65 protein-coding genes, 1 tRNA gene and 1 pseudogene are annotated in these 90,436 nt (G+C 62.8%); 30 read left to right on the forward strand and 37 right to left on the reverse strand.

Going from position 1 to position 90,436, the window contains the following annotated elements; all coding sequences use genetic code 11:
- The first annotated feature begins 297 nt into the window (after window positions 1–297).
- The 4 genes from HMPREF3014_RS24890 to aguA all read left to right on the forward strand — a co-directional run bounded on the left by HMPREF3014_RS24890 (window position 298) and on the right by aguA (window position 4,318).
- Entirely contained in the window at window positions 298–1,359 is a 1,062-nt protein-coding gene (locus tag HMPREF3014_RS24890; RefSeq protein WP_003160940.1) for a polyamine ABC transporter substrate-binding protein, read from the forward strand.
- A gap of 60 nt (window positions 1,360–1,419) precedes the next feature.
- Entirely contained in the window at window positions 1,420–2,085 is a 666-nt protein-coding gene (locus tag HMPREF3014_RS24895; RefSeq protein ID WP_003107783.1) for a TetR/AcrR family transcriptional regulator, read from the forward strand.
- Between the two features lie 162 nt (window positions 2,086–2,247).
- The gene (gene aguB, locus HMPREF3014_RS24900; RefSeq protein ID WP_003111119.1) at window positions 2,248–3,126 is read left to right on the forward strand and encodes an N-carbamoylputrescine amidase; all 879 of its coding nucleotides are present in this window, start codon (window positions 2,248–2,250) and stop codon (window positions 3,124–3,126) included.
- 85 nt (window positions 3,127–3,211) lie between these two features.
- On the forward strand, window positions 3,212–4,318 hold the full coding sequence (gene aguA, locus HMPREF3014_RS24905; protein ID WP_003144947.1) for an agmatine deiminase: 1,107 nt from the start codon (window positions 3,212–3,214) through the stop codon (window positions 4,316–4,318).
- A 134-nt stretch (window positions 4,319–4,452) separates the two neighbouring features.
- On the opposite strand, the gene HMPREF3014_RS24910 is transcribed toward aguA, so the two are convergent.
- The 6 genes from HMPREF3014_RS24910 to desA form a co-directional block, all read right to left on the reverse strand.
- Window positions 4,453–5,835, reverse strand: coding sequence for an OprD family porin (locus HMPREF3014_RS24910; RefSeq protein WP_003084265.1), 1,383 nt, complete (start codon window positions 5,833–5,835; stop codon window positions 4,453–4,455).
- 612 nt (window positions 5,836–6,447) lie between these two features.
- Window positions 6,448–7,419: a GGDEF domain-containing protein gene (locus HMPREF3014_RS24915; RefSeq protein ID WP_003104500.1), complete on the reverse strand. Its 972-nt coding sequence runs from the start codon at window positions 7,417–7,419 to the stop codon at window positions 6,448–6,450.
- A 112-nt stretch (window positions 7,420–7,531) separates the two neighbouring features.
- Complete coding sequence (locus tag HMPREF3014_RS24920) at window positions 7,532–8,494, reverse strand: LysR family transcriptional regulator (RefSeq protein ID WP_003128540.1); 963 nt, start codon at window positions 8,492–8,494, stop codon at window positions 7,532–7,534.
- Between the two features lie 52 nt (window positions 8,495–8,546).
- Window positions 8,547–9,503 carry an agmatinase gene (speB, locus tag HMPREF3014_RS24925; RefSeq protein ID WP_003104498.1) on the reverse strand — a complete coding sequence of 319 codons (957 nt, stop codon included), beginning with the start codon at window positions 9,501–9,503 and terminating at the stop codon, window positions 8,547–8,549.
- A gap of 55 nt (window positions 9,504–9,558) precedes the next feature.
- Window positions 9,559–10,944 (reverse strand): sodium:solute symporter family protein, encoded by a 1,386-nt coding sequence (locus tag HMPREF3014_RS24930; RefSeq protein WP_023086901.1) that lies wholly within the window; start codon window positions 10,942–10,944, stop codon window positions 9,559–9,561.
- 228 nt (window positions 10,945–11,172) lie between these two features.
- Entirely contained in the window at window positions 11,173–12,351 is a 1,179-nt protein-coding gene (gene desA, locus HMPREF3014_RS24935) for a delta-9 fatty acid desaturase DesA (RefSeq protein ID WP_003104496.1), read from the reverse strand.
- A gap of 171 nt (window positions 12,352–12,522) precedes the next feature.
- Between desA and HMPREF3014_RS24940 the strand changes: the two genes are divergently transcribed.
- From HMPREF3014_RS24940 to HMPREF3014_RS24965, 6 genes are all read left to right on the forward strand, one after another.
- Window positions 12,523–14,805: a putative bifunctional diguanylate cyclase/phosphodiesterase gene (locus tag HMPREF3014_RS24940; protein WP_023086900.1), complete on the forward strand. Its 2,283-nt coding sequence runs from the start codon at window positions 12,523–12,525 to the stop codon at window positions 14,803–14,805.
- 163 nt (window positions 14,806–14,968) lie between these two features.
- On the forward strand, window positions 14,969–15,151 hold the full coding sequence (gene oscA / locus HMPREF3014_RS24945; protein ID WP_003084246.1) for a sulfur starvation response protein OscA: 183 nt from the start codon (window positions 14,969–14,971) through the stop codon (window positions 15,149–15,151).
- Window positions 15,152–15,327: 176 nt separating this feature from the next.
- Window positions 15,328–16,326 (forward strand): sulfate ABC transporter substrate-binding protein, encoded by a 999-nt coding sequence (locus tag HMPREF3014_RS24950; protein ID WP_003084243.1) that lies wholly within the window; start codon window positions 15,328–15,330, stop codon window positions 16,324–16,326.
- 161 nt (window positions 16,327–16,487) lie between these two features.
- Entirely contained in the window at window positions 16,488–17,306 is an 819-nt protein-coding gene (gene cysT, locus HMPREF3014_RS24955) for a sulfate ABC transporter permease subunit CysT (RefSeq protein ID WP_003084241.1), read from the forward strand.
- Between the two features lie 10 nt (window positions 17,307–17,316).
- Window positions 17,317–18,186 carry a sulfate ABC transporter permease subunit CysW gene (gene cysW / locus HMPREF3014_RS24960; protein ID WP_003084239.1) on the forward strand — a complete coding sequence of 290 codons (870 nt, stop codon included), beginning with the start codon at window positions 17,317–17,319 and terminating at the stop codon, window positions 18,184–18,186.
- A 3-nt stretch (window positions 18,187–18,189) separates the two neighbouring features.
- Complete coding sequence (locus HMPREF3014_RS24965) at window positions 18,190–19,179, forward strand: sulfate/molybdate ABC transporter ATP-binding protein (RefSeq protein ID WP_003104490.1); 990 nt, start codon at window positions 18,190–18,192, stop codon at window positions 19,177–19,179.
- Window positions 19,180–19,192: 13 nt separating this feature from the next.
- Here the strand turns inward: HMPREF3014_RS24965 and HMPREF3014_RS24970 are convergent, their stop codons facing one another.
- A complete protein-coding gene (locus HMPREF3014_RS24970; protein WP_003160946.1) occupies window positions 19,193–19,891 on the reverse strand; it encodes an ArsR/SmtB family transcription factor in 699 nt (232 codons plus the stop codon).
- Window positions 19,892–19,984: 93 nt separating this feature from the next.
- On the opposite strand from HMPREF3014_RS24970, the gene HMPREF3014_RS24975 reads away from it, so the two are divergent.
- Together HMPREF3014_RS24975 and HMPREF3014_RS24980 are read left to right on the forward strand one after the other, a co-directional pair.
- Window positions 19,985–20,737, forward strand: coding sequence for a sulfite exporter TauE/SafE family protein (locus HMPREF3014_RS24975; RefSeq protein WP_023086899.1), 753 nt, complete (start codon window positions 19,985–19,987; stop codon window positions 20,735–20,737).
- Window positions 20,738–20,908: 171 nt separating this feature from the next.
- On the forward strand, window positions 20,909–21,667 hold the full coding sequence (locus HMPREF3014_RS24980; protein ID WP_003084230.1) for a metalloprotease LoiP: 759 nt from the start codon (window positions 20,909–20,911) through the stop codon (window positions 21,665–21,667).
- Window positions 21,668–21,706: 39 nt separating this feature from the next.
- On the opposite strand, the gene HMPREF3014_RS24985 is transcribed toward HMPREF3014_RS24980, so the two are convergent.
- Window positions 21,707–22,222: an Mpo1 family 2-hydroxy fatty acid dioxygenase gene (locus tag HMPREF3014_RS24985; RefSeq protein ID WP_023086898.1), complete on the reverse strand. Its 516-nt coding sequence runs from the start codon at window positions 22,220–22,222 to the stop codon at window positions 21,707–21,709.
- 75 nt (window positions 22,223–22,297) lie between these two features.
- Here HMPREF3014_RS24985 and HMPREF3014_RS24990 point away from each other — a divergent pair, with 75 nt between their 5' ends.
- From HMPREF3014_RS24990 to HMPREF3014_RS25005, 4 genes are all read left to right on the forward strand, one after another.
- A complete protein-coding gene (locus tag HMPREF3014_RS24990; RefSeq protein ID WP_003107720.1) occupies window positions 22,298–22,984 on the forward strand; it encodes a Crp/Fnr family transcriptional regulator in 687 nt (228 codons plus the stop codon).
- Window positions 22,985–23,092: 108 nt separating this feature from the next.
- The gene (locus tag HMPREF3014_RS24995; protein WP_004346761.1) at window positions 23,093–23,863 is read left to right on the forward strand and encodes a hypothetical protein; all 771 of its coding nucleotides are present in this window, start codon (window positions 23,093–23,095) and stop codon (window positions 23,861–23,863) included.
- A gap of 162 nt (window positions 23,864–24,025) precedes the next feature.
- Window positions 24,026–25,240, forward strand: a complete 1,215-nt coding sequence (locus tag HMPREF3014_RS25000; protein WP_023086897.1) for a CynX/NimT family MFS transporter — start codon at window positions 24,026–24,028, stop codon at window positions 25,238–25,240.
- Window positions 25,241–25,289: 49 nt separating this feature from the next.
- Window positions 25,290–26,222 (forward strand): LysR family transcriptional regulator, encoded by a 933-nt coding sequence (locus HMPREF3014_RS25005; RefSeq protein WP_003106255.1) that lies wholly within the window; start codon window positions 25,290–25,292, stop codon window positions 26,220–26,222.
- Here HMPREF3014_RS25005 and HMPREF3014_RS25010 read toward each other — a convergent pair.
- Genes HMPREF3014_RS25010 through HMPREF3014_RS25020 form a run of 3 tightly spaced genes read right to left on the reverse strand, consistent with a single transcriptional unit; the run spans window position 26,219 to window position 27,393 of the window.
- Entirely contained in the window at window positions 26,219–26,503 is a 285-nt protein-coding gene (locus HMPREF3014_RS25010) for an antibiotic biosynthesis monooxygenase family protein (protein ID WP_003106257.1), read from the reverse strand. The genes HMPREF3014_RS25005 and HMPREF3014_RS25010 overlap by 4 nt on opposite strands.
- A 33-nt stretch (window positions 26,504–26,536) precedes the next feature.
- Complete coding sequence (locus HMPREF3014_RS25015) at window positions 26,537–26,944, reverse strand: cupin domain-containing protein (RefSeq protein WP_003106259.1); 408 nt, start codon at window positions 26,942–26,944, stop codon at window positions 26,537–26,539.
- Between the two features lie 11 nt (window positions 26,945–26,955).
- Entirely contained in the window at window positions 26,956–27,393 is a 438-nt protein-coding gene (locus tag HMPREF3014_RS25020) for a carboxymuconolactone decarboxylase family protein (protein ID WP_003106260.1), read from the reverse strand.
- A 126-nt stretch (window positions 27,394–27,519) separates the two neighbouring features.
- Between HMPREF3014_RS25020 and HMPREF3014_RS25025 the strand changes: the two genes are divergently transcribed.
- Complete coding sequence (locus tag HMPREF3014_RS25025; RefSeq protein WP_023086896.1) at window positions 27,520–28,941, forward strand: MocR-like pyridoxine biosynthesis transcription factor PdxR; 1,422 nt, start codon at window positions 27,520–27,522, stop codon at window positions 28,939–28,941.
- A 170-nt stretch (window positions 28,942–29,111) separates the two neighbouring features.
- Here HMPREF3014_RS25025 and HMPREF3014_RS25030 read toward each other — a convergent pair whose 3' ends face one another.
- The 3 genes from HMPREF3014_RS25030 to gabD form a co-directional block, all read right to left on the reverse strand.
- Window positions 29,112–30,311: an HDOD domain-containing protein gene (locus tag HMPREF3014_RS25030; protein WP_023086895.1), complete on the reverse strand. Its 1,200-nt coding sequence runs from the start codon at window positions 30,309–30,311 to the stop codon at window positions 29,112–29,114.
- A gap of 325 nt (window positions 30,312–30,636) precedes the next feature.
- Window positions 30,637–31,917 carry a 4-aminobutyrate--2-oxoglutarate transaminase gene (gene gabT / locus HMPREF3014_RS25035; RefSeq protein ID WP_003106268.1) on the reverse strand — a complete coding sequence of 427 codons (1,281 nt, stop codon included), beginning with the start codon at window positions 31,915–31,917 and terminating at the stop codon, window positions 30,637–30,639.
- Between the two features lie 244 nt (window positions 31,918–32,161).
- A complete protein-coding gene (gabD, locus tag HMPREF3014_RS25040; protein WP_023086894.1) occupies window positions 32,162–33,613 on the reverse strand; it encodes an NADP-dependent succinate-semialdehyde dehydrogenase in 1,452 nt (483 codons plus the stop codon).
- Between the two features lie 732 nt (window positions 33,614–34,345).
- Here gabD and HMPREF3014_RS25050 point away from each other — a divergent pair.
- Window positions 34,346–34,422, forward strand: a tRNA-Arg gene (locus HMPREF3014_RS25050).
- Between the two features lie 540 nt (window positions 34,423–34,962).
- On the opposite strand, the gene HMPREF3014_RS25055 is transcribed toward HMPREF3014_RS25050, so the two are convergent.
- The 10 genes from HMPREF3014_RS25055 to HMPREF3014_RS25100 form a co-directional block, all read right to left on the reverse strand.
- Complete coding sequence (locus HMPREF3014_RS25055) at window positions 34,963–36,657, reverse strand: dynamin family protein (RefSeq protein ID WP_003160954.1); 1,695 nt, start codon at window positions 36,655–36,657, stop codon at window positions 34,963–34,965.
- On the reverse strand, window positions 36,650–38,902 hold the full coding sequence (locus tag HMPREF3014_RS25060) for a dynamin family protein (RefSeq protein WP_003160955.1): 2,253 nt from the start codon (window positions 38,900–38,902) through the stop codon (window positions 36,650–36,652). Before HMPREF3014_RS25060 ends, HMPREF3014_RS25055 begins: the two co-directional genes overlap by 8 nt.
- Window positions 38,903–38,953: 51 nt before the next feature.
- Window positions 38,954–40,666 carry a dynamin family protein gene (locus HMPREF3014_RS25065; RefSeq protein ID WP_003160956.1) on the reverse strand — a complete coding sequence of 571 codons (1,713 nt, stop codon included), beginning with the start codon at window positions 40,664–40,666 and terminating at the stop codon, window positions 38,954–38,956.
- A gap of 219 nt (window positions 40,667–40,885) precedes the next feature.
- Complete coding sequence (locus HMPREF3014_RS25070) at window positions 40,886–41,995, reverse strand: restriction endonuclease subunit S (protein ID WP_003160958.1); 1,110 nt, start codon at window positions 41,993–41,995, stop codon at window positions 40,886–40,888.
- Entirely contained in the window at window positions 41,992–43,575 is a 1,584-nt protein-coding gene (locus tag HMPREF3014_RS25075; RefSeq protein ID WP_003160959.1) for a type I restriction-modification system subunit M, read from the reverse strand. The genes HMPREF3014_RS25070 and HMPREF3014_RS25075 overlap by 4 nt, the downstream gene beginning before the upstream one ends.
- Before the next feature lie 32 nt (window positions 43,576–43,607).
- Entirely contained in the window at window positions 43,608–46,991 is a 3,384-nt protein-coding gene (locus HMPREF3014_RS25080) for a type I restriction endonuclease subunit R (RefSeq protein ID WP_031633768.1), read from the reverse strand.
- 48 nt (window positions 46,992–47,039) lie between these two features.
- Window positions 47,040–48,521, reverse strand: a complete 1,482-nt coding sequence (locus HMPREF3014_RS25085; RefSeq protein ID WP_023086890.1) for a sigma-54 interaction domain-containing protein — start codon at window positions 48,519–48,521, stop codon at window positions 47,040–47,042.
- A 224-nt stretch (window positions 48,522–48,745) separates the two neighbouring features.
- Window positions 48,746–49,030 (reverse strand): hypothetical protein, encoded by a 285-nt coding sequence (locus HMPREF3014_RS25090; protein WP_003160962.1) that lies wholly within the window; start codon window positions 49,028–49,030, stop codon window positions 48,746–48,748.
- 11 nt (window positions 49,031–49,041) lie between these two features.
- Entirely contained in the window at window positions 49,042–50,202 is a 1,161-nt protein-coding gene (locus tag HMPREF3014_RS25095; protein WP_003160963.1) for a site-specific integrase, read from the reverse strand.
- Window positions 50,195–50,428 carry a hypothetical protein gene (locus tag HMPREF3014_RS25100; RefSeq protein WP_019341962.1) on the reverse strand — a complete coding sequence of 78 codons (234 nt, stop codon included), beginning with the start codon at window positions 50,426–50,428 and terminating at the stop codon, window positions 50,195–50,197. Before HMPREF3014_RS25100 ends, HMPREF3014_RS25095 begins: the two co-directional genes overlap by 8 nt.
- Window positions 50,429–50,575: 147 nt before the next feature.
- On the opposite strand from HMPREF3014_RS25100, the gene HMPREF3014_RS25105 reads away from it, so the two are divergent.
- Window positions 50,576–50,788, forward strand: a complete 213-nt coding sequence (locus tag HMPREF3014_RS25105; protein ID WP_023086889.1) for a helix-turn-helix domain-containing protein — start codon at window positions 50,576–50,578, stop codon at window positions 50,786–50,788.
- A 17-nt stretch (window positions 50,789–50,805) separates the two neighbouring features.
- On the opposite strand, the gene HMPREF3014_RS25110 is transcribed toward HMPREF3014_RS25105, so the two are convergent.
- The 3 genes from HMPREF3014_RS25110 to HMPREF3014_RS33960 all read right to left on the reverse strand — a co-directional run bounded on the left by HMPREF3014_RS25110 (window position 50,806) and on the right by HMPREF3014_RS33960 (window position 56,845).
- The gene (locus HMPREF3014_RS25110) at window positions 50,806–53,865 is read right to left on the reverse strand and encodes a site-specific integrase (RefSeq protein ID WP_003160966.1); all 3,060 of its coding nucleotides are present in this window, start codon (window positions 53,863–53,865) and stop codon (window positions 50,806–50,808) included.
- Between the two features lie 68 nt (window positions 53,866–53,933).
- The gene (locus HMPREF3014_RS35210; RefSeq protein WP_003160967.1) at window positions 53,934–56,381 is read right to left on the reverse strand and encodes a hypothetical protein; all 2,448 of its coding nucleotides are present in this window, start codon (window positions 56,379–56,381) and stop codon (window positions 53,934–53,936) included.
- Window positions 56,378–56,845 (reverse strand): hypothetical protein, encoded by a 468-nt coding sequence (locus HMPREF3014_RS33960; RefSeq protein WP_071535073.1) that lies wholly within the window; start codon window positions 56,843–56,845, stop codon window positions 56,378–56,380. Before HMPREF3014_RS33960 ends, HMPREF3014_RS35210 begins: the two co-directional genes overlap by 4 nt.
- Window positions 56,846–57,503: 658 nt before the next feature.
- Here HMPREF3014_RS33960 and HMPREF3014_RS25120 point away from each other — a divergent pair.
- Entirely contained in the window at window positions 57,504–58,055 is a 552-nt protein-coding gene (locus HMPREF3014_RS25120) for a hypothetical protein (protein ID WP_003292749.1), read from the forward strand.
- Between the two features lie 122 nt (window positions 58,056–58,177).
- Here HMPREF3014_RS25120 and HMPREF3014_RS25125 read toward each other — a convergent pair whose 3' ends face one another.
- From HMPREF3014_RS25125 to HMPREF3014_RS33975, 3 genes are read right to left on the reverse strand one after another with little or no spacing between them, the layout of a single operon-like run.
- Window positions 58,178–58,756, reverse strand: coding sequence for a DUF6088 family protein (locus tag HMPREF3014_RS25125; RefSeq protein WP_306305319.1), 579 nt, complete (start codon window positions 58,754–58,756; stop codon window positions 58,178–58,180).
- A gap of 29 nt (window positions 58,757–58,785) precedes the next feature.
- On the reverse strand, window positions 58,786–59,049 hold the full coding sequence (locus HMPREF3014_RS33970; RefSeq protein ID WP_071535074.1) for a BPSL0761 family protein: 264 nt from the start codon (window positions 59,047–59,049) through the stop codon (window positions 58,786–58,788).
- A 5-nt stretch (window positions 59,050–59,054) separates the two neighbouring features.
- Window positions 59,055–59,342 (reverse strand): hypothetical protein, encoded by a 288-nt coding sequence (locus tag HMPREF3014_RS33975; protein WP_044286366.1) that lies wholly within the window; start codon window positions 59,340–59,342, stop codon window positions 59,055–59,057.
- Window positions 59,343–59,794: 452 nt separating this feature from the next.
- On the opposite strand from HMPREF3014_RS33975, the gene HMPREF3014_RS25130 reads away from it, so the two are divergent.
- Window positions 59,795–63,142 carry an STY4851/ECs_5259 family protein gene (locus tag HMPREF3014_RS25130; protein ID WP_023086886.1) on the forward strand — a complete coding sequence of 1,116 codons (3,348 nt, stop codon included), beginning with the start codon at window positions 59,795–59,797 and terminating at the stop codon, window positions 63,140–63,142.
- A 5-nt stretch (window positions 63,143–63,147) separates the two neighbouring features.
- Window positions 63,148–69,363: a DEAD/DEAH box helicase gene (locus tag HMPREF3014_RS25135; protein WP_023086885.1), complete on the forward strand. Its 6,216-nt coding sequence runs from the start codon at window positions 63,148–63,150 to the stop codon at window positions 69,361–69,363.
- 116 nt (window positions 69,364–69,479) lie between these two features.
- On the opposite strand, the gene HMPREF3014_RS25140 is transcribed toward HMPREF3014_RS25135, so the two are convergent.
- On the reverse strand, window positions 69,480–70,298 hold the full coding sequence (locus tag HMPREF3014_RS25140; RefSeq protein ID WP_023086884.1) for a hypothetical protein: 819 nt from the start codon (window positions 70,296–70,298) through the stop codon (window positions 69,480–69,482).
- 588 nt (window positions 70,299–70,886) lie between these two features.
- On the opposite strand from HMPREF3014_RS25140, the gene HMPREF3014_RS25145 reads away from it, so the two are divergent.
- Complete coding sequence (locus HMPREF3014_RS25145; protein WP_023086883.1) at window positions 70,887–71,117, forward strand: helix-turn-helix domain-containing protein; 231 nt, start codon at window positions 70,887–70,889, stop codon at window positions 71,115–71,117.
- A gap of 23 nt (window positions 71,118–71,140) precedes the next feature.
- Here the strand turns inward: HMPREF3014_RS25145 and HMPREF3014_RS25150 are convergent, their stop codons facing one another.
- Genes HMPREF3014_RS25150 through HMPREF3014_RS25170 form a run of 5 tightly spaced genes read right to left on the reverse strand, consistent with a single transcriptional unit; the run spans window position 71,141 to window position 80,869 of the window.
- Window positions 71,141–72,127: a Wadjet anti-phage system protein JetD domain-containing protein gene (locus HMPREF3014_RS25150; RefSeq protein WP_003160972.1), complete on the reverse strand. Its 987-nt coding sequence runs from the start codon at window positions 72,125–72,127 to the stop codon at window positions 71,141–71,143.
- On the reverse strand, window positions 72,127–76,551 hold the full coding sequence (gene mukB / locus HMPREF3014_RS25155) for a chromosome partition protein MukB (RefSeq protein ID WP_003160973.1): 4,425 nt from the start codon (window positions 76,549–76,551) through the stop codon (window positions 72,127–72,129). Before mukB ends, HMPREF3014_RS25150 begins: the two co-directional genes overlap by 1 nt.
- A complete protein-coding gene (locus HMPREF3014_RS25160) occupies window positions 76,548–77,228 on the reverse strand; it encodes a chromosome partition protein MukE (protein WP_003160975.1) in 681 nt (226 codons plus the stop codon). The genes mukB and HMPREF3014_RS25160 overlap by 4 nt, the downstream gene beginning before the upstream one ends.
- Window positions 77,225–78,532 (reverse strand): condensin subunit F, encoded by a 1,308-nt coding sequence (locus HMPREF3014_RS25165; protein ID WP_003288359.1) that lies wholly within the window; start codon window positions 78,530–78,532, stop codon window positions 77,225–77,227. The genes HMPREF3014_RS25160 and HMPREF3014_RS25165 overlap by 4 nt, the downstream gene beginning before the upstream one ends.
- A gap of 57 nt (window positions 78,533–78,589) precedes the next feature.
- The gene (locus HMPREF3014_RS25170; protein WP_003160977.1) at window positions 78,590–80,869 is read right to left on the reverse strand and encodes an AAA family ATPase; all 2,280 of its coding nucleotides are present in this window, start codon (window positions 80,867–80,869) and stop codon (window positions 78,590–78,592) included.
- A gap of 929 nt (window positions 80,870–81,798) precedes the next feature.
- Here HMPREF3014_RS25170 and HMPREF3014_RS25175 point away from each other — a divergent pair.
- The 7 genes from HMPREF3014_RS25175 (at window position 81,799) to HMPREF3014_RS25205 (ending at window position 89,769) form a co-directional block, all read left to right on the forward strand.
- Window positions 81,799–82,938 carry a transporter substrate-binding protein gene (locus tag HMPREF3014_RS25175; RefSeq protein ID WP_003160979.1) on the forward strand — a complete coding sequence of 380 codons (1,140 nt, stop codon included), beginning with the start codon at window positions 81,799–81,801 and terminating at the stop codon, window positions 82,936–82,938.
- Complete coding sequence (locus tag HMPREF3014_RS25180; RefSeq protein WP_003160980.1) at window positions 82,935–83,537, forward strand: ANTAR domain-containing response regulator; 603 nt, start codon at window positions 82,935–82,937, stop codon at window positions 83,535–83,537. Before HMPREF3014_RS25175 ends, HMPREF3014_RS25180 begins: the two co-directional genes overlap by 4 nt.
- Window positions 83,534–84,382, forward strand: coding sequence for an ABC transporter permease (locus tag HMPREF3014_RS25185; RefSeq protein WP_003160981.1), 849 nt, complete (start codon window positions 83,534–83,536; stop codon window positions 84,380–84,382). The genes HMPREF3014_RS25180 and HMPREF3014_RS25185 overlap by 4 nt, the downstream gene beginning before the upstream one ends.
- On the forward strand, window positions 84,382–85,308 hold the full coding sequence (locus tag HMPREF3014_RS25190) for an ABC transporter permease (protein WP_003160982.1): 927 nt from the start codon (window positions 84,382–84,384) through the stop codon (window positions 85,306–85,308). Before HMPREF3014_RS25185 ends, HMPREF3014_RS25190 begins: the two co-directional genes overlap by 1 nt.
- 19 nt (window positions 85,309–85,327) lie before the next feature.
- The gene (locus tag HMPREF3014_RS25195; protein ID WP_003160983.1) at window positions 85,328–86,935 is read left to right on the forward strand and encodes an ABC transporter substrate-binding protein; all 1,608 of its coding nucleotides are present in this window, start codon (window positions 85,328–85,330) and stop codon (window positions 86,933–86,935) included.
- Window positions 86,936–86,996: 61 nt separating this feature from the next.
- Window positions 86,997–87,944, forward strand: a complete 948-nt coding sequence (locus tag HMPREF3014_RS25200; RefSeq protein WP_003160984.1) for an acetamidase/formamidase family protein — start codon at window positions 86,997–86,999, stop codon at window positions 87,942–87,944.
- An 88-nt stretch (window positions 87,945–88,032) separates the two neighbouring features.
- Entirely contained in the window at window positions 88,033–89,769 is a 1,737-nt protein-coding gene (locus HMPREF3014_RS25205; RefSeq protein ID WP_003160985.1) for an ABC transporter ATP-binding protein, read from the forward strand.
- Window positions 89,770–89,986: 217 nt separating this feature from the next.
- Here the strand turns inward: HMPREF3014_RS25205 and HMPREF3014_RS25210 are convergent.
- Window positions 89,987–90,436 (reverse strand): annotated as a pseudogene (locus tag HMPREF3014_RS25210) (NrdJb); the annotation flags it as partial.

Consider the following 90,436-nt stretch of genomic DNA (forward strand, 5'->3'; position numbering starts at 1 on the left):
ATCTCCGACCTCGAGTACAACTGGTACCTGCATACCGTCTGAGGTAGCGGTATCGGCGCGCCGGTCCTGGGCCGGCGCCGTACGCAGCGAAATCCGGGGCGGTTTCGCAGACACTCAACGCGGGGGCGTCTGTGTCTGGGAAACCGCCCCGGTCCTTTTCTCGGAACCGGGAAATGTGCGCCACGGCACAGCCTGCCGCCACGCCTCCCGCCAGACTCGATGCTGGCCTGCATCAATGCCTCTGCCGCCTGGCTCCGGCACCATCGTCCGCTCCGTTCCGTCCAGCGAGAAGATTCCATGCCCCGCCTTTCCGCCCTGCTGTTCCTCGCCCTCGCACCCTGGCTGGCCCAGGCCGAGGAGACCCTGCGCGTCTACAACTGGAACGACTACATCGACCCGCAGGTGCTCGAGTCCTTCCAGAAGGACACCGGCATCCGCGTCGAGTACCACACCTTCGCCACCGCCGAGGAACTGGACAAGGCGCTGCGCAGTGGCGAGGCGATCGACGTCGCCGTCCCCTCCCACGACACCCTGCCGGCCCTGCTGAAGGACAACCTGCTGCGGCCGCTGGACTTCACCCAACTGCCCAACCGCAGCCATCTCGACCGTCAATTGCTGAGCAAACTGGCCGCGGTCGATCCTGACAATCGCCACGCCGTCCCCTATCTATGGGGTGCCGTAGGCCTGGCCATCAATACCCCGCAGGCCGAAGCCGCCTATGGCGGGCCGCTGCCCAACAGCTGGAGCCTGCTGTTCGACGCCAGCCAGAGCCAGCGCCTGAAAAGCTGCGGCATCAGCCTGCTGGACGCGCCGGACGAAACCCTGGCGATCCTCCTCAACTACCAGGGCCGCAACCTCGGTCGTACTGCGCCGAGCCAGGTACGCCGCGCCGCCGAGGCGCTGCACGGACTGCGACCGAACCTGCGCTACGTCGACAGCGAGCGCTACATCGCCGACCTCGAAGGCGGTCGCCTCTGCCTGGCCATGGCCTGGGTCGGCGACGCCCTGCGCGCGGCCAAGGCGGGCCAGCCGGTAAGTTTCGAGGTACCGCAGGAAGGCTCGGTGCTGTTCATCGACAACCTGGTGATCCCGGCCGGCGCCCAGCATCCACGCGAGGCGCACCGTTTCATCGACTACCTGATGCAACCGAAGATCGCCGCACAGATCACCGCCGCCACCCTCTACCCCAGCGGCAACGCCGACGCCGCCGGCTTCCTCGATCCCGCCCTGCGCCAGCAACCGGGCCTGTATCCGGACCGCGACACCAGCCGCCGCCTGTTCGCCCTGGAAACGCCGCCGGAAAAGCTCCGGCCGGTGGTCGACGAGATCTGGAAGGCCTTCCGCGGCGCCAGCCAGTGAGCGGCTTGCCCCGGTCGCGTGAGCTGGCGTCCAATAGCCGCTCACGCCCGGAGACCCGCCATGCAGCCCACCTCGTCCACCCGCAAGCCCCGCGCCAGCAGCCAGGCCCGGATCGCCGCGATCCTCGACGCCGCCCGCGGCCTGCTCGCCGACGAAGGCATCGGCGGCCTGACCATCTATAGCGTGGCCGAACGCGCGGAAATGCCGCCATCGTCGGTCTACCACTTCTTCCCCAGCGTGCCGGCCCTGCTCCAGGGGCTGACCGGCGAGGTCCACGCCGCCTTCCGCGCGTGCCTCGAACAGCCGGTGGACCATGCAGGCCTGCGCTGCTGGCGCGACCTGTCGCGGATCGTCGAGGAGCGCATGCTGGCGGTCTACGCCCGCGACGCGGCGGCCCGCCAACTGATTCTCGCCAGCCACGGCCTGGCCGAAGTCACCCAGGCCGATCGCCAGCATGACGTGCAACTCGGCCAGGCCATGCGCGCCCTGTTCGAGCGGCATTTCCTGCTGCCACCGCTGCCGACCGATATCGAGATCTTCAGCCTGGCCATGGAGCTAGGCGATCGCGTCTACGCATTGTCGGTCCAGCGTCACGGGATCATCGACGCACGCCTGGCGGAAGAAGGCATGCGGGTGTTCGACGCCTACCTGGGGCTCTACCTGCCGCCGATCCTGGAAAAGCGTAGCGAACCATTATCCGGATTTATATCTGATTTAAATCGATAGAAAATCCATAACACCCTCTTAAACCGCTTCACAGTCCGATTTTTATCGGATATAAATCCGCCCATCACTCGATCGGGCGCGACACCCCGTTCCCGCCCGCCCGACCCACAACCGGCCGCCGCCAAGCCCGGCAGCCATCCGAGCCAGCACACGAGGTGCTCCATGACCCGCAACGTCACCGTCGCCGCCACCCAGATGGCCTGCTCCTGGGATCGTCCGGCGAACATCGCCCGCGCCGAGAAACTGGTGCGCCAGGCCGCCGCCAGGGGTGCGCAGATCATCCTGATCCAGGAACTGTTCGAGACCCCCTACTTCTGCCAGAAGCCGAACCCGGACTACCTGCAGCTGGCCACCACGGTCGAGGAGAACGCCGCCATCGCCCACTTCCAGGCCCTCGCCCGGGAGTTGCAGGTGGTATTGCCGATCAGCTTCTTCGAACGCGCCGGGCGCGCCCGCTTCAACAGCATCGCGGTCATCGACGCCGATGGCGGCAACCTCGGGGTCTACCGCAAGAGCCACATCCCGGACGGCCCGGGCTACCACGAGAAGTACTACTTCAATCCGGGCGACACCGGCTTCAAGGTCTGGCAGACCCGCTACGCACGGATCGGCGTCGGTATCTGCTGGGACCAGTGGTTCCCCGAATCGGCGCGCAGCATGGCCTTGCTCGGCGCGGAACTCCTGTTCTACCCGACCGCCATCGGTAGCGAACCGCACGACGCCAGCATCAGCTCGCGCGATCACTGGCAACGCGTGCAGCAAGGCCATGCCGGAGCCAACCTGATGCCGCTGGTGGCTTCCAATCGCATCGGCCGCGAGGAGCAGGATGGCTACGACATCACCTTCTATGGTTCTTCGTTCATCGCCGACCCGTTCGGCGAGAAAGTCGAGGAGCTGAACCGCACCGAGGAAGGTATCCTTGTCCACACCTTCGACCTCGATGCGCTGGAGCGCACCCGCAGCGCCTGGGGCGTGTTCCGCGACCGCCGGCCGAACCTCTACGGTCCGCTGAAGACCCTCGACGGTTCGCTGGAGTCGTGAGGCCTCGGGAAACGATCCGCGCGGGGACGCCCCGCGCATTCCGCGCCGGCGTCCGCCGCGCATAGCAACGATTTCAGGAGCAGCGATGAGCAACCCGACCAGCACCCCACGCGCCGACGGCTTCCGCATGCCCGCCGAATGGGAACCCCACGAGCAGACCTGGATGGTCTGGCCGGAACGCCCGGACAACTGGCGCAACGGCGGCAAGCCGGCCCAGGCGGCCTTCGCCGCGGTGGCCAAGGCCATCGCGCGCTTCGAGCCGGTCACCGTCTGCGCCAGCGCCGGGCAGTACGAGAACGCGCGCGCACGCCTCGACGACGGCAACATCCGCGTCGTGGAAATCAGCAGCGACGATGCCTGGGTCCGCGACACCGGCCCGACCTTCGTCATCGACGACAAGGGCGATGTACGCGGCGTCGACTGGGGCTTCAACGCCTGGGGCGGCTTCGAAGGCGGCCTGTACTTCCCCTGGCAGCGCGACGACCAGGTGGCACGCAAGATCCTCGAGATCGAACGGCGCGCCCGCTACCGCACCGACGACTTCGTCCTCGAGGGCGGCTCGATCCACGTCGACGGCGAAGGCACGCTGATCACCACCGAGGAATGCCTGCTCAACCACAACCGCAACCCGCACCTGAGCCAGGCGGAGATCGAGCGGACCCTGCGCGACTACCTTGCGGTGGAGAGCATCATCTGGCTGCCGAACGGCCTCTACAACGACGAGACCGACGGCCACGTCGACAACTTCTGCTGCTACGTGCGTCCCGGCGAGGTGCTGCTGGCCTGGACCGACGACCAGGACGACCCGAACTACCTGCGCTGCCAGGCCGCCCTCCGCGTGCTGGAAGAAAGCCGCGACGCCAAGGGACGCAAGCTGGTGGTACACAAGATGCCGATCCCCGGCCCGCTGTACGCGACCCAGGAAGAGTGCGACGGCGTGGATATCGTCGAGGGCAGCCAGCCGCGCGATCCCTCCATTCGCCTGGCCGGCTCCTACGTGAACTTCCTGATCGTCAACGGCGGCATCGTCGCGCCGAGCTTCGACGATCCCAAGGACGCCGAGGCCAGGGCGATCCTCCAGCGCGTGTTCCCCGAGCACGAGGTGGTGATGGTCCCGGGGCGCGAGATCCTCCTCGGCGGCGGCAACATCCATTGCATCACCCAGCAGCAACCGGCGCCGCGCAAGGCCTGACGGGCATCCCGCAGGGCGGATGGCAAGCCGCGGCGCTGTTCGCCCTGGCCGGCCCGGCACGCCGAGTGGCGCCATGAATGAAAAAAGCCCGCGTCCTCCAGGAGGACGCGGGCTTTTTCCTGTCCGGCCGGAGCTTACAGCAGCGGCAGGGTGTAGCTGACGATCAGGCGGTTCTCGTCCTGGTCGCGCTGGTTGTTGCTCGAACCGGCAGCCGGCAGGCCGCTGCGGAAGGAGGCGTTCTTCCAGGTGAAGCCCAGGCCCTTGAAGGTGCCGTCCGGGATCACGTAGGCCAGGGAGATATCGCGTTCCCACTCGCTCTGGTCGCCGCGGGCGGTCTTGATCTTGTCGCCGCTCAGGTAAATGGTGTTGAAGGTCAGGCCCGGCACGCCGACGGTGGCGAAGTCGTAGCCGTAGCGGACCTGCCAGGTGCGCTCGCCAGCACGCTGGAACTTGCCGATCTGCACGTCGGTGATCAGGTACGCGGTAGAACCTTCGCCATCGCCACGGTTCAGGAACGGGAAGTCACTGTCGCCGTTGAGGATCTGGTAGCCGGCGCCGATGCTGTGGCCGCTGACGGTATAGGTGAAGAGGCCGCTGAAGGCGCGGTTGTCGACTTCGCCCTTGGTCACGCCGCTGCCGTAGTAGCCGCTGCTGACGTAGCCGTCGGCACGGCCGGAACGGCTGCCGTTCTTGCCGTCGGAGCTGCTGTCGAAGGCGCGCAGGTCGGTCTTCAGGACGCCCGGGCCAATCTGCCAGTTGTGGATCAGGCCGAGGAAGTGCTGCTTGTAGAAGTCGTCCAGGTTGCCGTAGTAGTACTGCAGGGTCAGGTCCTTGTTGACCTTGTAGTCGCCACCCGCGTAGTAGAACTTGTTGCTGTCGCGCGAACTGGCGCTGCTGCCGTTGGCGCCGGCGATGCTCAGGCTGCGGTTGTCGGTGGAGTTACGGCCCTTGGAGTGCTCCAGTTGGCCGGCAACCAGGGTGAAGTCCTTGAGGTCGGTCGAGGTGACCTGGCCGCCCTCGAAGGTGACCGGCAGCAGGCGGCCGTCGTTGTAGGTGACCACCGGCAGCTTCGGCTGCAGGGTGCCGTAGCGGAACTCGGTGTTGGACACCTTGGCCTTGGCGGTCAGGCCCAGGCTGGCGAAGTCGTGCACCGGCTCGCCGTTGCTTTCCAGCGGGAACACGGTGCCCGGCTGGCGGTCCAGGCCGCTCTTGCCGGCACGGCCGCCGCCGTCCAGGCGCACGCCGAGCAGGCCCAGCGCGTCGACGCCGAAGCCGACGGTGCCCTGGGTGAAGCCCGACTGGTAATTCAGGATGAAGCCCTGGCCCCACTCTTCCTGCTTGCTCGGCGAGGCGGTGCCATTGCGGTTGTCGGTATTGATGTAGAAGTTGCGCAGGGTCAGCGATGCCTTGCTGTCCTCGATGAAACCGGCGGCGACCGCCTGTTGCGCCAGGGCACCGAGGGTACCGGCAGTGATGGCCAGGGCCAGTCGTGACTTGTTGATCTTGCGACTCTTCATTGGTCTTTTCCCCATTGGTATTGCTAATTGTCTTCCGGTCGGGGGAAGTGGAACGCGTGGGCCCGACCGGTCGTTGAAACACTGAGCGCCGTACCATCCCGGAAGATGGCGCGCGCGAAACTCGGCATTCGATGGATCAGGAAACGGCGCAACCCGCGACGATGGAACGACGGGGCAGGCAAGCAGGCAGGGAGGCAGCGAACGGAAGCGTGTGCATGGGCGTACTCGTGTCTTGTTATTGTGCGGCGGGTGTCTCGACCCACCGCCAGTGAAGGCAATTTGTAAGCCAATCTTTCCATCGGGCTCCGCCTTCGCGTCCTCTCGGGCTTCCTGCCCTTCTCCCGGCTGACGGGCCGAAGGGTGTCGGCAGAAAACCGCCTATTACAGCTTCCTTTCTGGCGAGTTACCGCCACGTTTCAGAAATCGTTATTTCCCGCGCTTTATAGCGCGTGGGTAATAAACAGTAAAATATCCGCAATAAACCTAAAAAGAATTAATTATTCATATTTAATAGCTTTAAGGAATATTGTACCGCAGCCGCGACCTGCCGGTCGCCTCCCCAAAGAGGTATTCCGTGGCGCCGTCGACAAAACGGAAACGTTTGCCCAGTGGTCAGCCCACGACGATGCAGTCCTTGCCCTGGCGCTTGGCCGAGTACATCGCGGCGTCGGCCCGGCTGTAGAGGGCACCGAGTCCCTCGTCATCGGCCTGGAGGACCGTCAGGCCCTGGCTGACGGTGATCCCGAAGCTGTGCTCGCCCTCCTGGAAGCGCAGGCGTTGCACCTCGCGCTGCAGGCGTTCGCCGATCTGTCGCGCGGTCTGCTCGTCGCAGCCGGGCAGCAGCACGGCGAACTCCTCGCCGCCGATCCGCCCGAACAGGTCGCCACGGCGCAGCGCGGCACTGCCGCTCTGGGCGATACGCTGGAGGACCTGGTCGCCGACCTGGTGGCCGAAGCGGTCGTTGATCTTCTTGAAGTCATCGACGTCCAGCAGCAGGAACGCCAACGGTATCCCCTCGCGGCGACACTCCTTGAAGGCCGCCTCGGCACTGTCGAAGAAATAGCGACGGTTGCTGCTCTGGGTCAGCACGTCGGTGGTGGCCAGCCGTTGCAGCTCGCTCTCCATGTGCTTCTTGTCGGTGATGTCCTCGGCGATGCCCACCACCATCAGCGGCAGTCCCGCCTCGCCCTGGCGGCTGACGAAGCACTTGTCGTTGAGCCAGCGGACCTCGCCGTCGCCACGCACGATGCGGTATTCGCGTTGTTCCACGGCGCCACGTTCGAGCACCTGCAGCAGGCTGCTGTCGGCGTAGTCGAGGTCGTCCGGGTAGATGCTGTTGCGCCATTCCTCGTAGTCCGCCAGCAGCAGCGCCGCGGAACGGCCGAAGATTTTCTCGTAGGCGGGACTGACGTAGACCATTCGCCGGTTCTGCCAGTCGTAGGCCCAGAGCACCGAGTTGACGCTGGCCAGCAAGGCGCTGAAGAGTTGCTCGCGCTCCTTCAGCCGGGCCACTTCGGCACGGCTGTGCAGCAAGGCCAGCGCGGCCTCCTGCGGGTCTTCGGGAATGCCGGTTAGGTCGTCCATGGATCGTCGCTCTGCTCGCGGAACGGGTTCGACCGCCAACTTAGCGCAGGGGTCGCGGCGATACAGAAATGCCCGCCGAACGGCAGGGAAAGGCTCCAGCCAGTGCGCTTGATCACAATTGCCGAGCGATGCCGTTCGTATTCGCCGGAGCCTGCACGCCCAGTTGTTTCTGCGCCTCGAACAGCGAGCGCAGGAACAGGGTCAGGGTCGGTCGTTCTTCGTGTCCCTGACGGGTAATGCAATGGAATTCCGAGTCGTAGGCCAGTTGCCGTGGCCGGATCGCCCGCATGCGCCCTTCGGCGACCCAGGTGGCGGCATAGTGCGTCGGCAGGTAGCCGATGTAGGTGCCGCTGAAGACCAGGGTAGCGATGGCCTCCATGGTGTAGGCGTCGGTTCCCTGGTTGAAGCGCAGGTCGTGCGGGCGGTGGTTTTCCGCCATGTAGCCGCGGCCGACATAGTCGGCGGCGCAGATCTCGTCCAGCGCCGGTTCGTCGTCCGCCCGGGCGAAGAAGGGGTGCGCGCTGCCGCAATAGAGGTTCTGCTCCTCGCGGAACAGGGGTTGGTAGTAGAGCCCGGACAACCGGTGGTGAAAGGCCCCCACCGCCAGTTGCAGGCGCTCTTCCAGCACCGCGTGCTCGAGTTCGTCGGGACGCCGCGTGTGCAGCTTGAGCAGCACCTCCGGGGCGCGCTGGCGAAACAGCCGGATGGCCAGCGGCAACGGCAGGCAATGCTGGCCGATGACGCCATCGACGCAGCCCAGGTGCAACGCCTCGCGATCGCGCCCGCCGAGGCCGCGGACCTGCTCGCGGAAACGGGCGATGTCGCTGAACAGGCCGAGCGCGGCGTCGTAGAGCTCCTGCCCCTCCTCGGTCAACTGGAAACCGCCGTTGCCGCGCCGGCACAGGGAATAGCCCAGGCGCACCTCCAAGTCGCGCACCAGCACGCTCAGGCGCGACAGGCTGGTGTTCAGGCGCGCCTGGGCGGCAGTGAAGCCGCCGGCCTCGACGATGGCGCAGAAGGTGCGCAGCATGCGCAGGTCGATGTCGTTGAGGTTGCCCAGCATTCCCGCCCCCATGGCGTTCGGTCCGCCTTCGTTATAGCGCCAAAGCCAGGCCGGCGGAACGCCGTCAGGCGCTTCGCGCGGCCGACTCGGCAAGCAGGCAGAGCAGTTCGAACATCATGGTCGCCCCCACCAGCGCCGTGGCGCCGCCGACATCGAACGGCGGCGAGACTTCCACCACGTCGGCGCCGACCAGGTCCAGCCCGCGCAGGCCGCGGACCAGTTGCTGGGCCTGGAGGCTGGTCATGCCGCCGATCTCCGGGGTGCCGGTGCCAGGCGCGAAGGCCGGGTCGAGCACGTCGACGTCGAAACTCACATAGGTCGGCCCGTCGCCCACCACCCGCCGGGCTTCGGCCAGGGTCGCCTCGACGCCCAGTTCGACGAACTCTTCCATGTGGATCACGCGGATGCCGCACTCGCGGGCGAAAGCGTCGTCGTCCGGCGAATACACCGAGCCGCGAATGCCGATCTGCACCGTGCGCAGCGGGTCGAGCAGACCTTCCTCGATGGCCCGGCGGAATGGCGTGCCGTGGGTGTAGGGGTTGTCGCCGAAGTAGCGGTCGTTGGTATCGGAATGCGCATCGAAATGCACCATGCCCAGCGGCCGCTCGCGACCCAGGGCGCGAAAGATCGGCAGGGTCACCAGGTGGTCGCCACCGACCGACAGCGGCAGGGTACCGGCGGCATGGACCTGGCGATAGAAGCCTTCGATGCGGCGCAGCGAATCGAGCAGGTCGATGGGATTCACCGGCGCATCACCGAGGTCGCCGACCCGCACCAGGTCGTAGGGCGCGATGCGGCTGACGTGATGCACCTTGCGCATCAGGCTGGACAGGTTGCGCACCTCGCGCGGGCCATGGCGGGCACCGGCGCGGTTGGTGGTGCCGCCATCCCAGGGCACGCCGATCAGGCCGACCTGCAGCGCCGCCGGGTCGGTGAACGCCGGCAGGCGCATGAAGGTCGGGATGCCGGCGAAGCGTGGAATCTCGGCGGCGTCGAGGGGCTGCGGATGGTCGTTCGACATGGGGCGTCTCCGTGTGGCGGGAAGAAAGCGCCGGGCGCCGCCCGGCGCGGTGGGTTCATTCCGGCTGGGCTCGCAGGCTGGCGGCAGGACGGGTAGCCAGGCTGACCGCGACGAAGGTCGCCAGGCTGGCCAGCAGGCCGTAGACGATTGGCGAGTTGGCGAGCAGGCCGTCGCGGGCCATGCAGGCGATCACCGCCAGGCAACCGGCGACGATGCTGGCGATCGCCCCCTGCGGACTGGCCCGGCGCCACAGCAGCGCGCCGACGATCGGCACCAGCAGGCCGCCGACCAGCAGGTTGTAGGCGATGCTCAGGGCCGCGATGACATCGTTGACCAGGCACGCCAGGACCAGCATCGCCACGCCCATCAGCAGGGTGATGCAACGGCTCAGACGGATGTCGCTGGTGGTACCGGGGCGGAGGAAGCGCGCGTAGATGTCTTCCTGCAGCACGGTGGCCGCCGCCAACAGGCACCCGCTGGCGGTGGACATGATCGCCGACAGCGCGGCCGCCACCACCAGGCCGCGCAGGCCCGGCGCCAGTACCTCGCGGGTGATCTCGGCGTAGGCGTTCTCCGGCACCGCCAGGTCCGGCAGGAGGACCCGCGCCGCCGCGCCGATCAGCGCGCAGGCGGCGCCGTAGAGCATGCAGTAGACGCCGGCGCCAAGCCCGGCGTAGCGCACCACCGTCTCGCTGCGCGCGGTGAACACCCGCTGCCAGATGTCCTGGCCGATCAGCGCGCCGAAGAAGTACAGGAGGAAGTAGGTGAGGATGGTATCCAGGCCGATGTGGCCGAGGTCGAAGAAGCCCGCCGGCAGCACCTCCTGCATGCGCGCCAGGCCAGCGGCGCCGTCGATCGACAACGGCAGCAAGACCAGGAAGATACCGACGGTCTTGATCACGAACTGGATGATGTCGGTCAGCGTAAGGGACCACATGCCGCCGATCACCGAATAGACGATGACGATCCCGCCACCGCAGAGGATCGCCGGGATCCGCGGGATGCCGAATACCACCTCGGTGACCGAGCCGATGGCGATGGTCGCGGTGACCGCCACCATCAGGTCGTAGGCGACCATGACCACCCCGCCGATCAGGCGCGAGGAGGCCTGGTAGCGCTGCTCCAGCACCTGGGTCACGGTGAACACCCGCAGGCGCGCGATCTGCCGCGAGAACACCAGGCTGAGGACGATGATCCCCAGGCCGAGCATGAACACCAGCCACAAGCCGGACAGGCCGAACTGGTAGCCGAGCTTGACCGTACCGATAGTCGACGCGCCGCCGAGCACCACCGCGGCCATGGTTCCCAGGTAGAGGCCGGGGCCGAGGCGGCGTCCGGCGACGAGGAAATCGCTCTGGCTCTTCGCCTTGCGCATTCCGTACCAGCCCAGGCCCAGCATGGCCAGGGCGTAGACCAGCATGATCAGGTAATCCAGCAACATCGCCCGCGCTCCTTTTCTTGTTGTTCTGCGTGACGCCCGGCGTGGCGCCTGGGCACGCCGAAGATAGGCCGGGCGCCGCCCGGGCTGAATCCCGGATCAGGCAAGTCGACTTGCGGAGGAAGAGAAGTATCGGCGGGGCGTCGCACTGGCGACGCCGAAACGCAACGCGCCGGCAGGAGCCGGCGCGTTGCAGAGGCGGCTGACGCACCCGCGAGGGCGCGCCAGGCGTCAGGCGGGACGCAGCGAGTAGGTCTTCAGTTGCGCGGCGAACTCCTTCAGCGACTGGATACCGCTGGCTTCCGCCTCATGCACCCAGTCCTTGATCGCCGCCAGCATGTCGTGGCCGTTGGCGCTGGTCTTGGCCCAGATCTGCTGCAACGCCAGGCGCTTCTCGTAGATCACCTTCAGCGCCTGGCTGTGGGCGAGCATCGAGTCGATGCGCACGTGGTGGCGGTCCTGCAGCAGGCTGGTCTCGCGCGACAGCAGGCGCTTGGCGCGGCGGAACAGGTGGCGCACCGACTCGTCGGCCTTGGCCACTTCCTGCTTGACCAGCGGCGCGATCACCAGCTTGCGGTACTGCGCCATGATCTGGAAGCGGTTGTTGAGGATCGCCATGGCGGTGTCCATGTCCAGGCTGTGCTTGCCCTCGACCCGATGGGCGATCGGCGCGACCCGGGCGACCCTGGCCAGGCGCAGGAAGCTGAACAGCTTGATCCAGGCCCAGCCCAGGTCGAATTCCCACTTCTTCACCGACAGCTTGGCCGAGTTCGGGTAGGTGTGGTGGTTGTTGTGCAGCTCTTCGCCGCCGATGAGGATGCCCCAGGGCACCAGGTTGGTGGCGGCGTCGCGGCATTCGAAGTTGCGATAGCCGACCGCGTGGCCGAGGCCGTTGACCACGCCGGCGGCCCAGAACGGAATCCATACCATCTGCACGGCCCAGACGGTCAGGCCAAGGGCGCCGAACAGGGCCAGGTCGATGAGCGCCATCAGCACCACGCCGCCGATCGGGAAGCGCGAGTAGAGATTGCGCTCGATCCAGTCGTCCGGGCAGTTCTTGCCGTAGATGCGCAGGGTGTCCTGGTTCTTCGCCTCGGCCTTGTACAGCTCCGCGCCTGCGCGCAGAACGGTGAACAGGCCCTTGTGCACCGGGCTGTGCGGATCCTCGACGGTCTCGCACTTGGCATGGTGCTTACGGTGGATCGCGGTCCATTCGCGCGTGTTCATCCCTGTGGTCAACCACAACCAGAAACGGAAGAAGTGCTGCAACGCAGGGTGCAGGTCGAGTGCACGGTGGGCGGAATAGCGATGCAGGTAGACGGTCACGCTGACGATGGTGATATGCGTCAGCACCAGGGTAACTGCCACCAGTTGCCAGGGCGACAGGTCGAGAAAACCGTTGAACCACATAGGCGGTACTGAACCTCGGGGGGATTTGGGAGTGATGAGGGCCTTGTCTGACAAAACCTGGGGGCATTATCACCAAGCGGCTGGGGATTACCATCCGTTCTTTTAGATATGAACAGGGCCGGATGGCCATCATTTATACTGCCCGGCCAATAATTGCCCACTGAAAATCCCATGAGCCCCCGCCTGAGTGCCCTTCGCCTGAGCCTGGCTTATCTCGCAATCGCCATCGCCTGGGCGTTCCTGAGCGATCATTTGTTACAAAACCAGGTCCAGGACCACGACCAGCTGGTGTTCTGGATGACCGCCAAGCGGCTGTTCTTCTTCGCCGCCACCGGCCTGCTCCTGTACCTCTACCTGGTACGCCAGTTTCGCCGCAAGGCCCAGGCCTACGACGAACTGCACGGCAGCGAGCAGCGCCTGAACCGTGCCCTGGAAGCGGTGCGCGACGGACTCTGGGATTGGGACCTGGTGACCGACCGGATGTTCGTCTCGCCGGGCTACGCCGCGCTGGTCGGCCTCGCCCCGGAGGAACTCGGCGACCCCATCGAGACCTGGAAGAAGCGCCTGCACCCGGAAGAGTACGCCACCGTGCTGGAGGCCCACCGCAACCACCTGCAGGGCCTGACCGACAATCTCGACCACATCTACCGCCTGCGCCACAAGGACGGCGACTACCGCTGGATCCACTCGCGCGGCCGGGTCCTCCGCGACGCCCTGGGCAAGCCGCTGCACTACACCGGCGTGGCCCGCGACATCACTCTGCAGCGGCTCAAGGAAGACCACCTGCGCCAGGCCGCGGCGGTGTTCGACAGCACCCGCGAGGGCGTTCTGGTCACCGACGCCCAGGCGGTGATCGTGCACGTCAACCCTTCCTTCGAGCGCATCACCGGCTACCGTTCCGAGGACGTGCTCGGCAAGACCCCGGCGATCCTCCGCTCCGGCCGCCAGGACCAGGCGTTCTACCAGCGCCTGTGGCTGGCCCTGCGCGAGCAGGACGTCTGGAGCGGAGAGATCTGGAACCGTCGCAAGAGCGGCGAGATCTACCCGCAGTGGCTGCACATCCGCGCGGTGCGCAACGACCAGGGCCAACTGACCCACTACGTCGGGGTGTTCTCCGACCTGAGCAGCATCAAGCGCTCGGAGAACGAACTGGACTTCCTCGCCCACCACGACTCGCTGACCGGCCTGCCCAACCGCGTGCTGCTGCGCGAGCGCATCGAACAGGCGCTGGAGAACGGCAAGGACCGGACGGTGGCCGGGGCCCTGCTGCTGATCGACCTCGACCACTTCAAGCACATCAACGACAGCCTCGGCCACACCACCGGCGACATGCTCCTCAAGGAAGTCAGCAAGCGCCTGCAACACCAGCTCGACGAGCGCTGCCTGCTGTCGCGACTGGGCGGCGACGAATTCGCCATCCTCGTCGAGAACGACGACCCGGAAGCCGTCGCGCGACTCTCACAGCGCATCCTCGACGGTTTCAACGCGCCGTTCGACATCCACTGCCAGCCGATCTATATCAGCGCCAGCCTCGGTGTCAGCCTCTACCCGGAAGACGCCAGCGACGTCGACCACCTGATGCAACACGCCGACGCCGCGCTGTTCCAGGCCAAGGACAGCGGGCGTAACGCCTACGCCTTCTACACCCGCGTGCTGACCGCCCGGGCCCGCGCCCATGTCCAGGTGGAATCGGCCCTGCGCCATGCGCTGGATCACGACGAACTGCGCGTCCACTACCAGCCGGTGCACGACCTGGCCAGCGGGCGGATCGTCGGCGTCGAGTCGCTGGTGCGCTGGCAGCATCCCGAGCGCGGCCTGGTGCCGCCAGGCGAGTTCGTCCCGGTGGCGGAGGAATGCGGGCTGATCGCTGCGCTGGACAATTGGGTGCTCAAGCGGGCCTGCCGGCAGATGCGCGAATGGCAACAGCGCGGCGTCGAACTGGAGTTCGTCGCGGTCAACGTCTCCAGCCGGCTGTTCAACCGCGGCGGCCTGGAGGAAAGGATCGCCAACGCCCTGGAAGAGTCCGGGCTGGAGCCCCGCTACTTGGAACTGGAAGTCACCGAAAGCGCGGTGATGGAGGACTTCGAACAGTCCCTCAACCTGCTCTGCCGCCTGCGCATCCTCGGCGTGAACCTGGCCATCGACGACTTCGGCACCGGCTATTCCTCGCTGATGCGCCTCAAGCGGCTGCCGGTACACAAGCTGAAGATCGACCAGGGCTTCGTCGCCGGCCTGCCCGGCGCGGTGGACGACGCCGCGATCGCCCGTGCGATCGTTGCCCTGGCGCAAAGCATGGGCCTGCGGGTGGTTGCCGAGGGTATCGAGCACCAGGACCAGGCGCTGTTCCTGCGCGAACATGGCTGCGACTTCGGCCAAGGCTACTGGTACGGACGGCCGCAACCGGCGGAAGCGCTGCGCTTCGACCTGCCGCCCGTGGCGTTGCCGGAAGACTGAGCCTGGCGGCGAAGCCGGGCCGCTTCGCCGTCTTATAACCACTTTACCTATAAAGATTCTTAAACAATATTTTTAAGAATATTGCCCACTGCTTACTATGCGCCTCACGCCGCCTCCACTTCGTCGAGCAACGCGGCACCTCGAGCCACAGGAGCAGAGACCCATGAGCGCAACCCTCAGAAGCCTGGATGGCCAGGACGAAGCCACCATCCTGCGTGAAATCCAGAGTGCCCTGCGCGGCCTGCGCTTCGGCGCCGTCGAGATCACCGTGCACAACGGCCAGGTGGTGCAGATCGAGCGCAAGGAAAAATTCCGTCTGCAGCAACCGGCCGTCAAGCAGGCCTGAAGCACACGACCCGACTGGACCACCGGAGGCGTCTCGCCATGAACATCCGTTCGATACCCCATCCGCACCGGTACTGCAGCTGTCGGCCGCGAATGCGCGCCTGACGCCCCGTGTTCCCGTCGTTCCGCCAACACCCCATTAGAACAATCGAAACAGCACACACCTAGGAGCTGCACATGTCCCTTCGTCGTTTCGCCCTGGCCGCACTCGCCAGCGCCCTGGTCTCCGGCCCGGTTGCCGCGGCCACGCAACTGCTGAACGTTTCCTACGACCCGACCCGCGAGCTGTACCAGGCCTACAACGCGGCCTTCATCAAGCACTGGAAGGCCCAGGGCGGCGAGGACCTGACCGTCCAGCAGTCCCACGGCGGCTCCGGCAAGCAGGCCCGCGCGGTGATCGACGGGCTCAAGGCCGACGTGGTGACCCTGGCCCTGGCCGGCGACATCGACGAACTGCACAAGCTCGGCAAGCTGCTGCCGGCCGACTGGCAGGCACGCCTGCCGGACAACAGCACCCCCTACACCTCGACCATCGTGTTCCTGGTGCGCAAGGGCAACCCCAAGGGAATCAAGGACTGGGGCGACCTGACCAAGGAAGGCGTGGAAGTCATCACGCCGAACCCGAAGACCTCCGGCGGCGCGCGCTGGAACTTCCTCGCCGCCTGGGCCTGGGCGAAGAAGCAGTACGGCAGCGACGAGAAGGCCAAGGACTACGTGCAGGCGCTGTACAAGCACGTACCGGTACTCGACACCGGCGCCCGCGGCTCGACCATCACCTTCGTCAACAACCAGATCGGCGACGTGCTGCTGGCCTGGGAGAACGAGGCGTTCCTGGCGAAGAAGGAACAGGGCGGGGAAAACTTCGAGATCGTCGTACCCTCCATCTCCATCCTCGCCGAACCGCCGGTCGCGGTGGTCGACAAGGTGGTCGAGAAGAAAGGCACCCGCAAGGTCGCCGAGGCCTACCTGCAATACCTGTACAGCGAGGAAGGCCAGCGCATCGCCGCGCAGAACTTCTACCGGCCGCGCAACCAGAAGGTCGCCGCCGAGTTCGCCACGCAGTTCCCGAAACTGAACCTGGTCACCGTCGACTCCGATTTCGGCGGCTGGAAGACGGCCCAGCCGAAGTTCTTCAACGACGGGGGCATCTTCGACCAGATCTACCAGGCGCAATGATCGCGACGGCAGACCCGTCGCCCGAACCACGGCCCCTCTCCCAGACCCTCTCCCGGACGGGCGAGGGGGCTAGCAGGCCCGGTCCCGTACCGGGCCCACTGCCGGAAGGAACCGGCACCGGGAGAGCCACCAAGCGTTCCAACGCAGAGTAAGGACAGAACATGTCACGACGCATTTCCCCGGTCATACCCGGCTTCGGGCTGACCCTGGGATACACCCTGGTGTACCTCAGCCTGCTGGTCCTGATCCCGCTGGGGGCCATGTTCCTCAAGACCACCCAGCTCAGCTGGGAGCAATTCTGGGCCATCATCAGCGCGCCGCGGGTGCTCGCCGCGCTCAAGCTGAGCTTCGGCACCGCGCTCGCCGCCGCCGTGCTCAACGGCTTGATCGGCACGCTGCTGGCCTGGGTCCTGGTGCGCTACGAATTCCCCGGACGGAAGATCATCGATGCCATGATCGACCTGCCCTTCGCCCTACCCACCGCCGTCGCCGGTATCGCCCTCACCGCGCTCTATGCGCCGGCCGGCCTGGTCGGCCAGTTCGCCAGCGACCTCGGCTTCAAGATCGCCTATACCCCCCTGGGGATCACCCTGGCGCTGACCTTCGTGACCCTGCCGTTCGTGGTCCGCACGGTGCAGCCGGTGCTCGCCGACATTCCCAAGGAAGTCGAGGAAGCCGCCGCCTGCCTCGGCGCCAGGCCGCTGCAGGTGTTCCGCCATATCCTCGTGCCGGCGCTGCTGCCGGCCTGGCTGACCGGTTTCGCCCTGGCCTTCGCCCGGGGCGTCGGCGAATACGGCTCGGTGATCTTCATCGCCGGCAACATGCCGATGAAGACCGAGATCCTGCCGCTGCTGATCATGGTCAAGCTGGACCAGTACGACTACACCGGCGCCACCGCCATCGGCGTGCTGATGCTGGTGGTGTCCTTCATCCTGCTGCTGCTGATCAACCTGCTGCAGCGCCGCATCGAAACCCCGTAAGGAGGGCGCCATGTCCAGTGCAAGCATTTCCGCTGCCACCGCCAGCGCCTCCCGCCGCGGCAACGCCGGCGGCCGCCTGGCCCTGATCGTCCTGGCCTGGCTGGTCTTCGCCCTGTTCCTCCTGCTGCCGCTCTACGTGGTCCTGAGCGAGGCGCTGAAGCAGGGTTTCGGCACCTTCTTCGAGGCGATCCTCGAACCCGACGCGCTGGCCGCACTGAAGCTGACCCTGATCGCGGTGGCCATCTCGGTGCCGCTCAACCTGCTGTTCGGCGTCGCCGCCGCCTGGTGCGTGAGCAAGTTCGAGTTTCGCGGCAAGAGCATCCTGGTGACCCTGATCGACCTGCCGTTCTCGGTCTCGCCGGTGATCGCCGGCCTGATCTACGTGCTGTTGTTCGGCGCCCAGGGCTACTTCGGCGAATGGCTGAGCGACCACGACATCCAGATCGTCTTCGCGGTGCCCGGCATCGTCCTGGCGACCCTCTTCGTCACCGTGCCCTTCGTCGCCCGCGAACTGATCCCGCTGATGCAGGAGCAGGGCACCCAGGAGGAGGAAGCCGCCCGCCTGCTCGGCGCCAACGGCTGGCAGATGTTCTGGCACGTGACCCTGCCGAACATCAAGTGGGGCCTGATCTACGGCGTGGTGCTCTGCACCGCGCGGGCGATGGGCGAGTTCGGCGCGGTATCGGTGGTTTCCGGGCATATCCGCGGTGTCACCAACACCCTGCCGCTGCACGTCGAGATCCTCTACAACGAATACAACCATGTCGCCGCCTTCAGCGTCGCCAGCCTGTTGCTGCTGATGGCGCTGGTCATCCTTCTGCTCAAGCAGTGGAGCGAATCCCGCATGTCCCGACTGAAAAGCAATGCTGACGAGGAATGAACCATGAGCATCGAAATCCGTAACGTCAGCAAGAACTTCAACGCCTTCAAGGCCCTGGACAACATCAACCTGGATATCCAGAGCGGCGAGCTGGTGGCCCTGCTCGGCCCCTCCGGGTGCGGCAAGACCACCCTGCTGCGGATCATCGCCGGGCTGGAAACCCCGGACGCCGGCAACATCGTGTTCCATGGCGAGGACGTCTCGCAGCACGACGTGCGCGACCGCAACGTCGGCTTCGTCTTCCAGCACTACGCGCTGTTCCGCCACATGACGGTGTTCGACAACGTCGCCTTCGGCCTGCGCATGAAGCCCAAGGGCGAGCGGCCGGGCGAGTCCGCGATCAAGGCCAAGGTCCACGAGCTGCTCAACATGGTGCAGCTCGACTGGCTCGCCGACCGCTATCCAGAGCAACTCTCCGGCGGCCAGCGGCAGCGTATCGCCCTGGCCCGCGCGCTGGCGGTGGAGCCGAAGATCCTGCTCCTCGACGAACCCTTCGGCGCCCTCGACGCCAAGGTACGCAAGGAGCTGCGCCGCTGGCTGGCGCGCCTGCACGAGGAGATCAACCTGACCTCGGTGTTCGTCACCCACGACCAGGAAGAAGCGATGGAAGTGGCCGACCGCATCGTGGTGATGAACAAGGGCGTGATCGAGCAGATCGGCTCGCCCGGCGAGGTCTACGAGAACCCGGCCAGCGATTTCGTCTACCACTTCCTCGGCGACTCCAACCGCCTGCAACTGGGCAACGACCAGCACCTGCTGTTCCGCCCCCACGAAGTGTCGCTGTCGCGTTCCGCGGTGGCCGAGCACCGCGCCGCCGAGGTCCGCGACATCCGTCCGCTGGGGGCGATCACCCGGGTAACGCTGAAGGTCGACGGCCAGGACGAACTGATCGAAGCCGAAGTGGTGAAGGACCACGACAGCCTGGCCGGCCTGGCCCGCGGCGAGACCCTCTACTTCAAGCCGAAGGCCTTCCAGCCGGTGGCCAATCTCTGATCCCGCGGCGGGTTCAGCCCGCCGTGCGCTCCGCCAGGCCGCGCAGTCCCGCGCGGCCCTTCGACGACACCTGCAACGCCCGCGAGCCGTCCTGCGGCCGCAACCAGCCCTGGCGCAGACAGGCCTCCAGCAACGCCGCCCCCAGCGCGCCGCCGAGGTGCGGCTTGCGTTCGCTCCAGTCGGGGCAGGCGCAGGCGAACTGCCGACGGCGGCGGCGGACCTCCGCCAGGTCGATTCCCAACCTGGCCAGCCCGGCCTCGCCGGTCGCGCTCAGGCGCAGCGTCCTGCCCTCCTGCTCGATCCAGCCGGCATCCAGCATCCGTGCGAACACACCGACCGCGAGTTCGCCGGCCAGGTGGTCGTAGCAGGTCCGCGCCTCGCGCAACGCCGACGGCGTGCCGTGGCTCGGCGGCAGGCTGCGCCGCTGCGGCTGCAGGGCCAGGGAGGCGCTGACCAGCGCTTCCACCGCCTGTCCCACTTCCGGCCCGGCCAGGCGATAGAAGCGATTGCGCCCGCGCGCCTCCAGGCTCAGCACGCCGCCCTCGACCAGCCGTCCCAGGTGGCCGCTGGCGGAGGACGGCGAGACGCCCGCCAGCAGCGCCAGCTCGCTGGCCGGGCGGGCGCTGCCATCCATCAGTGCCCAGATCATCTGCGCGCGGCCGGGATCGGCGAGCAGCGCCGCCAGCGAACTGAAGCCGGGATTGAATTGCATGCTTCACCTCCGGATGAAACATTGCCTGTCGACGGCGAGAGATACTGGCCGCCATCGCCCGTTCGCGCCAGCCCGAGACAAGGAAGAACCCGCATGTCCGTCGACCTCCACGCCCTGATCCCACTGATCGCCCTCACCTTCCTTCTCGCGGGCTTCGTCAAGGGCGTGGTCGGCCTGGGCCTGCCGACGGTCTCGGTGGGCCTGCTCGGCCTGGCCATGCCGCCGATGCAGGCGGCGGCGCTGCTGATCGTGCCGTCGATGGTGACCAACCTCTGGCAGCTCGCCTGCGGCCCGCGCTTCCTCGGCTTGATGAAGCGCCTGGCCGGCCTGCTGCTCGGGGTGATCGTGGGCACCCTGCTGGTCGGCGCATGGCTCGGCGACGACGCACCAAGGCAGGCCACCGGCGTGCTCGGCCTGGCCCTGGCGGCCTACGCGCTGCTCGGCCTGGCCGCGATCCCGCTGCACCTGCCGGCACGCCACGAGCCCTGGGCCGGCCCGCTGGTCGGGCTGGCGACCGGCGCGCTGACCGCGGTCACCGGGGTTTTCGTGATTCCCGCGGTGCCCTACCTGGGAGCCCTAGGATTGCAGCGCGACGAACTGGTCCAGGCCCTCGGCCTGTCGTTCAGCGCCTCGACCCTGGCCCTGGCGGTCACTCTCGGCGTGCATGGCGACCTGCTCGAACCGCAGATGCTCGGCGCCTCTCTGCTGACCCTGGTCCCGGCGCTGGGCGGGATGCTCCTCGGCCAGTGGCTGCGCCAGCGGATCAGCGCGACGCTGTTCAGGCGCTGCTTCTTCGTCGGTCTCCTGCTGCTCGGCGCCGACCTCGCCTGGCGCGGTTTCCACTGACGCCAGGGACGCATTGCGCACCCGCCAGGGCGGGCCTGCGGCCTTCGCGGGACTTCCGACGAACGGCACAAGTCGCTATCATCCGCCGCCGCGCGACCCCCACCGGGCGCGCGGCACCGGGCGGAACACGCCCGTCCGGCACGGAACGCCACCTATCGCAAGGAGCACACGATGAAGACCCGTCTTTCCCTTTCCGCCCTGGCCCTCGCCTGCGCCACCCTGGCCGGCTGCCAGAACCTGCCCCAGGGTGACCTCATGCAGCACGGCATGATGGCGGTGAAGGCTGCAACCCTGAGCGACGCCGAGGTCCGCCAGGTCGCCGACCAGGCCTGCGCCGAGTCCGACCAGCAGAACCGCATCGCCCCGGCCAACAGCAAGTACGGCCAGCGCCTGGACAAGATCGCCAAGGCCCTGGGCGACCAGATCGACGGCGTGCCGGTGAACTACAAGGTCTACCTCACCGAGGAGGTCAACGCCTGGGCCATGGCCAACGGCTGCATCCGCGTCTACAGCGGGCTGATGGAGCTGATGAGCGACAACGAGATCGAAGGCGTGCTCGGCCACGAGATGGGCCACGTCGCCCTCGGCCACACCCGCAAGGCCGCCCAGACCGCCTACGCGGCCGCCGCGGTGCGCGGCGCCGCCGGCGCCTCGAAGAGCGGCGCGCTGGCCGCCCTGTCCGGCTCCCAGCTGGGCGAACTCACCGAATCGCTGGTCAACGCGCAGTTCTCCCAGTCCCAGGAATCCGACGCCGACGATTTCTCCTACGAGCTACTGAAGAAGCGCGGAGTGAACACCCAGGGCCTGGTCACCGCCTTCGAGAAGCTGGCCAAGCTGGGCGGCGGCGACAGCAGCATGTTCGATTCGCACCCGGGCTCCCAGGCCCGCGCCGATCACATCCGCCAGCGCATCGCTGCGGATCGCAAGTAACGCTCCCACCCCGGTCTCCCGCGCTCGCGGGAGACCGCCTCACGCCGCCCGCTTGTGCTCGCGAATGCAGGTCGGGCCGGCGCGCTCCTCGACCTCGCGCTGCACGTCGCCGCGCAGCCCCAGCAGAAAGGCCAGTTCCGCCAGCACGAAGAGCGGACCGACGATCAACCCGCTGAGATCGTCGACGAAGGCCGGCTTGCGCCCTTCGTAGTAATGACCGACGAACTGGATGATCCAGCCGACCACGAACAGGCCGACGCCCCAGCCCAGCCAGGCCGCGGTAGTCCCCGCCGCCAATTGCACAGCGCCCCACACCGTCAGCGCCAGCAGCGCCGTCATGGCCACGCCGAAGCGCAGGTCCAGGCGCAGGTAGAACAGCGCCGCGGCGAGCGCCAGCAGCAGCGCCGGAGACAGGCCGAACCCCAGCGCCGGCCGCGCCAGCAACACGGCGATGGAGAGGACGATCATCGGAATGCCGATGAAATGGCTGAAGATGTTGCGCCGGTCGCGGTGGTAGGCGGCGTATTGCGCAAGGTGATCGACTAGGGTTTTCATTGTTGTGGTCTCACGCCAGGGTTCTCGCATCATCGCGCCGCCCCGGTTTTCCACTCTGTCAGCTAGACGACAAACATGAACGAGCGTACCGACTACCGTTCGCAACTCCAGGCCGGCCGCTGGTTCCAGGGTTTGCCGGAGGCCTTGCAGACGCACCTGCTGGCACTCGCCCAACCGCGCCAGTTGCCGCCGGGCCAGCGCCTGTTCGCCCGCGGCGACGCGCCCTGCGGACTGTACTGCGTGGTCGAGGGCGCGATCCGTATCAGCGCGGTCAGCGAGAACGGCAAGGAGGCGCTGCTGATCCTGGTGGAAGCGCCGCACTGGTTCGGCGAGATCGCCCTGTTCGACGGCCAGGCGCGCACCCACGACGCCTACGCCGAAGGCCACACCCAGCTACTCCAGGTGCCGCAGGCGGCGCTGCTCGAACTGCTTCGCCGCGAGCCGCACTACTGGCGCGACGTGGCCCTGCTGATGAGCCACAAGCTGCGCCTGGCATTCATCGCCCTGGAAGAGATGGCCCTGCTGCCGGCCGCACAACGCCTGGCGCGGCGCCTGCTGATGCTCGCCGAGGGCTACGACAACAGCCGCAGCCGGCAGGTCCTGCACCTGCCGCAGGAGCAGTTGGCATTGATGCTGTCGCTGTCGCGGCAGACCACCAACCAGATCCTCAAGGACCTCGAAGCCCAGGGCATCCTCCAGCTCAGCTACGGCGGCATCGAGATTCTCGACCTCGCCGGCCTGCGCGCGGCCACCCACGGCTGAGCGCGAATCACACTTTCGAACGCTTGCAGGCGCACGATGGCCGGCTACCGTGTGCAGGGCACCTGCCCTCGGTGCGGATATCCATAACGACAACAACAGGATCTCCCCATGCCCCGTCCTGCCCTTTTCGCTGTCCTCTGTCTTTACTGCCTGCTGCTGGCGCTGCCGGCGCGCGCTACCCTCGACGACCAGCAACGCGCCCTGCAACAACTGCAGGTCCAGGCCTGTCGCGCGGTGGGCAGCCTGTTGTTGCTGCGCGGCGAGGGTTTCCAGGAACAGCACGCGGCGCAACTGGAGAAGGACCTCGCCAGCCTCGATCGAGCGCTCTCCGCCGCCCCCGAGGGGGTGCTCCTGCGGCAAGGCGAAAAGACGCTGGTGGCGCGCATCCGTGAGGGCGCGGCCTACGGCCCCCGCGAAGAGGACCTGCCCTGGCGCTACCCGCAGCAACTGAGCCGCGCCCTGCGTGACTTCCTCAACCTGGTGGAACGCCAGGTGCCGCCGCCCCCGCCAGGCCAGCCCCTGCCGCTCTGGCAGTTGCCGGTGCGGGTCGAGTACCTGTCCCTGCAATACCTGGCGCGCGCCTACCTGGGCGGGCTGGAGACTGCCCGCGAGCAGCCCCGGGACTATCTCGGCCAGGACGAGAGCGTGCTGGTTCCGCTGATCGACCGGCGCATCGCCCTGCTGGTGGCGCAAAGCGCCAACCCGGCGGGACTGAAGAAACTGGAAAACCGCTGGGAGTACCTGAGCCAGGCCCTGCGCGACCTGAACAGCAAGAGCAGCGCGCTGGTCAGCGCTTCCGGCAGGCCCTGGGCGCCGATCATCGTCGACCGCCACGCGCGGGCCCTGAGCGAAAGCCTGATGCGCTTGAGCGCGGAGTGAGGCCGCGCGTCGCGCGGGGCGGATAACCTCGCGACTCGCCACGCTGCTCCAGCGTCCGCCCCGACTCCCTGGCCAGCGCATTTTTTCGAATCCGCCCTGCGGATTTTGATTTGCCGCCGCGCCCTGGCGCAGGCGCAATGGTGCTCCCGAAAGGAGATCGCCATGCCCACTGCCAACCCACCCGGCCGCACCCTCTGGCTGATGGCCGCCATCGTCCTGGTCGGCCTCAACCTGCGGCCCTCCATGGCCGCCGTCGGCCCACTGCTGAACGCCATGCGCGGCGAGATCGCGCTCAGCTTCGGCGACGTCTCGCTGCTGACCGCCCTGCCGGTGCTGACCCTCGGCCTCGGCATGTTCTTCGGCCTGGGCATCGCCCGCCGCGTCGGCGAGTGGCGTTCGGTGGCCCTCGCCCTGCTGCTGATCGGCGCCGCCAGCGCCCTGCGCCTGGGCAGCCGAGGCCTGCCCGACCTGCTCGGCAGCGCCATGCTCGCCGGTCTCGGCATCGCCCTGATCCAGGCGCTGATGCCGGCCCTGATCAAGGCCCGTTTCGGCGCGCGCACGCCGCTCTGCATGGGGCTCTACGTCACCGCCATCATGGCTGGCGCGGCGCTGTCCGCCAGCGCCGCGCCGACCCTGGCGGAGCACGCCGGCTGGCGGCTCGGCCTCGGTGCCTGGGCGGCGCTCGCCGCGCTCGCGCTGCTGGCCTGGTGGCTGCAACCCGGCACCCGCCTGCGCCTGCCCGCCGCACAGCCCGGCAGGAGCCTCCTGCGCTATCCACGGACCTGGCTGCTGGTCCTGTTCTTCGGCCTCGGCACGGCCTGCTACACCTGCGTGCTGGCCTGGCTCGCGCCCTATTACCTGGAGCAGGGCTGGAGCGCCCAGGAATCCGGGCTGCTGCTCGGTTTCCTGACGGCCATGGAGGTGCTCTCCGGGTTGCTCGCGCCGGCCCTGGCCAGCCGCTCGCGGGATCGCCGCCCGGTGCTGGTCGGGCTAACGGCGCTGATGCTGGCCGGCTTCCTCGGCCTCGCCTGGGCGCCGGCCAGCCTGCCGCTGCTCTGGGCGCTGTGCCTGGGACTGGGCATCGGCGGGCTGTTCCCCATGGGCTTGATCGTCTGCCTCGACCACTTCGACGCGCCGCAACGCGCCGGTCAACTGGCTGCCCTGGTACAAGGCGCCGGCTACCTGATCGCCGGGGTCTCACCATGGATCGCCGGGCTGCTGCGCGACAGCCTCGGCAGCTTCACCGGCGCCTGGCTCGGGCTGGCCACGGTGGCGGCGCTGCTACTGGGGCTGGGCCTGCGCTTCGACCCGCGGCGCTATGCGGCACTGTTCGTCGAGCGACAGCCGCAAGGCGTCGGCGCCGAAAGCTTGCGCTGAGGAAAGGGACGGGTTCTGATGGCGCTCCCGACGCCGTCAGGACGCCCCGATGCTGATCGCCAACGGCCTGCGCAAGGTCGACATGCAGGACCTGCTGGTCTTCCTCCAGGTCCACCAACGACAGAACCTCGTCGAGGTCGCCGAACACCTGAACCTCAGTCCGTCGACGGTCAGCTACTGCCTGAAGAAGCTGCGCCAGGCCTTCGACGACGAGCTGTTCATCGCCACCCGCGGCGGCATGCAGCCGACCCACAAGAGTCGCGCCATGCTGCCCCACGTGGAGGAAATGCTCGCCCGCATCAACGCCTGTCACGCCGCCCAGGGCAGCTTCGACCCGCGTGGCGAGCCGCGGACCTTTACCCTCTGCGCGCCGGAATACGTCGAGCTGCTGATCCTTCCGGCACTCCTGCGACGGCTCGCCGCCAACGGCCCGAGGATCGGCCTGGACATCCGCCGCCTGGGTCCCGAACTGCCCACCGAAGCATTGCTCGACGGCCAGGTCGACCTGGTCTTCGACTTCGGTCCCGAGTACCACCGACCGGCACCGGAGCTACAGGCGCTCGCCCTGTTCAGCGACGAGCTGCTCTGCGTACAGGATCGTGCCCAGCCGCGCCACGAGCGCCTGGAACTGGACGAGTTCTGCAGGCGCCGCTTCGTCTTCCCGACCCCGCTCGACGCCAGCAACGCCAACCTGGTGGACACGTGGCTGCGACGCCAGGGCCGCAGCCGCGAGGTCGCCGCGCGCGCCAACAGCTACGTCGCCGCCCTACAACTGCTGTCGGGCAGCGACTTCGTGCTGATGCTGCCACGGCGTATCCATGCACTGCTCGACGATGGCCGCCATCACGCCTGCCTCGCACCGCCCGGGCTGCCGCCGTTCGCCCTGCACCTGTCATGGAGCCGCGCCGCCGACCAGGACCCGGCGAACCTCTGGCTGCGCGAGCAGGTACTGATCGTCTGCGCCGAGCTGGGTTTGCTCTAGCCTGCGTCATCCTGCACTTCGAGGCTCGCCGCCAGGGAGCGCCAGAGCACTTCGGCGAATACCTGCTGGATGCCGCCGGCCAGGTAGTCGAACATCTGCTGCGCTTCCCGCCACTGGCTGCACACCAGCCAGAGATCCGGCTCGAGGGCGTCCCTGCGCACCTGGTACTCCAGGCAACCCGGCGCCTCCAGCCCCGGTTCGACCAGTTGTTGCAGGCGCAGGCCAAGCCGTTCCGACTGACCATTGCGCGCGCGAATACGGATGACCTGGCTGGCGCTCATGACGGACGCTCCTCCGGGCGAACGAGCGACACCTCAGTGGGCGCCGCGCTCCAGTGGCTTGAGGATCGGGTCGCCCTCCTTGAGCAACTCCCAGACCAGCAACTTGGCCGGCTTCATCGGATCGGGATTGCGTGCCAGCAGGTGCGGCACGTTCGCCGGCTCGTACCAGCTCTGGCCCACCGTGTAGGTCTCCACCGGGCCGCCTTCCAGTTGCGTCTGCACGGTGCCTTCGAGCACGTAGACGAACACCGAGCCGGGATGCACATGGGGCGCGGAGACCTGGCCGGGCTTGAACGACACCGTCAGCATCAACCCACGATGGCCGGGAAACTCGGCCAGGGCCTGGTCGTGCAGGGTTTCCACCTTCTCCGCAACATGGGCGCTGGCCAGCGTCGGCAGCGCGGCGAGCAGCAGGCAGGCGATCGATCGATTGGCCTTCATCGCCGTCCACCTCATTCCGGTTGCATGCCCATGCCGACGCCGAAGCGGTTCCAGGCGTTGATGGCCGAGACCGCCAGGGTCAGTTCGGCGATCTCCTTGTCGTCGAAGTGCTCGCGCAGTTCGTCGAGCAGGCCGTGCGGCAACGCCCCCTGGCTGAGGCGGGCGAGTTGCTCGGTCCAGGCCAGGGCAGCGCGCTCGCGCGGGGTGAAGTAGGGGGTTTCCTGCCAGACGCAGAGCGCTTGCAGACGCTGCTCGGTCTCGCCGGCCTTGCGCGCGTCGTTGGCATGCATGTTCACGCAGTAGGCGCAACCGTTGATCTGCGAAGTGCGCAGGTAGACCAGTTCGATCAACGGGCGCTCCAGGCCGGCCTTGGCCAGGGCCTTTTCCAGGCCGAGCATGGCGGCATAGGCGTCGGGGGAGGCTTTGGCCCATTCGAGGCGGGTGGTCATGGCGAATCTCCTTGGCTGATTGGCAGCCGCGAGAGTGGAAAGCGGCGCGGCATGGGGTAACACTAAGCCTGCCTTTGGCTTCCACGAAGAGCCAATTACCAGAAATACCAGGTAGCCAATTTCGCCATGGAACTGCAACTGATCCTCGACGGCCGCCACGACCTGGTCGGCCAGCTCTATCGCCAGCTGCGCGACGCGATCCTCCATGGTCGCCTGGCCACCGGCGATCGCCTGCCAGCCACGCGCTACCTCGCCGAACGCCTGGAAGTGTCGCGCAAGACCGTCAGCGAAGCCTACGAGCGCCTCGCCAGCGAGGGCTTCCTCGAAGGCCGGGTCGGCAGCGGCACCTTCGTCGCCCGCGGGCCCGCCGGGGAAGCGCCGCCGCAGCGCGCCGACGGTCCGTTGCGGCCGGCCGCGCGCTGGGCACGCATCGAACCGCAGTCCGGTCTGATGGACCAGCGAGCACCGCTCCGCTACAGCTTCGCCGGCGGCACGACCGACAAGCGCCGCTTTCCCTTCGATACCTGGCGTACCTGCGTGCTCCAGGCGCTACGCCTGCAACAGCGCTCGCCGGCGTTCTACAAGGAAACCGAAGGCGACCCCGAGCTGCGCCTGGCGATCTCCCGCTACCTGGCGATCAACCGCGCCGTGCAGTGCGACTGGAACGCCCTGATGGTCACCCAGGGCGCCCAGCAGGGACTCGACCTGCTGGCCCGGGTGATGCTCGACGCCGGCGACCTGGCGGTGGTCGAGGAACCCGGTTATCCGCCGGCCCGCGCCAGCCTGCTGGCCACCGGCGCCGAGGTGCGCGGAGTGCCGGTGGACGCCGAGGGGCTGCGCGTCGACCTGCTGCCGGACAACGCCAAGCTGGTCTACGTCACCCCGTCGCACCAGTTCCCGCTGGGCATGCCGATGAGCCTGGAGCGGCGCCTGCAGTTGCTGGACTGGGCGCAGCACCACCGGGCGCTGATCATCGAGGACGACTACGACAGCGAGTACCGCTTCGACGGGCGTTCGCTGGAGTCGCTGCGCAGCCTCGACCGGAACGGCCAGGTGGCCTACCTCGGGACCTTTTCCAAGACCCTCTTCCCCGAGCTGCGCCTCGGCTACCTGCTGCCGCCGGCAAGCCTGCGCGAAGCGGTGCTGGCGGCGCGCAAGCTGATCGACCGGCACAGCGAGACCTTGCAGCAACGCGCCCTCGCGCTGTTCATCCAGCGCGGCGACTTCGCCCGCCATACGCGCCGCCTGCAACGCGAATACGCCCAACGTCGCGGGCGCCTGCTGGAACGCCTGCACGGCGACCTGAGCCCCTGGCTCGAAGCGCTGCCGGCGGTGGCCGGGATCCACCTCGCGGCGCGCTGTCGCGAACCGCTGGATGTGCTGCGCATCGCCCGTCATTTGCGCCAGCAAGGCCTGGAGGTCGGCACCCTGCCGCCCTTCTACGCGGAAACCCCGGCACAGGCCGGCTTCCTCTTCGGCTTCGGCTGCATCGAACGGGACGACATCGACCCGGCGTTGGACCTGTTGCGCGCCGAGCTGCGGCGCTAGGCGCGCTTCCGCCCATCCACGGCCGGCAACTCGGCGGCGCGCAGGTAGGTGCCGATCTCCCCGGCCAGAGGCTCGATTGCAACCGCGTCCCATGCCCAGCGGCGCATGACGCGTCGCGTTATCCGCCCTACGGGAGGCGCCGCCCCTTGCAAAAGCCCAGCGAGGACGGCTCAGGGCTGCAGCAGTTTCGCCAGTCGTTCGCCGTCCAGGCCGAGCATGCGGGCAGCCTTGCTCTCGGCCAGTTGCTCCGCGTCGTCCTCGGGCAGGCTGGCGGCCTGGGTCGCCAGGCTGAGGATCAGCTCTTCGCGGGAAAGCACGCCACCGAACTGGTACGCCGCAGCGATCAGCCGGCGCAGCTCCAGCGGCAGCCGCCAACGCGCCCGCAGGGCCGAGCCGAAGCTGGCGCCGAAACGCCCCAGCAGCTCGTCGAGGCGCGCCTCGTCCAGCGCGCCGCCGCCATCGCACCAATCCTGCAATGTCCGCAGCAGCGCCAGGTCGCCCAGGCGATGCAGCAGCCCTGCGGTATAGCAGCGCTCGACGTCCGCGCCGAGGGCGTCGGCCAGTTCCCAGGCGATGTCCGCGCAACGTTGCGAAAGATCCCAGAAGTGCATGGCGCGCTCGGCCAGCAGCGGCTCGCCGAGCTGGATGGCCCGCTGCAGGCTGAAACCGAGCACCAGGTTCAGGCTGTGCCCGAGTCCCAGCCGCCGCAGGGCCTGGCCCAGGGTCTGGCAGGCCGGACCGACGTGCCGGGCGGCGCTGTTGGCGGCGGCGATCAGGCCAGCGGTGATCTGCGGATCGCGGCCGAACTCATCCTCCAGCACGCGCAGCGGATGCTCCTCGGCGCTCAGGCAACGATCGCTGGCGGCACGCACGTCGGCCAGCAACGGCGCCCCCTCCGCGGAGTCGCGCGCGCGTTCGAGGAAAGCCTCCAGGTTCTCGCCCGCGTCCCGCTCCGGCAGCGGACAGGCGATCACTTCGTCGCCCTTCAGCAACAATCCTCGCAGGCGTTGCATCAGGTTCTCGGCCTGGAACGGCTTCACCAGGTAGGCGGTCGGCGCCAGTGCCACGGCGGCGCGCACGCTGGCCTGGTCGGCGCGGTCGCTGATCAGGATGAACGGCTGCTCGGCGACCGAGCGGCGCAGGCGCGCTTCGCGCAGCAGCTCGAAGCCATCCACTTGCGGCAGGTTCAGCTCGGCCAGGATCAACGCGAAGCGCCGGCGCCGGCAATGTTCCAGCGCTTCCCCGCCATCGCCGCAGAGGACCAGCCGGGCATCGCAACGCACGCCGAGGACCAGTTGGCCAAGCAAGTCGCGACTCCAGGGGTCCGGATCAGCAATCAGGATGACGGGGGCCTTTTTCGCGGCACTCATGGCTTTCCTCTTCGAACCTGGCGAACCGAGCAGGCCGCACCAGGCATGACAGGCGGGTACGACACAGCCCGCGGGCACACAAGGGTATGACGGGCGAACACGGTGCGCCTCTAGGACCTGTCCTAATCGCCTCGAACGGTACGACCGGAGGAATGCGGGAGGATTCGTATGCGCCAGGCGCCCAAGGGTAACAGGGGAAAACCGTTCGTCGGGCGTTTCGCGGAAAACCCTGGCAGAAAAAAGAGGCTTCCGTTTCCGTGAAGCCTCTGAAAGAAAGGCCCGCGCGGACGCGCGGGCCTCGGGGGTATCGCTTTGCCGGTGAAGCTTAAGCGAGTTCGTCGAAGCACTCGGCCAGGATGGCCAGGCCCTTCTCCAGTTGCGCGTCGGGGATAGTGACGGGCATGAGGAAGCGGATGACGTTGTAGTAGGTGCCGCAGGAGAGCAGGATCAGGCCCTTCTCGCGCGCACGGACGACGATCTTGCTGACCAGCTCGGCGGCCGGCTTGTGGGTATCGCCGCCCTCGAACAGCTCGATGGCCACCATCGAACCCAGGCCACGAACGTCGCCGATCACCTTGTGCTTGGCCTGGATCTCGCGCAGGCCGGCCTTGAGGCGCTCGCCGACGGCTTGCGAACGTTCCAGCAGCTTCTCTTCCTCGAACACCTTCAGCACGGCCAGTGCCGCGGCGCAGGCGATCGGGCTGCCGGCATAGGTGCCGCCCAGGCCGCCGGGCGCGATGGCGTCCATGATCTCGGCCTTGCCGGCCACGCCGGAGATCGGGAAGCCGCCGCCGACCGACTTGGCGAAGGTGGTCAGGTCAGGAACGATGCCCAGTTGCTCGGTAGCGAAGAAGGTGCCGGTACGGCCGGCGCCGGTCTGCACTTCGTCGGCGATCAGCAGGATGCCGTGCTGGTCGCACAGGGCGCGCAGGCGCTGCATGAAGGACTTGGAGTTGACGTAGAAGCCACCCTCGCCCTGCACCGGCTCGATGATGATCGCGGCGATGTCCTGGGGCTGGGCATCGTTCTTGAAGATGCGCTCGATGCTGGCGATGGAGTCGTCCTCGCTCACGCCGTGCAGCTCGCAGGGCGCCAGGGCGCGGAAGATGCCGCCCGGCATCAGGCCCATGCCGGCGGAGTACGGGACCACCTTGCCGGTCAGGCCCAGGGTCATCATGGTGCGGCCGTGGTACGCGCCGGTGAAGGCGATCACGCCAGCGCGGCCGGTGGCGGCGCGGGCGATCTTGACGGCGTTCTCCACGGCTTCGGAGCCGGAGGTGACCAGCAGGGTCTTCTTCGGGAAGTCGCCCGGCACACGCTTGGCGATTTCCTCGGCCAGCTCGATGTAGGGTTCGTAGGCCAGCACCTGGAAGCAGGTGTGGGACAGCTTGCCCAGTTGCTCCTGGACCGCGGCGATCACCTTCGGATGCAGGTGGCCGGTGTTCAGCACGGCGATGCCGCCGGCGAAGTCGATGTACTCGCGGCCTTCCACGTCCCAGACGGTGGAGTTCTCGGCGCGCTCGGCGACGACCGGGTGGATCTGGCCCACGCCGCGGGGTACCGCGGCCTGGCGACGCTTCAGCAGGGATTCGTTGGTCTTGCTCATGGCTTCCTCAGTGGCCGCTCATCGGGTCGGCCGGGTCAAAGGATGAAGGCGGGAAGGAAGCTCCCCAAGGCAGCATGCGATGATCGACTGCCTCGGGACTTGCAGGCCCGCCAGGGCTCGGAGCCGCTTCGCGATCGGCGACCGCGACTCCCGGTTCGTCCGGTGCCACCACCGGCAACGTCGACACCGGACGGCGCAGCTCTTGCCTGCCGTCCGGCCCCTCCGGATGCGTTTCTCGCCGGGCTCAGATACCGCCCAGGCAGAGGTACTTGATCTCGAGGTAGTCCTCGATCCCGTACTTGGAGCCTTCGCGGCCCAGGCCCGAGGCCTTGATGCCGCCGAACGGCGCCACTTCGTTGGAGATCAGGCCGGTGTTGATGCCGACCATGCCGTACTCCAGTTGCTCGGCGACGCGGAACACGCGGGCCAGGTCGCGGGCGTAGAAGTAGGACGCCAGGCCGAACTCGGTGTCGTTGGACATGGCGATGACCTCGGCCTCGTCCTTGAAGCGGAACACCGGCGCCAGCGGGCCGAAGGTCTCGTCCTTGGACACCAGGGCGTTCTTCGGCACGTCGACCAGGATGGTCGGCTCGAAGAAGGTGCCGCCGAGGGAGTGCGGCTTGCCGCCGGAAACCACCTTGGCGCCCTTGGAGACCGCGTCGGCGATGTGTTCCTCGACCTTGGCCACGGCCTTGGCGTCGATCAGCGGACCGGTGGTCACGCCGGCTTCCAGGCCGTTGCCGATGTTCAGCTTGGCCACGGCGGCCTTCAGCTTGTCGACGAAGGCGTCGTACACGCCGTCCTGCACGTACAGGCGGTTGGCGCAGACGCAGGTCTGGCCGTTATTGCGGTACTTGGAAATCAGCGCGCCCTCGACGGCGGCGTCCAGATCGGCGTCGTCGAACACGATGAACGGCGCGTTGCCGCCCAGCTCCAGGGACACCTTCTTGATGTCCTGGGCGCACTCGGCCATCAGTTGGCGGCCGATTTCGGTGGAACCGGTGAAGGTCAGCTTGCGCACGATCGGGTTGCTGGTCAGCTCGCCGCCGACTTCGCCGGCGCTACCGGTGACCACGCTGAACACGCCCTTCGGAATGCCGGCGCGCTCTGCCAGTTCGGCCAGGGCCAGCGCGGAATACGGGGTCTGCGAAGCAGGCTTGAGCACCATGGTGCAGCCGGCGGCCAGGGCCGGGCCCGCCTTGCGGGTGATCATCGCCGAGGGGAAGTTCCACGGCGTGATGGCCGCGGTCACGCCGATCGGCTGCTTGATCACGATGATGCGCTTGTCCGGCTGGTGGCCGGGAATGGTGTCGCCATAGATGCGCTTGGCTTCTTCGCCGAACCATTCGAGGAAGGAGGCGGCGTAGGCGATCTCGCCCTTGGCCTCGGCCAGCGGCTTGCCCTGCTCGATGGTCATCAGGCGGGCCAGGTCGTCCTGGTTCTCGATCATCAGGTCGAACCAGCGGCGCAGCTTGTTGGCGCGCTCCTTGGCGGTCAGCGCGCGCCAGGCCGGCAGGGCCTTGTCGGCAGCCTCGATGGCGCGGCGGGTCTCGGCGGCGCCCATCTTCGGCACGCTGCCGATGATCTCGCCGGTGGCCGGGTTGTTCACCTTGATGGTCTGGCCGTTGTCGGCATCCACCCAGGCGCCATCGACGTAGGCTTGTTGACGGAACAGCTTGGCATCTTTGAGTTGCATGACCTGTCTCCTTCGAGGAATGCCGTGAGCAGCGGGTCTACCTCGACTACCCCGCGTGCCTGGTTGTCTGGTTCGGTTGTAACCGGAAAGTGTTGCCTGCTGGTTATTCGAAAGGGCCAGCGCCCCGGTGTTCCATTTCCTGCGCCCTGTGCCAGCGGCGTCGCCGTTACCGGCCGGCCACCGTGCGCAACGGGCGGACGCGGACGAACGCGACCGCCGACAGGCGTCGGGGAGGATACGAAAGACTCGTGCGGGAAAGGGATTGCGGACGAAACGCCACGCCGGCACCACGGCGGCCCGGCAGCGCGAAAGGCCGGACGAGCGACGGGCAGGTCAGAAAGAGGTCATTCCAGGGGCACGCGGCCGGCTGAACTGATGCCAATTCCCCGGTCTCCTGTTGTTGTGGCTTTGGGGGCGTTTGAAATCTCAAACGAATCCTAGGGCCACCACTGACAAAGGGCAATACCCCGTTCGATAAAATCAACGAAAGTCGGAAAATTCTGCTGCTTTGCTGAGCACATCCTCGACGGACGGTCGTTTTCGTTCGAAATCACGAACGTACGCACATGGAATGGACTCCCGCCGACGAGATGCGTATGATTGCGGCCTGCCGCGCGAGCCGCGGCGCTGCATCCGTAGCTCAGCTGGATAGAGTACTGCCCTCCGAAGGCAATACTCATCGAGTTGTGAAGGGTGTCAGCTAATGGTCAAATAGGCCGCCGCAACACATACGCACCAGTAGCTCAGCTGGATAGAGTACCGCCCTCCGAAGGCGGGGGTCGTGGGTTCGAATCCCGCCTGGTGCGCCATATCTCATTGATTTATCAAGCGTTTTATAAGAGACGATAAATCAACCTGCCCTCATCCCAGCTACGCCTTGAATTCAATCAGCCCTGCTTGAAGCGGAAAATGAGCACTGCCTGAACAGCTCGATTTAGGTTGGTTTTCGGGTTGTGCCAATTCTGTGCCTAAACCGTGCCCCCAAGTCTGGCCCGCCCGTTCGGCGAACCAGAATTTTGAGTGCTAGCCATAAGCTGGCGTCTAGGCTGCAGCTCGTTACTGAACTGAGAGCAACCACTACATATTGCATGACTACAGTCACTCGACTGGTAGAAGGTGAGTTGCCTTGTTCGCTGCTCCAGAGCCCCAGAGAGAAGCACAGATAGCCAACGAACAACGTCCATATATGCCAGGTAAGGCCACCTCAAATGATACGGTCAGATCGAACCAAGCCTGTTTTATAGGCAAACTTTCGGCTCTGCTTTAACTCGACCAATTTCCATTTGGACCAGCACCACGCACTCATGACACCTGCTGCCCCATGACGGTGCCATGAGCGCGCTCACAGACTATGCCAGCGCATCCTGCCTTGGGGACCGATAATCCGCTCTCAAATTGTCTTGCAGGAGTTGATGACCACGCATACGCATATTTTCCAGCCGCTGATGGGCTTCGCTTTTCTCGACACCCAAAATGCTCTCTGCCAGCTCTTTCAACTGCCCAAGTCTATTTTGAGCCGCCCTGAAAACCTTGGATTCCGACCCCACCATCTGCAAGATATCCAACTCAATCGAGTGAGCCAACTCGTTGACGTTCTCGACTTTATGCAGTTGTCGGTTTGCATATTCATCCAGGGTCTGGACCATCGTCTCAAACTCCTTGTACAACATCAGCGCCGCATCGGTTGAATGATCCCATTCCTGCATGACTTCACTCAGGCTCTTGCCCTCATGCAACAGTTCCTTGCCGAGCGTGGAACTGTAGGCGCAGATACCCTCGTACTGGATGCCGCTGTCCTCCAGGTGGTCCCTGATTTCTTCGATCACATCCTGAAGGGTCGACATGGGGCGCAGATCAGCCTTGTTGAGCACCACGTACAGCGGTCTGTCGTCCGCATGCTGAAGCAGGAACTCCAGGTCGTTGGCAGGCAAGGTGCCGTTGGTATCCAGCGCAACCAGCCAGATCACGGCATCCGCCTCGCTCAGAACGGCGCTGGCAATGCCATGGTCGGCAGCGGTGTCCGCAGTGTCTGAAGCAGCAGGGTCGTAACCCGGCATATCGATGAAGGCCAGGTGCTGGACCTCCAGCATCGGCGCCTCGATCACCACATGGGGCATGACCTCCTTGACGTTGAAGCCCATGTTGGCGATGAAGTCATGCGTCAACTGAGCGTACTCGTCCTTCGTCAGCGCTACATGTGCCCCTTTACGCGTGTGACCGTAGATGGAGAGTTCACGGCCAGGCATCACGTAGGTGGGAATTGCAGTGACCGGCTGGATGCCCTTGGCCAACAGTTGCGAATGCTCCCTGTGCATGAAGCTGGTAACAAAGGATGACTTGCCGCTGCTGAAGCCACCCGCCACAGCCACCAGGGATTTCGTACGCAGCGCGGGCGAGTCGCTCAGCAATTCCACATGCAGACTGATGGACTGGGCCTGCTCAAGTACCATGCTCGTAACATCCGCTGGCAACTCAAGCCGTTGTACATCCCGCGCGAATTCACCCGCAAACCAGCTCTTGAGCTCGCTCAGGGCGGGATTTTCGGCTGGCTTGCCGTTGAGGATATTGCAGACCAACCGGTAGCGGCGCTCGACCAACTCAGCTGTGGCCTGCAATTGTCCATGCTCCTCCTCAAGACGCTGATGCGCGGCTTGCAGCTGTGCATGTGCGTCCTCCAGAGAGGCATGCGCGCGCTGCAGTTGCTCCAGCTCACCTCGCTGCAATTTATGGGCTTGCGCCAGTGCCGCATAAGCGTTTGTGCGCTCACGCAATTGCTGCGTTTGTGCGGAGTGCTCTGCCTGCAACTGTCCGTGCAGGGCCTGCAACTGCTCAAGATCACTAGTGGTCGCACCCAGCTCGGCACTGACCCCTGCCAGCTCGGCCTCGATGCGCTGACGCAGCGCCTGCATGCGCAGCGTATGCTCATCGGCCTCCTCGACATGCTGCCGAAGTTGCTCGATCAGCGCCTTGCGCCCCCACGGCCAGATGCGTTTCAGACGCGTGAGGGCAGGCTCGAGCCGGGGAACAAGCAACAGATCAGACATGGCGTTGCAGCTCCTTCAGCTCGGCCAGCAGCTCATCGTAGCGCTGCAGGGTCTTTTCCTTCTCCTGGATCTGCGCCCGGAGTCCGTTGAGCTGCTCTTCGTAATGATCGAAGAGCCGGGCTCCCACATCCGCAGCCTTCAGACGTTCCTCAAAAGCTCTTGTTAGCTTTCGGGCTTCCTGGCTAGCAGCCTTCCTTAGCTCATGAAGATACTCGAGGGCGGCACTTTCAAACCGGCTGGCGTCGCTTCCTCTCAGGGTGCCATTTTGCATCAGCCTAGATGGCACCGGAGGCAACTCCGGATCATCAAATTCACTCACTTCGCGCAGAGCGGCACGGCATGCCTGCGCCAGGCGGGAGGTGTCGATATCTCGATCCTCTACAACCTTATACTCCCGCAACGCCGCCAGAACGCCCGTCTCGATCGTACTTCGCAGTCCCTGCCGAGTGCGGTCGACAATCGTGACCATTTGGGTACTGAAGGACGAATGAAATGCCTCAAGCTCGCTGCGAATTCTGGTCGCGTCAATGGTCTGGACAGTTGTGGACGTGCGCTCTGCGCTAACCAATCCAAAAGTAATTAAACTCAATGCCTTACGGCCGAAACTCGGGTCCGTATACTCGACCTCGTAGTCTTTGGATTGCTCTGCCGCATTCTGGGCGTTGCCGAAAAGCTCATCGGCCTTGCTGTTTATCTGGCTGCGCAAGCTCCCCCCTGCGTCCTCTGCAATATCCCCAACGGCAACGTTGGTTACCCGAATGGCCCTCTCACGACCGGACTGCATGGCGCTGAGCTTTTCTTCAAGATCCTCGGGCCTGGTCTTTAGGAAGGCTTCACGGTTGGCCGATACGACCCCGGGAGCACCTTCCACACTTTCCCGCAAGGCCCTGACCTGGCCCTCCAGAAACGCATTGACCTTTTCTTCGGTGATGACCTGCTTGCGCCCGCGAACCTGCTCCAACATTAGGTTGGTCTGGCCAATGCCGGCCATGGCCTCGAGATGTGGCCTGGCGCTTTCCAACTGGGTGAACTCCGCCGGGTAACCTGAGCGCAGTAGCGACCAGACATGGCGCACAGTGTCATCCCACTCGGTTTCCGGCTGGGTTAGCAGTGCGTGGGCAACGCTGGAGGTAACTACCAGGCGCTCCGCCAGTTGGCTCTTGAGCGTATCCAGCCCCTGATTGGTGGCGTTCTCCGCCGCCAGGGTGTTGCTGGCCTGAGTGGCCAGGGTGCTGCGCAACCCCTGCAGGACATCGGGCAGGCGACCGTCGTGCTTATCGCGTTCGCTGCCGAACAGCTGTCCGTCGACCTGGCTGGCGACCAGGAAGACCTCGCGCACGCCATCCTTGTAGGTCAGACGACCCATCAGATCCAGATCCTGCCTGTTCAGGAACTGCCCTGCCGGGCTGACCACGAAGACCACATCGCAGTTATGCAGCTCCTCCATGGTGCGCTCTTCACGGGAGCGGACCGGGTCATTCACCCCGGGGGTGTCCACCACATCCACGCCCTGCAGGGAGGGTATCGGCAGATACAACGTCAGACACTTCGTGAAGGGTGTGAGCCGTCCACCTGACCCGACATAATTGGCCAGCTTGCCTTGCAGGTCCGCAAGATCGCGTCCGTCAACGCGCTCCGTCTTGCCTCCCTTGTCGCCCAAACCACCTGCGTCGCAAATTCGCGCGTACATATCCTTTGCGCCGCCGAGCCTGGGGTCGGTGTCCAGTTCGCGTTTCACCGACGCGCTGAGGCGCTCCGGGTCCGGCTGCGATACGTTACGAGCGCCCGGGCGCGCCGCCCTTTCCTCAGCCGCCTTCTGCCTCTCGGCCAGGAGCACCGTGAACCGCGAGTCATATTCCTCAGCCAGCTGGCGCATATCGTTCACGTCTTCCGGGCGGAAATACTCCACCTCGGCATAAGGCATGTCTTGGTCGGTGTAGCGCAGGATGGTCAACGAGGCGGTCATGGGAGTGGCCGCCTTGGGCAGCACATCATTGCCGGCGAACATCAGCGCATTGAGCAGCGAGGACTTGCCCGCTTTGACCCGACCGATGATGCCTACCCGCAGGTTGCGCCCCTCCCTGGCCATTGCCAGCGCATCCTCCCGCACGATTTTCGCTTTGAGCGGGGCGCCCTTTTCACCGTACAGCCCATCGGTAAAGCCGGGACCGGGATATCGGTCGACGATGTCGTCGAGCTTCTCCATGCCATTGACGAGATTGGTGATGCGCTGTTCCAGCGACACAGCGTTTTCCTTGACGGTTACAACAGTCATTTTTAGTTAGTTCTCGCTGTGTTAGTGCTTGACGGTCTGGAGATGGGTATCGGCCAAGGCGCGGACTTCGGCGAGCGCATCTTTCAGCACGCCTATCCGGGCCTCCAGATTGCCGCTTTCAGCTTCCTTGTTGATCTTCTCCAGAACCTCCTTCTGCGCCTTGATCCGCTCATCAAACGCCTTGCAGACCGACTGCACGATTTGCTCCTGGGCCTGGAGCAGGAATTCGAGAAGCTGAGGACGCAAATGGCTCTCAACCGATGGAAATACTTGGGTGCGAATGGCCTCCTTGGCCTGCTCAAGTTTCTTCCCTTCACCGATGCCGCCGAAAATGGCGCCAAGCACGCTCGGCAGAATGGTGGCCACGACCTGCAGGATGGGATTGGGGATGAATCGCATCGCGGCCATGCCGGACATCATGCTGGTGATCACGGTGCCCGTGCCGCCGGATTTATCACCTAGGCCGGAAAGCAGGCCGGGCAGCAACTGCGATTGCAGCGTTTGCAGCAAGCTGTCCGTCCAATTGTTCTGGTTCTGGGACAGATTCACGTCCGTGCGCAGGGAGCCACTGACGTGCTGGCTGAACTCGGCGACCATCCGGGCGGACATGCTGTTGGTGGCGCTTTTGAGCCCAGAGGTAAGGCAACTGCGCACCTCGTTGGAGATGATGCGAGTCATCTCATCCTGACTGCGCAGGGCAGCCTGGGCCAACATATCCACGGAGCCGGCCAGGCGGTTGCGCACCGCACGCAAGATGTCATCCGCAGCCCCCTCCAGGTTACCTCCCTGGCTGGCCTCAGACTGCTGCTGACGCTCCTGCTCCAGAGCAACCAGGGCATCTTCCATGTCCTTGATCTTCCGCGCGTTGGCCTCCTTGCTGCTTTCCAGCCCTTTCAGTGCGGTGTCCAGAATGCCCTGCATGTACTGGTTATGGCCGAGTAGCGAATTCTCGAAGATCGCGCCGAAAATCCTCTCGGGATCGAAGCTGCCCAGCATCGCCTTGACCGACGCAATGTCGTTCTTGCTGACAGCGCATACCTCGGCCTCAAAGCCCTCGTCCCCAAGTTGTTCGCGGATGTAATCGCAAATGCCCTGCACATCGGCGGCAGGTTTAAGGTCAGCCTTGTTGATGCAAACGGTGAAGCCGCGCTCCATGACGGTGACTTGGTCCATGTTGCTGATGATCTGCTGGTGCAGTGCGCCTTCTTCAACACTGACCACAAACAGATAGTGCACGCCATCACCGATGTAACGGTCGATGGCTTTGTTGTGCGCATCCAACGGCGAGTTGAAGCCTGGCATATCCACCAGCACCAGCGGCGCCAGCTCCTTCAAGGCCGGGCGATTGAGGTGCAGGCGCAGGAACTTGAGCTGTTCCGCTCGGGCCTGCAGGGCTGGCAACTGGTCGACGCCATATTGCTCGGTACGCCCATCGGTAAAAAACGCCTCAATACGCTCATGGGTGTCGTGGCGCAACTCGGTTGGAATAGCCGTTTCCGGCTTGATATCCATGGGCAGGATACTGCTGCCCATAATGGCATTGAGCAGTGAAGACTTACCGGCGCTGAATGCCCCCACCACGGGCACCAGCAATTCGCGCTCGGCAACCGCCTGCGCAAACGCCTGAATCTGTGCAGGCTCACCATTAATTTCCACCTCAGCCGTACGGGCTTTCTCGATGACCTGCGCCAATTTCTTCAGGTAATCGAGAAGATTATTTTGAGTTTTCAGCATAACTACTCCCTCTGGGATATTCCTTGCCGTATGGGTGTGCTGGGTTCTTTAAAAGCAACTTCAAGCGAGTCATACGCTGTTAGTGGGCGGTCGATCTGCCCTAGATATTGCGAACTACGATGCTGGTTATGGCTCCGCCGATGGGAATGACTGTGGTGGTGCGGTAGCCGCGGAAATGGGTGAGCTTGACGGACTTAAGGCGCATGGGGATTTCCTTATCTATAGCTGGCCGGAGAAGGCTTTTTGACTCAAGGACACAAATGCGCCGTCAACATAAGCAGCACTCTCCACCACGCGCTGACCGGCAATGTTGGTCGCTCTCACAATTGAGGAAAATTTAAGTTGCCGACTATAGTCCGGCAACGAAAGAGTGAATGCCTCAAGCTCCTCACGATTGAGCTTTGGAATATTTGCACGGGCAGGCAACGACTCGGTATATGCGGTGAAGAAATCAGAGAGGAGCAACATCCATAGGAACTCCTTAGTTGCAACACCCTCCACAGGCCTGACCGGATACATGTCAGCTGAACACAAACCCACCCCTTCTGCCATTGCGCACTTCCTAAGATATGGTCGTATTTTTGAATACAACACATAGCGATCATCAAAAAGAAATTTCTTACTAATAAGTCCTTCCTCTCGCGCAGTTAGCGCGGGAAGCAGCTTGCCAATTTTTTTCTCTATCCGATCCGGGCCGATATGTATTAAATCTATATATTCGTCGACTCGCGGATCAACCATTGGCGCATCCAGCACGGCAACATCAGAAAACCTAACGACATTTTCTGCACCCTCAATCACATCGCCGAACATGTCCAGAAACACGGCACGGAGGAAGTCGTCGGCGAGTTGGATGGCTTGTTGGCGTTTGCGGCGGATGGCGTCGGCCTTGTCGAGAATGGCGGCGATGCGCTTTTGTTCGGGCAGGGGTGGAACTGGAACAACATTCTCCTTGAGAAACTTAAAGTGTCTGCTATAACCAGCAGACTCAATATTCAATGAGGACAAATAATAGAATAAGAACTTCTTGTCCAACTCAGCCTTTGGCTCAAGTACCTTTGCACCATCAGCACCCAAGCAAAATGGCTCATCTATAAATTTAAAAATCCGGGTGTGATCACCAAATACAATTGCAGGACACCCATCCAAAGAGACTACTGACTCATCATCTGTATAGCCGCCAAATTTCTGCTGCCCTTGGTCAACTATTGGAAACCTGCCTTGCTCCAAGTATTCAGATTTCTGCAGCTTCGAATATTCAGATGTGGCGTCTTTGACAGCCAAGCTGAACGGCAATACATCCCAGTGCGCAGGAAAAACTTGGCTCACAGCATCCCCTCCAGCTCATCCAGATCCGCCAGAATCTCCTGCTCCAGACCTTTGAGCCGTTGCAGAATCACCTTTGGCTCCTCAAAGGCCTCTTGCTGGTACTCCACTTCCTTGTAGCGGTTAATAGAGAGGTCGTACTTGTTGGCAGCAATATCCTCTGCGGGTACGACAAAAGCCTTTTTGCGCTTGTCGCCAAACAGGGTGTTTATAGTGCTGGCGCTGATATTGCCCTCGACCATCTGCCGGTATTTGTGCCACTGGGCGATGGCATCGGGCAGGTCGTTGCTGCCCTCGCCCTTCAGCTCGGTGCGCTTGTCGTCCAGCGAGTAGCCGTCGGCCTGCAAGTCGTAGAACCACACACGCTCGGTGGTGCCGCCCTTGGTGAAAATCAGGATGGCGGTGCTGACGCCGGCGTAGGGTTTGAATACGCCGCTGGGCAGGCTGACGATGCCTTCCAACTGGTTGTTGTCGAGCAGCTCCTGGCGCAGTTGCTGATGCGCCTTGCTGGAGCCGAAAAGTACGCCGTCCGGCACGATCACGGCGGCACGGCCACCAAGTTTGAGCGAGCGGAGGATGTGGGCGACGAACAGCAGCTCGGTCTTCTTGGTTTTCACCAGGCCGAGCACGTCGGGGTTGGTGTTTGTCTCGTCCAGGCTGCCTTTGAACGGCGGGTTGGCCAGCACCACATCAAAGAAGTTTTCTTCCTGGCGCGGGTAGTGCTCCTTGATGGATTTGCTCAGGGAGTCCTGGTAGCGGATGTTCGCGCCGTTCACACCGTGGAGCATCATGTTCATGCTGGAGACGCGCAGCATGGTGGTGTCGAAGTCGAAGCCCCAGAACATCTGGCTGTTGATGTGCTGGCGGTAGGGTTCGAGCAGGTCGCCGGAGTAATGCCGGTTGCCGTCTTCGTCGGTGAAGGTGCCTTCCGGGCTGGAATGCACGCGGTTGAGGTATTCCATGGTGCGCGCAAGGAATCCCGCCGTGCCGCAGGACGGGTCGCAGATCACATCGGTGGGCTGCGGGGCGATCAGTTCGATCATCGCGTCGATGATGTGGCGCGGGGTGCGGAACTGGCCGTTGATGCCGGCGGTGGTGAGCTTGCTCAGCAGGTATTCGTAGATATCGCCCTTCACGTCGCTCTGGGTCAGCGGCAGGTCGTTGACCATCTCCACGGCGGAGGTGAGCACGGACTCGTTCTTGATCTCCAGATCGGCGTCCTGCATGTATTCGCTGATATGGCCGAGGCCTTCGCGCTCACCGCCCTCGCCTTCGGCACTGCCGAGCTGGGCGAAGAACGGATAGACCTTCTGCTTGAGGTGGCTGTGCAGCTCCTTGCCGCTCATGTTGCGGAAGTTCTTCCAGCGCAGCAGCTGGCCTTCCGGGGTATTGGGGAACAAGCGGTCGAAGGCCTTGCCGGTGCGGTTGGCTTTGCGCTCGGCTACGTCCTCCTGCATGTCGAGCATGCGGGCGAACATCAGGTAGCTGATCTGCTCGATCACGGTCAGCGGGTTGGTGATGCCGCCAGTCCAGAATTTTTCCCAGAGCTTGTCGATATCGTTGCGGATTTTGCCGGTGAGCATTCAGTGGTCTCGATCTGTAGGTTGTGCGGCCATCAGGCGTGGGTGCCGGGCTGGTCGGGGTTCTTCAAAAAGGGTTTGAGCACGGCCACCAGCTCGGTGACATCGGCGGGGGCGAACACGCCGTCGATGCCCTCGTGGGAGATGCTGGAAAACGGCGCGTCGTAGAGTGTTTCAATCACGATGCTGCCGTGCTGGGCGATGTAGTTTTTCAGCAGGTTCATAAAGCGCACCTGCTGGGCGGTCAGGCTGGGATGGGCATGGAGGAACTGTTTGAAGTGTTCCTCAATGGCGTGTGCATCCAGGCCAATAATCTCGCGTACGGTGAGGTGCAGTTGATCGGCTGTGCGACCGTAGAACTCGTTGAGCACCTCCAGGCTGACGCCGGGGTGGCTGGTGAGGATGGTCGAGGTCAGGGTTTTCAGCTCGCTCTCGGCAATGGGTTCGCCCTTGTGGATTTTTTGCAGGGTCGGGTTGGCGGCGAGCATGCCGGCAAGGATGTCCTTGAGGCGGCGGCGGTAGATCATGGCCTCGCTGGCGCCAGTGATGTACACCGCGCGCTCGTCGCCCAGCAGGTTGCCATCCTTGGTTTTGGTGGTTCCTATGCCATCACCCGGCCCGGTGCCGGTCTGACGATATTTCATGATGCCGCGCAGTTCCTGGCGGGCGTTTTCCAGCTTGTCGATGCTCGGCTGCAGCCAGAAGTCGGCGCTGCGTACTTCGGCGATCAGGGCATCCTTCTGGCGGACGGCCTGGATATTCACGGCGAGCTTGTCCAACTCGGCCAGCAGGGCAATTTTGCCGTCCTCGAAGCAGGTGGCCTGCTCGACCAGGCAGCACTGAATACCGGCGATCAGCTTATCCAGCGCAGTGGCGTGTTTGTCGCGCAGCACGCGGGCCGACATCAACGGGGCAATGGTGTTGGCCAGCAGGTGCTGGGTTTTGCCATCGAACTGCTGCAGCTGCTGGGTTTGTTGCAACTGGTGCACGGCGCGCAGTTCACGCTTTACCGCCACGCTGGTGTCGGGCAGGTCGTTGATGTCGGCACGCAGCAGGGCAATGGCGGCGTCAAAGGCAGCGGCATGGTTATGACGCAGGGCGGCCTGGGCCAGCGCTAGGCGGGCTTCGAAGGTGGTTTGCAGCAGGGATTTGCTGCCGGTGTCTTCCGGCTCCTGATACTCCTGCTCGAAGAAATCGAAATTGCCGTAGTGGTCGAAGATCAAAAACTCGGTTTTGTCTTTACCGGGGCCAAACAGGTTTGGGCGCAGGCGCGTACCGCGGCCAATCATCTGCCAGAACTTGACCCAGGATTTGACCGGCTTGGCGAACACCAGATTGACCACTTCCGGTACGTCGATACCGGTGTCGAGCATGTCGACCGAGATGGCGATGCGGAAATCGTTATCCGGTTTTTTGAATTCCTTGATCAGGGTGTCCACGTGCGGGATGGCATTGTGGATGACCTTGCAGACCTTGGTGCCGTACTGCGGGTAGAGCTTGCAGAAGAGCTTTTCCAGGTGCTCGGCGTGGTCCTGACGCTGGGCGAAGACGATGGTTTTGCCGACCAGTGAGCCGGTCTCATCCTTGATGCCGTTGTTGATCAGGTTTTCCAGGATGATGCGGTCGGTGTCTTCGCTGAAGATTTTGCGGCCGATGTCCTTGCCGGCGATGGTGGTGCGCTTGGCTTCTTCTTCGCCGAGGTCCTCTTCGAGCTGACGCTTCTGCTCGTCGCTGAGGTCGTTGTAGTGGATGCCGTCACGCAGGAAGTCCGTGGTGAGGTCCTTCACGCGGAATGGCACCAGATACGGCGGCTCATTATTGATGGCAGCATCGAGGCCGAACTCGAAAGTCGGGTCGGTGGTTTCGCAGTCGAACATATCGAAGGTGTTGCGGCTGATGAACTTCACCGGCGTGGCGGTGAGGCCGACCTGCAGCGCGTCGAAGTAGTCGAACAGGTCGCGGTACTTGTTGTAGATACTGCGGTGGCTTTCGTCGGCGATGATCAGGTCGAAGAAGCCCACATCAAGCTGGGCGAAGCGGTTCATCATGCCCGGGTAGGTGGCGATGAAGATGCGCGCGGTCTGGTCGACCTTGCCGGTTTCGCCGATCACACAGCGCGGCTCGCTGGGCAGGTTTTGCTTGAAAGCGTCATCGGCCTGCACGCGCAGCTCTTTGCGGTCGCAGAGGAACAGCACGCGCTTGGCCCAGCCGGTGCGCAGCAGCAACTCAGCCAGGGCGATGGCCACACGGGTTTTACCGGTGCCGGTGGCCTGGATGATCAGGGCTTTGCGGCGCTGCTGCTGGAAGTGCGCGGCGACAGTTTTGATCGCTTCGATCTGGTAGGGGCGGTCGGCAATGCTCAGCTCGGGGTTGTGTTTCTCCAGGGTGGGGACGCGGTACTGGCGCTGATAGGCGAGGTATTCGAGGCTGTCCTTGCTGTAGATGCCGTACACCGGGCGGTAGGTGTTGTACTGCTTGTCGTCCCAGATAAAGGTTTCGTAGCCGTTGCTGTAGAAAATCACCGGGCGCTGCATGCCCATGCGCTCGAAGCCGTCGGCGTACATGCGAGCCTGTTCGCGCCCGGCTTGCAGGCTGAGATTGCCGGATTTCTTGGCCTCGATCACGGCCAGGGGCTGGCCGTTATCGCCCCATAGCACGTAGTCCGCACGGCCCTTGCCGGAGACGTTGCCGGGGAAGTCGACGTCCACTTCCTGGCCGACCTGCGCGGGGTTGCTGACATCCCAACCGGCTTGCAGGAGCATGGCGTCGATCAGCAATGCGCGGGTTTTGGCTTCGTTCCACTGCAGGCTGTCGGCCACCTGCTGGCTCTGCTGCTGACGCTTTTGCTGGTCAGGCTTGGCAGGCGGGTCGACCTTGTCGAGGTGGCGGGTGCGCTCCTGCTCCAGCTTGTCCATCACGCTCTGCAGCGCTTCCTGCTGCTGGTTGAGTTCCTTCTCATAGCTGGAGACGGTTTTCTGCAGACTGGCCAGCATCGCCGCTGGGTCTTTGACCTCGGTAAATGCGGGGATCGAAGCTTGCGCGGTGCCGTAGTACTTGATGGCCATGTACATGGCCAGTTGGTAGGCCGTTTTCAGAGCCAGCTGGGCATTGCGCAAATCACCTTCGGCACCGTGGGCGGTGTCGTTGCCCTGGATGCGCAGGAAGTTGATCTGGTGCACCAGGGGCTTGCTGACGCAATCAACAAACACCGGGTTTTTCACCAGGTCGTAGAAGCTCGACTGCGGCATGCGCGGCAGCAGTTCTTCCTTGTAGATGGCTTTGGTCAGTTCTTCGGCAAAGCTGCGCAGACGGGTGAGCGCGCTGCCCGGATCGATGTGCAGTACAGCCTCGGCAAGACCGGCGAGGTTGGCCAGCAGCTCGTTGCCGGGGCGGAGGAACTCGAAGTTGACTGATTTCATGTAGGCGATTCTGTCCATATCGGTCCTATAGCGAGGACCGTGCCAGTTTTATTCGATGCCGTATTTGTCCATCCAGTTGCTCAGCGTTTGCTGGCTTTTCAGGCCTAGCAGGCTGGCCGCCCGGGTCTTGTTATTGCCGGTAAGCGTCAGTGCCTTGCGCAGATAATGCCCTGCCACCTCGGCAATTACCTGTTGTAGATCAATACCTTGGGTAACATCCATGGCCAATACATCGGCCTGCGCTTGCGGCAGCTTGAACAGCGCCTGCTCGATATCGTGGGCAGTAATCAAATCACCCTGACACCAGAGCGCTGCGCGCAACAAGGTGGATTGCAGCTCACGAACGTTGCCACGCCAGGGATGCTGAAGGATAAGATTTTTTGCTTCTGCGGAAATTTTCTTATCACCGAGACTGGTGTCCTGGCTGGCAATGCCTGCCAGCAGCGCTTCGGACAGCAACAGCAGATCCCCTTCGCGCTCTCTGAGCGGCGGCAAGTGCAGAACACCCACAGCGATGCGATAGAACAGGTCTTCACGGAAGCGCCCGTGAGCGACTTCCTGCATCAGGTTGCGGTGGGTGGCGGTAATCAGCCGCACATCGACCTTGAACTCCTGGTTGGAGCCGACTGGGGTGAAGGTGCCTTCCTGCAGAACGCGCAGCAGTCGCACCTGCACATCCGGCGTCAGCTCACCAAACTCATCGAGAAACAGCGTGCCGCCGTGAGCCTGCTGGAACACCCCAGGCCGATCGGCAATCGCGCCAGTGAATGCGCCCTTCTTGTGGCCAAACAGGGTGGAGTCGATCAGCTCCGGCACGATGGCACCACAGTTCACCGCCACAAAGGGCGCTGCAGAGCGTGGACCGGCGTTGTGAATGGCGCGGGCAAACAGCTCTTTGCCTGTGCCGGTTTCACCGTAGATCAGCACCGGCACCTGCTTCGCCGCGAGTATTTGCGCCTGCGCCTTGAGCACCAGCATGCGCTCGCTCTGCGTCACGATGCTGTCGAAGGCTGCATCCACAGGGGCATCCAGCCCGGCGAGCTGAACCAGCTTGTCGGTGCTGATGGCATTGGCCGCTGGTACATACTCAGCCGCGATTTCAAACGGCACCTCAACCTGCTGCACGCCTTGCTCAAGTGAAGACTGGTAGAAAGTCGCCGGGTATCGCGTTTTGCCCAGCAGAATCCACACCGCTTGCATGGCCGGTGTGCCGGGACTGAGCAGAATGGAAAGCTGATTGCTGGAAGTACTCAGGCGCTTTAAATGCTGACTGGCGGCCTGGTAGATCTCCCCGAAATGAACGGGGGAAGATAAGGACACGTAATGCGCGGTGATGGGTACATCGACCTGCTGGCGGAGCCAGTCCAGATAGGGTTCAACGCGCTCGGCGGGGTATGAGCAAATCAGCTCGACACAATCAAAGGACACCGTGCTCAGGGTCGCCAGGATCGGGCCTGCCTCAGCACCTGCAACTGCCTTTAGATCATTCCCGCCAACCCAACTGGCCAATACGCGTTGCTTGTTTACCACTGTCCCTGTTCTCCCGGCCTCCCTCTTGCCCATCAGCGGGCAGGAGAAAATGTGCTCTGGCTCACGTCCGGATAGTAAACCAATCCTTCAACCCGGGTCTTTAACTGCCTGACTGGATGTTCAAGTTGAGCTGTAGCAACAGCACGGCTTTTGCTCCCAGCAAATATTGGTATGAGCTGCTGCCGGGGTAGAACGATGAAGGGGCCTTTCGGCCCCTTGTGAACTTAGTTAGCCAACAGGCTTTCAAGCTTCTCGATCAGGTAATCCAGCGGGCTACGCCCCTCCAGGCGTTTTTCGAAAACTTCGTTGCGGTGGTAGGCGACCCAGGTTTCGAGGGCATGCCGGTTATCCTTCTCGTAGCCAGAGCCCAGGATGCAAACAAGCTCAGTGCCATGGGGGTTCTCGAGGTAGTGACTCATGGCTGAAGCCAGATGCTTGAGGTACTTATGCTCGCGAGCCTCCATCGATGGATACAGAGGGGTTACGTTGTCACGTTTGATCAGTTTCATGGTGGAACTCCTCAGGCCTTGAGATTGGCTTTGATCAGGTTGTCGAAGGCACTGCCATCACGCCGCGTCAGGTTGGGCACATAGCGCGAATAGACACGGAACAGCATCTCGGTGGTGGTGTGTCCCATCTGCCGGGCGATCCACTCTGGGTTTTCACCAGCCGCCAGCCAGAGGGTCGCGGCTGTATGGCGGGTTTGGTAGGGGCGCCGCCTGCGCAAACCCAGGTGGCGCAGCAGCGGGTACCAAACCCGGTCGTTAATGTTGCGGTATGCGTGCGGCGTACCTTCGCGGGTGCAGAAGACGAACTGGCCGCTGCCGGTTTTCTCCCGCTGGCCGATGAGGGCCTGGTAAACCGGCTCGGACATGTCGATTTCACGCTGTGAGCCGTCGTTCTTGGTGTAGTCGAGCTTGCCGCCCACCCAGGTTTCACGGATCAGAATCTGCCGCCGCTGAAAGTCGACGTACTTCCACTGCAAACCATCAACTTCGGCTGTGCGCATGCCGGTGAAGAAACGCACCGTGTAGTAATTGCGGAAATCTTCACGCACTGTGCTGAGGATCTGCAGCACTTCATCCAGGGTGAAGGGCTCCACGTCTGTCTTCGGGACTTTCAGTGATTTGATGTTGAGGTATGGCGAGGTAAACTCGAAGCGGTCAGCTGCCTCACTAAGGATCATGCGCAATGGCGTCATGATGTGGTTGATTCGCGTCGCTGTCAGACTCTGACCTTTCTGCCCGGGGACTTTGCCGAGTGCCGAGCGGAAGGACAAAAGTTCTGCTTTGGTGATGGCGCTGACCTCTTTTTTGCCGAACTCAGGCAGCAAATGCTTATCGAGAGTAAGCCGTACGGTTTTGGCGTGCGTTTCACGCCACTCGACCCTCATCTCCTCAAACCACAGTTCGGCAAAATCCCTGAACAGCGGTGTTTTCAGCGATGCACAGCCAGCCTGCAGCCTACTGATCTCCAGTACTTTGCTGCTTTGAGGAAAGTAGGTGGCATAGTCGAAGCTCCCAAGGGTGATTTCTGCTTCGATGCGCTCCAGGATCTTCTGCAGTTTTTTCCGGTTTGCGGGCGTATCAGGCAGCGTGGTCTGCTCGCGGCAGCGCTGATCCAGGTAGGTGAAGTCAAAGAACAACTTTTCGTTGTCTGCACGCGCTCGAATCTTACCCATGGCAGATACCCCCGCCGGCCATCGGCACCAGCCCGGAAGTCCGCGAGAATTTCTGCATGTCTTCTTCGACTGCTTCCCAGATGAAAAGAATCTTGCGGCCGCCAAAGGGGCGGAAGTAGTGAATCCCTTCCAGGAGGACTGAATCTTTCAAGCGATTACGGATGGTGCGCGCGTCGTACTTCATGCGCGTGGCCAGTTCCTCGGTAGTCAGGTATGTGTGAGACATGGCTATGCCCTCTCTGCTAAATTGAACGACAGCGGATTCTTATGAGCTTCTGAGTGCTCATAATGACCTCCTGCAGATCAATATAGCGCTCATTTTGAGCTTTGCAAGGACAAAATGATCTCCTGCAGATCATTTTTGGAGATTTAGATGGTCAAGTGCCATTTGTCTCGCTTACTCGGCGAGCGGAAACTGAAGATCAGTGACGTGGTCAGGGACACCGGGATCAACCGCGGAACCCTCACGCGGCTCTATCACGAGACCGCGCAGAGGGTAGAGCTCAAGGACCTGGAAATAATCTGCCAGTACCTGAACTGCCAGGTGGGAGAGTTGCTGGAACTGCAGGAGGATCCGGAGGGCTGAAAGCCCTCCGGACTGGGTCAGGCGCGGAAATGCCAGTCGATGGAAGCCATCAGCATCAGATAGCGCAAGGCGGCGCCGGAGTGAATGTTCTCCGCAACCTGATCCTTCACCTCAAGCTTCGCCCTGATCCCCAGGTGTAGGTTCGCTACATCGTTGCTCTCTGGCGCGTGCTGACTGAAGGGCCGGCGAATGCTCCCAAGTTGCTGGCGCCAGTAAGACTTGGTTGTCCTCGGCTTGTTGGTGTCATAAATGATCAGCTCAATGGATTGAGTCGGAACACCTATCGCACTGAGCAGCCACAGATAGTCCTGTGCATGGTCTTCGTCACGATCACGCTGGAATCGCAGCGTGGTTTCCGTCTTCCAACAGCGCTCAACAAAATCGTCAATAACACGCTGGGCGCGATCGCTGTCGGGGCCTTCGAGCAGGTCGTAGAGACGTTGTGCATAGTCGGCCACCCCTTCACGCGTTCCATGCTTCGGTGGCGATGGCAACAGCGACAGCGACGATGAAGCTTTTGCGTGCAGAGCAGGTCGCAGCCTGTGTTTAGGGCTTGCGCCGCGGGCTCCTGGGCGCTGCAGCATATCGCGGATACAGCGTGCCCGCTCCAGCATCATTTCGCGCTCTTCGGCAGAGAACTCGACCCAATCAAGATTGACCTCGCGGCCTGTCTGCTCTGCATATGAGGCATACGCCAGCATCGACTCGACAGCTTGAATGCGCCCCATCGCCCAGTTTTGATTCACCTGCTGAGCCTGAACTGGATGTGATTTTTTCCGAGTATGCCGGATGTCTTTGAGCGGCTTTATGCGGCCAATGACGTCGAGCAGCACACCGCAGTCAACTGACATGCCATCAACATACTCAGCTTTTTTGGTGGGCTGGCTGACGCCACCTATATGGGCAACGTTTGCAGCGTTGAATAGCCAATTTTGGGGGTTCCATTGCCACATCATGGCCATGACCTGCGGCAGGCTGTGGATGTAATGCAGCAGCGTAGTTTTTGGGCTGCCATGCCCGAGAATGGCACTGACAATATGAACGATTTTCCGGGTAGGGCCGTCTGTGGGCAGCATTGCTTTGCGCAATCTGAGGTCATCCCTCAGCCAGCGTACTGTCAGGGGTAGATCATGGAAAAACAGCTCGGGTGAGAGGCGGTTATGCGCCGCCATCAGTTTGAAAAACAGCCATGTCGCGCAGGAATGTCGCAGGTGGTGGTAGTGCAGGAACTCAGAGCCAGTCACTGCGCGCATACAGTTGTGCAGGGCCGGGAACAGAGCGCTTTCGCTGATCCATTGAGTTTTCAACTGCGGGATACAGAACAGGAAATCCGAGGTTGGTTTGATGCGCTCCTCAGCCCGCCGCTCCCGATACCATTCAATCAGCAATTGGAGTTCTTCTGGTTCGAGCAGCACCCGCAGTGGGAGATTCCGGACCGCATTGAGGGTTTTTAGTTGGCGCAGGACATGAGGGCGAATTAGCAGATCAACGGGCAGCTCTAGTCCGGCCAGTTCATCGCTGGATAGTCTGCGCATGTTCGGGTGGCGCGCCTGAATACGTGCTGCGTCCTCTGTCGAATACTCGGGCAAATGCAAATCGCATAGGCGCAGCTTTAGAGCCTCGTTGCGCCGCAAACCCAACCGAAACCCCAGTATCAACAACAGTCTCGCTGCTGTGACCAAGCGCGGTGTACGCAACTCCAGACCGCAGGTGCCAAGCGTCTGCAGAACAGACTGGTACTGATCCTCGCTGATAATGCGAGCATCCACCCGGGGCACGCCTTTGCCGATGCCTAGGATGGAGTAGGGGCTGACTGGCGGATAGTTGAACCGACGCTGCAGAAACGTATGAAACTCGTGGATTGCCTTGGCCAGAGTACGCCTTTTGCTATCTGTGGCCTGCGCATCCAATGTGGATTCATAGACAATTTCCAGCGCGTCAATTTCGAGCTCGAAAATGCTTATGCCATCCAGCTGAGAGGTAAGTGCTGCGCCTAGTACCCGGATATATCGATCTATGGTGCTGCGCCCGGCACTGTGGCCGTATGCAGAGGCGCCGCCCAGCATGTAGGCAATCCAACTCTGGATTAGGCCGGGAAGCTCTCCGGAACCCTCTGCCTGCAACGGCATCTCGATGGGCAGGTTATCCCGGACCCGATCGCGCAGCTCCAGCAACCATGCGGGTGGGTCAGGGCTATCCTCAGGTCCATCCGAAACAGATTCATCGTCATAAGTCCCCGCCGGATCCTCGAGATCCTCTTGGCCGCAGATATTGCCCCACGATGAGGGGCGCAGGGATTGAGAGACAAACTCTTGTCGGCAAGCAAAATTCACCAGCACCTGCGGAAGCCGCAGTTGCATTTGCATCCTAAACAGATCAAACAGCTCACTAAGATTTTGTGGCTGATCCTGTTCAGGTATATCGACCTTCCTCAGAAATGCATCCACACAGCGCATGTGCCAATTCCTACGATGCATCTTGTAACTGCTTTTTTGAACATCATCCGCGCAGCGAATTAACAGGGCCAGCGTGGCGGGGTCAGGGAACCACTGCCGAAATTCCGCGCCGGTCTTGCCACGGATTGATAAAGGCAGACGTATCTCGGGAATTCCCGCCACCCACTCAATGCTTTCCAACGATGAGCCGAGCATCGCATTCAGCTGAGCCACATCGAGCAATCCGCCGCTGTAGGCTGCGCTCAGCAGCAGTAGACCGATACGCTCTTCTCTACTCAGCGCGTCGAGATCCATTTTCAGGCCCTGTTGCAGAGCTTGAACCAGTTGGCCGCTGCGTTGAATTCTCTCGGCTGTGTAGACGTCCGGATTGATCGGGTTCGCTGCCCGCTTGATGGCAATAGCAATTCGCGCTAACGGGAACCCTGGAATCTGATCTCTGATTCGTTGGGTGATGCTACGCAATACGTTACGCAGCGTGTGATTCGTGCCGAGCCACGCCTCAAATTCACGTACGTGCGCCTTCGAAATCCCGGATATGCCACTTTCACTCAGTAGCCATCTTCCGAACGCTGTGCCTGACTCCGCAGCCTTCGATTTCAGAAGTGCCCGCATCTCAGGCATCCATTCCGGCTCATGAAGCAGAGCCGACCATATGACACTGCTCTGCTGATCGTTTAGGCGGGGCAGGTTCATTCGGTCACCCACTGGCTGCTCAGGGCTGACCAGCCAAGTTCCCGCAGTAGCGGGGTAATCCATTCATCGAGAACATTGGCATATGCCGCAGGGCAGAACGACGAATAGGCGTCTTGCGGCTCTTCGCCCCTTAGCCAGTGCCCCATGAGCGCAGTCAGAGCCTCGGGAGGGCAGCCCCGCTCAGTGAGCTCCGTACGTAGGAACTTCCGGTAACTATTGACTCGATGGCCGGTATAACCGGCTACCTGCACCATCTGTTGAACAATTGTGTCCGGGGCAATTTCAGCACGACGTATTCCAGTCGGACTAATCCACAGGAAAAAACCTCGTGACCATCTATCGCGATCATCATCCCGTGACAGATAGCCGATCAATTGCCTACTGATAGATGCGCAGTGCTCGAGGTAATTTGTTATTTGCCGCCTCAACATCGGAGGCATGCAAATCAGCCGACTCATATGACGATCATCGGCATCCTTGTCTGACAGCGCGCCCATACCCAACACAGAATCAAACTCGTCGATGAGCATCAGAGGGTTGCGGATCGCCCTACAGGCTGTAATCAGCGAAAACATCTGCACTGACCATAGGGTGTAACAGTTGTGCCAAGCGAGCATATCGCTGAGACGCCCGTTCGCTTTCTTCCGCAAAACCGCGGCCATTGCACTTACATTGTACGCAATGGTTTCGGGCAGCAGGCAGTGAGTTGCTCCCAGCCCGCCCTGTTGATCAGGATTGAGGCCGACAGGTTCATACGCCAGACCAGCACATGCATAAACCTGCGTCAGCACTCGCACCAGTGAGGTCGTATAAATGTTGCGGAGGTGGTTGGCATCGAGCTGCAGGTAATAGCGCGGGGTTTGCGCCGAGGGGATTTCAACGCCTGACAGCATGGATGCCGCTGCTACGTCCTGAGTGTCAGTGACTATTTGGTGAAACAAATAACTGCGCAGTTTGGTTCGCGTATAGCGTCGGTCGTCTTCACCCAATTCCAGCAGGAGTGCTTTGATCTCGGCGTCCAGCTGCTCAGTTTGATAGGTGAATACCTGGTTGGCAGAGTGAGGAAATGCCTTGAGCAGCTGCTTTACCAACTGGGCACTACCAGCGAGATCGGGCAATAGAATTCGCAGCAACGATAGTCGGACACCAGAAGAGGCCTGCCAACGATCGTCGCCAGCCAGGTCTGGGCGCCTGACGACCATACTGAACAGCGCCGAATCCCCTAGGATCAATGCCAGACCATCGGCGTCATCTGTTTCATCATCAACGACGGATAACTGGACGACCTGCGTCATCGACTGCCCCAGCCACAGGCTGATATGCAGAGCAACAATCGCCTCCATTCGTAGCTGGATCCGAGCTGGGTCTTTTGTGCAGGACAGTTCTTGCAGACACGAGTGGAATAGGTCGCTGGCGCCAAACAACAAATTCCGCAACTCCACCAAGGTGAGCTGGTTGTACGAAAATGGCAGGAACTGTCTGCTTCGTACTATATGCGCCTCAACATTTTGTTGGCCTAGGAGATCAGCAACATACGGACGCTCGCAACCATCATCATCGAGCACCCAAATCTCAGTTGATGGGCTGATCTCACCGGGTGCCAGATCACTATCAACGGTGTCTGTATGCCCCACTAGGATGTCGTAGTGACCAGGTAGCTGGTCAGGATCATCGGGATCACCCAGCACAAATCCCCGGGGATCCTCTGTTATGAAGTTGATCAGTTCTGGTCGACTCTGCTCCTTACGCTGGCCTCTATGTCCGCCTCCGCCGCCACCCACACGTGGCGACTCGCCGTTGCAGTAACGGACAAATCGGGCGATTGCAGCAAAACTCTCGGCATTCTCTGATCCCGACTTTCCAGGCAAAAATCCTCTACAGCTCACCACAAACTTCTCGGAGGTGTCCCAGACCTTTAACTCAGGTGGGATGAAGAAGTTTCGCTGTTCGCATAAGTTGCCGAGCGCTTTGTAAACCTCGTAGCGCTGACTGATCAGGCGATCGGTGCCTGTTTTATGAGATGCAATGAGCAACTGCGCGAGCAGTCGCTCGTAGTCCTGAGCATTTTCGTAGTCTCTGAATATGTGCAGAAAAGAGGCATAGGGAAATCCAAAAATTTTTACACCGCGCTGGTGGACAGGATTCCTTGCCGACCTGTTGTTCCCCAGCCAAAACTGCTCGCCCAAAAGCACTCGGATGTTGGGTTGGCGGGATAGGGAGATAAGCCATTCGCAGGCCTCATGTAAAACGATGTCATCAGAGTTTTCTAGACCAATCGGCACACCAACATTGCATGTGCGGAGCACTCGTACGAGCTGATCAATCGCACGTGGCAGGTCAATTAGTTCGGGGTGAAAACCTAGCAGATTGAGAATTTCACTGACGATCCAAGGAGACTGTCCCTGCTCAGAGGCGAGCCTCAACAGGATTTCGCGCTTGCTCATTTCTCACCCCCACAGCCCTTGAGCGGTTTTACCCCGACCAGCCGAGCTAGGTGGGCGTGACTCCGATATTCGTGAGGCCACTGCTCCTTTGCAGATCCGATGTTGGCGTATAAATCTCGTACCTGTTGCCGCGTAATCTGAGCCAGGGCAGGTGCAACCAAGCGCTCAATCAGTACGAGTTGGTAGGCGAACTGCTTGATTCGTCCCTTCGGCCACTCAATACAGCGCACTGGTGTTTCGGGATCCGTGTGCGCCTTGAGCCAGCGATATAGCGTCGTCTGGCCGATACACAGTGCATCTGGGCCACAGATCACCAATGGGTAAACCTCATTGATCCGAGTGGCCAACGCCTTGGGTATCAGAGCTGGATCAGGAAGGCCTATGGGGGCCAGATCCAACTCGCACTCGACACGAGAAAAATCGGGATGAATTCCGTGGATGTCGCCTAATTTGATCGTCAGCATGACGCCTCTCGCTAGTGTGGGAACTACTAGACAATGCGAGGCGTTAGTACCCTGTTTGAGGGGTGAATTGATGGACACGTGAGCTTGGGTTCGGCCGGATGGCGTGAAATACCCACTCAGTGCCAATAGCCGTTTCTACTGATTCCGCGCATGCGCGGAAAATTCCCCATGTCCTGACCGGGAAACCACCCTGGCGCGATGGAAGCCTGAGCGACGAATTCAGCCAGGATGGGGGCTTTTTGACCAAACGGGGCATCAACCAGCCAACCATCACCACCTTGCTCATGCTGGCTAAACCCCTGGGCTGCACGGGCAGCAGAAATCATCGACGAGGTAGAGCAACTCGTTGCACACCATCCCTGAGCATCGCTGCCCTTCGGCTGACCACACACCAACTGAAACGGACGTCTTGGTGGCCTATCTCCTGAGCCCTCTCTACCCCCAATCCAATCCTGCTCACCCTTGCGAAATTCCGCGCATGCGCGGAATTTCCTCCGCCTTCCCGCAAGCAATTTCATTAGCGCTGTTTCCTTGGCAGGACCTGGAACCGAAAGCTATGCCAATGCGATCTGGTAATCAGGGGTATTTCAAGGGGCACTCTTAATACAAGGCCGTATGCAAATCGAGCGAGGCCAGCCTCGGATTAGGAGCGAGCACAATGAGTGACTGGAAATCATACGCAGGGGAAATGAGCGATCGTGAAGTGGCCAGGCGTTTTGGTATCGGCGCCAGCACTGTTCGGCGCTTCCGTCATTCCAGCGACATTCCAAAGTTCTTCCCCGGAAGGGCCGAGCTTCCCGCGGCGCTGGTTACGCAACTGGCGATGGAAACCAATCATCGACTTGCGAAAGGATTCGGTGTTTCCATCAAACGTATCGAACAAGCCAGAGCAGAGCTTAAGATCCCAGAGCCAAAGACAATTCGAGAGCGCTTCAAGCCTCTCGAGGACATTTGGACCAGCGAGGCCATAGCACTGCTAGGAAGAATGCCGGACACAGAGGTTGCTGACCGGCTCGGCGTCAGCAATTTCCCGGTCAAGAAAAAGCGCAAGGAGCTTGGAATACAGTCGTACAAACGACCGCTGCCAGAAATAACCCCCGAAATTGCATCGGAGTTCGGGGGCGTTTCTGATGCAGAGCTTGCGCGCCGGTTCAATGTGTCGGTGAGCTTTATACGCAGGGCGCGGATAAAGATGGAAAAGGGCAGCTAGCAATAGACGCAGATCCGACACTGATTGGATGGGCAGCCAAACTGACTGGCTGGCTGCCTCTTACCGGTTCATGCAAGCATGCCTGCGCCATGTCAGCGGCATATCGACCAGATTCGGGCGGCTCATGTTGTCTCCAGCGCTGCGCGCATCCATTTCGGCATTCTGCAGGCCACTAATTTGCTCAGGTCTTCGGGGCTGAGAGCTTTTTTGATTACAGCAACATGTTCCGGAGTAGTACCACCTTTGCCGAGATAAAACAGTGCGCTGATGGCCACCCCCACCCTGGTCCCTGCATGCTGCATCAGCATTGGGGCGGCATGCACGAGCCTGATCTCGGCTTTCCCCACAAACAGAGATCGACTGGAGCCGCTCGTGTAATAGATCGGGATGACCGGCATCTGTGTACTCAGCCCGAAACGTCTCACGGCATCAGCGCCATGGATCTGCAGTGCCCAACGGTTCTGCCTGGCAATCAGATGCACCAAGTCCCAAGGCCCAGAACGACGAACCCGGCCGGTGTAGTGGCTGTATTTCGGCCGCATGTAGATGCCACGGTACACACGCTCAAGCTCACCGCGACGAACCAGTTGGGCGACTGCCTTGGAGATGGCCGAGCTCGAACCAAGCTCTGCAAGACACCTGATGCTGAAAGGCCTCCCCTTGCGCAGAAACTTAACCCGCTGCGTGACGAGGTGAGACACCGGCGGCTCAGAATGAGGGCGGGACATTGCTATCGTGTCGACTCCAGCGACGAGCAGAGCAACGGCTGATGGAAAGCGATTACCCGACGTCGATACTCATCTTCAGGCCCATCGCTTACCAGGCATTCCTCAAGGCGCCCCAGCGAGAAAATTTGATCGGCAGATGGATAGTGCCTGAGCAGGCTTTTCGCATAGCTGCGGATATCCTGCGGTAACCCCGAATGACGGGAGAGTTCACGCAGGAACTCCTCTGTTTTGACGATGGCGCGTGTTCTTTCATAAGGAAGAGTCAATCTCGTTATCTCCTGGTCATGAACTCAAAGTCCCAGACAGCTGGCTCGCCAGCGCCCGCCACCCAGCGCGCAGTTAAGCGCCGCGGCCATTGAGGCGAAAGTACCAGCACGCCCTTGATTAGCTCCAGTGGGTAGAACAGCAGTCCATCAACCTGGAATTCCTGCAGGCCTTCCCGCCCGCTGTGAAACCGCTCCAGATAAGGTGCAATGCCAATTAGTGTTTGCCGTGCAGAAAGCGGCAAAGCCTGCAGTCTTGGGCATGCAGACCAACCCGGATCTGTGTGCTCAATCATGACTGCACTCCGTCTTGGCCTCCTGCCGCTCCATCCACTTGGCCAGGCCCCACATCGTGCTTCCTAGCGACAGCAAAGACCAAAGCAGCCATTGCGGGATTTGGTATTCGGTACTTAGCCAAAGCCCGATGCCACCGCAAAATATCGCTACGCAAAACCATCTCATCAGCGTGCACTCCCACTCCCGATTACCTACGAGATACCACGGTAACCCGATGTTCGGTTGTGTTAACGCTGGTGCCAGAAATTTCGTCAGATCCCAGGCTGGGAAACGAGAATGATCTATTGGTGGATATGAAACACCGCCATCCAACATGGCCCAGTTATCGGACACCTCGTCCCAAGCACCACGAGCTAGATGAATCTGTCGCCTTGTTTTGAGATTGAAAAAAGGACACGATCCAAGGACAGCCTTTGAGGCAGCTCACTCGTTCACAAAAAAGGAATTATGTGTGCCGCTTGTCCAATGGATTTCAGACTTTTTATCTAGGCGTGGACTGCAAGAGCCGGATGGTCGCCCCCTATTCGCCTATAAGACCTCATCAGAAGAATTCGAGACACTGCGTCAGCTCTTGCATGGGCTCAACCTGGGGCAACACGCGCATCCCGAATATGCTCAGGCCTGGCTACTCTTTGCGGCCGAATGGTGGAAGCGCGAATATCCGGGAGGAGCATGGCGTTGGGGACCACTGTGCGAGGCAGCTGGCCAGAGAAAGGTAGCTCATGAGAAGACCCGCAGCCTGGTAATTGATGGGCGTCGTCAGTGGCGTCTGCAAACCACTATAAAAAGTGAAGGCAAACGTTTCATCGGCCTGGTCGCGGTGAATGGCGGCCTGCCCATGCGCCTTGTCGAGTCGGCACAGGGCGGGTTATCCCGCCTGCTACGCATGGTCACTGAGCAGGCACTGGAATACCGCCTGCAGGATGAGCGTCTGCGCCAGGCCATCGAGGCCCAGGCCGAGCTTTTGCCCGCCTGCTACCAGCAGGCGCCGGTCTACGAACTGCTCGACAGCTTGGTCAAGGCGGTGCTGCACATCCGCAAGGCCTATGCCCTGCAGAGCGCCCAAGACCCAATCGCCCGGCTGCAGGAAGAGTGCCCTCACTGGGAAGAGCTCTTCCCCATCGCCCTCGATTCCCAGGCCGCCGCCAGCCTGATCAAGGGTCTGGTCCGGGATACAGTCAGCATCACGCCCCAGTCGCGGCGGCCTCCTTTCCAGATCCAGCGCGGCCTGCGCTTCAGTTCCGATGGCTCCATACCCGTCTACGAGCTGTCCTTCGTGATGCAGGCTCAGGCCAGGCGCGATCAGGTTGCCGAGGCGCTGGGGATGGCCGTGGATGCGCTGCCGCCACACTTCCAGCTCCTGCTGCGCATCGGCGAGCGGGAATACCTGGTCGGCGAAGCCCTGCTTAGAGACGAGGAATACCAGCTGATCGCCAGGCCGCTGCCGGCCATCCACAGCCTGCACAATGCCGCGCAGCTGATCGTCAGCCGCTGGGGCGCCACCCTGCACATTGCCAACCTACCGGGCGGCGAAGCCTTGAGCCATGACGAGCCGCTGATCTTCGAGAATACCTACCCCTTTGCCCGCCTGCTCGCCCAGGGCGATGCGCTGGTCAAGGGCGAGTCGGCACTGGCGGCCATGCCGGCAAGAACCATCGTGTATGCCGAAGAAGGCGAGGCTCGCGAGCTGCATGACTGCCTGGCCGACGGGCAAATGCTGATGGAACTTCCCGCCGGTACCACCCGGCTCACGTACAAACAACAGCCCTTCGTTGTCACCATCAGCGCCAGCGCTACCCGCCACCCGGAAGCCTACTGGCATGGCAACAGTCTGGAGGCGCTCTCCGTGCCGGGGCTGCTGTTCCGTGGCACGCCGCGCCTACGCATTGAGCAGGGAACGGGCTTTTCCAGCTATGCGCCCGCCCATGAGCTGTTTGTCCGCACGCAGGGCAAGGAGCTGCCGCTCGCCCAAGCCCGGGCGCCGGGGCTGTGCCGGCTGATCTGGCGCAAGGATGGCCAGCGCCTGCTGAACACCCGCGCCGTGCTTCTCCCGGACGAAGCCTCCATCACCTACGCGCCGGGCGCCACTACCCTCGAGGGCAGCATTCGCCTTCACCACTGGCCTGATGTGCCCGTGCGCTGCGAGAGCGAACAGATCGCGCTGGAGCGCCGCCATGATGGAACAGGCCTGACCCTGCGGCTGAAGAGCACCGGCAGCCGGCCGGCCACCACGGTTCCGCTGTGCCTGCAGTGGCCCGACGGCGAGCAGAAGCTCACTCTGCCCTTCCCCGGCTATGGCGTCACGCTGCTGCGCAACGACACTCCTCTCAAGCTGAATCAGGCCCTGACCATCGAAGAACTGATCGGCTGCCGCGCGGTACTGATGTCGGCTCAGGGCGCCGAAAACTGGCGGATTCGCCTGACCTCCAGCGGCACCGACTCACGCTCCACCCTGTCGCAGGAAATTCGCTACACCGGGATCCGCGAAATCCGTCTGTTCGAGCTGATTCCGGCGATCCAGCAGATGATGTCCTGCCACCCGGGGCTCGATCATGTCGTGCAGCTAGAGTTGATTCATGCCCACCAGACCCACGCTCGCCTACAGGTGGGCCGCTACTCGACGCGCATCCGCCTGCACAGCCAGCGCGAGATGGCGTCACTGAACGATAGCGGCTCCGACGTTCTGCTTGAGCAGCCGCATGCCGAGGGTCTGATATTGGGCCTGCCACTGGCAGAACCGGAACATGACCCGGTCAGCCTGCCGCTGCATTTTTCCGAACAGGTGTTCACCGGCAGCTGGCTGGTCAGCCTGCCAGACGATGCCGTCGGCCCTTGGTTGCTGTACACCTCTGCCGAGTCACCGCTACACAGCCGTGCGACCATCGTGCCACCGACCGCGAGCCAACTGTCGAAGCCCCTGACCCCGCTGCGCGAGGCGCTCTGCGAAGGCGATGGCGAAGAGCGCATGCGCCAGCTCAGGGCCGCGCTGCGCGCCATGGCCGCAGACCCGCAGGCTGATGACTGGCAAACGCTGGAGCTGCTGCTGGATCGGCTGCACCACCTGCCGCTGGCCAGCCTGGATATCTGCCAGGCACTAATCCGCGAGCCGCAGGCGCTGACCATGGCCACCCTGCTGCTGGATGATTTCTCCAGCCGCCTGGCCGAGCGCCTGCCCTGCGAGCTGCCCTTCGAGTGGCTGCTGATCGCCCCGGAGCACTGGTTCGGCACCTTCGCGACACTGCGCCAGCAACTGGCCGCCGACAATCCGCGCATGCTGTCGGTAATCCGCAACGACATCCAGAGCAAGAGCCAGTTCCTGTCCCGCTGGCAGCCCGCGCTGCGCTTCATCTTCGATCAGGGCCTGCACCACTCCTTCGATCTGCAAAGCCCGGATGTGGGGTTCTTCCTGAAAAACCCGGCGATGCTCACCGCCTCCTGGCAGTCGTACCTGTTTGATGGCGAGAACTCGGCCATGCAGCAGATGTTCCGGCGCAACCCCGCCGAAACCCATCAATATCCCGGCAGCGGCAATACGGATATCGGAGCCTTCCTGAAAACGCCCCACGGGCAAATGCTCCTCCGCTGCTGCAAGCTCCCGGCCAATGACTTCAAGCTGGCCACGGTCATGCTGCCCTTCATGGCCGCCTTCGATACCTACGCCGGCCGCGGGCAGCAATGGCAAGCCGACCCGCCACGCCTGTTCAGCCTCAGAAACGCTCGCCAGTTCGATACCGTCTGGTTCGACTCGGTCTATCAACTTGGCCTGGCCATGGCGCAAGCCGCCTCGATGCAGAAGTGAATCCCATGCTCTATCAGAAGAACTATTTCTCCGCTCTCACCGGCAACCTGAGCACCCGCAGCGAGCGCGCCGCCCAGGGCCTGCTCAGTCTAGGCAATCCGCAGCTGCGGCAGTTCCTGCATGATCAGCTGACCGCCGCCCCCGGCACTCCGGGCGCCTGGCTGGCCGACCCGGTCTTCGAACCGACCTTCGGCTGGCAGGAAAGCTCTGAAACCATGAGTTCGCTGGCCGGCGGTGACCTACTACACCGACGCCTTGCCGAAGCCATGGCGGCCCCGCCCAAGGAGCCCCATGATCTTGCAGAGGAATATGCCTTCCCCAGCAATCGCCATCCTTTCACCCACCAGTTGGCGGCCTGGGAGATTCTCAACCGTCCCGAGCCGCAATCGCTGGTGGTGACCAGCGGCACCGGCTCGGGCAAGACCGAATGCTTCCTGGTGCCGGTCCTCAACCAGCTGGCCAAGGCCATCGACGCGGGCGAAGACCCGGAAGGCGTTCGCGCCCTGTTCATCTATCCGCTGAACGCGCTGATCAACTCGCAGCAGAACCGCCTGGATGCCTGGACAGACGGCTTCGGCGGGCAGATTCGCCACTGCCTGTACACCGGCGCGCTGGAGAATGAGCGCAAGACGTCCGACCAGCAGTACAAGGGTCAGGTGATCGACCGCAAGAGCCTGCGCGCCAGCCCGCCGCAACTGCTGGTGACCAACGCGACCATGCTGGAGTACATGCTCATCCGCAAGGATGATGAGCCGATCCTGCAGAAGTCGGCCGGCAAGCTGCGCTGGATCATTCTGGACGAGGCGCACACTCACATCGGCTCCCAGGCCGCGGAGATGGCGCTGCTGCTGCGCCGGGTGATGCTGGCCTTCCAGGTCAAACCGCAGGATGTGCGCTTCGTGGCGACCTCGGCCACCTTCGGCTCGGATACCCAGACCATCGAGAGCCTGCGCACCTTCCTCGCCGATATCGGCGGAGTGGATCCGCAGCAGGTGCATGTCGTGCAGGGTCATCGGGATATCCCGGCGCTGCTGAACGCCACGCCCGATGCCGAGCAGGACACCCCTGAAGCCATCGGCGCCATCGAGGCGGACCAGGAGCAGTCGACGCTGCGCTACCGGCGTCTGGAGGCCAGCCCCACCGCTCGGCGGCTGCGCGCCCTGTTCATGCCTGATGGCCAGGTGAAACCACAAAGCCTGCAAGGGCTGATCCGTGAGTCCGGTCTACCCTCGGCGCAGGTGCTCGCCTGGCTGGATCTGCTGTCCGGCACCAAGAGTGCCGAGGGCCTGTCCTTCCTGCCGCTGCGCGCACACCTGTTCCATAACGTGATTCCGGCAATCCGCGCCTGCGTGGACCGCCACTGCAGCCACAAGGCCGGCACCGCGCTGGCACATGCCGACTGGCCGTTCGGCATGGTCTATCTGGAGGAGCGGACTCACTGCCGCTGCGGCGCGCCGCTGATGCCACTGGTGTCCTGCGAGGAGTGCAACGAGAGCTTCCTGCAGGCGGCCACCAAAAGCAGTAGCAGTGCTCTGGTCGATCCGACACAGCAACAGGACGACGAGTTCGCTCTCGAAGATGAAACCACGGAGGCCGATGATCAGACCAAGGATAAGGATACTGTGTCATCCATCCAGATCCTGATCACCAATCGCGCCGTCAAGAATGGCAGTGCAGACTTCCTCGATCGCGCCACTCACCGACTGACGCCCAATCGTCCGGCGGATGGTGGCATCGAGCTGCAGCTCTTCCGCACTGCCAAGAACGAATGCCCCTGCTGTGGCGCCAATATCCAGGGCCGCAGCCTGCTGCGCCCCACGCGCATCGGTACGCCCTTCACCCTCAGCACGGTGATCGGCACCCTGCTGGAGTTCTGCCCGCCGGATCCGATGCCGACCGGCAAGCCGTTCCAGGGCCGCAAGCTGATCTCCTTCACCGACAGCCGCCAGGGCACCGCACGGATTGCCATCAAGCTGCAGCAGGACTCCGAGCGCAACCGGATTCGCGGGCTGATCTATCAGCGCCTGCTGCAGGCACAACCCGTCAATGGGCTGTCCGCAGAGGACTTGCAGGACCTGCAAGACCTTCAAACAGCAACGCAACTGAGTCGTATCGAGCAGAAACACCTGCAGTCTTTGCTCGACAGGCAGGCTGAAGCTACAAAGGGCGCGGAAATAAGCTGGACAGATATGGCCAACCATCTGGCCGGCACGCCTGAGCTACAGATGGGCATGCTCGACTACTACAACAACCTCGCGCCGAACACCTTCGGCAAGCAGGACAGTGTCGCCCTGGCCAGCATGCTGCTGGCGCGCGAGTTCTATCGCCGCCCGAAGCGCGCCAACAGCTTGGAAACCCTGGGCCTGGTACAGGTCTGCTATCCCAAGCTGGCCAACGTCACCGGCAAACCCATGGCCTGGCCCGCGCACCTGGATGCCGAGTCTTGGCGTACCTACCTGAAAGTGCTGCTGGACTTCTTCGTCCGCGAAAACACCATCCTGAACATCAACGAACGCTGGCAGTCACTGATCGGCGCACGCATTCGCCCCAAATGGGTAGTTGCGCCGGTCTTGGGGGAAAAGCCTGAAAAGCTGCAGAGCCGCTTTGTCCGCTGGCCGGCGGTCAATACCGTCAATGGCATCCAGTCGCGGGCCATCCTGCTGCTCTGCAAGGCGTTCAACTGGTCGACCGCGGCCCATCAGGACCAGATCGACTCGATCCTGAGCGAGGCCTGGCGGGTACTGACCCAGCAGGCAAAGCTGCTGATTTCGTCAGGCGACGGCTATCAGCTCGACCTCAAGGACCTGAGCTTCCGGCTGCCCGAAACGGTCTACCAGTGCCCGGTATCGCGGCGCTTCATCGACACCCCGTTCGAGCAGCTCAGTCCCTATACGCCACGTACCGACCGCGAGATGGTCGTCAAGGTGACGCCCTACACTCTGCCGCGTCCGCCCGAGGCGCTCCTGCATGTGCCGGGTGATGAGGGCCTGCTGGCGATCCGCGACTGGCTGAACAGCGAGCCGCAGATCCAGCAGCTGCGCAAGGACGCGCTCTGGTCGGACGTCATGGACCGGGTCATCGAGGGGGGCCACTACTTCCGTGCCGCCGAGCACTCGGCGCAGCAGCCGAAGAGCAAGCTGGACAGCTACGAAGGCCTGTTCAAGACCGGCAGGCTGAACCTGCTGAGCTGCTCGACCACCATGGAAATGGGCGTGGACATCGGCGGCATCAGCGTGGTGGCGATGAACAACGTGCCCCCGCACCCGGCCAACTACCTGCAGCGTGCCGGCCGTGCCGGGCGCCGCCGCGAGGGACGCTCGCTGGCCCTGGCCGTCTGCAAGAACACCCCGCACGACCAGAGCGTGTTCAACAACCCGCTCTGGCCGTTCAACACGCCCATGCGCATGCCCAAGGTGTCCCTGCAGAGCCCCGATCTGGTACAGCGCCACGTCAATGCCTGGCTGCTGTCGCACTGGCTCAAGCACGTGGTCGCCGCCCAGGAAATCAAGTCGATGACCGCCGGTGCCTTCTTCCTCGACGGCGAACTGCCTATGTCGCTGGCCGCGCGTTTCTGCCTGTGGTGCGACAACCAGGCGGTCGATACCGAAACGCTGGTGGGACAGGCCCTCAAGGACATCACCCGCCGCAGCATCCTCGACACCACCCCGCAGCCCGAGCTGTTCAAGCATGCCAGCCGCCGCATGAAAGAGATCATGCAGGCATGGCAGCAGGAATACTCGGCCAGCCACGCCCAGCTGCTGCAGATTGCCGACAAGAAGGCCGCTGCCTACCGCGCCATGGATGCACAGCTCAGCCGCATCGCGAAGGAGTACCTGCTCAGCGAGCTGGCTGACCGGCGCTTCCTGCCGGGCTACGGCTTCCCGACCGACATCGTCAGCTTCGACAACCGCTGCATGCAGACCTTGAAGCGGGAGGACGGCGACCAGCGCGAGGACAACCGCGCCCGTTACCGCTCGCTGGCTTCCCGCGACCGCATCACCGGCCTGCGCGAATATGCGCCGGGCGCCGAGCTGGTCATGGATGGGCTGGTCTACAAGTCCTCCGGCATCACCCTGAACTGGCACGCTCCCGCGTCTGCCGAAAACGTCAAGGAGCTTCAGCTGTTCAAGAAGGCCTGGCGCTGTGGGCAATGCGGTGCCAGTGACTCGGCCATCAATCCCGGACTGGAGATCAACTGCCAGGAATGCGGCGCGCCGATCGAGCGCGACAACATCCGTGAATACCTGGTGCCTGCAGGCTTTGCCGTGGACTTCTTCGACGAGCCGCACAACGACATCAGCCGCCTGCAGTATGTGCCGGTCAATGCGCCCTGGCTGAACGTGCCGGCCAGCTGGGTCTGCCTGGCCAACCCGGCACTCGGCCAGTTCCGCGCCAGCCAGCAGGCGCAGCTGTTCAACTACACCTCGGGCGCCAACCAGAAGGGCTTTGCCATCTGCCTGGAGTGCGGCAAGGCCGAGCCCATGCTGAGCTATCCCGATGCATCCGCCCCTGCCAATGAACAGTATCTGCCGGCTATTTTCCGCCAGAAGGCACAGCACCGCCGCCTGCGCGGTGGCAAAAGCAATGAACAAGGCGACGGGACAAACATCTGCCCCGGCAGCCACAACAGCTGGAAGATCAAACAGAACGTCCACCTTGGCCATGACAGCCTGACCGATGCGCTGGAACTGGTGCTGCGCAACCCTACCAGCGGCGAACTGCTCAACGACGATATCACCGCCTACTCGATTGCCGTGGCGCTGCGCGAGGCGATTGCCGCCGATCTGGGCATACAAACCGAAGAGCTGGGCTGCGCAAGCCATCCGATCAAGGTCGATGGCCAGCCAACCCGCGCCATCCAGGTGTTCGACCTGCGCAGCGGTGGCTACACCACCCAGGCCGCGGAGCGGCTGAATGAAGCCAGCCTGTGGCGAAAGGTCATCGCTCGTCTGGACAGCTGCAACTGCTCGCATGCCTGCCAGAACTGCCTACTCAGTTTCGATACCCGCTTCGAGGCCGAGCGCCTCAATCGTCACGTCGCGCTGGAGTGGATCAATCAGACTTGGCTTACCGGCCTGGCGCTGCCCGCCGAGCTCGCTGTCTTTGGTCCGAAAAGCCAGGCAGAAATCGCCACTCTACAGGAAGCGGTCGAAAGAGCGATTACTAGGGACGACAACGCGAAGACCGTAGCCATTTACTTCACTGCACCCGCCGAAGAGTGGGATCTTGCTGTCGCACGCCGCCTGAGGCATCAACTGCATAGCTGGGAAAGCGTCGGACACCTAGTGCAATTACATTTACTGGAAAGTACCGTTTCCAGCCTGCCAAGAGACCAAAAGGAATGGTTGGCAAAGCTAGCCTTCAACGGAGTACAGATATGCCTACACAATTCCATACCGGATCTCGGGGCGCTGGCACTCAATGTCTCACTGCAAGGCCCACAAGGCTGCATTGCCTGGGCTAGCGACAATACGAACCTGGCCGCACCTGGCCACACATGGGATCTAGCGGAGGCCGGTGCACGGATCATCCGAGGCACCCCCTCCGACCTCAAGGCAGAGCGCATCTTGAATGCTGCCGATCTCATGCCGGCCCCACCCCCTGGCTTGATCAAGATCGAGATCGGCAATCAGCTGGATGGCTCGCTCGACAACTTTGCTCGTCGGTTCTGGGAGCACCTAGGTACTGAGGCCAATGGCCTGATTAATGATGCCCTCACAGGCAAGGATCCAATTACAGAACTGGTTTACAGCGACCGTTACGTATGCAGCCCGCTAGTTGTGAATCTGCTGGTCAGCGTGATCCACGAGCTCGGACGGCTGAGTGATGCAGATTTCGCTATCCGAATCCTAGGCCGACAATATCAGCGGGAAGACAATCGCTCGCCTTGGCAGTACCGGCATGACTGGCACTCAGCTCGCGAGCGCGATGAGGCCCTCCGCCAGGCTCTGGCGTACTGCGGCCGCGAGGGAGAGGTGCTAAGCCTGCCTACCTTGCCGCACTACCGCCGGCTACAGCTTAAGCTGCGCTCCGGTAATCAACTGACCATCCAGTTTGATCAGGGGCTTTCGTATTGGGAAGCCGAGCGCAGCGAAAAGTCTTACCAGCTCAGGTTCGACTTTGCATCACGCGAGCTTGGAGAAGAAATCATGGAGCGCATCAGGTGTAAAGTTTCGGCGGCTGGGGAGGAAAACACTCAGATATTCCTCTCTTCCTCTTGAGAGCGGCTCAACTGGTATGAGTATCGGAGGCAATTGCCCAAATTTCAGAACTCCGATACGCACAGTAGCGAAATAAGCCCCTGTTCAATGCAAATTTGGACAGGGTCTCTTACGATTTACGGATTACCAGCCATCTGTCGAGCGTAATTGCGATCGCTGAGGTCTTTCTTGGGGTCAGCTTTGACCCAGCGCTCAGGTCTGTTGCAGGTCGCGCAGGTCAGTATCTGCTTATCAGGGCTGAGGCTATATAGGCGGTTCTCAGAGCCGACTTTGACTTTCAATCCAACATCTGAGACCTCGAACCCTGGTGCTTCCTGCCCTATGCGATCCATGGATTCAAATCGGAACGACCAGCGTTTAATCTGATTTTTGCGCCAGATAGTCATAATGATCAAGGGGTCTTGTTTCGTTGTCCTCTGATAAACCCAGTCCCCTTCATATGCACCTAGTTTGGTTGCTTCCTCGTCTCGTTTGGCCTGCTCATAAATTTGCTCCTGCATCTTGAGCAGTTCGGCATTTAATGCTTTTTCATCCTTAAGTGCTTGGTCTTTCAGCATCCGCTCTACGTCATAGGGCCCTTGAGGGTCATATTTCCAAACCGCCGCATCATTGATTCCAAGCACCTTGCAGTTTAGACAATCGACACTCTGCTCATCTACATTTCGCGTTAGAGCCAAGCGCTCGGAGCTGTTAACGTCGTCAAGGAGAAGTTTTTTATCTTTTACTGAAACTTTCATTTTAACCAGCGGCTTGATGCGACCATCTCTCGCGTCCTCTCCAAATATCTCGGCCTCATCACCGTGAACGTTGAGAACAATGACTCTCTCCCCACCAGCTATCTTATAACGATATGCACCTGTGAAATCCTCGCTGCCGCAACCAGCAAGAATGGAGCTAACAAAAGCTAATGAAATTAACCTAGAAAAGCCTCGCATAATATCCTTTACGGCAAGCCGAATAATCAATGGCGTACGACTAGACTGACGACTGTGGAAAAACTAATCAGCCGCACTGCCCTGCTATTAATCGAACCTTAATGCTGTAGTCCATATGGCGTTCAGCTTCATGTAGATCCTTTGGCTTGAAGTCTCGTCGAGAAAAATTAACGATCTCCGAATCAGAGAACCCATACTCCTGCATCTGCTTCAGCGTACACGAGCAGAGTGCAGGTGATGTCCCACGCGCCTTAGAAGCAGACTCGCATCTTTTAACAAGCTGCTGAACTCCAGTTTCGCCAGCGAAGGCTCCTGACTGCAAAAGTATTGCAAATGATGCGAAAGCAGCTATGCCAATAATCCTCATATATTTTTAACATCCTTCTATTTAACTGCTTAATTATCGGCAATTAATCGTTTGCACCTGAATTACAGCCGATTGCGAAGACGGCATGTGTAGGAAAGCGGCCCTGCAATTCGCTGGAGGGTGACGCCATGCCATAAAGTCACGTTTTACCAAATTCACAATATACTGTGAAGACCAGAGATGACGCCGCCCAGATAGTCCTCCCTTTTGGGGAGTCATCTGTGGAAGTCGGATTGGCGTTCGGAAAGGTCCTGCGCAGACGCCGTGTCGAAGCAGGATTCACCCAGGAGCAATTGGCCCATGAGGCGGAATTGCAGCGTAACTACGTCAGCCTGATGGAACGGGGCATCAATCAGCCCACGATCACCACCTTGATCAAGCTAGCTAACCCCCTGGGCTGCACCGCAGCTGAGATCGTCGCCGAGGTAGAACAACTCGTTGCGCATCCCTGAGCACTCGGTGTCCTTCGAGCCCCTCAATCGACGACTAGTTGAATGGTCGACTCAAGAGCACTTCTCATCCTAGAGTCGACCACCAAAGGCTCCTGCTCCAACCAAAGACCTTTGTCCACGAGATCATGCACCAGCTTGGGCGCATGACGAAGATCAAGCCCAGCAGGCCATGGCTTTTTCAACTTCCTAGGCTCAACGCACTCGGTCCAGAAGGATGGAACGAACCAGCACAGATCCGACCGAAGCTCTCGTAGTTTCAGGAAGATTCGTACGCCGTTCGGGTCGAGATCACCAAAGTGAACGACAGGAACCTCGGGCTGCACCTGAGCGAGTAGATGCACAACAGTGGCTATGTCCCAGCCAGGGACATGAGCCAAAAGCCATCCGTCCAGCATCGGCAGGTCACGCCAAGCGCCAGAGTTTTCCACCAGCAAGACCGCTCGCAAGGGACCTTCCAAGATGAGGCCATCCAGGAAGGCCCGCTCCGGGATCGGTGCTTCACCAAGAATACGGGCAAGCTTCCACAGATCCAGGACACCCTGCTCGGTCTGTGCCACCAATCCACGCGGTGGTCGCAAGCGTAACAATCCGTCGTGGGTCGCTTCGGTGCCGGCAAGCGCGGCTTGCCGGCGCGGCGTGAGTACCGCTTTGGAGTGGGGCGCGGTTAGCGCGGCTGCAGTCCGGCGATTGAGACGTCCTGGCAGCGCCGGAAGCCGCCCTGCGCGGCGCGCATCTTCCAAGCGAGTCCAACCATCAGGCGTGGGGGAAAACCCACCCGCTGTAAGTGCCGCCAGCGCTTCCTGCCAGTCCGGCCATACCCGCTCAAGCAGCGCAACGAGTTCAGTGCGGCGAGCCTCTACCAAGGCAATCTGATCACGCCGGCCGGTCGAGCGGATCCAGGATAGCTCTGCCAGAGTGTCATACGCTTTCACCTGTGAGGCGCGGCGCTTGAGCGTCCCCTGCACCAGCAACTCGAGCAGAGCGATGCGCTGCTGCGGCGTCTGCCACATTAGCCTACGCTCCTAGTGCGACGACCGAACACCAGAACTTCCTCGCGCCCCTCGGGCGTCACCTGGCGCACCAAGCGATAAGTCGTATTGCCTTCGGCACGTGCCACTTCGGGGGCCGCGATCATCAACTGCAGATCCAGTGTCTGACACAAATCGAACAGGACGCCGAGATTGTCTGGCGACAGGCGATTGGCTTCGTCCAAGAACAGGAAACGCAGCGAACCGTGAGCGCGCTTACCGCGCAGCAAGGTCGCATCGCGCTCCCACTCGGTGAGAACCACCATCATCAGCGCAGCGCCGACACCGATCGCCTCGCCGGTCGACAAACGTGTCGGGTTGGCGACTTCCCACTCGGTGCCGGACTTGCGACGGATCTCCACCTGCAGATGCACGTATTCCCGATAATCGAGCAGACGCTGCCCTGCTGAGCGTCCACCGCCGTAGCGACGAAAGATTTCGTCGAGCGCCTCCTCGATCGGCATGTCCGCCTGGAATAGCAGCTCCTGAGCCGCACCTTCACGCAGGGCGCGAAGGATCTGCTCCATACGTTCGACAGCCTGCATGCGCACACGGATGCCCTGAATGCTGCCGAAGCTGACCTTTTCTAGATTCTTGGTCAAGCGAGTGACTTGGCCACGCGCCTTGCGGATCTGTACGTCAATGCCTCGTGCTACGTCTTCGCTAGCTCCACGCAGGTCGCTTTCCTGACGGGCGAGACGCTCTTCGAGGTCAGATAGTTGGTCACGCAGCCGGATGAGCGCTTCGCGCGGGTCATCGACCTCGGCCACCTGTGCCGGCAGGCGGTGGCGCAGCCAGTCGCGCACAGCCAGCCAGAGTTCAAGAATAGGATCAGCGAAAGCGGCGTCTGCCGATGGACTTCGTACCAGTTCAAGCTCAGAGAGCAGAGCGTCCCCGCCTCGTGCGTTGTGTAACCGTTCTAGCAAGACGTCACGCCGCGCTGTCGCGATCTGTACGAGATTGACATGGCCGCGAATACCGCCTGGCCCATCGGGATCATTGCCGAGTAGATTGCCTATGAGGCCGTGGCGCTGTGCCCGATCATGTAGTTCACTCCACCGCCTCGTTGCAGGCTCGGCCTCACGGCGCTCGCTGGTGAGTTTCTCATCGGCTGCGATCAGGCGTTCCTGCGCTGCTCGCTGGGCTTCCTGCTGCGTACCGACGGTTCTATTCAATTCCTGTCGTCGGTGCTCTAGAGCACGCAGCGATTCTTCCTGCCGTACGACCTCTTTAGCTGCATCCACTACCGCTTCTTCCGTCGGAGCAGGGATACCTATCCCGTTGAATCGAGTCGTTGCAGCCGCATGCTCCTGACTGGCGATTTGACGTCGGCCTTCCACTTCTTGGAAGTGCTCGGTAATTTGGTCATATCGTGCCTCAGCTTGGCTCACCCTTTCCTCGGCTGCCTCTTGCAAGCCTTCCGCTTCGCTCAGTTGCTCCTTCAGGGCCGGTATTAATTCCTGCGAGTCTTCGAGCCGGCGCGGCGCTTCCTCCCAGGCGAGCGCCTCAGCGTTGTCGCACAGGTATTCGAGGGCTTCGATCCCTGCATCGAGTTGCCGGCGCCGGCCTTCCAGAGTGTCGGCGTGGCGCGTCAGATCCTCTATGTCCGTGTCCGACAACGGAAGCTGGCGCAAATCACCAAGTCCGTTCTCCACATACAGAACATCCTCTTGGTTGGCGGTAACCCAGTCCCTGGCCTCGCCTGCCTGCGATGCCCTTTCACTGAGTATCTGCGCCCGCTCGCCGTGGTCAGGAGGATCAAGCAGAATCGCCTCGGCCAACAGCGAACGCAGCCTGCCAATACGGGGTTGCAGTGCCTGTGCAGCCGCAGCATGGCGATCAGCCATGTCGCTCTGTCGCTCGATCTGTTCACCGACCAAGGCGATCGCCTGCTGCACCTCGATGATGGCGTCCGCGGGGTCACCTGCCAGCCAGACCTCCAGCCCGGCGAGCAGCGTGTCGCCATTCTCCTGCAACCGTTCCAGCGTGCGGCGCTGGCTCCTCGCATTCTCTAGTTCGAACGTTTTCTCTTCGGCCTGCGCCTGCAGCTCGGCCGCCCGTCTCTCGCGCGCACGCCGTCCCAGCCGCGGCTTGGCAGGAATACGCGACATACGCAGGGCAATCCCTTCCTGGACGAGCAAATCACCTTCGTTAGCCATCGTAGTGTCGGAGGAATCGGCCAGACGGTAGAGATCGGCATCACGTGACACCAGTAGCACGTCTGTCAGTTCCTCTGGCCGGTCGACAGAGGCACGAGCTGCCGCAGCGGGATCATCGACGACCAGTGCCTGTGCCAGGGGGCCAAGTCGGGCCTCCAGCACAGCCGCTTCCTCGATCGCCACTTCTTCGTAGCTGCCAGCCAGCAGCTCGGCGCCGAGCCTGTCCTTGAGCTGCAGCAACGCGGGCGAGAACGGCCCGCCGGCCGACAGCAGGTCACGTGCGTCCCGGAGCAGCTGCTCCTGTACATGCCGTGCCCCCTGTTCGACCCGGGCTGCCTCGGCGTGCTCTGTGCTCAAACAGGCACGAGCTGCATCCAGACTGGCCCGGTCCGTCACATGGGTATCGAGGTGATCGGAAATGCGGACGGCGCACTCCGCCAAAGTCTGCCATTGCGGCTCGCGTGCCATTAACTGCCGATGCTGTTGCTGCAGCTCCTCACGCCGGCGCCGTAGCTCAGCAAGTTCTTCATTGGCCGCCCGTTGTGCCTGTTCATGTGTGGATTGCTCGACTTCAGTATCACTCAGCAACGCGTCGACGACTTCAATGGCAGGCGCCTGGGTGAGAACCACGCCCAGCTCCCTCGCCGTTGCACACACCCGGGCCTGCCGGGCCTGCAGCTGTTGCGCTTCGGCCAGTTTCGCCTCAATGTCGGGAAGCTGCTCGGCAAGTACGCTCAGTGTCCGATGACGGTGCACCGCTTCGGTGGTCACATCGTACGCAGCGGTGATTTCGACATCCCGTCCCGCTAGCCGCCACACAGCCTCCATGAGCTGCTCATGACGCGCACGATGCTCCAGCGCATCGGACAGGCGCGTCCTTGCCTCCCGACGTTCCTGATCGACGCATTCGAGCATGTGGCGTACCGACATAAGCTGATCGGCGAACTGCGCAGGAAGCAAAGGTACGGTCTGCAAATGCGCCTCGGCTTCCCGTAGCCGTCGAATTGCCTGACGATAAGCAGCAGCCCGGCGATGCAACTCTTCGATGCCCTGCTGCAGATCGGCGAGCCCCTTGGCAGCGCGTTTGTAGCCCTCCCGGGCACGCTTGAGTTCCTCGCGATTGCGAGTCCGCAACGTTTCAGATTCGCTTCGTAGCCTGCCCGCTTGTTGTGCCGCTGTCTCAGCTTCCGCGAGCAGGGAGACACATTGTTGCAGGTTGCGTAGCGCCGCTAAGGAGTCCTTCAGTCTGCCGTGCCAGTCGCGGGCGGTTCCAAGTACGCGGTCGAGTTCATCTTTGCAAGTATCGAGCGTATTCAGCTCGGCCAAGGTTTCGTCGAGTACTCTGCGCGCTCCCTCTTGCGCCTGGAAGGCTTGATCGCGTGCGCTCTGCGCCTCGGCTACCCGGCGTGCCAGCTCATCGGCCCGTTCACGGGTGGCAAGGAAAGCTGCTGCGAACATGGCCTGGCCGGCTTCGAAGATACTGCCGATTTCTTGCTCCAGGCGGCGCGACTCTTGCACTTCTACCCGCGTGCGCCGGCAGGAATCCAGATTCGATCGCATCCTCTGCAAGGTATCAGCGAGGCCACTTTGCTCCCTGAGCAGGAACGAGCGTAGCTCCGAAGTGAGCACCCTTGAGATGCCGCCGGTCATGCTGGTACGCAACATATCGTTGAACTTATTGCGCTCCTCATCGGTACCAAGGCGCAGGGGCATGACTCCCTGATCGAATAGCGCGGCGAAGTACTCCCGGGCGGATGGATAAGATTGTAATCGCCCACCGAGCCGCGCCGCGTTGTCGCGCAACTCCTGTAACTCCGGCACGGACTCGACGCCCCCCTGTGCAACCAGCAGCAGATCCTGCAAGCGAACCGCAGGTTCGAGGCCCCAGACTATAAATGGGGTGGGCTCCACGGAGGGTTCACCTTTGCGTTCCAGATGTACCCCAGCCAGTAGCCTCTGTGCACCCGCAAGGGCAAAATCTACCACCACGTAGGAAGGGCGTCCGGGATCACCGAGACGTCCCCAAATACCCTTGTCGCCGCCAGTCGCTCCAGTCTCGCCGAGATTGGTGAAGCGCAGGCGGGACATGTCGGGCAGCAGAGCGACATAGGCGGCAATCATCACCGTGGTCTTGCCGGCACCGTTGCTGCCCTCCAGCGCAGTGACATGCCGATCGAGTAGATAACGCTCGTAGAAGACACCTTTCCAATTGACCAGGGCTAAAGCATCGGCACGCGTTCGACTCATGACAACATTTCCTCCCCCTCCGCGTCGCCGCTATCGTCATCCATGTCGTTAGCATCACCCAGTAATACCTCTCCACGCGCAACCAGCCGCTCTAGGGCGTCGCTGGGATCTGTGAGCCCGCGAACTGGCTCGGCAAAGCGCATGAGTGCCGGACGCAGGCGCAATCTGGCCGCATCAACCACATCGATGAAACCCAGTTCAGCTAACTTACGCAGCGCCTCGTCCGCTTTCCCTCGCACAGTTTCAGCGGCAATGCGTTCGTCATACTTGCGTCTACGCGGATTTAGCGTACGCACCAGCACATCGGTGCCCAGTAATCCGGACAGCCGCTGCAATAGCGCTTCACGTGTCGCCATGCCGCCATGCTGCAAAGTCGCGGGATCGAGATACATCAGCGCCAGCACCTGCCCGATAAGCATTTCGCCGACGGATAGCTGACGTCGCCCCAGCCGCTCGCCGCTGGGCAGCAAATAGAAATAGCCATCGCTCTGCTGGATCAGCTCACAACCGAAACGCCGATAAAAAGGTTCGAGCAGCGCCTGTGCCTCCACCAGGTAATCATAGGGGCAGCCATCATCTCGACCGATATGGCGTCCACGTCGCAGCATCAGATCCACCTCGGGGAATCGCTCGTCGACAATCACCTCTTCCAGAGAATCGAATACGGCATCGCTCACTCCACTTTCCTCCGGCCCTGGACAGTCCATTCCTCGACTTCGAGCTGTTCGCCCACTTCTAGCCATAGCCGCTCGCGGCTTGAACGCAATCGGGCTAGCCTTGCAGCTGCGTCAGCGATGCGACCCGCAGCCACGTATTGGCTATCGTCGGTCAGCGTGGCGAGTACCTGCACCGTTAGCCCCGCCAAGGTATCTACGCCCTCGTCGAGCGCCCGACTCACCAACACTTCGATATCTGCCAGCGCATTTTCAGCTTCCACCCAGGCTGGTTCGGCCTCACGATCAGTCTTTGGCCTGGCCACCACCGGACGCTCGACGCGTGCTTCAAGTGTACGTAGCAGGCAGATAGAGCCTGCATGCGCAGCTAGTAGATGGAAAGGCCTGTTTCCCCACTCCGCAATCTGATCGCGCAAGCGCTGGCTCAGCGCCCGATCAGGATCCAGTCTGACCACGTCGCGCAGGTAGCGGTGTACATACTGGTAGTATTCGGACCATGCCTTTTGGCGTGCACCGCCCCAGGCTCCGATCCGGTCTACATGTTCGATGACCCGCTGTGCGGCTCCCTCGGCTTCGACATTTTCTGCTGAAACGGCCAGCGCCTGGATGTCCTGGAGCAACGCAACGAAATGGTGTGTGTCTCGCAGCAGGATTTCATTGAGCTCGCGCAATGTGTGGGTCGTTGCGTCGAGCAGGCTCTGGCATCGATCGATTGCGCTAAACCAGTCGTTCGACAGCAGGCTAGCGATTTCCGCCTGGATTTCCTCCTGCTGGGCATCAAGCCCCCGCTGCCGACGTTCGATACCCGCCACCATGTCACCGACCGTGATCCTCAGGGGGGCGACCACGCGCTGACGCCAATCCTCATCGTTATGGGCCTTCCTGGCTGTCGCCAGGATGTCGGCAAGTTGAGCGCGCAAGGTACCGGTCAGTAGGCTGAGGCTTTCCCGAGTCAGGGCCTCGTCCGCCAGAAAGTATTCGATAACCGCAGCAGCAAGTCGTGTCAGCGCATACTCGCCCGCCCGAACGATGCCGGCGCCATCAACTCGGGCCAGCATGCGCTGCTCGCGTAATCGTTGAATGGCGTGCGTCGCGCGCTTGCGCGGATTTTCGGCAGCGGGTTCGACGACATCGCAGACCTGTTCAAACAGGTCGATCAGCAGATCTTCCTCGAACGACGCAAGCCCAGCCTTGTCCGCTCGCAGGTACAGACCTGCGAGAAAGCAGACATCCGCTGTTTTCAGGTCAAGATTGACCTGATCCCGTACCAGCGAGGCGATAAGGCGATTCGGATCGGATGCTGTCATAAGCGCTGAGTAGGCTTCTCTGCTACGCAGTATGAATGTATCCAAGCCTCATATTGTTCAGGCATGGACGGCCCCCTGTGCATCGGCCTGCTGTTCCTGAGTTTTGGCCGCGATCTCAGAATCGTCTGAGTATGCTTCTCGCATCATCATCTTGTAGTGAGCCAAATGCCCGGACTTGACGAAGATCGCCTTGAAGATATTCAGGTAGCTTTCCACCATTGCATCGTCGACAGCGACATATAGGTCATCGTGTGCGAAGTGAGAACCATCGTTGACCCATGAAAAAAGCGATCGGCATATGACCTTCTCACGCCCCTCGAACAGGTTGCAGATGTCGTCGGTATCGGATCCACCCAGGATCTTGAAGTAGTTTTCAAGAATGCGCCTGAGGGTGTTCTGGATTGAAAGGTTGGATCGGTCGGCCCGTCGTACCTCCGCCCACAGCAGTTCGTATGAGGTGACTATCGGGTTGCTTGTGTGGGCCTCTACTCTTGAAGAGTGATGAGATTTTCGGACGACCCAGAAGGTTTCCTCGCTGCGCATCGCATTTCTATCAGTGCGCCGGGCGTTGAAGGTCACTTCCTTGTGGAAGTAGACGTTATGGGTCAGTACGAAAACCTGTTTGATGTGACCGGTTCCTTGGCGCACCTCATCGAACAGCGCCTTGATCAGGCTGCTAACGATGAAGAGGATGTCGCTATCCAGACTCGACACAGGATCGTCGAAGACCACTATACGGTCAGTCGTCACGCCGCTTTCCGAATCGCTGCCTTTGAGCAGATGGTAAAAATAGAGGAAGGTGACGAAGGTACGTTCGCCTTCGCTCAAGGTTTCCTTCGCATCCATACCATCCGGTCGCCGCAGCACATAGGCGGTACCGCTATCTGCCTTGGCTAGGGAGAAACCATGAAAACCGAACGAGGCTAGCAAGGTATTTATTGCATCGATGGTCGGCTGGATGCTGGTGGTCGCACGCTCCAGCTCAGCTATTTCTTTCTCCACCTGACGCCGGTCTGCTTCCGCCGCTTCGATCTTTCCGTTCAAGGCAGTGATCGCGCCCACCAACCCTCGCTTCTTCGTCGAGCAATCCTGCAATGCGGGCGCCAGCTCGATGGCGACGATGTGTTTCCACACCTGGCTTGCCAATTGCTGCTTTTCTTTGCCCAGATTAGCTACCGTAGCGTTGTGTGACTCGATCTGCTCGTTGGCAAGCGCCAGTGCCTGGGAGATCGCGCCCAGAGCGTCAGCCAGAGGTTCCAGTGCAATGAGCTGGCTTGGCTCGCGTTGCTTATCGGCAAGATGCTGACGATTGAGGGCAATCCGAGAAGCCAGCAGCGCCACTTCTGTCTTCAGTGTTTCCGCATCGAGGAATCGGGAAGGCGCATTAAGGATCTCGGACAATTGCGCCAAAAGGTGATCGGCCGCCGCGGCATAGGTCTTAGCCAGTTCATCAATGGCACGACTGTCATCCAGAAACGTTTCGTCGAAATAGGCCTCCAGACTGGCCGCGAACGAGGCTTCTGTGGCTTGCTGGCAGAAAGGGCAGACTCCTGTCGCCTCATCGAAGTAAGCCCGGCCCTGCCGCACCCAATCGCTGTTGCCCAGCGCCTTGATCATTGCCGCGATATCGACATCTTCCCGGCCCAGAACGCGCTTGCTCAGGATCGGATTCGATTCGTGGGACAACAGCGCATCGAACGAAGGCAATACGACGTGGGGCTCCAACATAGGTGAGGGGCCAAAAATGGTCTTGGCTTTCTCCTGGAGATCGGCCAACGAAACCAATGCTGCAGAATTCCCAGCATGCTCCTGCAGCACACGGACCTTGAAGTTCTCGGCATTGTTGCGTACGCCCTGGAATGCCAAAGCGAATGCACTATCGTGCTTTTTTTTCTGGGCCCAGCATGTCTCCTGAAACCAAGCCTCGAGATCGGCGAGTTCTTTGCGTTTTCCTCCCAGACCATCCAGCCCTTCTAGAGTCTCCCTCAGACTGCTGATGCGTCCACTACAGCTACCGGACTCCTGTTTGAGTGCCGCGATCTTGGCAACATTCTCGACGTTCTTTTCACCGAGGGTGAAGATGCCTTTGAGCTCTGCGGAAGGGCCGAAATTACGTGCAACGAAGTCGCGGTTGTAGACCATAGCCTGAAGGGGCACGCCGCTCTTCCAGCCAACATGGCAACTCGGATAACGAGTGGGGTTGTCGATCACCCTGGAAATTGTGGTTTTGCCACACCCATTGGCACCGTAGATAAAGTTGAACTTCGTCAGCCCATCAAGCGCTTGTACCTCTTGTCCATACGAAGCCACCCCCACTATCCGTATTGACTCAATCATTCGCCTCTCTCCCTAGGCAATCGGTGCCAATCTCTGGCCGGCTATTCGTTATATAGCTTGCAATGTCATTCGAATAGAGTGAGTGAAAGACTAGACCAGTCGAGGTCTAGTGATCTATTCCGGAGGCGCACGCTGGATATGGGCGATTTGGCGGAGAGTTCTGTCGTCACGAGGGTGTATTTGGCTAGTTCGGCGGAGGTGCCCCAGTGAGCGCTTGTGGCGGGTCAGTGGTTTTTGCAGGACTGCCACCGACATTTTGCGGTAGACGAGTGCAGCCACGGTGGCTACGGAGCGAAGTCTCGATGACCTATCAATGAACTGCCGGTGGATTAGCTGAATGTCCTCAACCTGTTTCGGCTCGACCCCACTGGCAAGAAGGGAGGTATCAAGACCCGCCGCCTGGTTGCATCCACCTCCGATACCTATCGCGCTGCACTTCTCGGGCTTGGCCAGCCTTCAAGCGATTGCCCTGCGTCGGTGCCCTGGAAGATTGCAGTTTCTGCGGGCTGCACGGCACTGCGATGCGAACAACGCAACGCTTGCGAGGATCGCCTCACGGCATTCGTCGTCGCTCGACAGCGAGAAGTGGCGTTTCGTGATGCGCTGATGGATACGCGGTGCGCACGGCGCACCCTGCGGGCCCGGCGAGGCTTGAGCGGCTGCATGCATTTCGCACCAGGCTGGCGCGTGACAGCGATTGTGCGACCTGTTGTGGTGCGGGCTGGGCGGCTGGGCGTCGCCCCACCGCCTGCCCAGGGCCGTTGTTGGCGATCTGGCATACTTTTTTCATGGGCAAGCGCATCCACTGCAAGCCGGGCTCTGCCTCGTAAGCCTTGTGACCATTCGCGCCCCCGGGCGCCGGGTAATGAAGCCCGATCCACCAGCCTGCTGGTCGATCGGGCTTTTTTCGTTTCTGGGAACACGGAAAAATGCGTCGAACACTGCCCATCGGCCTGCTGCTCTCCACCGACGGCACCTACCGCCGGATGGCCCGCCATGCGTTGGCTGGCGCCCGCGATGCCTTGGCCGAGATCAATGCCGACCCGCAGCTGGACTTCCAGCTGGCCGCCACCCACTGCAACCCGCGTGGCGAGCTGAGCCGCTACGGCGAGGCAACCGCCGCGCTGATGCAGCAGGGCGTGCGGCACCTGTTCGGCACCATCACCTCGGCCAGCCGCAAGGAAATCATTCCCGACCTGGAACAGCAGGGCGGGCTGCTCTGGTATGGCTGCCCCTACGAGGGCTTCGAGAGCAGCGAGAGCGTGCTCTACCTCGGCGCCTGCCCGAACCAGACGCTGGTGCCGCTGCTGCGCTACGCGCTGGCCACCTTCGGCGCGCGCGGCTACCTGATCGGCTCGAACTACGTGTGGGGCTGGGAGAGCAACCGGATCGCCCGCGAGGTGCTGGAGCTGGCCGGCGGCCGGGTGCTCGGCGAGAAGTACGTGCACCTGGGCGGCACCGGCTTCGCCGAGGCGATTCCCACGCTCATGGGCCAGGCGCCCTCGTTCGTGCTGAACAACCTGGTGGGCGAGTCCTCCTACGCCTTCCTGCGCGAGCTGGACGCCGCCTGCGCGCAGGCCGGCATCCGCCTGCCGGTGCTCAGCTGCAACCTCACCGAGGCGGAGCTGGGCGAGGTCGGCGAGCGGCCGAACCTGCGCCTGCTGTCCTGCGGTCCGTTCTTCGAGAGCGTGCATGCCGAATTCAGCCGGTGCCAGCAACTGGTGCACGGGCTCGACCGCTGCTCGCACTACTACACCGGCGCCTACGTGGCGGTGCACGCCTTCGCCGAGGCCCTGCAGCACACCGGCAGCGACGCGCCCGAGGTGATCTGCGACTACCTCTACCGGCATCCGCTGCCCGGCGTGCTCGGCGAGCTGCGGGTGTCGTCGCGCAACAACCATTCGAGCCTGCCCTGCCACATCGCCGAGCTGCGCGCCGGCCGCTTCGAGCTGCTGCACAGCGAGGCCGCAGCGCTGCCCGCCGACCCCTACCTCACCGCCACCGACCTCGGCGCCTTCCAGGCGCTGCGTCACGAGGTCCCCCGGCAGCACCTGAGGATCGTCAAATGAAGTCCCTGTCGCGTCCCGATTTCGAGAACGGCCGGCTGCTGCTGGTCGACTGCGACGAGCGCACCCTGGCCAGCCTGCATAAGAGCCTGCGGCGCCTGGGCATCACCGCCGAGGCGGTGGCCGCCGACACGTTGCCGGCGCTCGATGGCTGCTTCGCCGCCATCGTCGAACTGGAGCATTTCGCCAGCCCGGCGACCCTGGCCCGACTCGAGGCCGCCGGCGTGCCGCTGATCGCGCTCACCGCCCACGAGACGCTGTCGCAGATCCAGCGCGCCATCGAGCTCGGCGTCACCGCACTACTGAACAAGCCGATCACCCAGGGCTCGGTGTACACCACGCTGATGATGGCCATCGGGCTGCGCGCTCGGCTGGCCGAGGCGAACCGGCAGCAGGCGGCGCTGGCCCGGCGGGTCGAGGCCGGGCCCTTGCTGGCGCGCACCCTGGCGCGGCTGATGGTGGAGCGGACGCTGACCGAGCAGCAGGCCTACGAGCAACTGCGCGAGCTGTCGATGCGCCTCAACCGCAGCGTCGAGGCGCTCTGTGCCGAATTCGAGGTCGACCGCCTGGGCGCCGATCCGCGGCAGGAGCGGCAGCGATGAACATCCTGCTGGCGCTGCTGCGGCGCCCCTCGGTGGCGCTGTCGCTGCTGTTCGTGCTGACCGTGGTGACCTTCGCCGTGCTGGCTCCCTGGCTCAGCCCCTACGACCCCTCCGAGCAGTACATCGAGGGCCTGTCGCTGGAAGGCGCGCCGCTGCCGCCGGATTCGACCTACTGGCTGGGCACCGACCTGCTCGGCCGCGACCTGTTCTCGCGGCTGGTCTACGGCGCGCGCACCTCGCTCTTCATCGGCCTGGTTGCCAACGGCCTGGCGGTGCTGATCGGCACCCTGGTCGGGCTCACCGCCGGCTTCGTGCGCGGCTGGCTGGGCAGCGTGCTGATGCGCTTTACCGACCTGATGATGGCCTTCCCGGCGCTGCTGCTGGCGATCGCGCTGGCGGCGATCTTCCAGCCGAGCGTGTGGATCGTCGCGCTGGTGATCGCCATGGTGAACTGGGTGCAGATCGCCCGGGTGATCTACTCGGAGACGGTGGCCCTGGCCGCGCGCGACTTCGTCGCGGTGGAGCGCACCCTCGGCGCCAGCGCCCGGCGCATCCTGTTCAGCCACCTGCTGCCGCACCTGCTGCCTACCATTCTGGTCTGGGCCACGCTGGGCATCTCCACAACCGTGCTGCTGGAGGCGACCCTGTCGTTCCTCGGCGTGGGCGTACAGCCGCCGACGCCGAGCTGGGGCAACATCATCTTCGAGAGCCAGACCTACTTCACCGAGGCGCCCTGGCTGGTGTTCTTTCCCGGGGCGGCCATCGTGCTGCTGTCGCTGGCCTTCAACCTGGTGGGCGACGCATTGCGCGACGAGCTCGACCCGACCCTGTCGGGGAGACGCTGATGGCTCCTTTCATCCTGCGCCGCCTCGGCTACTCGCTGCTGATCCTGCTCGGCGTCACCCTGATCACCTACCTGCTGCTGTTCATGCTGCCGGCCGACCCGGCGCGGCAAATCGCCGGGCGCAGCGCGACCCCTGAGGTGGTGGCCAGCATCCGCGCCCAGCTCGGGCTCGACCAGCCGTTCTACGTGCAGTACGGGCGCTACCTGGCCGGCCTGGTACAGGGCGACCTGGGCCGCTCGTACATCCAGCGCAGCGAGGTGGCCGAGCTGATCGGCGCACGGCTGAAGCCTTCGCTGCAGCTGATGGCCGCCGGCATCGGCTTCGAGCTGCTGATCGGCATCGGCCTCGGGGTGATCGCCGCGCTGCGCCGCGGCGGCTTCGCCGACAAGCTGCTGATGGCCTTCTCCTTCGTCGGCGTGTCGGCGCCGCAGTTCATCGCCGCCATGCTCGCGCTCTACTTCTTCGCGGTGAAGCTCGGCTGGTTCCCGCTCGGTGGCTACGGCGGCGTTGAGCACCTGCTGCTGCCGGCGCTGACCCTTGGCGTGCTCGGCAGCGGCTGGTACGCGCGCATGACACGCTCCTCGATGATCGAGGTGCTGCACCAGGACTTCATCCGCACCGCCCGCGCCAAGGGCCTGAGCCGGCTGAGGGTGATCGCCCGCCACGTGCTGCCCAACGCCATCGTCCCGGTGATCCCGATGATCGGCATCGATATCGGCATTTTCATGGGCGGGCTGGTGGTGGTCGAGTCGGTGTTCGGCTGGCCGGGCATCGGCCAGCTCGCCTGGCAGGCCATCCAGCAGGTGGACATCCCGGTTATCGTCGGCGTGACCACCGTGTCGGCACTGGCCATCGTCCTCGGCAACCTGATCGCGGACCTCACCGTTCCACTGGTCGATCCGCGCATCGACGTCAAGAAACACTAACCAGAAAGAGGCAAGGAGCATGAAGCGCAAGGCAATTTCCCTGGCCATCGCGGCCACCCTGTTCGCCGGCCCGCTGCTGGCCGCCGAGCCCAAGGCCGGTGGCGACATCGTGGTGACCTACCAGAACGACGTGGCCACGCTAGACCCGGCGATCGGCTACGACTGGCAGAACTGGTCGATGATCAAGAGCCTGTTCGACGGCCTGATGGACTACAAGCCGGGCACCACCGAGCTGGAGAAGGACCTCGCCGAGGACTACGACATCTCCGAGGACGGCACCGTCTACACCTTCACCCTGAAGAAGGGCGTAAAGTTCCACAACGGCCGCGAGATGAAGGCCGCGGACGTCAAGTACTCGCTCGAGCGCACCGTCAACCCGAAGACCCAGAGCCCGGGCGCCGGCTTCTTCAACTCCATCGCCGGCTTCGACGCCATGGCCGAGGGCAAGGCCGAGACCCTGAGCGGCATTGAGGTGCTCGACGACTACACCGTGAAGATCACCCTGAGCGCGCCCAACGCCACCTTCCTACACGTGATGGCGATCAACTTCGCCTCGGTGGTGCCCAGGGAAGAGGCCGAGAAATGGGGCGCCGATTTCGGCAAGCACCCGGTCGGCACCGGCGCCTTCACCCTGGCCGACTGGCAGCTGGGCCAGAAGCTGGTGTTCAAGAAGAATCCGGACTACTACAAGGCCGGCATCCCGCGTCTGGACGGCATCACCTTCGAGGTCGGCCAGGAGCCCATGGTCGCCCTGCTGCGCCTGGAGAAGGGCGAGGTCGACATCGCCGGCGACGGCGTGCCGCCGGCCAAGTTCCTGCAGTTCCGCAAGGACCCGAAGTACAAGGACCTGCTGGTGGTCGGTGACCAGCTGCACACCGGCTACCTGACGCTGAAGACCACGCTGCCGCCGTTCGACAACCTCAAGGTGCGCCAGGCGGTGAACATGGCCATCAGTAAGGACCGCATCGTGCGCATCATCAACGGCCGCGCCACCCCGGCCAACCAGCCGCTGCCGCCGGCCATGCCCGGCTACGCCGAGGACTACCAGGGCTACGCCTACGATGTCGAGGACGCGAAGAAGCTGCTCGCCGAGGCCGGCTTCGCCGACGGCTTCGACACCGAGCTGTTCGTAATGAACACCGACCCGCAGCCGCGCATCGCCCAGTCGATCCAGCAGGACCTGGCCAAGGTCGGCATCCGCGCGCAGATCAAGTCGCTGGCGCAGGCCAACGTGATCGCCGCCGGCAGCGAGCCGAACCAGGCGCCGATGGTCTGGTCCGGCGGTATGGGGTGGATCGCCGACTTCCCGGATCCGTCGAATTTCTATGGGCCGATTCTCGGTTGCGCCGGGGCGGTCGATGGCGGCTGGAACTGGGCGCTGTACTGCAACAAGGCGCTCGATGCCAAGGCCGCGCAGGCTGATGCCATGGCCGACCCGGCGCAGGAAGCCGAGCGCATCGCGCTGTGGAAGGAGGTGTTCCTCGAGGCGATGGCCGACGCACCCTGGGTACCGATCTTCAACGAGCAGCGCTTCACCGTGCGCTCGGCGCGCATGGCCGGCGACGACGCGCTCTACGTCGACCCGGTGCACGTGCCGGTCAACTACGACTACATCTCGGTGAAATAACCGCCGGGCAGCGGGCGCTCGCCGTCCCGCTGCCGCGGACCTGCTAGGAGGGCCTCGCCCCATGTGTCAGAACTGCTTGGTCAAGACGATTCACAGCGTCCACAGCCACTTCGGCTGGGACAACAGCTTCACCCCGGTGGAGCGGGTGGCGCCCGGCACTACCCTCGAGTTCGAATGCCACGACTCGTCCAACGGCCATTTCACCAAGGACTCCGTCGTCGCCGACGTCACCAGCATGCCGTTCGACCGGATCAACCCGGTCAGCGGCCCGGTGTTCGTCGAAGGCGCCATGCCCGGCGACGTGCTCAAGGTCACCATCGACAGCTTCAAGCCGTCCGGCTTCGGCTGGACCGCCAACATCCCCGGCTTCGGCCTGCTCGCCGACCAGTTCCTCGAACCGGCCCTGGCGCTCTGGCAGTACGACACCGAGAGCCTGGCGCCGGCCGCCTTCGGCGACTTCGCGCGGATACCGCTCAAGCCCTTCGCCGGCACCATCGGCGTCGCCCCGGCCGAACCCGGCCTGCACTCGGTGGTGCCGCCGCGGCGCGTCGGCGGCAACCTGGACATCCGCGACCTGGCCGCCGGCACCACCCTGTACCTGCCGGTGGAGGTCGAAGGTGCGCTGCTCTCCATCGGCGACACCCACGCCGCCCAGGGCGACGGCGAGGTCTGCGGCACGGCCATCGAAAGCCGGATGAACGCCGTGGTCACGCTCGACCTGATCAAGGGCGAGAAGCTCGCCGCGCCGCGCTTCAGCACTCCCGGGCCGGTCACCCGGCACCTCGACGGCACCGGCTACGAAGCCTTCACCGGGATTGGCCCGGACCTGATGCAGGCCGCCCGCGGCGCGGTCAGCAGCGCCATCGACTGGCTCTGCCGCGAGCACAGGATGCCGGCCGAACAGGCCTACATGCTCTGCTCGGTGTGCGGCGACCTGCGCATCAGCGAGATCGTCGACCTGCCCAACTGGGTGGTGTCCTTCTACGTGCCGAAGGTGGTGTTCGCCTGACGGCGACGCCCTTCCTCGCAGGAGCGAGCTTGCTCGTGAAAGGCGCTGGCGTCCCTCGCTCCTGCCAGAACATCTACAGAGAACCGCCGTGAACACCTCGACATCCCCCGACCGCCCCGTGCTCTCCGTCGAACGCCTGACCATCGACTTTGGCCCCAGGCGGGTGGTCGACGAGCTGAGCTTCGCCCTGCAACGCGGCCGCACGCTGTGCATCGCCGGCGAATCGGGCAGCGGCAAGTCGCTCACCTCGCTGGCGATCATGGGCCTGCTGCCGCGCGCCGCCAGCGTGCCCGGCGGGGCGATCATCTTCGAGGGCCGCGACCTGCTCGGCCTGCCCGAGCGGCAGCTGCAGCCGCTGCGCGGCAAGCGCCTGGGGATGATCTTCCAGGAGCCGATGACCTCGCTGAACCCGCTGATGACGGTCGGCCAGCAGCTCGAGGAAACGTTGCGCCGGCACGAGCCGCTGGGGCGCCGCGAGATCGCCCGGCGCGCCCGCGAGATGCTCGACGCGGTGCGCATGCCGCACGCCGAGAAGCGCCTGGCGCAGTACCCGCACGAGCTGTCTGGCGGCATGCGCCAGCGGGTGATGATCGCCATGGCGATGCTCTGCCGACCGGACGTGCTGATCGCCGACGAGCCCACCACCGCGCTGGACGTGACCATCCAGGCGCAGATCCTCGAACTCATGCGCGAGCTGCAGCAGAGCTTCGGCACCGGCCTGCTGCTGATCACCCACGACATGGGCGTGGTCGCCGAGATGGCCGACGAAGTGGTGGTGATGAACCAGGGGCGGATGGAGGAGCGGGCGCCGGTGCGCCAGCTGTTCGCCGCGCCCGCCGCGGCCTATACGCGCAAGTTGCTCGCCGCGGTGCCGGTGCTGGGCAGCGCCGGCGAGCCCGAGGCGCTCGGTGAACGCCCACCGCTGCTGGAGGTGAACGACCTGTGCGTGCGCTTTCCGGTGCGTGGCGGCTGGCTCGAACCGGTGCGCAACGTTCACGCGGTGGAGCACGTCAGCTTCACCCTGCGCCAGGGCGAAACCCTCGGGCTGGTGGGAGAGAGCGGCTGCGGCAAGTCCACCACCGGCAAGGCGCTGATGAACATGCTCGCCTACCAGGGCAGCGTGAAGCTCGACGGCCGCGAGCTCAACGGCCTGCAGGGCGAGGCGCTACAGGCCGTGCGGCGCGACGTGCAGATGATCTTCCAGGACCCCTACGCTGCGCTCAACCCGCGCAAGACGGTGCTGGAACTGGTCGGCGAGCCGCTGCTGATTCACGACCGCCTGCCGCTGGCCGAACGCCGCGAGCGGGTCGCCGCGCTGCTCGAGGACGTCGGCCTGGCCGCCGACGCCATGACCCGTTACCCGCACCAGTTCTCCGGCGGCCAGCGCCAGCGCCTCTGCATCGCCCGCGCGCTGTCGCTCAACCCGAAGCTGATCATCGCCGACGAATCGGTCTCGGCGCTGGACGTCTCGGTGCAGGCGCAGGTGCTGGAACTGCTCGAGCGGCTGCGCGAGACGCATGGTCTGAGCTACCTGTTCATCTCTCACGACCTGGCGGTGGTCGAGCGCATCTGTCACCGGGTGGCGGTGATGTATGGAGGGAAGATCGTCGAGATCGGTCGCCGCGACCAGGTGCTGCACAATCCGCGGCATCCCTACACGCGGCGCCTGCTAGAGGCGGTGCCCATGCCCGACGTCGACCGCCGGCGCGACTTCAAGGCGCTGCTCGAGGCCTTCGAGGCGCCCGATCCGATCAAGCCGCAGGGCTTCCGGGCGCCGCCGCAGCGCTTCGACGCGGTCGGCGAGGATCATCTGGTGGCGGTCTGAGCGCTGCGCCGGCAGGAGTGAGGGGTGCCAGCCCGCGCCTCCGTATCCAATACCAGACGCTGGATAGCTTCCATGAGAGTGGTAACGCTAACGACGAGGGGGTCTCCCTTCACAAAAGCCTGTGTTTTGATCGTATGAACGAGAACGGTTCTCTTCATGCGATTGCCCTGGTAAAGGGGGGCCTGACGAAGCCGGCTCGCGAATCAGCGAAACCGGATCAACCACACTTGGAGTTGCCGCAATTGAGGCAGGTCGCGCAGCCGTCCATCTGCACCACCGCCTGGGTGTTGCACTTGTTGCACAGCTGCGCGCCGGCCGGGAAACCCTCGCCCGGCTCGACCGCCACCGCACCCTGGCTCGCCTCGTAGGCGGCACGCTTCTCGGCCAGGTACTTGAGCTGGGTCTCGTCCAGCGCATGGCCTTCGAGCATGCCGATGGCGATCAGATGGCGCTCCAGCACTGCGCCGATCTCGGCGACGATCGACGGCATGTAGACGCCGCCCTTCTTCAGGTAGCCGCCACGCGGGTCGAATACCGCCTTCAGTTCCTCCACCAGGAAGGTGCAGTCGCCGCCCTTGCGGAACACCGCGGACATGATCCGGGTCAGCGCGACGATCCACTGGAAGTGGTCCATGTGTTGGCGCTGATGGAAAATTGACCCACCCTG

The organism is Pseudomonas sp. HMSC065H01 (genome assembly GCF_001815235.1).
GTDB lineage: Bacteria > Pseudomonadota > Gammaproteobacteria > Pseudomonadales > Pseudomonadaceae > Pseudomonas > Pseudomonas aeruginosa.

What these genes read in the sequence shown, in the direction of transcription:
- HMPREF3014_RS24950 (WP_003084243.1), top strand. Translation starts at nt 15,328, where the DNA reads ATGTCCCTTCGTCGTTTCGCCCTGGCCGCACTCGCCAGCGCCCTGGTC.
- HMPREF3014_RS25020 (WP_003106260.1), bottom strand. Translation starts at nt 27,393, where the DNA reads ATGACCACCCGCCTCGAATGGGCCAAAGCCTCCCCCGACGCCTATGCC.
- HMPREF3014_RS25185 (WP_003160981.1), top strand. Translation starts at nt 83,534, where the DNA reads ATGAACATCCTGCTGGCGCTGCTGCGGCGCCCCTCGGTGGCGCTGTCG.
- HMPREF3014_RS25150 (WP_003160972.1), bottom strand. Translation starts at nt 72,127, where the DNA reads ATGTGGCAGACGCCGCAGCAGCGCATCGCTCTGCTCGAGTTGCTGGTG.
- cysW (WP_003084239.1), top strand. Translation starts at nt 17,317, where the DNA reads ATGTCCAGTGCAAGCATTTCCGCTGCCACCGCCAGCGCCTCCCGCCGC.
- HMPREF3014_RS25170 (WP_003160977.1), bottom strand. Translation starts at nt 80,869, where the DNA reads ATGATTGAGTCAATACGGATAGTGGGGGTGGCTTCGTATGGACAAGAG.
- HMPREF3014_RS25025 (WP_023086896.1), top strand. Translation starts at nt 27,520, where the DNA reads ATGGAACTGCAACTGATCCTCGACGGCCGCCACGACCTGGTCGGCCAG.
- HMPREF3014_RS25165 (WP_003288359.1), bottom strand. Translation starts at nt 78,532, where the DNA reads ATGACAGCATCCGATCCGAATCGCCTTATCGCCTCGCTGGTACGGGAT.
- HMPREF3014_RS25010 (WP_003106257.1), bottom strand. Translation starts at nt 26,503, where the DNA reads ATGAGCGCCAGCCAGGTCATCCGTATTCGCGCGCGCAATGGTCAGTCG.
- HMPREF3014_RS25140 (WP_023086884.1), bottom strand. Translation starts at nt 70,298, where the DNA reads ATGCGAGGCTTTTCTAGGTTAATTTCATTAGCTTTTGTTAGCTCCATT.
- HMPREF3014_RS25095 (WP_003160963.1), bottom strand. Translation starts at nt 50,202, where the DNA reads ATGGGTAAGATTCGAGCGCGTGCAGACAACGAAAAGTTGTTCTTTGAC.
- HMPREF3014_RS25055 (WP_003160954.1), bottom strand. Translation starts at nt 36,657, where the DNA reads ATGTCTGATCTGTTGCTTGTTCCCCGGCTCGAGCCTGCCCTCACGCGT.
- HMPREF3014_RS25065 (WP_003160956.1), bottom strand. Translation starts at nt 40,666, where the DNA reads ATGCTGAAAACTCAAAATAATCTTCTCGATTACCTGAAGAAATTGGCG.
- HMPREF3014_RS25090 (WP_003160962.1), bottom strand. Translation starts at nt 49,030, where the DNA reads ATGAAACTGATCAAACGTGACAACGTAACCCCTCTGTATCCATCGATG.
- HMPREF3014_RS24990 (WP_003107720.1), top strand. Translation starts at nt 22,298, where the DNA reads ATGAACGAGCGTACCGACTACCGTTCGCAACTCCAGGCCGGCCGCTGG.
- speB (WP_003104498.1), bottom strand. Translation starts at nt 9,503, where the DNA reads ATGTCGAACGACCATCCGCAGCCCCTCGACGCCGCCGAGATTCCACGC.
- HMPREF3014_RS25135 (WP_023086885.1), top strand. Translation starts at nt 63,148, where the DNA reads ATGCTCTATCAGAAGAACTATTTCTCCGCTCTCACCGGCAACCTGAGC.
- HMPREF3014_RS24910 (WP_003084265.1), bottom strand. Translation starts at nt 5,835, where the DNA reads ATGAAGAGTCGCAAGATCAACAAGTCACGACTGGCCCTGGCCATCACT.
- HMPREF3014_RS25110 (WP_003160966.1), bottom strand. Translation starts at nt 53,865, where the DNA reads ATGCCTGAGATGCGGGCACTTCTGAAATCGAAGGCTGCGGAGTCAGGC.
- oscA (WP_003084246.1), top strand. Translation starts at nt 14,969, where the DNA reads ATGAGCGCAACCCTCAGAAGCCTGGATGGCCAGGACGAAGCCACCATC.
- HMPREF3014_RS24980 (WP_003084230.1), top strand. Translation starts at nt 20,909, where the DNA reads ATGAAGACCCGTCTTTCCCTTTCCGCCCTGGCCCTCGCCTGCGCCACC.
- HMPREF3014_RS25005 (WP_003106255.1), top strand. Translation starts at nt 25,290, where the DNA reads ATGCTGATCGCCAACGGCCTGCGCAAGGTCGACATGCAGGACCTGCTG.
- HMPREF3014_RS35210 (WP_003160967.1), bottom strand. Translation starts at nt 56,381, where the DNA reads ATGAGCAAGCGCGAAATCCTGTTGAGGCTCGCCTCTGAGCAGGGACAG.
- desA (WP_003104496.1), bottom strand. Translation starts at nt 12,351, where the DNA reads ATGTGGTTCAACGGTTTTCTCGACCTGTCGCCCTGGCAACTGGTGGCA.
- HMPREF3014_RS24890 (WP_003160940.1), top strand. Translation starts at nt 298, where the DNA reads ATGCCCCGCCTTTCCGCCCTGCTGTTCCTCGCCCTCGCACCCTGGCTG.
- HMPREF3014_RS24940 (WP_023086900.1), top strand. Translation starts at nt 12,523, where the DNA reads ATGAGCCCCCGCCTGAGTGCCCTTCGCCTGAGCCTGGCTTATCTCGCA.
- HMPREF3014_RS24920 (WP_003128540.1), bottom strand. Translation starts at nt 8,494, where the DNA reads ATGGGGGCGGGAATGCTGGGCAACCTCAACGACATCGACCTGCGCATG.
- HMPREF3014_RS33960 (WP_071535073.1), bottom strand. Translation starts at nt 56,845, where the DNA reads ATGCTGACGATCAAATTAGGCGACATCCACGGAATTCATCCCGATTTT.
- mukB (WP_003160973.1), bottom strand. Translation starts at nt 76,551, where the DNA reads ATGAGTCGAACGCGTGCCGATGCTTTAGCCCTGGTCAATTGGAAAGGT.
- HMPREF3014_RS24895 (WP_003107783.1), top strand. Translation starts at nt 1,420, where the DNA reads ATGCAGCCCACCTCGTCCACCCGCAAGCCCCGCGCCAGCAGCCAGGCC.
- gabT (WP_003106268.1), bottom strand. Translation starts at nt 31,917, where the DNA reads ATGAGCAAGACCAACGAATCCCTGCTGAAGCGTCGCCAGGCCGCGGTA.
- HMPREF3014_RS25015 (WP_003106259.1), bottom strand. Translation starts at nt 26,944, where the DNA reads ATGAAGGCCAATCGATCGATCGCCTGCCTGCTGCTCGCCGCGCTGCCG.
- HMPREF3014_RS24975 (WP_023086899.1), top strand. Translation starts at nt 19,985, where the DNA reads ATGTCCGTCGACCTCCACGCCCTGATCCCACTGATCGCCCTCACCTTC.
- HMPREF3014_RS25080 (WP_031633768.1), bottom strand. Translation starts at nt 46,991, where the DNA reads ATGAAATCAGTCAACTTCGAGTTCCTCCGCCCCGGCAACGAGCTGCTG.
- HMPREF3014_RS25200 (WP_003160984.1), top strand. Translation starts at nt 86,997, where the DNA reads ATGTGTCAGAACTGCTTGGTCAAGACGATTCACAGCGTCCACAGCCAC.
- HMPREF3014_RS24965 (WP_003104490.1), top strand. Translation starts at nt 18,190, where the DNA reads ATGAGCATCGAAATCCGTAACGTCAGCAAGAACTTCAACGCCTTCAAG.
- HMPREF3014_RS25180 (WP_003160980.1), top strand. Translation starts at nt 82,935, where the DNA reads ATGAAGTCCCTGTCGCGTCCCGATTTCGAGAACGGCCGGCTGCTGCTG.
- HMPREF3014_RS24930 (WP_023086901.1), bottom strand. Translation starts at nt 10,944, where the DNA reads ATGTTGCTGGATTACCTGATCATGCTGGTCTACGCCCTGGCCATGCTG.
- HMPREF3014_RS25075 (WP_003160959.1), bottom strand. Translation starts at nt 43,575, where the DNA reads ATGCTCACCGGCAAAATCCGCAACGATATCGACAAGCTCTGGGAAAAA.
- HMPREF3014_RS24970 (WP_003160946.1), bottom strand. Translation starts at nt 19,891, where the DNA reads ATGCAATTCAATCCCGGCTTCAGTTCGCTGGCGGCGCTGCTCGCCGAT.
- HMPREF3014_RS25105 (WP_023086889.1), top strand. Translation starts at nt 50,576, where the DNA reads ATGGTCAAGTGCCATTTGTCTCGCTTACTCGGCGAGCGGAAACTGAAG.
- HMPREF3014_RS25030 (WP_023086895.1), bottom strand. Translation starts at nt 30,311, where the DNA reads ATGAGTGCCGCGAAAAAGGCCCCCGTCATCCTGATTGCTGATCCGGAC.
- gabD (WP_023086894.1), bottom strand. Translation starts at nt 33,613, where the DNA reads ATGCAACTCAAAGATGCCAAGCTGTTCCGTCAACAAGCCTACGTCGAT.
- HMPREF3014_RS24915 (WP_003104500.1), bottom strand. Translation starts at nt 7,419, where the DNA reads ATGGACGACCTAACCGGCATTCCCGAAGACCCGCAGGAGGCCGCGCTG.
- aguB (WP_003111119.1), top strand. Translation starts at nt 2,248, where the DNA reads ATGACCCGCAACGTCACCGTCGCCGCCACCCAGATGGCCTGCTCCTGG.
- HMPREF3014_RS25000 (WP_023086897.1), top strand. Translation starts at nt 24,026, where the DNA reads ATGCCCACTGCCAACCCACCCGGCCGCACCCTCTGGCTGATGGCCGCC.
- HMPREF3014_RS24985 (WP_023086898.1), bottom strand. Translation starts at nt 22,222, where the DNA reads ATGAAAACCCTAGTCGATCACCTTGCGCAATACGCCGCCTACCACCGC.
- aguA (WP_003144947.1), top strand. Translation starts at nt 3,212, where the DNA reads ATGAGCAACCCGACCAGCACCCCACGCGCCGACGGCTTCCGCATGCCC.
- HMPREF3014_RS24995 (WP_004346761.1), top strand. Translation starts at nt 23,093, where the DNA reads ATGCCCCGTCCTGCCCTTTTCGCTGTCCTCTGTCTTTACTGCCTGCTG.
- HMPREF3014_RS25100 (WP_019341962.1), bottom strand. Translation starts at nt 50,428, where the DNA reads ATGTCTCACACATACCTGACTACCGAGGAACTGGCCACGCGCATGAAG.
- HMPREF3014_RS25175 (WP_003160979.1), top strand. Translation starts at nt 81,799, where the DNA reads ATGCGTCGAACACTGCCCATCGGCCTGCTGCTCTCCACCGACGGCACC.
- cysT (WP_003084241.1), top strand. Translation starts at nt 16,488, where the DNA reads ATGTCACGACGCATTTCCCCGGTCATACCCGGCTTCGGGCTGACCCTG.
- HMPREF3014_RS25120 (WP_003292749.1), top strand. Translation starts at nt 57,504, where the DNA reads ATGAGTGACTGGAAATCATACGCAGGGGAAATGAGCGATCGTGAAGTG.
- HMPREF3014_RS33975 (WP_044286366.1), bottom strand. Translation starts at nt 59,342, where the DNA reads ATGATTGAGCACACAGATCCGGGTTGGTCTGCATGCCCAAGACTGCAG.
- HMPREF3014_RS25190 (WP_003160982.1), top strand. Translation starts at nt 84,382, where the DNA reads ATGGCTCCTTTCATCCTGCGCCGCCTCGGCTACTCGCTGCTGATCCTG.
- HMPREF3014_RS25195 (WP_003160983.1), top strand. Translation starts at nt 85,328, where the DNA reads ATGAAGCGCAAGGCAATTTCCCTGGCCATCGCGGCCACCCTGTTCGCC.